General features: G+C 65.6%; 101 protein-coding genes and 5 pseudogenes (2 of these 106 cut by a window edge). 42 read left to right on the top strand and 64 right to left on the bottom strand.

Going from position 1 to position 113,313, the window contains the following annotated elements:
* On the bottom strand, nt 1-736 hold the 5' portion of the coding sequence (locus tag PSC72_RS22915; RefSeq protein ID WP_274323738.1) for an LLM class flavin-dependent oxidoreductase. The gene continues 347 nt to the left of window position 1, outside the view; 736 of the gene's 1,083 nt are visible here — the first part of the coding sequence; it begins with the start codon at nt 734-736; its stop codon lies off the left edge, out of view.
* A gap of 97 nt (nt 737-833) precedes the next feature.
* A complete protein-coding gene (locus PSC72_RS22910; RefSeq protein WP_274323737.1) occupies nt 834-2,315 on the bottom strand; it encodes an alpha-N-arabinofuranosidase in 1,482 nt (493 codons plus the stop codon).
* Between the two features lie 183 nt (nt 2,316-2,498).
* On the opposite strand from PSC72_RS22910, the gene uxaC reads away from it, so the two are divergent.
* A complete protein-coding gene (gene uxaC / locus PSC72_RS22905; RefSeq protein WP_274323736.1) occupies nt 2,499-3,863 on the top strand; it encodes a glucuronate isomerase in 1,365 nt (454 codons plus the stop codon).
* A gap of 87 nt (nt 3,864-3,950) precedes the next feature.
* Complete coding sequence (gene gfo6, locus PSC72_RS22900; protein ID WP_274323735.1) at nt 3,951-5,018, top strand: D-xylose 1-dehydrogenase Gfo6; 1,068 nt, start codon at nt 3,951-3,953, stop codon at nt 5,016-5,018.
* Nucleotides 5,019-5,042: 24 nt separating this feature from the next.
* On the opposite strand, the gene PSC72_RS22895 is transcribed toward gfo6, so the two are convergent.
* Complete coding sequence (locus tag PSC72_RS22895) at nt 5,043-6,029, bottom strand: endo-1,4-beta-xylanase (protein ID WP_274323734.1); 987 nt, start codon at nt 6,027-6,029, stop codon at nt 5,043-5,045.
* A gap of 94 nt (nt 6,030-6,123) precedes the next feature.
* Between PSC72_RS22895 and PSC72_RS22890 the strand changes: the two genes are divergently transcribed.
* The gene (locus PSC72_RS22890; RefSeq protein WP_274323733.1) at nt 6,124-8,595 is read left to right on the top strand and encodes a glycoside hydrolase family 31 protein; all 2,472 of its coding nucleotides are present in this window, start codon (nt 6,124-6,126) and stop codon (nt 8,593-8,595) included.
* Between the two features lie 37 nt (nt 8,596-8,632).
* Here the strand turns inward: PSC72_RS22890 and PSC72_RS22885 are convergent, their stop codons facing one another.
* The gene (locus tag PSC72_RS22885) at nt 8,633-10,771 is read right to left on the bottom strand and encodes a periplasmic substrate-binding domain-containing protein (RefSeq protein ID WP_274323732.1); all 2,139 of its coding nucleotides are present in this window, start codon (nt 10,769-10,771) and stop codon (nt 8,633-8,635) included.
* Between the two features lie 218 nt (nt 10,772-10,989).
* Between PSC72_RS22885 and PSC72_RS22880 the strand changes: the two genes are divergently transcribed.
* Complete coding sequence (locus PSC72_RS22880; protein ID WP_274323731.1) at nt 10,990-13,116, top strand: sugar-binding protein; 2,127 nt, start codon at nt 10,990-10,992, stop codon at nt 13,114-13,116.
* Nucleotides 13,117-13,285: 169 nt separating this feature from the next.
* Nucleotides 13,286-14,035, top strand: a complete 750-nt coding sequence (locus PSC72_RS22875; protein WP_274323730.1) for a ThuA domain-containing protein — start codon at nt 13,286-13,288, stop codon at nt 14,033-14,035.
* Between the two features lie 43 nt (nt 14,036-14,078).
* On the opposite strand, the gene PSC72_RS22870 is transcribed toward PSC72_RS22875, so the two are convergent.
* Nucleotides 14,079-14,321 (bottom strand): hypothetical protein, encoded by a 243-nt coding sequence (locus PSC72_RS22870; protein ID WP_274323729.1) that lies wholly within the window; start codon nt 14,319-14,321, stop codon nt 14,079-14,081.
* Between the two features lie 106 nt (nt 14,322-14,427).
* Here PSC72_RS22870 and PSC72_RS22865 point away from each other — a divergent pair, with 106 nt between their 5' ends.
* Nucleotides 14,428-16,137 (top strand): glycoside hydrolase family 2 protein, encoded by a 1,710-nt coding sequence (locus PSC72_RS22865; RefSeq protein ID WP_274323728.1) that lies wholly within the window; start codon nt 14,428-14,430, stop codon nt 16,135-16,137.
* Nucleotides 16,138-16,771: 634 nt separating this feature from the next.
* Here PSC72_RS22865 and PSC72_RS22860 read toward each other — a convergent pair.
* From PSC72_RS22860 to PSC72_RS22850, 3 genes are all read right to left on the bottom strand, one after another.
* Nucleotides 16,772-17,848, bottom strand: coding sequence for a Gfo/Idh/MocA family protein (locus PSC72_RS22860; RefSeq protein WP_274323727.1), 1,077 nt, complete (start codon nt 17,846-17,848; stop codon nt 16,772-16,774).
* Nucleotides 17,849-17,943: 95 nt separating this feature from the next.
* Nucleotides 17,944-19,098, bottom strand: a complete 1,155-nt coding sequence (locus PSC72_RS22855; RefSeq protein ID WP_274323726.1) for a Gfo/Idh/MocA family protein — start codon at nt 19,096-19,098, stop codon at nt 17,944-17,946.
* 10 nt (nt 19,099-19,108) lie between these two features.
* Complete coding sequence (locus PSC72_RS22850; RefSeq protein ID WP_274323725.1) at nt 19,109-20,074, bottom strand: sugar phosphate isomerase/epimerase family protein; 966 nt, start codon at nt 20,072-20,074, stop codon at nt 19,109-19,111.
* A gap of 158 nt (nt 20,075-20,232) precedes the next feature.
* Between PSC72_RS22850 and PSC72_RS22845 the strand changes: the two genes are divergently transcribed.
* The 4 genes from PSC72_RS22845 (at nt 20,233) to PSC72_RS22830 (ending at nt 24,808) form a co-directional block, all read left to right on the top strand.
* Nucleotides 20,233-21,096: a fumarylacetoacetate hydrolase family protein gene (locus tag PSC72_RS22845; protein WP_274323724.1), complete on the top strand. Its 864-nt coding sequence runs from the start codon at nt 20,233-20,235 to the stop codon at nt 21,094-21,096.
* A 93-nt stretch (nt 21,097-21,189) separates the two neighbouring features.
* Nucleotides 21,190-21,954, top strand: a complete 765-nt coding sequence (locus PSC72_RS22840) for an IclR family transcriptional regulator (RefSeq protein WP_274323723.1) — start codon at nt 21,190-21,192, stop codon at nt 21,952-21,954.
* Nucleotides 21,955-22,522: 568 nt separating this feature from the next.
* Entirely contained in the window at nt 22,523-24,436 is a 1,914-nt protein-coding gene (locus PSC72_RS22835; protein WP_382261877.1) for a DEAD/DEAH box helicase, read from the top strand.
* A gap of 60 nt (nt 24,437-24,496) precedes the next feature.
* The gene (locus PSC72_RS22830) at nt 24,497-24,808 is read left to right on the top strand and encodes a CGCGG family putative rSAM-modified RiPP protein (protein ID WP_274323721.1); all 312 of its coding nucleotides are present in this window, start codon (nt 24,497-24,499) and stop codon (nt 24,806-24,808) included.
* 60 nt (nt 24,809-24,868) lie between these two features.
* On the opposite strand, the gene PSC72_RS22825 is transcribed toward PSC72_RS22830, so the two are convergent.
* Nucleotides 24,869-25,099 carry a hypothetical protein gene (locus PSC72_RS22825; protein ID WP_274323720.1) on the bottom strand — a complete coding sequence of 77 codons (231 nt, stop codon included), beginning with the start codon at nt 25,097-25,099 and terminating at the stop codon, nt 24,869-24,871.
* A gap of 151 nt (nt 25,100-25,250) precedes the next feature.
* On the opposite strand from PSC72_RS22825, the gene PSC72_RS22820 reads away from it, so the two are divergent.
* From PSC72_RS22820 to PSC72_RS22810, 3 genes are all read left to right on the top strand, one after another.
* The gene (locus PSC72_RS22820) at nt 25,251-25,433 is read left to right on the top strand and encodes a hypothetical protein (protein WP_274323719.1); all 183 of its coding nucleotides are present in this window, start codon (nt 25,251-25,253) and stop codon (nt 25,431-25,433) included.
* Between the two features lie 351 nt (nt 25,434-25,784).
* Complete coding sequence (locus PSC72_RS22815) at nt 25,785-26,102, top strand: Asp23/Gls24 family envelope stress response protein (protein WP_274323718.1); 318 nt, start codon at nt 25,785-25,787, stop codon at nt 26,100-26,102.
* 134 nt (nt 26,103-26,236) lie between these two features.
* On the top strand, nt 26,237-26,377 hold the full coding sequence (locus PSC72_RS22810) for a hypothetical protein (RefSeq protein WP_274323717.1): 141 nt from the start codon (nt 26,237-26,239) through the stop codon (nt 26,375-26,377).
* A gap of 19 nt (nt 26,378-26,396) precedes the next feature.
* Here PSC72_RS22810 and PSC72_RS22805 read toward each other — a convergent pair whose 3' ends face one another.
* Nucleotides 26,397-28,148: a MutS-related protein gene (locus PSC72_RS22805; RefSeq protein WP_274323716.1), complete on the bottom strand. Its 1,752-nt coding sequence runs from the start codon at nt 28,146-28,148 to the stop codon at nt 26,397-26,399.
* A gap of 123 nt (nt 28,149-28,271) precedes the next feature.
* Between PSC72_RS22805 and PSC72_RS22800 the strand changes: the two genes are divergently transcribed.
* Nucleotides 28,272-28,949: a hypothetical protein gene (locus PSC72_RS22800; RefSeq protein WP_274323715.1), complete on the top strand. Its 678-nt coding sequence runs from the start codon at nt 28,272-28,274 to the stop codon at nt 28,947-28,949.
* A gap of 64 nt (nt 28,950-29,013) precedes the next feature.
* On the opposite strand, the gene PSC72_RS22795 is transcribed toward PSC72_RS22800, so the two are convergent.
* Both PSC72_RS22795 and PSC72_RS22790 read right to left on the bottom strand, forming a co-directional pair.
* Nucleotides 29,014-29,922 carry a PLP-dependent cysteine synthase family protein gene (locus PSC72_RS22795; protein ID WP_274323714.1) on the bottom strand — a complete coding sequence of 303 codons (909 nt, stop codon included), beginning with the start codon at nt 29,920-29,922 and terminating at the stop codon, nt 29,014-29,016.
* A 219-nt stretch (nt 29,923-30,141) separates the two neighbouring features.
* Nucleotides 30,142-31,119 (bottom strand): hypothetical protein, encoded by a 978-nt coding sequence (locus PSC72_RS22790; protein WP_274323713.1) that lies wholly within the window; start codon nt 31,117-31,119, stop codon nt 30,142-30,144.
* A 135-nt stretch (nt 31,120-31,254) separates the two neighbouring features.
* Between PSC72_RS22790 and PSC72_RS22785 the strand changes: the two genes are divergently transcribed.
* Nucleotides 31,255-31,695 (top strand): DUF488 domain-containing protein, encoded by a 441-nt coding sequence (locus tag PSC72_RS22785; protein WP_274323712.1) that lies wholly within the window; start codon nt 31,255-31,257, stop codon nt 31,693-31,695.
* Between the two features lie 52 nt (nt 31,696-31,747).
* Nucleotides 31,748-32,137 carry a TlpA family protein disulfide reductase gene (locus PSC72_RS22780; RefSeq protein WP_274323711.1) on the top strand — a complete coding sequence of 130 codons (390 nt, stop codon included), beginning with the start codon at nt 31,748-31,750 and terminating at the stop codon, nt 32,135-32,137.
* A 52-nt stretch (nt 32,138-32,189) separates the two neighbouring features.
* Here the strand turns inward: PSC72_RS22780 and PSC72_RS22775 are convergent, their stop codons facing one another.
* The gene (locus PSC72_RS22775; RefSeq protein WP_274323710.1) at nt 32,190-34,349 is read right to left on the bottom strand and encodes a thioredoxin domain-containing protein; all 2,160 of its coding nucleotides are present in this window, start codon (nt 34,347-34,349) and stop codon (nt 32,190-32,192) included.
* A 104-nt stretch (nt 34,350-34,453) separates the two neighbouring features.
* Between PSC72_RS22775 and purD the strand changes: the two genes are divergently transcribed.
* Entirely contained in the window at nt 34,454-35,770 is a 1,317-nt protein-coding gene (gene purD, locus PSC72_RS22770; protein WP_274323709.1) for a phosphoribosylamine--glycine ligase, read from the top strand.
* Nucleotides 35,771-35,773: 3 nt separating this feature from the next.
* Here the strand turns inward: purD and PSC72_RS22765 are convergent, their stop codons facing one another.
* The 4 genes from PSC72_RS22765 to PSC72_RS22750 all read right to left on the bottom strand — a co-directional run bounded on the left by PSC72_RS22765 (nt 35,774) and on the right by PSC72_RS22750 (nt 40,126).
* Complete coding sequence (locus PSC72_RS22765; protein ID WP_274323708.1) at nt 35,774-36,187, bottom strand: VOC family protein; 414 nt, start codon at nt 36,185-36,187, stop codon at nt 35,774-35,776.
* Between the two features lie 96 nt (nt 36,188-36,283).
* The gene (locus PSC72_RS22760) at nt 36,284-36,784 is read right to left on the bottom strand and encodes a halocyanin domain-containing protein (protein ID WP_274323707.1); all 501 of its coding nucleotides are present in this window, start codon (nt 36,782-36,784) and stop codon (nt 36,284-36,286) included.
* A 114-nt stretch (nt 36,785-36,898) separates the two neighbouring features.
* On the bottom strand, nt 36,899-39,505 hold the full coding sequence (locus PSC72_RS22755) for a heavy metal translocating P-type ATPase (protein WP_274323706.1): 2,607 nt from the start codon (nt 39,503-39,505) through the stop codon (nt 36,899-36,901).
* Nucleotides 39,506-39,661: 156 nt separating this feature from the next.
* Nucleotides 39,662-40,126 carry a GNAT family N-acetyltransferase gene (locus PSC72_RS22750; protein ID WP_274323705.1) on the bottom strand — a complete coding sequence of 155 codons (465 nt, stop codon included), beginning with the start codon at nt 40,124-40,126 and terminating at the stop codon, nt 39,662-39,664.
* A 518-nt stretch (nt 40,127-40,644) separates the two neighbouring features.
* Here PSC72_RS22750 and PSC72_RS22745 point away from each other — a divergent pair.
* Nucleotides 40,645-41,814, top strand: coding sequence for a methyltransferase (locus PSC72_RS22745; RefSeq protein ID WP_274323704.1), 1,170 nt, complete (start codon nt 40,645-40,647; stop codon nt 41,812-41,814).
* 24 nt (nt 41,815-41,838) lie between these two features.
* On the opposite strand, the gene PSC72_RS22740 is transcribed toward PSC72_RS22745, so the two are convergent.
* The 3 genes from PSC72_RS22740 to PSC72_RS22730 all read right to left on the bottom strand — a co-directional run bounded on the left by PSC72_RS22740 (nt 41,839) and on the right by PSC72_RS22730 (nt 43,866).
* Nucleotides 41,839-42,432 (bottom strand): winged helix-turn-helix transcriptional regulator, encoded by a 594-nt coding sequence (locus PSC72_RS22740; RefSeq protein WP_274323703.1) that lies wholly within the window; start codon nt 42,430-42,432, stop codon nt 41,839-41,841.
* 86 nt (nt 42,433-42,518) lie between these two features.
* Nucleotides 42,519-43,214: a metal-dependent transcriptional regulator gene (locus PSC72_RS22735; RefSeq protein WP_274323702.1), complete on the bottom strand. Its 696-nt coding sequence runs from the start codon at nt 43,212-43,214 to the stop codon at nt 42,519-42,521.
* A gap of 85 nt (nt 43,215-43,299) precedes the next feature.
* On the bottom strand, nt 43,300-43,866 hold the full coding sequence (locus PSC72_RS22730; protein WP_274323701.1) for a peroxidase-related enzyme: 567 nt from the start codon (nt 43,864-43,866) through the stop codon (nt 43,300-43,302).
* A 140-nt stretch (nt 43,867-44,006) separates the two neighbouring features.
* On the opposite strand from PSC72_RS22730, the gene PSC72_RS22725 reads away from it, so the two are divergent.
* On the top strand, nt 44,007-44,546 hold the full coding sequence (locus tag PSC72_RS22725; protein WP_274323700.1) for a metal-dependent hydrolase: 540 nt from the start codon (nt 44,007-44,009) through the stop codon (nt 44,544-44,546).
* Here PSC72_RS22725 and PSC72_RS22720 read toward each other — a convergent pair.
* Nucleotides 44,543-44,794, bottom strand: a complete 252-nt coding sequence (locus tag PSC72_RS22720) for an MTH865 family protein (protein WP_274323699.1) — start codon at nt 44,792-44,794, stop codon at nt 44,543-44,545. The genes PSC72_RS22725 and PSC72_RS22720 overlap by 4 nt on opposite strands.
* Nucleotides 44,795-44,921: 127 nt before the next feature.
* Here PSC72_RS22720 and PSC72_RS22715 point away from each other — a divergent pair, with 127 nt between their 5' ends.
* Nucleotides 44,922-46,361, top strand: a complete 1,440-nt coding sequence (locus PSC72_RS22715; protein ID WP_274323698.1) for a PQQ-dependent sugar dehydrogenase — start codon at nt 44,922-44,924, stop codon at nt 46,359-46,361.
* 41 nt (nt 46,362-46,402) lie between these two features.
* Here the strand turns inward: PSC72_RS22715 and PSC72_RS22710 are convergent, their stop codons facing one another.
* From PSC72_RS22710 to PSC72_RS22655, 12 genes are all read right to left on the bottom strand, one after another.
* Nucleotides 46,403-46,993: a DJ-1/PfpI family protein gene (locus PSC72_RS22710; RefSeq protein WP_274323697.1), complete on the bottom strand. Its 591-nt coding sequence runs from the start codon at nt 46,991-46,993 to the stop codon at nt 46,403-46,405.
* A gap of 113 nt (nt 46,994-47,106) precedes the next feature.
* On the bottom strand, nt 47,107-47,919 hold the full coding sequence (locus PSC72_RS22705) for an HAD-IIA family hydrolase (RefSeq protein WP_274323696.1): 813 nt from the start codon (nt 47,917-47,919) through the stop codon (nt 47,107-47,109).
* A 95-nt stretch (nt 47,920-48,014) separates the two neighbouring features.
* Nucleotides 48,015-49,487: a hypothetical protein gene (locus tag PSC72_RS22700; RefSeq protein WP_274323695.1), complete on the bottom strand. Its 1,473-nt coding sequence runs from the start codon at nt 49,485-49,487 to the stop codon at nt 48,015-48,017.
* On the bottom strand, nt 49,484-50,269 hold the full coding sequence (locus PSC72_RS22695; RefSeq protein WP_274323694.1) for an ABC transporter ATP-binding protein: 786 nt from the start codon (nt 50,267-50,269) through the stop codon (nt 49,484-49,486). The genes PSC72_RS22700 and PSC72_RS22695 overlap by 4 nt, the downstream gene beginning before the upstream one ends.
* A gap of 186 nt (nt 50,270-50,455) precedes the next feature.
* Nucleotides 50,456-51,379, bottom strand: coding sequence for an NAD-dependent epimerase/dehydratase family protein (locus PSC72_RS22690; RefSeq protein WP_274323693.1), 924 nt, complete (start codon nt 51,377-51,379; stop codon nt 50,456-50,458).
* Between the two features lie 85 nt (nt 51,380-51,464).
* Nucleotides 51,465-53,201 (bottom strand): PH domain-containing protein, encoded by a 1,737-nt coding sequence (locus PSC72_RS22685; protein ID WP_274323692.1) that lies wholly within the window; start codon nt 53,199-53,201, stop codon nt 51,465-51,467.
* Nucleotides 53,198-53,938 carry a PH domain-containing protein gene (locus tag PSC72_RS25485; protein ID WP_328518168.1) on the bottom strand — a complete coding sequence of 247 codons (741 nt, stop codon included), beginning with the start codon at nt 53,936-53,938 and terminating at the stop codon, nt 53,198-53,200. The genes PSC72_RS22685 and PSC72_RS25485 overlap by 4 nt, the downstream gene beginning before the upstream one ends.
* Nucleotides 53,939-53,981: 43 nt before the next feature.
* Nucleotides 53,982-54,956, bottom strand: a complete 975-nt coding sequence (locus PSC72_RS22675) for an aldo/keto reductase (RefSeq protein WP_274323691.1) — start codon at nt 54,954-54,956, stop codon at nt 53,982-53,984.
* Between the two features lie 110 nt (nt 54,957-55,066).
* Entirely contained in the window at nt 55,067-56,191 is a 1,125-nt protein-coding gene (locus PSC72_RS22670; RefSeq protein ID WP_382261827.1) for an ABC transporter permease, read from the bottom strand.
* On the bottom strand, nt 56,181-58,046 hold the full coding sequence (locus tag PSC72_RS22665; RefSeq protein ID WP_274326212.1) for a PrsW family intramembrane metalloprotease: 1,866 nt from the start codon (nt 58,044-58,046) through the stop codon (nt 56,181-56,183). Before PSC72_RS22665 ends, PSC72_RS22670 begins: the two co-directional genes overlap by 11 nt.
* A 125-nt stretch (nt 58,047-58,171) precedes the next feature.
* Nucleotides 58,172-59,071 (bottom strand): ABC transporter ATP-binding protein, encoded by a 900-nt coding sequence (locus PSC72_RS22660; RefSeq protein WP_274323690.1) that lies wholly within the window; start codon nt 59,069-59,071, stop codon nt 58,172-58,174.
* A gap of 326 nt (nt 59,072-59,397) precedes the next feature.
* The gene (locus tag PSC72_RS22655) at nt 59,398-59,820 is read right to left on the bottom strand and encodes a helix-turn-helix domain-containing protein (protein WP_274323689.1); all 423 of its coding nucleotides are present in this window, start codon (nt 59,818-59,820) and stop codon (nt 59,398-59,400) included.
* A gap of 137 nt (nt 59,821-59,957) precedes the next feature.
* Between PSC72_RS22655 and PSC72_RS22650 the strand changes: the two genes are divergently transcribed.
* On the top strand, nt 59,958-60,605 hold the full coding sequence (locus PSC72_RS22650; protein WP_274323688.1) for an aminopeptidase: 648 nt from the start codon (nt 59,958-59,960) through the stop codon (nt 60,603-60,605).
* A 70-nt stretch (nt 60,606-60,675) separates the two neighbouring features.
* Here PSC72_RS22650 and PSC72_RS22645 read toward each other — a convergent pair whose 3' ends face one another.
* From PSC72_RS22645 to PSC72_RS22610, 8 genes and pseudogenes are all read right to left on the bottom strand, one after another.
* Entirely contained in the window at nt 60,676-60,915 is a 240-nt protein-coding gene (locus PSC72_RS22645; RefSeq protein ID WP_274323687.1) for an HVO_2901 family zinc finger protein, read from the bottom strand.
* A 140-nt stretch (nt 60,916-61,055) separates the two neighbouring features.
* Nucleotides 61,056-61,781, bottom strand: coding sequence for a ribosome assembly factor SBDS (locus PSC72_RS22640; RefSeq protein WP_274323686.1), 726 nt, complete (start codon nt 61,779-61,781; stop codon nt 61,056-61,058).
* A gap of 85 nt (nt 61,782-61,866) precedes the next feature.
* Entirely contained in the window at nt 61,867-62,634 is a 768-nt protein-coding gene (psmA, locus tag PSC72_RS22635; RefSeq protein ID WP_274323685.1) for an archaeal proteasome endopeptidase complex subunit alpha, read from the bottom strand.
* Between the two features lie 243 nt (nt 62,635-62,877).
* Nucleotides 62,878-63,222 (bottom strand): annotated as a pseudogene (locus PSC72_RS22630) (Rpp14/Pop5 family protein); the annotation flags it as partial.
* Nucleotides 63,219-63,914: a class I SAM-dependent methyltransferase gene (locus PSC72_RS22625; RefSeq protein WP_274323684.1), complete on the bottom strand. Its 696-nt coding sequence runs from the start codon at nt 63,912-63,914 to the stop codon at nt 63,219-63,221. The pseudogene PSC72_RS22630 and the gene PSC72_RS22625, both read right to left, overlap by 4 nt.
* A gap of 39 nt (nt 63,915-63,953) precedes the next feature.
* On the bottom strand, nt 63,954-64,661 hold the full coding sequence (locus PSC72_RS22620) for an RNase P subunit p30 family protein (protein WP_274323683.1): 708 nt from the start codon (nt 64,659-64,661) through the stop codon (nt 63,954-63,956).
* A gap of 27 nt (nt 64,662-64,688) precedes the next feature.
* Nucleotides 64,689-65,114: an RNA-binding protein gene (locus PSC72_RS22615; RefSeq protein WP_274323682.1), complete on the bottom strand. Its 426-nt coding sequence runs from the start codon at nt 65,112-65,114 to the stop codon at nt 64,689-64,691.
* Between the two features lie 11 nt (nt 65,115-65,125).
* Nucleotides 65,126-65,308: a DUF1918 domain-containing protein gene (locus tag PSC72_RS22610; RefSeq protein WP_274323681.1), complete on the bottom strand. Its 183-nt coding sequence runs from the start codon at nt 65,306-65,308 to the stop codon at nt 65,126-65,128.
* Between the two features lie 326 nt (nt 65,309-65,634).
* Here PSC72_RS22610 and PSC72_RS22605 point away from each other — a divergent pair, with 326 nt between their 5' ends.
* A complete protein-coding gene (locus tag PSC72_RS22605; RefSeq protein WP_274323680.1) occupies nt 65,635-66,198 on the top strand; it encodes an NUDIX hydrolase in 564 nt (187 codons plus the stop codon).
* A 30-nt stretch (nt 66,199-66,228) separates the two neighbouring features.
* On the opposite strand, the gene PSC72_RS22600 is transcribed toward PSC72_RS22605, so the two are convergent.
* The 3 genes from PSC72_RS22600 to pyrB all read right to left on the bottom strand — a co-directional run bounded on the left by PSC72_RS22600 (nt 66,229) and on the right by pyrB (nt 68,745).
* Nucleotides 66,229-67,056 (bottom strand): alpha-amylase family protein, encoded by an 828-nt coding sequence (locus PSC72_RS22600; RefSeq protein ID WP_274323679.1) that lies wholly within the window; start codon nt 67,054-67,056, stop codon nt 66,229-66,231.
* Between the two features lie 316 nt (nt 67,057-67,372).
* Nucleotides 67,373-67,834: an aspartate carbamoyltransferase regulatory subunit gene (gene pyrI, locus PSC72_RS22595; protein WP_274323678.1), complete on the bottom strand. Its 462-nt coding sequence runs from the start codon at nt 67,832-67,834 to the stop codon at nt 67,373-67,375.
* Nucleotides 67,831-68,745, bottom strand: coding sequence for an aspartate carbamoyltransferase (pyrB, locus tag PSC72_RS22590; RefSeq protein WP_274323677.1), 915 nt, complete (start codon nt 68,743-68,745; stop codon nt 67,831-67,833). The genes pyrI and pyrB overlap by 4 nt, the downstream gene beginning before the upstream one ends.
* Before the next feature lie 126 nt (nt 68,746-68,871).
* On the opposite strand from pyrB, the gene PSC72_RS22585 reads away from it, so the two are divergent.
* Both PSC72_RS22585 and PSC72_RS22580 read left to right on the top strand, forming a co-directional pair.
* On the top strand, nt 68,872-69,516 hold the full coding sequence (locus PSC72_RS22585) for a MinD/ParA family ATP-binding protein (RefSeq protein WP_274323676.1): 645 nt from the start codon (nt 68,872-68,874) through the stop codon (nt 69,514-69,516).
* 28 nt (nt 69,517-69,544) lie between these two features.
* Nucleotides 69,545-70,174 (top strand): RAD55 family ATPase, encoded by a 630-nt coding sequence (locus tag PSC72_RS22580; RefSeq protein WP_274323675.1) that lies wholly within the window; start codon nt 69,545-69,547, stop codon nt 70,172-70,174.
* A gap of 226 nt (nt 70,175-70,400) precedes the next feature.
* Here PSC72_RS22580 and PSC72_RS22575 read toward each other — a convergent pair whose 3' ends face one another.
* Nucleotides 70,401-70,919, bottom strand: a complete 519-nt coding sequence (locus PSC72_RS22575; protein WP_274323674.1) for an NUDIX hydrolase — start codon at nt 70,917-70,919, stop codon at nt 70,401-70,403.
* A gap of 125 nt (nt 70,920-71,044) precedes the next feature.
* On the opposite strand from PSC72_RS22575, the gene PSC72_RS22570 reads away from it, so the two are divergent.
* Nucleotides 71,045-71,443, top strand: a complete 399-nt coding sequence (locus tag PSC72_RS22570; protein WP_274323673.1) for a hypothetical protein — start codon at nt 71,045-71,047, stop codon at nt 71,441-71,443.
* Between the two features lie 22 nt (nt 71,444-71,465).
* Here the strand turns inward: PSC72_RS22570 and PSC72_RS22565 are convergent, their stop codons facing one another.
* Nucleotides 71,466-72,452: an FKBP-type peptidyl-prolyl cis-trans isomerase gene (locus tag PSC72_RS22565; protein ID WP_274323672.1), complete on the bottom strand. Its 987-nt coding sequence runs from the start codon at nt 72,450-72,452 to the stop codon at nt 71,466-71,468.
* Between the two features lie 90 nt (nt 72,453-72,542).
* On the opposite strand from PSC72_RS22565, the gene PSC72_RS22560 reads away from it, so the two are divergent.
* A complete protein-coding gene (locus tag PSC72_RS22560) occupies nt 72,543-73,550 on the top strand; it encodes a TIGR03557 family F420-dependent LLM class oxidoreductase (protein ID WP_274323671.1) in 1,008 nt (335 codons plus the stop codon).
* 96 nt (nt 73,551-73,646) lie between these two features.
* Here the strand turns inward: PSC72_RS22560 and PSC72_RS22555 are convergent, their stop codons facing one another.
* The 4 genes from PSC72_RS22555 to PSC72_RS22540 form a co-directional block, all read right to left on the bottom strand.
* Nucleotides 73,647-74,396 carry a hypothetical protein gene (locus PSC72_RS22555; protein ID WP_274323670.1) on the bottom strand — a complete coding sequence of 250 codons (750 nt, stop codon included), beginning with the start codon at nt 74,394-74,396 and terminating at the stop codon, nt 73,647-73,649.
* 67 nt (nt 74,397-74,463) lie between these two features.
* Nucleotides 74,464-75,393 carry an SMP-30/gluconolactonase/LRE family protein gene (locus tag PSC72_RS22550; protein ID WP_274323669.1) on the bottom strand — a complete coding sequence of 310 codons (930 nt, stop codon included), beginning with the start codon at nt 75,391-75,393 and terminating at the stop codon, nt 74,464-74,466.
* A gap of 3 nt (nt 75,394-75,396) precedes the next feature.
* On the bottom strand, nt 75,397-76,362 hold the full coding sequence (locus PSC72_RS22545) for a mannonate dehydratase (RefSeq protein WP_274323668.1): 966 nt from the start codon (nt 76,360-76,362) through the stop codon (nt 75,397-75,399).
* Between the two features lie 73 nt (nt 76,363-76,435).
* Nucleotides 76,436-77,305, bottom strand: a complete 870-nt coding sequence (locus tag PSC72_RS22540) for a spore germination YkwD domain-containing protein (protein ID WP_274323667.1) — start codon at nt 77,303-77,305, stop codon at nt 76,436-76,438.
* Nucleotides 77,306-77,424: 119 nt separating this feature from the next.
* Here PSC72_RS22540 and PSC72_RS22535 point away from each other — a divergent pair, with 119 nt between their 5' ends.
* The 8 genes and pseudogenes from PSC72_RS22535 to PSC72_RS25665 form a co-directional block, all read left to right on the top strand.
* Entirely contained in the window at nt 77,425-78,447 is a 1,023-nt protein-coding gene (locus tag PSC72_RS22535) for a GDSL-type esterase/lipase family protein (RefSeq protein ID WP_274323666.1), read from the top strand.
* A 52-nt stretch (nt 78,448-78,499) separates the two neighbouring features.
* Nucleotides 78,500-79,093, top strand: a complete 594-nt coding sequence (gene cyaB, locus PSC72_RS22530) for a class IV adenylate cyclase (protein WP_274323665.1) — start codon at nt 78,500-78,502, stop codon at nt 79,091-79,093.
* Between the two features lie 60 nt (nt 79,094-79,153).
* Nucleotides 79,154-80,356, top strand: coding sequence for a methionine adenosyltransferase (locus tag PSC72_RS22525; protein WP_274323664.1), 1,203 nt, complete (start codon nt 79,154-79,156; stop codon nt 80,354-80,356).
* Nucleotides 80,357-80,454: 98 nt separating this feature from the next.
* Nucleotides 80,455-81,672 (top strand): tRNA sulfurtransferase, encoded by a 1,218-nt coding sequence (locus tag PSC72_RS22520; protein ID WP_274323663.1) that lies wholly within the window; start codon nt 80,455-80,457, stop codon nt 81,670-81,672.
* 24 nt (nt 81,673-81,696) lie between these two features.
* Entirely contained in the window at nt 81,697-82,323 is a 627-nt protein-coding gene (locus tag PSC72_RS22515; protein WP_274323662.1) for a DUF5804 family protein, read from the top strand.
* An 84-nt stretch (nt 82,324-82,407) separates the two neighbouring features.
* Complete coding sequence (locus PSC72_RS22510) at nt 82,408-83,976, top strand: M61 metallopeptidase family protein (protein WP_274323661.1); 1,569 nt, start codon at nt 82,408-82,410, stop codon at nt 83,974-83,976.
* A gap of 79 nt (nt 83,977-84,055) precedes the next feature.
* A complete protein-coding gene (locus PSC72_RS22505) occupies nt 84,056-84,814 on the top strand; it encodes a DUF2064 domain-containing protein (RefSeq protein ID WP_274323660.1) in 759 nt (252 codons plus the stop codon).
* A 251-nt stretch (nt 84,815-85,065) separates the two neighbouring features.
* A pseudogene (locus PSC72_RS25665) lies at nt 85,066-85,176 on the top strand (NAD(P)-dependent oxidoreductase); the annotation flags it as partial.
* Nucleotides 85,177-85,457: 281 nt separating this feature from the next.
* On the opposite strand, the gene PSC72_RS22500 reads toward PSC72_RS25665, so the two are convergent.
* Nucleotides 85,458-85,895: a hypothetical protein gene (locus PSC72_RS22500; RefSeq protein ID WP_274323659.1), complete on the bottom strand. Its 438-nt coding sequence runs from the start codon at nt 85,893-85,895 to the stop codon at nt 85,458-85,460.
* A gap of 339 nt (nt 85,896-86,234) precedes the next feature.
* Here PSC72_RS22500 and tnpC point away from each other — a divergent pair, with 339 nt between their 5' ends.
* The gene (gene tnpC, locus PSC72_RS22495) at nt 86,235-87,599 is read left to right on the top strand and encodes an IS66 family transposase (protein ID WP_382261839.1); all 1,365 of its coding nucleotides are present in this window, start codon (nt 86,235-86,237) and stop codon (nt 87,597-87,599) included.
* Here the strand turns inward: tnpC and PSC72_RS22490 are convergent.
* Entirely contained in the window at nt 87,558-88,136 is a 579-nt protein-coding gene (locus tag PSC72_RS22490) for a hypothetical protein (RefSeq protein ID WP_274323657.1), read from the bottom strand. The genes tnpC and PSC72_RS22490 overlap by 42 nt on opposite strands.
* A gap of 11 nt (nt 88,137-88,147) precedes the next feature.
* Nucleotides 88,148-90,103, bottom strand: coding sequence for an ORC-CDC6 family AAA ATPase (locus PSC72_RS22485; protein ID WP_274323656.1), 1,956 nt, complete (start codon nt 90,101-90,103; stop codon nt 88,148-88,150).
* A gap of 104 nt (nt 90,104-90,207) precedes the next feature.
* On the opposite strand from PSC72_RS22485, the gene PSC72_RS22480 reads away from it, so the two are divergent.
* A complete protein-coding gene (locus PSC72_RS22480; protein ID WP_274322818.1) occupies nt 90,208-91,092 on the top strand; it encodes an IS1595 family transposase in 885 nt (294 codons plus the stop codon).
* Between the two features lie 28 nt (nt 91,093-91,120).
* Here the strand turns inward: PSC72_RS22480 and PSC72_RS22475 are convergent.
* The 6 genes and pseudogenes from PSC72_RS22475 to PSC72_RS25655 all read right to left on the bottom strand — a co-directional run.
* Nucleotides 91,121-91,549: pseudogene (locus tag PSC72_RS22475) on the bottom strand (helix-turn-helix domain-containing protein); the annotation flags it as partial.
* Between the two features lie 201 nt (nt 91,550-91,750).
* Nucleotides 91,751-92,191 carry a DUF555 domain-containing protein gene (locus PSC72_RS25660; RefSeq protein ID WP_382261826.1) on the bottom strand — a complete coding sequence of 147 codons (441 nt, stop codon included), beginning with the start codon at nt 92,189-92,191 and terminating at the stop codon, nt 91,751-91,753.
* Nucleotides 92,192-92,602: 411 nt separating this feature from the next.
* The gene (locus PSC72_RS22470) at nt 92,603-94,429 is read right to left on the bottom strand and encodes a hypothetical protein (RefSeq protein ID WP_274323654.1); all 1,827 of its coding nucleotides are present in this window, start codon (nt 94,427-94,429) and stop codon (nt 92,603-92,605) included.
* Between the two features lie 483 nt (nt 94,430-94,912).
* Nucleotides 94,913-95,443 (bottom strand): hypothetical protein, encoded by a 531-nt coding sequence (locus tag PSC72_RS22465; RefSeq protein WP_274323653.1) that lies wholly within the window; start codon nt 95,441-95,443, stop codon nt 94,913-94,915.
* Nucleotides 95,444-95,452: 9 nt separating this feature from the next.
* Entirely contained in the window at nt 95,453-96,166 is a 714-nt protein-coding gene (locus tag PSC72_RS22460) for a DUF7437 domain-containing protein (RefSeq protein WP_274323652.1), read from the bottom strand.
* A gap of 50 nt (nt 96,167-96,216) precedes the next feature.
* Nucleotides 96,217-96,910, bottom strand: a pseudogene (locus PSC72_RS25655) (nucleotidyltransferase domain-containing protein).
* Nucleotides 96,911-96,996: 86 nt separating this feature from the next.
* Between PSC72_RS25655 and PSC72_RS22450 the strand changes: the two are divergent.
* The gene (locus PSC72_RS22450) at nt 96,997-97,995 is read left to right on the top strand and encodes a transposase (RefSeq protein WP_274323651.1); all 999 of its coding nucleotides are present in this window, start codon (nt 96,997-96,999) and stop codon (nt 97,993-97,995) included.
* 157 nt (nt 97,996-98,152) lie between these two features.
* Here the strand turns inward: PSC72_RS22450 and PSC72_RS22445 are convergent.
* A pseudogene (locus PSC72_RS22445) lies at nt 98,153-98,516 on the bottom strand (transposase); the annotation flags it as partial.
* A gap of 193 nt (nt 98,517-98,709) precedes the next feature.
* On the opposite strand from PSC72_RS22445, the gene PSC72_RS22440 reads away from it, so the two are divergent.
* The 3 genes from PSC72_RS22440 to PSC72_RS22430 all read left to right on the top strand — a co-directional run bounded on the left by PSC72_RS22440 (nt 98,710) and on the right by PSC72_RS22430 (nt 103,265).
* Complete coding sequence (locus tag PSC72_RS22440) at nt 98,710-100,119, top strand: ATP-binding protein (protein WP_274323650.1); 1,410 nt, start codon at nt 98,710-98,712, stop codon at nt 100,117-100,119.
* Nucleotides 100,120-100,395: 276 nt separating this feature from the next.
* A complete protein-coding gene (locus tag PSC72_RS22435; RefSeq protein ID WP_274323649.1) occupies nt 100,396-102,132 on the top strand; it encodes a hypothetical protein in 1,737 nt (578 codons plus the stop codon).
* 134 nt (nt 102,133-102,266) lie between these two features.
* A complete protein-coding gene (locus PSC72_RS22430) occupies nt 102,267-103,265 on the top strand; it encodes a transposase (RefSeq protein ID WP_274321708.1) in 999 nt (332 codons plus the stop codon).
* A gap of 985 nt (nt 103,266-104,250) precedes the next feature.
* On the opposite strand, the gene PSC72_RS22425 is transcribed toward PSC72_RS22430, so the two are convergent.
* Nucleotides 104,251-107,073 (bottom strand): hypothetical protein, encoded by a 2,823-nt coding sequence (locus PSC72_RS22425; protein WP_274323648.1) that lies wholly within the window; start codon nt 107,071-107,073, stop codon nt 104,251-104,253.
* Between the two features lie 766 nt (nt 107,074-107,839).
* Here PSC72_RS22425 and PSC72_RS22420 point away from each other — a divergent pair.
* Nucleotides 107,840-108,319, top strand: coding sequence for a hypothetical protein (locus PSC72_RS22420; protein ID WP_274323647.1), 480 nt, complete (start codon nt 107,840-107,842; stop codon nt 108,317-108,319).
* A 5-nt stretch (nt 108,320-108,324) separates the two neighbouring features.
* Here PSC72_RS22420 and PSC72_RS22415 read toward each other — a convergent pair whose 3' ends face one another.
* From PSC72_RS22415 to PSC72_RS22405, 3 genes are all read right to left on the bottom strand, one after another.
* Nucleotides 108,325-109,542, bottom strand: coding sequence for a hypothetical protein (locus PSC72_RS22415; RefSeq protein ID WP_274323646.1), 1,218 nt, complete (start codon nt 109,540-109,542; stop codon nt 108,325-108,327).
* A 294-nt stretch (nt 109,543-109,836) separates the two neighbouring features.
* A complete protein-coding gene (locus PSC72_RS22410; protein WP_274323645.1) occupies nt 109,837-110,691 on the bottom strand; it encodes a hypothetical protein in 855 nt (284 codons plus the stop codon).
* A gap of 94 nt (nt 110,692-110,785) precedes the next feature.
* Complete coding sequence (locus tag PSC72_RS22405; protein WP_274323644.1) at nt 110,786-111,925, bottom strand: tyrosine-type recombinase/integrase; 1,140 nt, start codon at nt 111,923-111,925, stop codon at nt 110,786-110,788.
* A gap of 332 nt (nt 111,926-112,257) precedes the next feature.
* Between PSC72_RS22405 and PSC72_RS22400 the strand changes: the two genes are divergently transcribed.
* On the top strand, nt 112,258-113,313 hold the 5' portion of the coding sequence (locus PSC72_RS22400; RefSeq protein ID WP_274323643.1) for a S1C family serine protease. It continues 114 nt past the right edge of the window; only the first 1,056 of its 1,170 coding nucleotides appear in the window; it begins with the start codon at nt 112,258-112,260; its stop codon lies beyond the right edge, outside the window.

Here is a 113,313-nt window from a genome sequence, read left to right as displayed (position 1 = left end):
CGCCGTCCTCCGAGACCGTGGTCGGGATCATCACCGCGCGGTCGATGTCCTCGGGGTCGCGCCCGCGGTCGTCGGCCACGTCGAGGACCCGCTGGAGGTCCTGTTCGTACTGGTCGGGCGCGTGGATCCACGGGAACCAGCCGTCGGCGTGCGCGCCGGTGAACCCGCGCATGCTCGGACCGTACCCGCCGACCCACATCGGCGGCCGGGGATCCTGCACGGGTTTCAGCCCCATGTGCGCCCGGTTCAGCTCGTAGAAATCGCCGTGGAAGTCCACCGGATCGTCGGCGGTCGAGTCCCAGAGTTCGTCGATCACCTCGAACGCCTCGCTGAACCGGCCGAACGGGTCAGACCAGTCGATGTCCTCGATCGGCGTGAAGTTGAACGCCTCGCCGGCGCCGATGCCGAGACCGAACCGGCCGTCGGTCATCCGGTCCAGCGTCGCGCCGACGTGCGCGAGTTCGGTCGGATGCCGGCGCACCGAGTCGGTGACGCCGGGCATCAGCATCGCCTCGTCGGTGTGCTGGGCGATCGCGGCGAGGACGGTGAACGCCTCCCACGGCGGGTCGACCAGGAACTCCTCCGAGCCGGTCGGGTGGAACAGGTGGTCCGGGACGGTGATCACCTCGAAGCCCGCTTCTTCGGCCCTGACGGCGTCCTCGACAGTCCCCTGTACGTCTCCGTACGTCACGACTTGGCAACCGAAACGAAGGTCCTGCGGGTCTCGCTGACTCATACTCCGAGCATCGGCCGATCGGATTAAATAACTGATCCCTCCAGGGCCGTGGCCGGGACCACCGCCATCGCTCGAAAGTCGTGCGCTGTCCGCCCGCTCACGCCGACTCGACCGACAGGCCTGCGACGCTGTTCGGCGGGAGTTCGACGACCGGGGCTCCGTCTTCGATCGACACGTCGAGGTCGGTCGCTTCGAACTCCTCGGCGTTCTCGCGGGTGGAGTAGTCGGCCGGGTCGTGGTCGGCGAACAGGACTTCCCCCGTCGCGTCGCTGACTTCGCGGTCGAGGGCGACTCGGACCGCCCGCTCCTCGTCGAGCGCGCGGTTGCTGAGGGTCACGTACGTGCCGTCGTCGTCGGTGGTAGCCGACGCGCTGACGAGCGGAACCTCCCACAGGTCCGTCTCGACCGCGTCCGTGTCGACAGTGGTGCGGAGCGCTGTCGCGCCCGCATGCGGCCGATACAGGTCGAACAGCCGGTAGGTCGGAGTCGGCCACGCGGCCTCCTCGTCGGTCTGGACGACGCACTGGAGGACGTTGACCGTCTGGGCGATGTTCGCCATCGACACCAGGTCCGCCCGGTGGTTGAAGTCGTCGAGGACGCCTGCCGCTGCGACGGCGTCGCGGACGCTGTTCTCCTGTTCGAGGCCGTTGTCGCTGGTCGCCTCCGGGTGCCACGCGCCCCACTCGTCGACGGCGATGCCCACGTCGTCGGTCGACGCGTAGGTCTCGATGGCCGCGGCCGCGCGGTCGACGTCGCGGCCGACCTTCAGCGACTCGGCCAGGAGCAGGTAGTACTGCTCCTCGTCGAACTCGGTGGCGCTGCCGCAGTCCCGGCCGAAGCGGCCGAAGTAGCGGTGGATCGAGAGGTGGTCCAGCATGTCCGGTTCGGTGAGTTCCGCGAGGAACCGCCGGTTCCAGTCGTCCTCGATGTGACCGCAGGCGATGGTCTCCTCCGCGCCGGCCAGCCGCATGAAGTGGGCGAACCGCCTGAACTCCCGTGCATAGGTCTCCGGGTCGAAGTTGCCGCCGCAGCCCCAGTTCTCGTTGCCGACGCCCCAGTAGGTCACGTCGTGCGGTTCGGAGTGGCCGTTCTCGGCCCGCTCCTGGCCGAGTGCGACGTCCGTGTCGCTGTTGCAGTACTCGACCCAGTTCTGGGCTTCGGCGGGCGTCCCGGAGCCGACGTTGGCGGCCAGCATCGGTTCGGCGTCGACGCGTTCGCAGAGCCGCATGAACTCCTCCGTGCCGAACTCGTTAGACTCGACGTTGGACTTCTCGCGTCCCTGCGCCCAGAAGTGGTTGGGCTGGGGCGAGCGCTCCTCGCGGGGACCGACCCCGTCGCGCCAGTGGTAGTCGTCGGCGAAACAGCCGCCGGGCCACCGGAGCAGTCGGAGGTCGAGGTCGGTGAGCAGTTCGACCGTGTCTGTCCGGAACCCGTCGTCGGTGGGCACCCGGTCGTCCTCGCCGACCCAGATTCCCCCGTAGATACAGCGGCCGAGGTGTTCGGCGAAGTGGCCGTGGACTTCTGGTTCGACGCGACCGATCGTGTCGTGGCGGCTGATGTGAACGGTATCCACTGGCATTGGTGACGTGTGCCCTGCGCCCGGTGGCTACAAAAAAGGCGGACGTTCGAATGCGTTGACTCGTTCCGCTCGGGGGGCACCGTCGTTGATTCGAACACCGCGGACGGTGATGATCGACCGCGACGGCGGAACGCTCGCGATCGGACGCGTACCTTTATCTGTTACTCGGCGGTACGACGCGCCATGAGCTTCCTCGACGAGACGTACCTGCTCGAAACCGAGGCGGCAGAGACGCTCTACGATGACATCGCGGACCGACCGATCCTCGACCCGCACACCCACGCCGACGTCGTCGAGATCGTCGAGAACGACGGCTGGGACGACATCTGGGAAGTCCAGGGCGCGACCGACCACTACGTCTGGTCGATGATGCGAAAGCGCGGCGTCGACGAGGAGCTGATCACCGGCGACGGGAGCAACCGGGAGAAGTGGGACGCCTTCGCCGAGGTCGTCCCCGAGATGGCCGGCAACCCGGTCTACGAGTGGCTCCACCTCGACCTGAAGCGGCGATTCGGCATCGATCAGCCCGTCTCCGCCGAGACAGCCGACGAGATATGGGAGGAGACGAGCGAGCAACTCGCCGGGGACGACATGCGCCCGCAGGAACTCCTGCGAGAGATGAACGTCGAGGTCGTCGGGACGACGGACGACCCGACGGACGACCTCGCGTACCACGAGCGCGCCGAGACGGAGGTCGAGGGCGTCGACGTCCGGCCGACGTGGCGGGGCGACCGCGCCGTCAACGTCCAGAACGCCGACTTCGACGAGTTCGTCGCGGACCTCGACGACGCGACCGACCACGACCCCGAGGACTTCGACGGCTTCCGCGCCGCGCTGGAGGCGACCCACGACCACTTCGCCGAGCGCGGCTGCGTCGCCTGCGACATCGGCATCAGGGAGCCCGTCTCGCGGCCCGTCAGCGACGAGCGCGCCCGGGAGATATTCGAGAAGCGCCGCTCGGGCGAGCAGTTGAGCGAACGGGAGATCGAGGACTTCCAGGCGTACATGCTGGAGTTCGTGACCGAACTGAACGTCGAGAAAGGCTGGGTCACCCAACTCCACATGGGCCCGGTCCGCCACTACCGGCAGGAACTCTACGAGACGATCGGCCCGGCGGCGGGCGGCACGGCGACGACGGGGGACCTGAATCTGACCGAGGGACTGCGCCACCTCGTCAATCGCTTCGACGGCGAGGGCGAGCTGGTCCTCTACGTCGTCGACCCGACGCACTACCCCTCGATCACGACCATCGCGCGGGCGTTCCCGAACGTCAGCGTCGGCCCCGCGTGGTGGTACAACGACAGCCCGTTCGGGATGGACCACCAGCTCGACTACGTCGGTAGCGTCGACCTGCTGGCCAACCACGCCGGCATGGTCAGCGACTCGCGCAAGCTCCTCTCGTTCGGCTCCCGATTCGAGATGTTCCGACGGACGCTCGCGAACGTCGTCGGGACGAAGGTCGAGCGCGGGCAGATGCCCCTCGACGTGGCCGAGGATCTGGTCAACCACGTCGCCTACGAGCGCCCAAAAGAGCTGTACGGGTTCTGAGCGGCCGAGCCGCGACGACCGCGGCGATCCGATCCCCGCGCTTTCGCGACCGTCCCCATTTTTGCTCGTGGCCGAACTTGTCGTCGTATGGACCTGGAAGTACCGACTGCGTTCGACGAGCGGGACTGGGAGCGACCGGTGGACGGCGGGCCCCTGCGATTCGCCGTCGTGGGCCTCGGGTGGTTCGGTCCGGACGTCGCGATCCCGGCCATCGCCGAGTCGGACTACTGCGAGACGACGACCGTCGTCAGCGGCGACCGGGCGAAGGCCGAGCGGGTCGCCGACGAGAAGGACGTCGAGCACGCGCTGACCTACGACGACTTCGCGGACGGCGAGGCCGCCGACGCCTACGACGCCGTCTACGTCGTCACGCCCAACGCGCTCCACCTGCCGCACGTCGAGACCGCGGCCGACCTTGGGAAACACGTCCTCTGCGAGAAACCGCTGGAGGCGACCGCCGACCGCGCGCGGCAGTGCGTAGAGGCCTGCGACGAAGCGGGCGTCGAACTGATGACCGCCTACCGGATGCAGACGACCCGCTCCGTCAGATGGGTCCGCGACACCGTGCAGGACGGTGCCATCGGCGACCCGGTGCAGGTGCGCGGCGCGTTCGGGTACAACCTGATCGCGGCCGGCGAGGACACGGACCAGTGGCGCCTCGACCCCGATCTCGCGGGGGGCGGTCCGCTGATGGACCTCGGGATATACCCGCTCAACACCGCGCGGTTCGTCCTCGATTCTGATCCGGTCGCCGTCCACGCCTCGACCGTGGAGGGGCCGCCCGAGTTCGACGGCCTGGAGAAGTACTGCGCGTTCACGATGGAGTTCCCGGACGGGCCGGTCGCCCAGTGCGACACCGGCTACGAAGTCGCGGGGACCAACTACTTCGAGGTCGGCGGCACGCGCGGTCGGATCCGCGTAGACCGGCCGTTCGACGTCGACGGCGACCGCCGGATCACCGTCGAACAGGAGGGCGAGGAGACGGCGGTCGACGTCGACGAACCGTCGGAGATGGTCGAGGAGTTCGACTACTTCGCGACCGGCGTCCTGACCGACATGGAGATCGGTCCCGACGGCGAACACGGCCACTTCGACGTGCGCACGACCGAGGCAGTCTACGAGTCCGCCGAGACCGGCGAGCGCGTCGACCTGTGAAAAACCGCCGGCAGCGCTCGTCGGTCAGTTCGGCTCGTACGTTTCGAGCGTCTCTTTGATCGCGTGGTAGGCGGGCTTCGGGTCGTTGCCGGCGTCGAACAGCAGCGGGTCGCCGGTCAGCGATTCGAACCAGCTCGAAACCCACGAGTCGGAGTCGCGGACGCCCCAGACGACGAGCGTGTCGACGCCCTCGTCGAGACAGACCTCCGTGATCGCCCGGTAGTACTCGGCCTGCTTCTCCCAGCGGGCGTCCCTGTCGCCGGGGTCGTCTGCGGGCGTGTAGGCCACGTCCATCTCCGTGATCTGCACGTCGAGGTCCAGCTCTCTGAATCGGCGGACGTTCTCGGCGACGGACTCGGGGGCGGGCTTCTCGTGGAGCGCGTGCAGCTGGAGACCGACGCCGTCGATCGGGACGCCGCGGTCGAGCATCCGGGAGACCAGGTCGTATATCGCGTCGGACTTCTCGTTGACGCCGTCGGCGCCGTAGTCGTTGTAGTAGAGGTCCGTCTCGGACGCCACCTCGTCGGCCCACTCGAAGGCCCTGTCGAGGTATCTCTCGCCCATGGCGTCGTACCAGAGGTTGTCACGCATCGTCCCGTCGTCCGCGACGGCCTCGTTCACCACGTCCCAGGCGTCGACTCTGCTCCGGTAGCGGCCGGCCGTCGTGTGGACGTGGTCGCGCAGGAAGTCTTCGAGCTGGCCGTCCGTGTAGTCCCACTCCTGGAACCACTCGGGCGTCTGGTTGTGCCACGCGAGCGTGTGCGCGCGGACTGTCTGGTCGTGCTCCCGGGCGTAGTCGACCACCGCGTCAGCGTCGCGGAAGTCGTAGGTGTGTCGAGCGGGGCGGAGCGGCCCCATCTTCAGCGCGTTCTCGGCGGTGACGTAGTTGAACTCGTTGCGGAGGATCTTCTTGTAGGAGGCGTCGGTCCGGAGCGGTTCGGCCGCGACGGCGGCGCCGATCTCGAAGTCCCGATCCGCGGCTACGTCTCGGAGTCTGGGCTCGTCAGCCATACCGTAACAGGTGAATCCGTCCCGGAAAAAGATATCGGGCAGACCGACGGACGCGACAGGAAACATAAAGACGGACCCGAAAGTGAGTAAATTCATGCACGTCGACACCCTGGGAAGGGAGACGGACGGTCCGCTGTTCGAGGCGGGTGGGAATCGCATCAAACTGCAGGTCCTCGACGAGAACGTCGTTCGCCTGGTGTACACGGCCGGGGAGGCGATCCCGGACGCCGAGAGTCCGATGGTCGTCGAGCAGGAACCGAGCGACGAATGGGACCTGATAGAGCGCGAGAGGGAGTTCGAACTCCGCACCGGCGAACTGCGCGTCGAACTCGACCGCGAGACCGGCGCGATCACCTGGCGCGACGTCGACGGGCGGCGCCTCGTGAGCGAACCCGAGGAGGGCGGCAAGTCCGTCGTCCGCGTGTCGCCCGAGGAACTGACGGTCGGGGACAGCGAGGTGGCGACGCCGCGCGACTCGCTCGACCGCGAGGCGTACTCGACACGGCTGGACCTGGAGTTCGCCGACGACGAGGCCATCCTCGGTCTCGGCCAGCACGACGACGGCGTCGCCAACTACCGCGGCGAGGAGCAGACCCTCTATCAGGGGAACACGAAGGTCGCGATGCCGGCGTTCCTCTCGACGCGCGGCTACGGGATGCTGTGGAACACGGGGTCGACGACGTCCTTCCACGACGACCAGCACGGCTCGTTCGTCTGGACGGAGTGTGACGACGCCCTCGACGTGTTCTTCGTCGCCGGCGAGCCCGACGAGGTGATCGCCGGATTCCGCCAGTTGACCGGCGAATCGACGATGCTCCCGAAGTGGTCCTACGGCTACGTCCAGTCGAAGGAGCGGTACAAGACCGCCGAGGAACTGGTCGAGGTCGTCGACGAGTACCGCGAGCGGGAGATCCCGATCGACTGCATCGTCCAGGACTGGCAGTACTGGCCCGACACCGAGGACCACCACCCGAACTTCGAGGAGTGGGACGGCCCCGAGGGCGACTGGGGCCAGTGGGGCCAGAAGTCGTTCGCCCCCGACCGGTTCCCCGACCCGTCGGCGATGATGGACGACCTCCACGAGCGGAACGTCCGCCTGATGATCTCCATCTGGCCGAACATGCTCGCCGGCGAGAACTACGACGAGATGCGCGCGGCCGGCCACATCCTCGACGACGAGGACGTGCCGGCGCCGGGTAACGAGCAGCGCTACTACGACGCCTTCTCCGAGGAAGCGCGGGACATCTACTGGAACCAGGCGAAGGAGGGCCTGTTCGACCACGGCGTCGACGCGTGGTGGTGCGACTCCACGGAGCCGTACGACCCGACGTGGACGCTCCCCACGTGTCCGGAGCCCCACCGCCTGGTTCAGCACACGACGGACGCGTTCAAGCACGTCCTCGACCCGGGCTACCTCAACACCTACTCGCTGCACCAGGCGAAGGGGATGTACGAGGGCCAGCGCGAGGCGACCGACGACAAGCGCGTCATCAACCTCACTCGCTCGGGCTATCCGGGCCAGCAGCGCTACGGCGCGATCACGTGGTCGGGCGACATCGAGGCGACGTGGGAGCGCTACCGCACGCAGATCACCGACGGCCTGCAGTTCACGGCCGCGGGCAACCCGAAGTGGACGCTCGACATCGGCGCGTTCTTCGCCGGCAACGCCGACTACTCGTGGATCATCGACGGCGACTTCGACGAGGGCAACGAGGACGCCGGCTACCGCGAACTGTACGTCCGCTGGTTCCAGTACGGCGCCTTCCTGCCGCTGTTCCGCTCGCACGGGACCCACACCGCCCGCGAGATGTGGCGCTTCGGCGAGCCCGGCGAGCGAACCTACGACACGCTCGTGAAGTTCGACCGCCTGCGCTACCGCCTGCTGCCGTACATCTACTCGCTGGCCGGCTGGGAGACCCACCGCGACTACACGATGTACCGCCACCTCGCGCTGGAGTTCCCCGACGACGAGACGGCCCACGAGGTGGGCGACCAGTTCATGTTCGGCCCGGCGTTCATGGTCTGTCCGGTCACCGAACCGATGTACTACGGCCCCGACTCCGAACCGCTCGACGAGACGGCCGAGGCGCGCGAGGTGTACCTCCCCGAGGACACCGACTGGTACGACTTCTGGACGGGCGAGCGCTACGAGGGCGGCCAGAGGGTCCTCGCCGACGCGCCCCTGGAGAAGGTCCCGCTGTTCGTGAAGGCCGGGAGCGTCGTGCCGATGGGGCCGGTCGTCCAGCACACCGGCGAGCGCCCGGACGCCGACTGGGAACTGCGCGTCTACCCCGGTCGCGACGGCGAGTTCGACGTCTACGAGGACGCCGGCGACGGCTACGACTACGAGGACGGCGCGTTCGCGTTCACCCCGATCCGCTGGGCCGACGCGGCGAGCGAACTGACGATCGGCGACCGCGACGGGTCGTTCCCGGAACTCGTCGAGGAACGCGGCTTCGAGGTCGTCGCCGTCGGCGAGGGCCGCGGCGTCGGCGTCGAAGCGTCCGAAAGTGACGAGACTGTCTCCTACGACGGGTCGGAGACGACGGTCGACGTCGACCGCTGAGAAGCGGGTCGACGAGAAATTTCGGGTCCGTCCGCCGTCACTCGGGCGGTTCGAATTCGGTGTCGGTACTGGCTTGCGTCAGCCCGGTCATCACCGTCCCGACCGGGATGCTGACGTTGCGGGCGTAGTCGAGCGCCTGCTCGTCCGGACCAGGCCAGTCGAAGTCTCGAACGTTGCCCCACGCCCCCGATATCGACTGCGCGAACACGAAGTCGGGGAGGTAGAAGTTGTAGTACTGCGCGCAGGTGCGGTAGAGCCGGTTGATCTCTTCTTCGGACTTCCCCGGTTTACGGATCCCGTTGACGACCTCAAGCATGTCGACCTCGCGGCCGTTCTTCAGGTCGGGATCGGCACCGGCCTCGTTCGGCGCGTCGATCGAGCCGACCTCCTTCGGGAGTTCGACGGTGATCGGCTTGTTCTGGGTGTCCCGCTCGTCGTCCTCCGTGAGGCGGAAGACGCTGCCGGCGGAGGGGCTGCCGCCGAGCAGCGCCTCGCCCCACCACGCGCCGCGGTCGTTGTACTTGCCGAAGACGGTCGCGGTGTCCGACCAGAAGATGGACGTGTCGAAGTTCAGCCCGCTGCCCTCCGGGTTGAGGTTGTTCGACCACGTCGAGAACCCCTGCGAGGAGAAGTTGACGCCGAAGCCCCACTTCGAGAGGTTCGCCTTGATCGACTGGGCCGCCTGGATGTAGCTCGAATCGTTCGACGGCGCGATGAGGTCGATGCTGGCCGTGTTCCCGTTGGGGTCGACCCACTGCCCGCCCTGTTTCGAGTAGCCGGCGTTCTGCATGTACTGCGTCGCGTTGTCGAGGTTCTGGGCGCGCGAGTAGGTGTGGAGCTTGTTCAGGAAGTCCGAGGAGAAGGTGCTCTCGGACTCGGCGTCCATCAGGAACGTGTCGTAGGAGGTGGTCCGCCCGGTCTGTTTGCCCCAGCCGTTGGCGACGACCGCGTTCCAGTCGACCGCCTCGACGAGCGCGCGGCGGACCCACAGGCGCTGGAGGTGCTGGTTGTGCCAGTTCATCAGCCACTGGGTCCCCAGCGTGGCGTTGAGCCACCGGGTCAGCTCCTGCATGTGGTCGGGGAGCGTCTCGCGGTTGTAGTCCGCCGTCGGCGCGACGATGCCGCTGTTGACGTCGATGTCGCCGTTCGACGCCAGCGTCTGGCGGCGTGAGGACTCGGCCCAGCGGAGTTCGAGGTTCTTGACGTTCGTGTGCCCGGCGTTGGGGTGTTCGTCGTCGAGGCGGAGCGTCATGGACTCCGAGCCGATGTCGTCCACCGACTCGAGGACGTACATGCCCGACCCCCAGCCCTCCTCGCTGATTCGCTGGAGGGAGACGCGGTCGCTCGTCAGGTCGTCGGAGACCGTCGAGACCTGGTCGGAGGAACCGGCGTCCTGGTACCGTTCGAGGTACGGTTTCGTGTAGTCGGTGTGCAGCGGCGGGTTGAACAGGAGTCCCTTGGCCTGGGCTTCGAGAATCGGCTTGGCGACGGGGTTCGGGTCCTGCGCCGGCACTTCGCCCTTGTCGAACCAGCCGTGGCGGGTCCACTGGTCCTCGGCTTCCTCGTTGAACGTCTCCCCCTCTGTGAACTTGTTGCCGTTGAACATCCACGCGACGTGGTTGTGGGTGACCAGCGTCGGCGCGTCGTAGGGGTCGCCGTTCCAGAACGACGCCCGGTCGTCGAGGTGGTGGCGCCAGTCGTAGGGCTCCTCGACCGTCCACTCCTTGATCCACGTCATCAGCTCGACCTCCTCGTGGTCGGGCTTGTGCGGGGTCGGGACGGTCGTCCCGCTGTAGGCGTTCTCCGGCGTGTGGACGTTCGTGAGCCCGTTGAGTTCCGACATCCAGTTGTCGCCGGTGGTGTTGTCCTGCGGGGTCCACGGGTTCCAGTTGAACACGTCCGGCGAGTTGTTGACCGCAACCCGGATCGTGTCGCGGACCGGCTGTCGGTCGGTTCCCGCGCCGGCGTCGGTACCGTCGGTCGACGTTCCGCCGTCTCCATCGGAGCCGGCCGTCTCCGTGGTGGTGGCGTCGCCCGTAGCGTCGCCGTCGGGAGTCGCCGTGTCTCCGCCGCCGCTCGGACACCCCGCGAGTGCGACCGTCCCCATTCCGGCCAGTATCTGGGCGTACTGGCGGCGCGATATCCGCTCTCCACGATCGTTGTCAACGCCTCGCATGGGTTGGACGACTGAGGCGCCGCATTTCAAACTTTCTAAATATTTGTGATATTTCTGCGGTTGGCAGGCGGGCCAGCGGGACGGAGCAGCGGGAGACCTCCGGTCGGGGTGACGGGGCGGGAGCGATCCGGATACATGAATCTGACGGCGTCTGCGCCCGGAAATTGGTCGATGAATAAAAAGGATTAACTGGCATACATCCAGATGTCGGGCCGGACATGCACCGACGAAGGTTCCTGCAGTCGGGCCTCGCCGCGGCGGCGACGGTCGGACTCGCAGGGTGTCCGGGTGGAGAGGGTGAATCGACAACGACCGACGGCGGCGGCAGCGACGCGACCGACGACCCGACGCCGACACACAGTCCGACCGAGTCGCCCGCGGAGGGCACGGACGAGGAGACCGACGCCGAGACGGACTCGGCCTCGGGACGACTCCCGCGGCTCCGGACCGAGGGCAGTTGGATCGTCACGGAGGACGGCGAGCGGTTCACGCCGCGGGGCGCGAACCTCATCGAGCCGCTGTTCGGCGACCAGAACGAGCGAAACCGGGGTGGGACCTACATGGACACGCTCGAACTGGCGACCGACACGGCCGACGCGTGGTACAACAACGTCCTGCGCCTCCCGCTCACGAACTACGCTATCGACGAACTCGGCTACGAGGAGTACGCGACCAGGTACGTCGACCCGACGGTCGAGCACTGTAAGGAGCAGGGTGTCTACTGCATCGTCGACTACCACATCATCCAGAACTGGGACGACGAGTCCGTCCACGCGGACGTCCGGGAGTTCTGGGACTTCTTCGCTCCCCGGTACGCCGACGAGCCTCACGTGCTCTACGAGTTCTGGAACGAGCCGCAGGAACCGGCCGACGACACGCTGGAGAACTGGAACGCGTGGAAGGAGGTCGCCCAGCCGCTGGTCGACCGCATCCGGGATGACGCTCCCGACACGCCGATCATCGTCGGCTCGCCGAACTGGACGTCGCTGACGAAGTACGCGGCCGAGAGCCCCTTCGAGGGCGAGAACCTCATCTACGCCGGGCACATCTACCCCGGCGACGGCAAGAGCGCTCAGGTCTTCGAAGAAGACTACGGCGCGCCCGCCGACGAGGTCCCGGTGATGATCACCGAGTGGGGCTTCGACGCCATCGACGACGTCCAGCCGGGGACGCGCTCGAACTTCGGCGAGCCGTTCAAGCAGTGGCTCGACGGGCGCGAGAACATCGGGTGGACCGCGTGGTGTCTCGACTCACACTGGCACCCGACGATGCTCGACTTCGACCACAACGTGACCGGCGGCGAGCTATACCACGGCCACTTCGTCAAACAGTGGCTGGCCGAGACCCGCGAGGACAACGTCCCCGACGCCATCGCGCGCGACGGCGCCGACTACGAGGGACCGAGCGACACGGAGGCGCCGCCGATCCCCGAGAACCTCGAGCTCACGCCCAACGACGACGGATCCGTGACGCTCGCGTGGGACCAGGTCACCGACGCCGACACGCGGGTCATGCACTACAACGTCTTCGTCAACGACGAACTGCGGCAGCAGATCGACACGATCAGCCTGTTGAACGAGGTCGACGCCGAGAACGCCTTCGCGGCGGAGGACCTGCGATTCGAGACGACGCTCGAAGGGTTCACGCCCGGCGAGACGTACAAGATCCACCTGAGCGCCGTCGACAGCTGCAGCAACGAGTCGATCATCAGCCGGATGAAGACGCACAAGGTCTCCGGCGAGGTGGACGTCGTCGCCGAGATACCCAAGGCCGACTCGCCGCCGACGATCGACGGCGAACTCGACGACTCGTGGTCCGACCAGGAGCGCACCGACTTCCAGCACACCGTCATCGGTGAACTCGACGGCGACGGCGACCTCGGCGGCGGCTGGCGAGCCCGCTGGGACGCCGACGCGCTGTACGTCCACGTCGACGTGGTCGACGACCGGAAGTCGGTCGACTCGGAGGCCAAGTACAACGACGACGCCATCGAGGTGTACGTCGACGGCGACTACTCGAACCTGTCGAGCTACGACGGCTCGAACGACTTCCAGATCGTCTTCCCGCGCGACGCCCCCAGCGTCACGGGGACGCTGCCGAACGATCCGAGCCTGGAGATGGCCTGGAGCGACACCGAAGACGGCTACGCGCTCGAAGCGGCGATCCCGTGGTCGGCGCTCGCCCCCGAGGAGACCATCGAAGCCGGCCACCTCCTCGGCTTCGACGTCCACGTCAACGACGACGACTCGGGCGACGGCCGCGACGCCAAGATGAACTGGTACAACGAGAAGGACGACTCCTGGGACAACCCCTCGGCGTTCGCCGCCGTGGAACTCGCCGGGTAGATCGGGCCCGACCTCCCACGGAACTGTCCCGCCTTCCCGATCTCGTCGTCCGAACGCGTATCGCCTGCCTGCGGAACCCGGTGGGCGACCCGTTCGATCTAGCTGAACGCCCCCGTCTAGTTTTGCCGCTTGCCGAACCCGCAAGTCGGCGGGAGGCGAGGGTGCGAACATGCCCGACACCCGCGTCACGGTCTGGAACGAGTTCGTCCACGAGCAGGAAAACGACACCGTCGCCGAGATCTACCCGGACGGGATCCACGGGGCCATCGCCGACGCGCTCGCCGAGCGCGGCTTCGACACCGAGACGGCGACCCTGCAGGAACCCGAGCACGGGCTCACCGAGGACGTCCTCGACGAGACCGACGTCCTGACGTGGTGGGGCCACGCCGCCCACGACGAGGTCGACGACGCGGTCGTCGAGCGCGTCAAGGAGCACGTCCTCGACGGCATGGGCCTGATCGTCCTCCACTCGGCGCACTTCTCGAAGATCTTCCGCGAGCTGATGGGGACGACGTGCGCGCTCAAGTGGCGCGAGGCAGCCGAGCGCGAGCGCCTGTGGGTCATCGAGCCGAGCCACCCCATCGCCGAGGGCATCGACGACTGCATCGAACTCGACGAGGCGGAGATGTACGGCGAGCGCTTCGACGTCCCCCAGCCCGAGACGCTGGTGTTCAACTCCTGGTTCGAGGGCGGCGAGGTGTTCCGCTCGGGCTGTACCTACCGCCGCGGCGACGGCCGGATCTTCTACTTCCGACCCGGCCACGAGACCTACCCGGTGTACCACGACGAGGAGATCCAGCGTGTCGTCGCCAACGCCGTCGAGTGGGCCGCGCCGAGCGACGAGCGCGCGACCTACAGCCAGGGCAACGCCGAGCCCCGCGAGGACATCGACACCAGCGACGACCGCACCGTCCACTGATCGGACGAGCGACGGGGCCGCGGGACCGTCCCAGACCGACGCGTCAGTTCTCGACCGTCGGCGGCGTCAGGTCCTCTTCCTCGTCTTCCTCCTCTTCGTCGTCCTCCTCGTACTGCGGCGCGATCCGCCACTTGAAGTAGGCCGTCCAGCCGATCGACACGACCCCGAAGAGGGCCACGACGACGGGCGTCAGTTTCGGATTGCCGGGCGTCGAGAGCCAGAGCGCGCTGACCATCACACCGAAGGTGTAGATGAGCACCGCACCGTCCTGCGACGTGAGTTCCATGTCCCCCACTTCGACCGCGGGAGCATAGAACTGGCGCTCGCTGCCGTCGGCGCCGGCGACCGAGGCGTGGTAACGTTTATCTGCCGCCGGCGAGCGGGGCTCACGTATGCACAGGACCTTCGAGACCACGACGGAACGCCGACGACAGACGCTGGACGGACCGTGGGAGTTCGTCACCGACCCCGACGACGAGGGGCGCGAGGCGGGGTATCACGAGGACTTTCCGAGCGAGGCGGCCGACCGGATCGCGGTCCCGAGTTCGTGGGAAGCGCGGACCGAACACGCGGATTACGTCGGGCCGGCGTGGTACCGGCGGACCTTCGGCCTCCGCGACGCGGGGTCGGTCCTCGTCACGTTTCACGGCGTCGCCCGCGAGGCCACCGTCTATCTCGACGGCGAGGAACTGACCAGTCACGTCGGCGGCTACACGCCGTTCACCGGGCTGGCCCGTGACCTCGACGCCGGCGAGCACGAGCTGGTCGTCCGCGCGGACAACACTCACACCGAGACGACGGTCCCGCACGACGACGTCGACTGGTTCCCCCACGGCGGGATCTACCGCGAGGTCGTCGTCGAGGCCGTCCCCGACGTCTTCCTCCGGGACCTCGCGCTGGAGTACGAACTGTCCGGGGACGCGGCGACCGTCGATGCGGAGGTAACTCTCAACAACCTCGGCCCGCGGCCGGCCGAACCCGAACTCGCCGTGTCCGTCGGCGAGGCGACGGTGGCCGAGTCCGTCGGCGTCGACGGGATGGACGCCCAGACGACGACGGTAACGCTCGAAATAGACGACGTAGACCGCTGGACGCTCGACGACCCGACGCTGTACGACGTCGAAGCCGAGCTTCGGGGTGCCCAGAGCGAAGACCGCGAGGGCGAGACGTTCGCGGACGACCTCCGCGACCGCATCGGGTTCCGCGAGGTAGCGGTCGACGGTCGGGACATCCTGCTCAACGGCGAACCCGTCTCTCTCGCGGGCGTCAACCGCCACGAGGACCACCCCGACTGGGGCGCGGCCCAGCCGCTTCGCATCCAGCAGCAGGACCTGGATATCATCCAGCGGGCGGGATGTAACACGATCCGCTGTTCGCACTACCCGAACCACCCCCGTTTTCTGGACCTGTGCGACGAGGAGGGGATCCTCGTCATCGAAGAGATCCCGCTCTGGCAGGTCGACGAGTCAACCGTGACCGGGTGCGAGCAAGTCGGTCAGCAGACGCTCGTCGAGATGGTCGAGCGGGATCGCCACCACCCGTCGATATTCGCCTGGAGTCTCTCGAACGAGTGCGCGAACGAACAGCGGACCGTCGCGGACGCGACGAGCCAGCTCCGCGAGATCGTCGACGGCCTCGACGACTCCCGGCTGGTCACTGTCGCCTCGAACGCCGACTGGGAAGGCGAGACCGACCGCGCGTTCCAGTACTGCGACTTCCTCTGCGTGAACGCCTACTGGGGCTGGTACCGCGACGACGGCGACTGGTCGGAGCACCTCGACCGCATCGAGGATTCGTACGACGAGAAACCGATCGTCGTCTCCGAGTTCGGCGCCGGCGCCGTCCCCGGCGAGCGGACCCACGCCGGCCGGAAGTGGTCCGAGACCTACCAGGCCGAACTCCTCGCCGACTGCGTCGAACTGTTCCGCGAGCGCGACGGCGTCGCCGGGTTCACCGTCTGGCAGTTCTGCGACACGCTCGGGAACCCCGACCACGCGATGACCCGACCGCGCTCGCGGAACAACAAGGGGATCGTCACCGAGTACCGCCGACCGAAAGACGCCTACTGGACGCTCGTCGACCTGCTCGACGGACGACGGTAGGACGGCCCACTCTCCGCCTCGTCCCCAATTTCGAACCCTCCAGTCCCGTCTCTCAGTCCGTCCGCCTTCTCGATCCCGCTCTCGCCGACTTCGTTCCGCACTCCCGTTCGGGTCTCAGTCCGATTGACCGGCCTGCCATCCGGGATCGATCCTTTGTGAGATATAGAGAACAATGATCTGTATATTGTGGGGCTGGGGCGACCATTCTCGTCGGTATTACATCCGTAATCTTGTAATCGAACGAGTTCCACGCACGGCTTTGCGTGTGATTGTCAATCGGAAACGACAACCGAATTCCGAATATTTCCCGATGTCAGACCGGATAGGGCCAAGTGACTGCATCCGACCGCGAGGTCGTAGGCGCGAGTTACCGGGGACGGCAACACCAGATCGGCAGTCGACCGCGAGATCGCCTCTGTTCTCTAATAGTGTGGGCCTAAGATGCTTTAGAAAACAGATAACCGGAATGGAGAACGTCTGTGAGTATGGTAACCAAACGGTTCACCTCCGCGGGACGTGGTAACGGGCTGGTGGAACTGTCGGTCGCGCAGATCGATACTCCGTTCGGCAGACCCGCCTGGTTTTGCGGTCCGTCTGTCGCGGTGATCGTAGCGTCCTAACGGAGGACGATGCGTCAGGACTCGCCGGATTCCGGCGTCAGGTCGCCCGATTCGACCATCGATTCGAGGGGGTTGTCGTCGATCTCCAGGGGGAAGTCGACGCGGCCGCGGCGGCGCGCGGACTCCCAGGCGCCGAATATCAGCTCCGTGCCGACGAGGGCATTCTGGGCACACAGCTCCGAGGCGTCGCCCGTTTCGACGCCCTCGACGACGTCGGCGATCGCACGCCGGATGCAGTCGCCGCCGTGGACTCCCTCGTCGCAGTCGATAGACTCCCAGCCCTCGCCGTCGCGGCGGATCCGGAGGGGTTCCGAGGCGGCGACGCCGCCGGGGCCGACTTCGATGACGCCGTCGCTGCCGACCAGCCTGTTGTGACAGGCGACCGTCTCCGCTCCCACGCCGGTCGTCGCCAGGCCGGTGACGCCGTTCTCGTAGCGCCACTGGACGACGGCGTGGTTCTCGTTGTGGGCGCCGAAGAGGACGTCCTCCTCGCGGTAGTCGACGCTCGCGAGCACCCACTCCGCCTCGGCCTCGTCGTTGTAGAACGAACAGAGGTCGAACGAGTGACTCCCGTAGTCGTAGACGTTGGGCGCGGAGAACTCGACGCGTTCGAGGTCGCCGATCTCGCCGTCGTCGAGCAGTTCCTTCGCCCGGCGGAACGGCTCGCCGAAGCGGCGCTGGTGGTTGAACGTCAGCTGGACGTCGTGACTGTCCGCTTCCTCGGCCATCGCGCGGGCCTCGGCCCAGGTGCGCGACATCGGCTTCTCGCAGTGGACGGCCTCGACGACGCCGCTCCGGATGCACCCGAGCGAGATGTCCGCGTGGAGCGCCGGCGGAACGGTCACGCTGACGACGTCCGGTTCGACCGCGTCGAGCATCGACTCGTAGTCCTCGAAGACGCGGTCGTCGCCGAGGCCGTACTCGTCCGCGAACGCGCGGGCGTTCTCGGGGACGATGTCCGCGACCGCGAGGAGTTCGACGCCGTCGACCGCCTCGTAGGCGTCGGCGTGGCGATACCCCATCGCGTAGCCCTCGCCGCTGGGGTTGTCAGGATCCGGTCCCGCACCGATGACAGCAGCTGTCAGCGTCATAGGCTACCAAATCGCAGGAGCGCGAAAAAGGTGCCGCCGCGAGTGATTCCTGCCGGGTTCGCCCTCGAACTCGGCTCAGCCGGCGGCCGCTCGTCTCAGACTTCGAGCCACTGGCCGGAGGCGTCGGACTCCTCGATTGCGGCGAGCAGTTCCTGGACGCGATAGCCGTCCTCGAAGGACGGGGAGTGCTCCTCGCCGGCGGCCGCGGCCGTGAGGAACTCGTAGTTCTCGTGGACGAACGTGTGCTCCCAGCCGAGGACGTGGCCGACGGGCCACCAGTGCTCCATGTACGGGTCGTCGGCCTCCGTCACGTTGATCGTCTGGAAACCGCGGTCGCCCTCCAGGAGGAGTTCGAGTTCGTTCAGCCGTTCGAGCGAGAACTTCAGGCTGCCCTTCGAGCCGTTGATCTCGACGCTGTGGTCGTTCTTGCAACCGGTGGCGAACCGCGACGCCTCGTAGGTGGCGACGGCGCCGTTCTCGAACTCGACCTGGGCGGTGTAGGCGTCGTCGACGGTCACCTCGCGGGTCTCGGCCGAGTCGCCGCCCTCGCCCGACAGGGAGCCGTCGTCACCGCCGGGAACGGGCCGCTCGTCGACGAAGGTCTGTAGCTGGCCCGACAGGCGGGCGATGTCCCCTGCCCGGTCCCCGACGAGGAAGCGCGTCAGGTCGATGGTGTGAGCGCCCAGATCGCCGAGAGCGCCCGACCCGGCCAGTTCCTTCGAGTTACGCCAGCTCCACGGCGCCTCGGGGTCGACGAGCCAGTCCTGGAGGTACGTCCCGCGGACGTGGTGGATCTCGCCGAGTTCGCCCGCGTCGATCAGGTTCTTGGCGTACTGGATCGCCGGGATGAACCGGTAGTTGAAGGCGATGCCGGCGGTCGCCTCCGAGTCGCGGGCGGCGTCGCGCATCCGCTCGGCGTCTTCGAGGGTGTGCGCGAGCGGTTTCTCGCAGAAGACGTGCGTGTCGGCTTCCAGCGCGGCGATCGACGGGTCGGCGTGGACGTTGTTCGGCCCGAGGTTGTAGAACACGTCGACCTCCTCGACCACGTCTTCCCAGTCGGTCGCGTAGCGCTCGAAGCCGAGTCGGTCCGCCGCCTCGGCGAGGGCTTCCTCGTCGCGCCCGACGATGACTTCCCGTTCGACTTCCGGCGCCTCCGGGAAGAACATCGGCAGACGCGCGAGCGCGTTCGCGTGAGCTTTGCCCATGAAGCGGTACCCGAGCACGCCGACGGAGAGGGGTGTGTCACTCATCTCGGTCACCTCAGGCCCAGTATGCGTCGCCGGGGGTGGTCTCGAAGACGGAGCGCTGGAGCACGTCGATGGCCTTCTTCAGGCCCTCGTTCGGCGACGTGAGCGAGTCCTCGTGTTCGATGGAGAGGGCGCCGTCGTAGTCGATCATCCGGAGCGTCGAGACGACGTCCTTCCAGAACTCCTCGCCGTGGCCGTAGCCGATGGAACGGAACAGCCACGAGCGGTCCGGTTCCTCGGTGTACGGTTCGGTATCGAGGACCCCCTTCACGCGGCTGTTGGCCTCGTAGACCTTCGTGTCCTTGGCGTGGAAGTGGTGGACGGCGTCCTCCTCGCCCAGGAAGCGGATGGCCTCGGTGATGTCGATGCCCTGCCAGAACAGGTGCGAGGGGTCGAAGTTCGCGCCGATGTACTCGTTCGTGCGCTCGCGGAGTTCGAGCATGCCGGTCGGCTCGTAGACCAGCATGTTGGGGTGCATCTCGATGGCGACCTTCACGTCGTGGTCGGCCGCGTGTTCGGCTAGACCGGACCAGTACTCCTCCGCGACCTCCCACTGGTACTGGTGGGCCTCGTGGTGCTCGTTCGGCCACGGGGCCGTGATCCAGTTCGGCGTCTCGTCGTTCGGGCCGCCGGCGGGCAGGCCCGAGAAGCACGTGACGGCGTCGACGCCGAGCTGGTCGGCGAGCGTGATGGCCTCGCGAAGTTCCGTGTCGGCGCGTTCGGCCCGCTCGTCGTCGGGGTGGAGCGGGTTGTTGTGCGTCGCGAGCGCGGACACGTAGAGGTCGTGCTCGTCGAGCAGGTCCTGCAGTTCGGCCTGTGCATCGTCGTCGTCGAGGTACTCCTCGCGGGGGAGGTGGTCGTCGCCGACGAACCCGCCGCACCCGAGTTCGACCGCGTCGACCCCCTGGTCCGAGAGGTACGCGAACGCGTCTTCGAGCGATTCGCCGCCGAGCGCCACGGTCAGCACACCTACGTCCATGTTTGTTCACCTCTCTCGAACGTTCAAAAACTCTTGCGGTGCCGGTACCCCTCGCCGCGGGCCCCGCGAGAGCGGGCGACCGGCCGCTCCGCCCTGGCCGCCGTTGGCGGATCACGCCCGGCACACTTAAATACTGCCTGTCCAATGCAGTACAACACATGAGATACTTCCGAGTGACGCGGGGGAGCGACCAGCGACTGGTCGCGTCCGACGGAGAGACGGCCTACGACCTCACGAGCGCGTCGGGTGGCCCCGCGACAGTAGAGGAGCTACTCGCGAGCGCCGACGAGGCGCGCCAGGGCCTCGACGAGAGCGCCGAGGCGTACCTCGACGACGCCGAGGAGTGCGAGTTCGACGACGACGACGTCGTCCTGCCCGTCGAACCGCCGGAGGTGTGGGCCTCCGGCGTCACCTACCAGATCAGCGAGGAAGCGCGCCAGGAAGAGAGTGACAAGCCTGACGTCTACATCGACGTCTACGAGAGCGAGCGCCCGGAGATATTCTTCAAGGCGACGCCGAGCCGGACGGTCGGCCCCGACGAGGCGGTCGGCATCCGGGCCGACTCCACCTGGGACACGCCCGAACCGGAACTCGGCGTCGTCCTCTTCGACGGCGAGATGGTCGGCTTCACCATCGGGAACGACATGAGCAGCCGCTCCATCGAGGGCGAGAATCCGCTCTATCTCCCCCAGGCCAAGGTCTACGACCGCTGCTGTTCGCTCGGCCCCTGCGTCGTCTCCCTCTCGGAAGTCGACGACCCCCACGACCTGGAGATGACCATGCAGATCCACCGCGACGGCGAGGTCGCCTACGAGGGGACCACCAACACCAGCGAGATGGTCCGCACGTGCGAGGAACTGACCTCCTATCTCACCCGCCACAACGTCGTCCCCCGGCTGACTGTTCTGTTGACCGGAACAGCGCTCGTCCCGGAAGGCGATTTCACTCTCCGCGAAGGCGACGAGATCGAGATCGACATCGAAGGGATCGGTACGCTTACTAACCCGGTTACGACCGTCTGACGTCACGAGGGATTTTCTCGGAGCCGAGTGAATATCTGAACGGCCGTTTGCGATTGCAGAACGATTAAGACAGCGGGGTGTCTCTCGCTCGATATGGCGCAGTCCGCGCGAAACACGGTAAAGTCGGTCGAACGCACATTCCGGATCATCGGCGGTCTCCAGGAGCTCGGCGGCGCGGGAGTGACGGAACTGTCGACGCACCTCGACCTCCCCAAAAGCACCGTCCACAACTACCTGAGCACGCTCGAACAGGAGGCCTACGTCGTCAAGGCCGACGACCAGTACCGCATCGGCCTGCGGTTCCTCGAACACGGCGCGTACGCGCGCAACCAGTCGCAGATCTTCGAGATAGCCCGGCCCGAACTCGACCGCCTCGCGAACGAGACGGGCGAACTCTGCAACCTCCTCGTCGAGGAGCACGGCAAGGGCACCTACCTATATCGAACCCGCGGCGAGAACGCGGTCCGCGTGAAAGAACACGTCGGTAACCGCGTCTGCCTGCACAGCACGGCGCTCGGGAAGGCCATTCTCGCGCACCTCTCCGAGGAACGCGTCGACGAGATCATCGACCGCCACGGCCTGCCGGAAACCACCGATCGGACGGTCACCGACCGCGACGAACTGTTCGAGACGCTTGCGGACATCCGCGAGCGCGGCGTCGCGTTCGACGACGAGGAACGCCTGTCCGGACTGCGGTGCGTCGCCGCACCGGTCCTCAGCAACGACGACCGCGTCCTCGGTGCGATCAGCGTCTCCGGCCCGTCCCACCGCTTCGAGAACGAGCGCTTCCGCGAGGAACTCCCCAAGCGAGTCCTCGAAACCGCGAACGTCCTCGAACTGAACGTCACGTACTCGTAACGCCGGACCCGCGGCGTCGACGTTCCCGCCGCCGATTCGCCCCGAGCCACACACCGACCGGACTGCGCCACCAATCTCGGCCGCCGTTTTTGTTAGCGATCGATCGACCGGAAACCCTGATCCGACCGCATCGGTCTGTACCCATACCTGAACTGGCCCCTCAGAAGATATACTCTAATACCTATGTTTTCACAATAATATAAAAATGATTATGCGATCGGGGTGGATCAAATCCGGATACGTCTCGTTGCGTGAGATCTTCGCCGAGAACGTGATACCGGTCAGAATAACCCCCATAACCAGGATTTATCTTCAGTATCGATAGCGGACGGGTGACGAGACACCAGCGATCGATGCCCGCCGGAACCTCTGGAAAATACCGTCCTAACGGCCAATGACGGCATATAGGGGCCGCTATTCCGATTTCCTGACTGGTGGAATTACGCCACCGTCAGGGACGGTGAGTAGCGGTGCAGGCCATAATGATCGGTTGGAAACTATTATATCTATCTGAAATTACTCCGTCCTCTCGGACGTGGTCCCGGCCGGTTTGGCAGACGAAAGCGCCATGTCGCGGGGCGGCCAACGGGCGGGTGTGACAGACGACCAGGACGACGCGTCGCTCGATCGGTTCCACGAGGCGGTCGAACGGGCGGGTCGGCCAGTCCTGACGACCGACGAGATCGCGCGTCGACTGGACCAATCCCGGGATGAAACCGAACCGTGGCTCGCGGACCTCGAACGGGAGGGCGGGGTCGTGAGTCGGGACGTCTCCCAGGACCCGACGGTGTGGTACCCCGCGGAGTGGACCGAGTACGCCGACCGCGAGCGGTTCGTCGTCTTCCCGAACCGCCGCCAGATCGTCGTCGACAGGCCTGCGCAGTTCACACGGGCGCAGCTCTCGCAGTTCGCCCGCCTGGTCGATACGAACGGCGACCGCGGGTACGTCTACGAGATGGCGGACTCCGATATCTGGCAGGCGCCCTACGACGACGTGGAGGGCCTCCTCGGGACCGTCCGCGACGTGTTGCCCCAGCGCTACCCAGACCTCGAAGAGTGGATCGCCGAACAGTGGAAGCGCGCCCACCAGTTCACGCTCCGGACGCACGAGGACGGGTACACCGTGCTCGAAGCGGCGACGGAGAACCTGATGGGCAACGTCGCCCGGCAGAAACTCGACGACCACCACCTCCGGGCACCCATCTCGGACACCGAGAGCTGGGTCGCCGAGGAGGCCACCGCCGAGGTCAAGCGGATCCTCTACGAGGCCGGCTATCCCGTCCAGGACGAGCGGGACCTCGAATCCGGCGACCCGCTGGAGCTCTCGCTCACGCTGGATCTGCGCGAGTACCAGCACGACTGGGTCCAGCGGTTCATGGAGAGTAAATCGGGCGTGCTCGTCGGCCCGCCGGGCAGCGGCAAGACGGTCGCCGCGATGGGTATCCTGGAGCGCGTCGGCGGCGAGACGTTGATCCTGGTCCCCAGCCGTGAACTCGTCCGTCAGTGGCGCGACGAGATCTTGGCTCACACGACCCTCGACGAGTCCCAGGTCGGGGAGTACCACGGCGGGAAGAAGGACGTTCGACCCGTCACCATCGCGACGTACCAGACCGCCGGGATGGACCGTCACCGACACCTGTTCGACTCCAGGGAGTGGGGACTCATCGTCTACGACGAGGTCCAGCACGTCCCCAGCGACGTCTACCGGCGGAGCGCCAACCTCCAGACCCGCCACCGACTCGGGCTCTCGGCGTCGCCCGTCCGCGAGGACGATCTCCAGGAGGAAATCTTCACGCTCATCGGCCCGCCGATCGGGACCGACTGGGACTCGCTGTTCGACGAGGGGTTCGTCGCCGAACCGCGCGTCGAGATCCGGTACGTGCCGTGGACCGACGAAGAGAGCCGCAACGAGTACGTGGGCAGCGAGGGCCACGAGCGCCGCCAGATCGCCGCCTCGAACCCCGCGAAGATCGACGAGACGCGTCGGATCCTCACCCGGCATCCCGAGCAGAAGGCGCTGGTCTTCGTCGACTACCTCGACCAGGGACGGGACCTCTCGGCCGCTCTCGACGTGCCGTTCATCAGCGGAGACACGCCGCACCACGAGCGCGAGCGGCTGTTCCAGCAGTTCCGCGACGGGTCGCTCCGGACGCTGGTCGTCTCCCGGGTGGGCGACGAGGGGATCGACCTCCCGGACGCCTCGCTCGCCGTCGTCGCCTCCGGACTCGGCGGGTCGCGCCGACAGGGGACCCAGCGCGCGGGGCGGACGATGCGACCCGCCGGCCGCGCGCTGATGTACGTCCTCGCGACCCAGGGCGCCCGCGAGGAGGAGTTCGCCCGGCGGCAGATGCGGTATCTCGCCGGAAAGGGCGTCCAGGTACAGGAACGAACGGTCGAGGAACCGGACGAGGACAGCGAGGACGGCGAGGACGGCGAGGACGACGCGGACGACCGGACGGACGACGACAGTCACGTCGACTAACGGCCCCGGCCGAACGTGTTCGGCGCTGTGGGTATGCGTTCGAGACGCCTATCGAACGGTATGTCCGTCAGCCACGACGATGTCGAGCCCGTGACCGACCACGTCCACGAGAACTCCTGGTCGGCGAACCTGGAGAAACCGCACCACGGCGAGGACCGCGAACTCGTCGTCTCACAGGCGCTCGACGCGGTCGAACACACCGCGCCGGGCAACCACGTCAACCTCGTGACCCACGGCGACCACGGTCACCCGGAGACGTATCTCTACGACGAACTCGCGGAGGCGTTCGGCGACGCCGTCCGGTACGAGTACGTCGAGCAGTGCGGCTGCGGCGGTCACGTCACTCGGCTGCACGTCGAAGAACGAGTCTGAGGCCGGCAGATCCGTCAGGGCCGAAGGGGAGCCACCGGTCGCGGCGGACGAGCCGGGTCGTCAGTCCTCGTCGGCCAGTTCGACCCGTTCCGCACGCCGTTCTTTCACGTCTTCGATGAACGAGTCGACGGTGACGCGCTTCTCGCCGATGGTCGCGCCGACGATAGCGCCGAGCGCGCCGCCGGTACTCGCGGCGTTGCGGCCGACGAGACCGCCGATCCCGGCGCCGACGGCGGCACCGATGGCTGCGTAGCGAGCACGACTCAGGATCCGTTTCAGGCGTTTCTTCATGCCTCGTACTAGGAGTATCTGGCCCATAAGTGTGGCCCTCCCGAAAGTTCCCTGCATGACAGCCCCTCGCATACGTGGAAAAAATTTAATATATTCCCGTGTAGACGTATCGAGTACGTTCCACCACTAACGGTGCGAGCGGTGATCCCGAATGACCGACCTCAACCCGACTCCCATGCTCGCCCGGGCACACGGCCCGTCAGGCGACACCGTCGGGTATGCCGACGCCGCCTGCACGGCGGGGTTCGGCGCGGTGGATCCCAGCGGGAAGGATCTATCGATCGGTCGGTCTGCCGGGGGCAACCGCCTGCTCGAACCGACCGTCGCCGCGTGAACCCGCGCGGGCCGTCCGGGCTCCCAGTCCGGTCGACGGCTGTCGGTTCGAGCCGATCTCGGCTCTTCCTGTGACCCCGACGTCGTGGCCACCGGCCCGTCTCGCGTGACGACAGGTCTCGTCCCACCGATGGATCCGCGCTTCGCCGCGTCCCCATCGGCCCACGCACGCCCGGTCCGCGCTCCCCCGACTCCCGGTCGCTGACGCGGCCTCCGTCGTCGCGTCCGGCTCGGGCGGGGAGCGCGGTCGGCGAACCAGCGCCAGCGGTGCCGGAGAGAGGCATCACTGCGCGCCCCGACGCCCGCACGGCGGTCGCTCAGGCGACGCGCGTTCGACTCGCGCCGGGCGTCTATGGCAGTCCATGCCACAACCGCGGTGGAATCGACGGCGGAAGTCGACCTGTGGGTCCCCCGGGACACCATGGCCGACCTGGAGAGCGGCGTCCGGACGGTCGTCGCCGACGTTGACGGCGTCGAGACGGCCGAAGTCACCGGCGTGACCGACGTGACGCCTCGCGCGACGGACATCCGGGTGACGGCCACCGTCTGGCTCGTCTTCCCCGACCACGCGCCCGACGCCGACGCCGTCCGCGAGACGCTCGAAGACGGCTTCGGCATCATGGAGGCGACCGTCCTCGTCGCCGACGCGGCCGACGCGGACGAGTCGTGAACGGCGCGAACTATCGGCGACGGTTCCCCCAGCGGACCGTCCCGACCCTTTGCTCTCCGCGGTCACAGCGGTGTGACGCCGGCCCCGAGCCGGAGCGGCGGGTTCGATCCCCGCCGGAGAGCCTGGTGAGAGCCATGTTGTGCATCATCGCGCCGGAGTACGAGTCGGCCGACGACGACCACCGGCGATCAACCGACGGCGGTACGGACAGCGAGACAGAGAGCGAAGACGACGCCGCCGACGGCGGCGATCTCACGACGGTCGGGGCGGTCTGATCCGCGCCGCGGCGCCGCCTCAGGCCGTCCAGCGGGCGTCCGAGAGCGTCCGCTGGACGGCCTCCTCGCCGACGGCCTCGGCGAGCGTCTCGAAGCCGGCCCGCTCGCTGCGGTCGCCGGCGTTGGCGACAAGCCGCGAGACGATGAATTCCGGCGTCGACCGGCCCACCGTCTCGAAGCGCGGCTGGTAGTCGACTTCCAGGTCGAGATCCGGGGTCAGCCCCTCCGCGAAGATGCCGTCGACGCGCGCTTCCGGCGGGAGGGGTTCGAGGTCGTCGGCGAGGTGCGTGACGAACACGCCGAGCGCGCCGCGATCGACACTCAGCCGGACGAGGCCGTGGAGCAGATCGGCTGCACTGCCGGGTTCGGTGATGGCCTCGAACTCGTCGACGAGCATCAGCGTCCGGCCCTCGTCGGTCAGCGGCGGCACGACCGACCGGAGCGTCGATTCGAGCACGCCGGCGTTGAAACTCGCGTGGCGCCGGTGGAAGACGACGGCGTCGACGACGCCCACCTCGGCGCTGTCGGCGGGCACCGGCAGGCCCATCTGGGCGAGCAGTTGCACCTGACAGAGCGTTTCGAGGAGGGTGGTCTTCCCACCGGAGTTCGCGCCGGTGAGCACGGCGACGCGGTGGTCGCGCGGCGGCGCGTCGGCGGTGGCGACGTCGAGGTCGTGGTCGCCGATGCCGTAGGTGACGGGCTGGACCGGCACGCCCCCGGCGACCAGCGAGAGGTTGCGCGCGTTCTCGACGGCGACGGTCTCCCGGTCGACGAACTCGGGCCGCTGGAGGTCGTACGCCTCGGCGAAGCGAGCCAGCGAGACGTACAGGGCCACGTCGTCGACCGCGGTCACCGCGGCGTCTATCTCCTCCCTGGCGGTCTCGACTGTCCCTTCGAGTCGGTCGGCGACTTCGACCTCCCGCTCGTCGACGGCCGTCCGCAGATCGCCGGCCAGCGACCGGAGCGTCTCGGCCACGAAGTCGCCGGCGTCGGTCGCCTCGCCGGGCATCGCCTCGCGGACCCGTGTCACGTCCACCTCGGTCTCGCTCGTGACGTGACGGACGAGCGTCTCCCGGAAGTCGTCCGGGCCGCGGGCACCCGACTGCACCTCCTCGGCGACGCGTTCGGGCGTCGCGGCCATGTCCTCGATGTCGGCGAGCGCTCCCCGGAGCGAGTCGAGTCGGTCGTCGGCCCCTTCGCCGATGCTGTCGCCGCCGTTGCGGAGCCCCGCGAGCGCGGCCGCCGCGTCCTCCAGGGTCTCGTCGTCCAGGTCGGCGATCGGTTCGAAGACGCCCGCGGAGACGCCGGCCTCGGAGAGCGCGAGCGCGGTCCGGACGGCGGCGAGTTCGCCGCCGGCGGCGTTCTCCTCGAACGCCTCCTCGACGGCCGTCCGCATCTCGTCGTCGAGCGCCGTCCACGAGTCGCGGGCTTCGAGGATCCGGTCGATGCGCTCGGCCATCTCCTCGCGGGAGCCCAACGGCGTGAGGATGCGGATCCGGCTGGCGGCGTCCTCCGTGAGGGCGTACTCGCCGGCGAGGTCGAGGATCTCCTTGTACACCTCGCGGGTGTCCCGCGTCGCGAGCACGTCCATCGCCTCGCCGCCCTGCGCCCGCCGGAGGATCCGCGTGGCCCGTCCCTGCGAGAGGCCCGCGTCGACCAGCGCCCGGGTGTCCGCCGACTCGATGGCCGCCAGCGCTCGCTCGACGCCCAGCTGTTCGGCGAGCAGGTCCCGGGTCTTCGGCCCGATTCCCCAGTAGTCCTCCAGTCGCATGCCAGTTGCGTGGGCGTGCGCCGGTATAGTCGTTTCTCGTCGCCGCGCCGCCGTCGCTGCCCTCGGCGCCGGTCGACGGTCGCGTGACCGGGATTCTTGTCGACCGGGCGCAAACGAGGTGCCATGGCCGACCAGTCGGACGAACGCGACGGGGAAGACGGCGACGGTCGCGCTGACGACGGCGTCGACAGCGCCGGCACGGGAGACGGCAGTCCCCGCAGCGCCGGCGAGGAGGCAGTCGACCTCTCGGAACTCGACGGCCTGTTCGAGGACGAACAGCCCGAATTTCTCTCGGTGGAGGGCGGCGAGCGGCGGGCGTCCGGGCGCGTCATGGTCGTCGCCGGCCTGGCCGTCGCCGTCCCGCTCGCGCCGCTAAGTCTGTTCCTGGTGAGCACGGTCCGGCCGCTGTCGGTCTGGACCGCGCCGCTCGTGTTCCTGGGTGGCTGGCTCGCGCCCGCCGCCTACCTCGCCCGGGCCCGCGTCCCGGCGGAGGCGTTCGCCCGGAGCCTCTACCTCATCGCCGCGGGGACCGCCCTCATCCCCGTCGGCCTGCGAATCGGCGACCGGGGCGCCGCGAGCGGCGATCTCCAGATCGCGGTGGGGGCCGTGACCGGGGTCGCGCTCGTCGTCGCCGGACTCGCGGCGGCGCTCGGCCGGTATATGCACGGCCAGGCCGACGAGCGTGTCAGCGGCGAACTCCGGGCGTTCGAGGCCGCGCAGGAGAACGGGCGGCGTCCGCGCGGTGAGGGGGCCGACGAGTCCGCGGGCGACGACTCGAACGCGAACGGCGTCGAGGAGTAGCGGGGGGCCGGGCTGTGTCGAGTGCGGGCGACTGGTCGGTGTCGAGAAGTGGCGGTCGACGGCGTCAGTCGAACATGCCGGTCGACATGTACCGTTCGCCGCTGTCCCAGTAGACGGTGACGACGAGGGGGTCCTCGACCGCGTCTTCGACGGCGAGGCGCTCGGCCACGCGCCTGGCGACGAGGTTCGTCCCGCCCGAGGACTGGCCGACGAGGATCCCCTCCTCGCGGGCGAGCCGACGGCACTCCGCTTCGGCGGCGTCGAGTTCGACCGTCTCGACGTCGTCGATCAGCTCGCGGTCGAGGTTGTCGCTGACGAACCCCGGGCCCATCCCCTGGAAGTCGTCGTCGCCGGCCTCGCCCGTGGAGAGGACGGCGTTGCTCGCCGGTTCGACCGCCACGATCTCCACGTCGGGGAACGTCTCCCGGAGCCGACGGCCGATACCGGTGAGCGTCCCGCCGGTGCCGACGCCTGCGACGAACGCGTCGATCTCCCGGTCGCCGATCTCGTCGAGGATCTCCGGGCCCGTCGAGCGATAGTGCGCCTCGGGGTTGGCCGGGTTCTCGAACTGGCGGAGTTGGACGTAGCCGTCCTCGGCCTCCAGTTCGTCGGCGCGGTCTTTGGCGTCGGAGATGTCGCCGTCGACGAGTTCGATGTCGGCGCCGTAGGCGCGCATGATCTGCCGGCGCTCGGGCGACTTCGAGGACGGCATGACGAGCGTCACGTCGTAGCCCTTCGCGGCGCCGACCACGGCGAGTCCGATGCCCGTGTTGCCGCTCGTGGGTTCGATGATGCCGTCGCCCTCGGTGAGCACCCCGTCGCGTTCGGCGGCTTCGACCATCTCCTTCGCCGGGCGGTCCTTGGCCGACCCGCCGGGGTTGTACGATTCCACTTTCGCCGCGATGGTGGCGCCGTCCGGCGCGTCGACCTCCACCAGCGGCGACCCGATCGTATCGAGGATGCTCGCGTACACTACGGCGGGATACGGTGTGTGCCCTTAAATGGGCCGTGGCAGCGGCAGGGAGTGCGGCCGTCAGTGACGAACTATCGCCGAAACGGCAGATCATCCCGTCGAGGGGGCCAATCTAGCCGGGTTTCTATTGCAGGCCGAACGGGGATGTGGGTCCCGAGGTAACGTGTGGGTACACCGTTCGACGGACTTCGTCGGACGGGGTTCACCGCGTACTCCAGATCAACCATGTCCCAGAACAACAACAACCGTCGACAGCAAAGTCAGCACAACCAGCAGCAGGGCCGTTCCCGGGGTGGCCGGCACTCGGCCCACTCCCAGCAGCGCGACCAGCAGGGCCAGTTCACCGGCCACCAGGGCAGCCAGCAGCACCAGCAAGGCGGCCAGCAGCACCAGCAAGGCGGCCAGCAGCACCAGCAAGGCGGCCAGCAGCACCAGCAGGGCGGCCAGCAGCGACGACAGCAGCAGGGCCAGCAGTTCGGCGGACAGCAGAACTATCAGCAGGGCCAGCAGGGCCGCCAGGGCCAGCAACAGCAGGGGTACATCCCGGCCCAGCAGCAGCCGAGCGGTCGGCAGGCCGGCTTCCCCGGCCAGCAGGGCCGCGGCGCCGACCAGGGCGCCCAGGACCAGCGTCACTCCCAGCAGTTCCGACAGGAACACCGGCAGATCGCCCAGCAGCTCCCGCGTGACGAGTCCGGCCAGTTCATGTCGCCCAACCAGCAGGGCGGCCAGCAGCGGGGCGGCCAGCAACAGGGCCAGCAGCGACACCAACAGCAGGGCGGCCAGCACCGTCAGCAGCAACAGGGCGGTCAGCAGCGGGGCGGCCAGCAACAGCAGGGCGGCCAGCACCGTCAGCAGCAACAGGGTCAGCAGGGCGGCCAGCAGTTCGGCGGCCAGCAGGGCCGCTCGATCGGCGGTCAGCACTCGGCCCACTCCCAGCAGCGCGACCAGCACGGCCAGTTCACCGGCCACCAGGGTGGCCAGCAGCACCAGCAGAGTCAGCAGCGACACCAGCAGGGCGGCCAGCAGGGCCAGCAGAGCCAGCAGAACCAGAGCCGCTCGAGCCAGAGCGACCGCGGCGACAACCAGAGTAGCAGCAACCAGAACAGCGGCGGCAACACCCAGGGCCTGACGCAGGAAGCCCGCTCGCGCGGCGGCAAACACTCCGCCCAGGAGCAGGAGCGCGACGAACAGGGCCACTTCACTGGCAAGGACTGATCGCCGCCGACGACGCCCGCCGTCCCGTTGTACCGCCCGTTCGATCCCGTCTGATATCGCGCAGTAGCCGCCCGTAGCGTCGAAACTTTTTCCGCCGTCTCGGCCGGAGACCCGGGTGTGACGGGGACCGTTACGGACACCTACGCGGCCGCGCTCCAGCACGACATCGCCGAGGTGCCCGACGACGCGCGACTGGTCGGCGTCGTCCGGCGACCGACGGGGTGGTTCAGCGCGCTCGTCGACGAGAACGTGCCGGCGCTCGGCCCTCCGGAGTCACTCCTCTCGGAAACCAAAGAGCGCCAGGAGGACCTCCGGATGCAGGGCCTGTGCGACGAGGAAGCCCACAACGCCGCCTGGGGGGAGACCGACTTCGAAGCCCGCTACCGCGAACATCTCGCCAGCGACGAGGCGGCCAGAGACGCGGTCGACGCGCTCGCGAAGCGGGTGGCGGACGGCGAATCAGTGGCGCTCGTCTGCTTCGAGGGCGAGTCGAAACGCTGTCACCGGCGGATCCTCGACGGCGTGATCCGCGAACGGGCCGGAACCGGCGGCGAGTAGCCAGGCTGGCCGGAGCGTTGTCGTTAAGCCACCCCGCCCGGTAGAGGGACGTATGTCACTGGAGACCATGGAGCCGAACCCGGTGTGGACCGAGGAGGCCTACGCCGACACGGTCGACGTGCTCGCGGCGCTCAGAGACGAGGTCACCTACAAGGTCTGGGGCGGCGACTGGTGCATCGACTGCCGATCGCAGCTACCGGACTTCGGCGCGGCGCTCGACGCCGCCGGCGTGCCCGACGACCGGATCGAGGAGTACGCCGTCGAGAAGGAAGACGACGGCAGCAAGACCGGCCCGAAGGTCGAGGAGTACGACGTCGAGTACATCCCGACGGTGGTCGTCGAGCGCGACGGCGAGGAAGTCGCGCGGTTCGTCGAAGAGGAGGCGGTCCCGATCGCCGTCTATCTCGGCCGGGAACTCGAAGCGCTGGCCAACTCGGTCTGACAGCCCTGGCCGCCTCTCGGTCCGATTTCTCCGATCTCTCTTCCCGTCGCGTTCACTCGCCGAACCACTCAAGCGCCTCGGCGACGGAGTGGGTCGGCGGCGAACACGCCCGCGACTGGCAGGCGTAGACCGTCGGGTCCCCGTCTCGCGCCTCGCGGCCGGCCCAGATCGGCGGGGCGTCGTCGAGGTCGAGCGATTCGAGCCACGAGACGAGCGCGTCGTCAGTCGGTGGACGCGGCGCGAGTAGCCTGCGCGGCACGTAGGTCGCCGCGAGCGTCTCGCGCCAGTCGTCGGGGAGCGACTCCGCCGCGAGCGTGAGTTCGTTACTCCCGGAGCGGTAGGTGTCGGCGGCGAGCGCGAGCGACGGGTGCTGGACCGGGTCGGACTCGATGCGGTTGCTGTGGGTCCCGAGCACGCCGGCGGCGACGGACTCGAAGCGGTCGTGATCGACGAAGTGATCGAGCGACAGCAGGAGTTCGGCGGCCACGCCGGCGCTGGAGGGCGTCGACTGGTCGGCGAGTTCCTGCGGTCGCGCCACGAGCGACTCGCCGCTCGCGGGCGTGAAGTACAGCGTCTCCTCCTCGTCGTCCCAGAACTCCTCCTCGATGGTCCGGGCGAGGTCGAGGGCGAACGCGAGGTGGTCGACCTCGCCGGTGGCCTGGTAGGTGTCGAACGCGCCGCGGGCGAGGAAGGCGTAGTCCTCCAGGTAGCCGTCGATCCGCACGTCGCCGTCCTTGAACCGCCGACGGAGCACTCCGCTGTCCTCGTCCCACTGGTGTTCGCGGGCGAAGTCGAGCGCGTCGACCGCAGTGTCGGCCCACGACACCGAATCGACGATGGCCGCCTCGGCGAACGCGGAGACCATGAGGCCGTTCCAGCCGGCGAGGACCTTCTCGTCGCGGGGCGGCCGAGGGCGCTGTTCGCGCGCCTCGAAGACGGCCGATTTCGCTGCGCTCAGCAGTTCCTCGACATCGTCCTGGTCACGTCCGTACTCGTCGGCGAGTTCCTCGACGGGCGTGCGCAGCGTCAGCACGGTCGTCCCCTCGAAGTTACCGCTCGGAGTGACGCCGTACCGGTCGCAGAACAGGTCGGCGGCGAGGTCGACCTCGTCGTCCGCGAGACCGGCGTCAGGGCCGTGTTCGGCGACGGCTTCTTCGACTGCTTCGAGCGTCCAGACGTAGAAGGCGCCCTCCTCGCGTTCGCCGTCTTCGTCTTCACTCTCGGCGTCTAACGTGCTGTAGAACCCGCCGTCGGGGTGCGTGAGTTCGCGCTCGACGAACTCCAACGTCTCACGGGCGGTCTCGCGGTAGCGCTCGCGGCCGGTGAACTGGAAACCGGTCAGGAAGACGCGGGCGAGTTCGGCGTTGTCGTAGAGCATCTTCTCGAAGTGGGGGACGACCCACTCGCGGTCGGTCGTGTAGCGGTGGAAGCCGCCGCCCACGTGGTCGTAGAGGCCGCCGTCGGCCATCGCGTCCAGCGTCTCCTCGACGACCTCGCGGTAGGCGTCGCGACCGCCCTCGCGGTGGGCGCGCATCAGCGCGTGCAGGCGACCGGACTGGGGGAACTTCTGGCCGCGGCCCCAGCCGCCGAATTCGCGGTCGGCCCCGCGGAGGGCTGCGCTGGCCGCGTTTTCGAGCACGCCCTCCTCGGGCGCGTCGCCGGGCCGGTCGGGCGTCTCCTCCAGGTCGCTCTCGATGGCGTCGGTCCACTGACGGGCGCGCTCCTCCATGTCCTCGCGCTCCTCGGTATCGCTCCAGGAGCCGGCGATGTCTTCGAGGAGCTGGCGGAAGCCGGGCGCGTTGCGCTTCGGTTCGGGCGGGAAGTAGGTGCCCACGTAGAACGGGTCGCCGTCGGGAGTGAGCCAGGCGTTGAGCGGCCAGCCGCCGCGGCCGGTCACCTGCTGGCAGATGCTCATGTAGATGCTGTCGACGTCGGGGCGCTCCTCGCGGTCGACCTTGATCGGGACGAAGTGCTCGTTGAGCAGTTCGGCGACGTCCTCGTCCTGGAAGCTCTCCTCTTCCATGACGTGACACCAGTGACAGGCGGCGTAGCCGATGGAGAGGAAGATGGGCTTGTCCTGTTCCTCCGCGGCGTCGAGCGCTCGCTGGTCCCACGGCTGCCAGTTGACGGGATTGTCGGCGTGCTGTCGGAGGTATGGACTCTCCTCATCGTCGAGCCGATTGCGCGCGGTCGGGTCGGCGTCGTCGGTCATGGAAGAGGGTAGGCGGTCCCGACAGTAAACCCCGGCGGAGTGGTGAGCGGCCGGATATCGGTCGAAACGCAGGACTTACGGTGACCGGATGCGGGCCTACGCGTATGACAGAGACAGTCCTGCTGGTCGGCGGGGGCGGCCGCGAGCACGCCGTCGCTCGCGCGCTCGCCGAGTCCGACGCGGACCTGTACGCCTGCGCGGGCAACCGCAATCCCGGCATCGCTCGACTCGCCGAGGGCTTCGAGTCGCTCGACACGACGAACCCGACCGCGGTCACCTCCTACGCCCGCGAGGTCGACGCGACGCTCGCCGTCGTCGGTCCGGAGGCCCCGCTCGCCGCCGGCGTCGCCGACGCGCTCGACGACGCCGACGTCTACGCGTTCGGTCCGCGGGAGGCCGAGGCCCGCATCGAGACGGACAAGGCCTTCCAGCGCCGCTTCATGCGCGAACACGACATCCCGGGCTGTCCGGACTTCGAGACCTTCGAGGACATGGACGCCGCCGCCGAGTTCATCGACGAGTACGACGGCGACCTCGCGGTCAAGCCCGCCGGCCTCACCGGCGGCAAAGGCGTCCGCGTCACGGGCGATCAGATCTCCAAGGAGGAAGCCAAGGAGTACGTCCGCGAGTCCGACTACGAGCGGATCGTCCTCGAAGAGCGCCTCGTCGGCGAGGAGTTCACCGTCCAGGCGCTCGTCGCCAACGGCGAGGTCCGCGTCACGCCGGCCGTCCAGGACCACAAGCGCGCCTACGAGGGCGACGAGGGGCCCAACACCGGTGGGATGGGTAGCTACTCCGATGCGACCCTCGAACTCCCGTTCATGGACGAGGACGACTACATGGACGCCGTCGACGTGCTCGAAGCGACCGTCGACGCGCTGGAGGGGTACAAGGGCGTCCTCTACGGCCAGTTCATGCTCACCGCCGACGGCATCAAGGTCGTCGAGTTCAACGCCCGATTCGGCGACCCCGAAGCGATGAACACGCTGCCCGTCCTCAACACGGACTTCCTCGACGTGCTGACGGCGGCCCGCGACGGCGAGTCGCTGCCGCAGCTCTCCTTCGCGCCGAAGGCTACCGTCTGCAAGTACGCCGTCCCCGACGGCTACCCGACCGACCCCGAGGCCGGCGCGAAGGTGAAAGTCGACGAGGAGAGCGCCGCCGCGGCCGCCGAGGGCTCGGGCGGCGAGGCGCTGCTGTTCTACGCCAGCGTCGACGAGCGCGACGACGGCATCTACACGACCACGTCGCGGTCGTTCGCGGTCGTCGGCGTCGCCGACTCGATCACCGAAGCCGAGGAGATCGCCGAGGACGCGCTCGCCGTCGCCGGCGAGGAGGGACTACGCATCCGCCACGACATCGGCAAGCCCGACCTCGTCCAGCAGCGCATCGACCACGTGGCCGAACTGCGCGGCGAGTAACCCTCACTCGGGCGCGACGACTTCGATCTTGATCGATTCCGGGCCTTCGCAGTAGAGCGCGTAGTATCCGCCGGCGTACGGATGCTGCTCCCCGTAGAGCAGGGACGCGTCGTCGCGTTCCCGGATCCCGGCGGTGATGTCGTCGACCTGCTCGCGCGAGGCGGCGTGGAACGCGAGGTGGTTCAGCCCCGCTTCGCGCCGGTCGAACGGGCGATCTGCAGCCTCGGCCTGCACGAGCACGACGTACGTCGGCCCGTTCTCCCACGACAGTCCGCCCTCCCACTCGTCTTTCCGGTCGTATCCCAGTTCTCCGAGCAGCCAGTCCCAGAAGTCGACGGCCGCGTCGAGGTCCGCGGCGCACAGTTCGACGTGGTGGAGTTGGCCGGCGCACTCCGGGTCGGCGTGGTCGGTTGTCACGTGTCGGGTCTGTAGGGGCGTCGACAAAGAACGCTCGACGATTCGGGCGGACTCGTCCGGAGCGACGAGCGCCGCGAAGAAACCAGTCGGCCTCGCCTATTCGACGACGACGGCGCCTTTCATGCCCATCGTCTTGTGCGGGAGACAGTAGTAGCGATAGGTGCCGCTCTCGCCGAAGTCGTGTTCGAAGGTGAAGCTTTCCTCCGCGGTGGTTTCGCTCTCGAAGTCCCCCTCCTCGTGGACGACGTTGTGGGACTGGCCCTCGCCGGTCCACTCCCAGACGACCGTCGTCCCGGAGTCGATCCGGATGGCCGCCGGTTCGAACGCGAAGTTCCCGCCGTTGCCCTCTGCGCCGACGGCCACCGTGACCTCGTCTTCGCCGGTGTGGTCCGCCAGTTGCCCGTCGAAGTTCGAGGTGTCCGAGAGGTATTCCGAGACCGCACTGGGGACGGTGCCGCCGGCCGTCCCGCCGCCGTCTTCGGTCCCGCCGTCGCCCCCATCGCCGCTCGTATCCGTCGTACATCCCGCGAACAGCCCCGTGGTTACCACCGCTCCGATACCGCCGAGCAGTCGCCGTCGCCGGATGTCTCTCGCCATGTTCCGAGGGTTAGGGGAGCATCGAAAAGAGACTTCCCAAAAACGTGTTCGGCCTGCTGGGGCGGCCGCACCGCGGTTCGGTCGACGGGGTCGCCGCGGTGGGCGACGGCCTCCTCAGCGCAGGAAGCCGAGGAGCCGGTAGTCCTCGTCGGGGGTGTACCGGCGGAAGATCAGGCTGTTGGCGAGGACCGAGACGCTGGAGACGGCCATCGCGACGGCCGCGAGCACCGGCTGGAGCAGGCCCAGCGAGGCGAGCGGGATCATCGCGGTGTTGTAGCCCAGCGCCCAGAAGAGGTTCTGCTTGATCTTCGAGAGCGTCCCCTCCGAGACGCGGATCGCCTTCAGCACGTCCAGCGGGTCGTCGCGCATCAGCGTCACGTCGGAGGCCTCGATGGCCACGTCGGTCCCGCTCCCGATGGCGCAGCCGACGAACGCCGTCGCGAGCGCCGGCGCGTCGTTGACGCCGTCGCCGACCATCATCGCCCGCCGGCCGTCGGACTGGATGTCCTCGACGGCCTCGGCCTTGTCCTCCGGCAGGACGCTCGCCATGACGTTGTCGGGGTCGATCCCGACTTCCTCGGCGACGGCAGTCGCCGTCCGCTCGTTGTCGCCGGTGATCATCCAGACGTCGACGCCGCGCTCGCGGAGCGCGGCGACCGCGTCGCGGGCGCTCGGCTTGACCGTGTCGGCGTCGGCGACCACGCCGAGGAGTCGGTATTCGTCGCGCCCCTCGTCGGCGAGCGCGACGAGCATCGCCGTCTTGCCCTCGCGTTCGAGGCGGTCCATCGCCTCGGCGGCGGGGTCCACGTCGACGCCCTCCTCGCGCAGGAGCTTCCGGTTTCCGACGAGGACGCGCCCGTGGCTCGTCGTCGCCTTCACGCCGTGGCCGGGGACGTTCTCGAAGTCCTCGGGGTTCTCGACGTTGATGCCGCGCTCGCGGGCGCCCTCGACGATGGCCTCGGCCAGCGGGTGCTCGCTGGCCGACTCCGCGCTCGCGGCGACTTCGAGGACGAACTCCTCGGTGGCCTCGGGTTCGGCGAGCGCGCCTCCGTCGGCGGCCACGTCGCCGTCGACACGTCCCCCGTCCGTCGCCGGGAGCGCGACCACGTCGGTCAGTTCCATCTCGCCCTCCGTGAGCGTGCCCGTCTTGTCGAAGACGACGGCGTCGACGTCGCGGACGCGTTCGAGGATGTCGCCGCCCTCGAAGAGGACGCCGTTGCGGGCGCCGATGGCCGTCCCGACCATCGTCGCGGCGGGTGTCGCGAGCCCGAGCGCGCAGGGGCAGGCGATGAGCACCGCGGAGGCGAAGACCACGACCGCGAACTCGAAGACGCCGACGGCCCCGGGACCGCCCGCCGCGAGCCCCCACAGCGGGAGCGACGTGACGAACCCGGAGAGCGCCTCGGGGAACGCGTACCAGAGGCCGCCCCAGAACAGCGCATTCAGGATGACCGCGGGGACGAAGTACGAGGAGATGCGGTCGGCGACGTTCTGGATCTCGGGCTGGCGGCTCTGGGCGTCCTTGACGCGCTGGACGATCTGCTGGATGGCCGTCTCCTCGCCGACCTTCGTCGCTTCGACGACGAGCACGCCGTTCCGGTTGACCGTCGCGCCGATCACCTCGTCGCCCGGTCCCTTCGACACCGGCACCGACTCGCCGGTGACCATCGACTCGTCGACCGCGCTGTCGCCGTCGACGACCTCTGCGTCCGTCGGGATCTTCTCGCCGGGCCGGACCTTCAGGCGGTCGCCGACCTCGACTTCGGAGAGCGGGACTTCTTCTTCAGTCCCGTCGTCGCGGACGACGGTCGCGGTGTCGGCCTCCATCTCCAGTAGCTGCCGGATCGCCTCGGAGGCCTGGCCCTTCGAGCGGGCTTCGAGGTAGTTCCCCAGCGTGATGAAGACGAGGATCAGCGCGGCGGTGTCGAAGTACAGCCCCTCGCCGGGGAACCCGAGCAGTCGCGCCACGGAATAGAGGTACGCGGTGGACGACCCGAGCGCGATCAGCACGTCCATGTTCGCCGTCCCGTTCTTCACGACCGCCTTGTAGGAGTTCTCGTAGAACTCCTTGCCGAGCAGAATCTGCACGGGCGTCGCGAGCGCGAACGCGATCCACCCGAGCGGGATGCCCTCGAAGGTGGTCTCCATCCACGCCGGGGCGAACAGGTGGCCGGCGAGCATCGCCAGGAGCGGGATCGACAGCGCCGCGCCGAACAGCGTCAGGTTCCGCTGGCGACGGATCTCCTCGTTCCGCGCCGCGTCCTGGTGTTCCTGCGCCGACTCGCCTTCGGACTCGTCGACCGCGCGGACGGGAGAGTAGCCGGCGTCCTCGATGGCGGCGTAGATGTCCTCGACAGAGGCCTCGGCGGGGTTGTACGTCACCTTCGCCTCGTCGGTGGCGAAGTTGACGTCGGCGTCGACGACGCCCGGCGTACCCAGGAGCGACTCCTCGTTCGAGGCCGCGCAGTTCGAACAGGTCATGTCGGTGATCGCGACCGTCACCGTCTCGCTCGCGACCTCGTAGCCTGCCTCTTCGATAGCGTCGTAGATCTCGCGCAGCGAGACGGTCTCGGGGTCGTAGGTCACGCTCCCCTCGTCCGTCGCGAAGTTCGCGTCGACCTCCCGGACGCCGTCGAGCGCGCTCACCGACTCCTCGATGGTCTGCGAGCAGTTCGCGCAACTCATCCCGTGGAGCTCCAGTCGTTCCCTGCGCTCGTTCATCTTGGTTCTAGGTAGGGGCTACCCGTTCATGCGGTTTGTCCCTTTCAATCGAAAGTGCACTATGGAGGAATCTTTCCGAACGAAACTGAATCCGGGCGGAGATCGAACGGACTAGCGTGGGAGCGACGACCGTCGGATCGTGAGTCGGCACCGCGGTCAGTCGAGCCGCTGGGCGTAGGTCACCTGTTTCTCGGTGAAGCCGTTGTCCTCGTAGAAGCGGCGAGCGCCGTCGTTGTGCCACTCGCAGGAGACGGTGACGTATTCCGCACCGCGGTCGCTGGCGATCTGTTTCACGGCGTCGAGGGCTTCGCTGCCGTACCCCTGGCCCCTGTGTTCGGGCGCGACGAACAGGTCGACGATGTCGGCGTAGGCGGAGTGAACTCTCGACGGGTGTTCGTCCTCGCGTAGGAGCAGGTAGCCGACTTCTGTTTCCTCGGCGACGAGCAGATACACCGTCGCGTCGTCGCGCTCTAGCTGGCGCTCGAATCCGGATTCGGCGCTTTCGGCCCCGTCGAAGGCGACTTCGTTCAGTTCGTCGTACGATTCCATCGCCGTCGCCAGCGCGTACCAGTACTCGGCGAGCGTCTCGACGTCTTCGCGGGTCGCCTCGACGAGTTCCATACCGGCCGAACAGTTCGGTCACGCTTACGCTTTGTCCCGGTCTGAGACGGCGTAGCAAGCCACGCAGCGCGCCACTCCGCCGGCACAAGCTATTTGCCGGACCCGTCGATACTCCTCGACAGGATGGACAAGGGCCCGAGGTCGGGCCGCGCCCTCCGCGCCGCGTGAGCCGTCGACGGCAGCGACGACTCGTGCGGCCAGGGCGGGTTCGACCGGCTCGCCGACTGTGCGCCGCGCGGACTCGCCGTCCGGGTCGCTGCCGGACGCGTCTCCTTCTCCGCGCGGTCGCGCTTTCGGTACCCGGCGCCGCGCTCTGCGGACAGCCGTGAGTGGGTTTTCGGCAGTCCGGGTCCGCAGGTGCGGCTCTGAGTCGGTCGACGAACGCCAGCCCTGCCGACCATCCGAATGCCACGCCACGCACGCCCACGACCGCACAGTGCCGACAGCCACTCGACCGCGCAGATACCCAGTCCGGCTCCGAAGTCCCGGTTTCCGCCGTCCCGGCCGGGGGTGGAGCGATGACCACCGCGGCCGATCCGCTCGTGCTCGGGTCGCGGACGGACTCCGATCGGGACCGCTTCCGGTTTCACACCGCGGACGGCGTTCCGGACGCCGACGCGTTCTGCCCGGGCGAACTCCTCGCGCTCGAACACCTCTGGGACCGCGACCTCGGCCGCCTTCGAACGATCGACGCCCGGTACGGCGTCGTCGGCGTCGTCCTCACCGAAGTCGCGGCGAGCGTCCAGATCACCGCCTCCAGCGCGCGCTCCGCGGCGCTCTGCGAGCGGAACGTCGCCGCGAACGGTGCCGATGCGACCGTCCGGGTCGCCACCGGACTCGGGTCGGTAGCGGCCACGCCAGCCGACGGAGCGCGGGCAGGCGACCCCCGGTTCGAAGCAGTCGATACCGCTACTTTCGTTCCCAAAGCCTACGACCCGATCGAACTCGGGACGCGCCGCATCCGGACGGCGCTCGACTCGCTCGCGTCCGGCGGCGACCTCTTCGTCGCGGCGAAGGCGGAAACCGGGCTCGCCCGCTACGAGTCCGCGCTCGGCGACGCGGCGGAGGGGGTCTCGGCGGTCGGGACGCGCGACGACTGGACGCTCCTCCGGGCGACGGCCCCGGCACACGTCGAACTCCCGGCCGACCCGCCGTTTCGGCGGATCCACGCCACCGTCGACGGCGTCGACTTGTCGCTCGTGACCGCTCCGGGTCTGTTCTCGCCGACCGAACTCGACGCGGGAACCCGGATCCTGGCGGAGACGGCCCGAATCGAGGACGGCGACGCCGTTCTCGATTGCTGCTGCGGGTACGGCCCGCTGGGCGCGTACGCGGGTTCGGCGGCCGACTGCGAAGTGCACTGCACCGACGACGACGCGCTCGCGGCGGCCTGCGCGCGGCGGACGCTCGACGAGAACGGCGTCGACGGTCGAGTCGTCACGGCCGACTGCACCGCCGGCGTCGCCGGTAGCACGTTCGACACCGTCATCTGCAACCCGCCGACCCACGCCGGCGACGGCGTCCTGGCCGACCTGTTCCGGGGCGTCGCCGACGTGCTCGCGCCGGACGGACGGTTCTGGTTCGTCCACCACCGCGGGCTCTCGCTGGACCGCCACGTCGCTCCGTTCGGATCCGTCGAGACGGTCGCGACCGGGCCGGAACACGTCGTCCGCGTGGCCCAGCACTGAGCTGGCGCGGTCCGACCCCGTCGCTCAGCCGTCCACGCCCTCGCGCAGATCCTCGTACATCTCCACGAACGAGTCCTCGCAGGACGCACAGCAGAAGTGGTACGTCTCGCCGTCGAGTTCCCGTGTCTGTCCCTCGCTCGTGACGGTGTTGCCGCACTCGTCGCAGGTCAGCGCCAGCTCCGCGTCGTCGACGGCGGGGTTCCACGACCGGTCGGCCAGCAGCGACACCTCGTAGTCGCGGACGTCCTCGGCGACGTTCGGGTCGAGGACCGAGAGCACGTCGTCGGTCGGGACGGTCCCGGTGAAGACGACGCGCTCCTCCGCGGTGGTGAAGACGTGTTCGACGGCGTCGGCCTCGGCCAGCGAGTCGGCGACGGCGCTCGCCGCGCGCGGCGCGACGTCCAGCGTCACGAGCGTCTGGGTGCCCCGCCGGAGCTTCGACCGGTCGACGTCGACGGTGAACCCGCGGACGACGCCGAGGTCTTCGAGCCGGTCGACCCGGTCGGCGACCGCGGGCGGCGACAGGTCCACCGCGTCCGCGATGTCGCGCCAGGAGCGACGGGCGTCGTCGAGCAGTAGTCCCAGGATCCGCCGGTCCGTGTCGTCGAGGTCGCGCATACCGAGACCAGGCCGTCCGCCGGCAAACTGGTTTCGCCTCTGATCGCGAACGAGGGGGTGCGGGAAAACGTGCCCGGAAGCCGCAGTCAGACGGCTCCTTCCGCGGGTTCGAGCGAGTCGTCGGCGTGGGTGACGAAGATAGTCCCGGCGACGCCGTCGGGCAGCGAGACGGTCTCGCCCGTCTCGCCGAGGGCCGCGGTGACCATCCCGATGGGCGCGACCTCCTCGACGACGAGCGTCGTCCCGGGCGTGATCCCGGCGTCGTCGAGGTACGCCAGTTCCTCCGGGTCGCGGTCGCTGACTCGCTGGACGACGACGGTGTCGCCCTCGGCGCACTCTTCGAGGGTCGATCCGGGCGACTCGTCTACGGGGTCGAGCGCGTCGGTTGGGATGGGGTCGCCGTGCGGGTCGACCGCGGGGTCGTCGAGCACCTCCGCGACCCGCCGTTCGAACTCCTCGCTGATGTGGTGTTCGAGCCGGTCGGCCTCGTCGTGGACCTCGGCCCAGTCGTAGCCGAGTTCCTCGGTCAGGTACGTCTCCAGCAGTCGGTGGTGTCGGACCACTTCCAGCGCCACGGTCTCGCCCTCGGGCGTCAGTCGGACGCCCTTGTACTTCTCGCGCTCCACGAGCTCGCGGTCGGCCAGCTTCTCCATCATGCTGGTCGCCGTCGGCGGCGTCACGTCCAGCAGCTCCGCGATGTGCGAGGTCGCGACGGGCCCGTCGCTCTCGCGCTGTAGCTCGTAGATCGCCTTCAGGTAATCCTCCATCTTGGCGCTGAGCATTCACCCGGATTAGATTTATCCAACCCTTAAGCGTGTTGCCCGGTGTTCGGGACGGCCAGCCGTCGCCAGGACGATCGATCGAGCGCTACCGACCCAGGTCGTAGAACTCCTCGTTGGGCCGCATGTCGGCGAGGTGGGCCATCCGGTTCGAGAGGTTGAAGAAGGCTGCGACGCTCCCGATGTCCCATATCGCCCGCCGGGAGTAGCCGTGTTCGCGGAGCCGCTCGAAGTCCTCCTCGTCGACCGCGGCCTGGTCCTCGGTGAGTTTCACGGCGAAGTCGAGCATGGCCCGCCTGTCCTCCGAGACGTTCGCGGTCCGGTGGTTGCTCGCCAGTTGCTCGGCGAGGTGGGGGTCGTCGGCGTAGATCCGACAGAGCGCGCCGTGGGCGACGTTGCAGTACAGGCAGTCGTTCGCGCCGCTGACGGCGACGACGACCATCTCGATCTCGGCCCGGTCGAGTTCGGTGTTCTCGACGAGCGCGTCGTAGTACTGGAAGAACGCCCGGAAGTGCGACGGCCGATACGCGTAGGCGAGGAAGACGTTCGGGACGAACCCCGCGTCGTCTTCCTCCGCGGCGATGCGCTCGCGGAGGTCCTCCGGCAGGTCGTCGACGTCCGGTACCGGAAACCGCGTCATCGCTGGTTCGCTCATGCCTGAGAGCGCGGGCGGCACGCCCTTCAGTGCTCGGGCGGTGTCGTCGACGCCGCTCCCGGTTCGGGAGACCGTCGTGGAGACTGCCGGTCCGCGGCCGTGACCCGTAAGTCGCGTGACTCCCTCGGATCCACACGTCGATGCACAGATGGGGACACTTCGGCGCCGCGTTGCTCGTCTACGCACCGGTCGGGGCCACGCTACTGGCGGGCGGGTTCGACGCCGCCGCGCTCGTGGGTGGTCTCGTCGTGGTGTCGCTGTCGACGCTGCCAGACGTGGATCACGGCCTCCCGTTCGTCGAGCACCGCGGCGCCACCCACACGGTCGGATTCGCCCTGCTCGTGGGAGTCGTCGTCGGCGCGGCCGGGGTCGCACTGGGTGCGAGCACCGCCGGTAGCCTCGCTCCGAGCGGCGGCGCCGGGGTCTCGCTCGATACGGTCGGCGGGCTTCCGACGGCGGGCCGCCTGGGCGCGTTCGGGTTTCTGCTGGGCGTCCTCGCCGTCGCGTCGCACTTGCTCGGGGACGTGCTGACGCCGAAAGGAATAACGCCGTTCCGGCCCGTCTCGCGGGCACACTACACGGTGTCTCTCTGTCGTGCGGACAACGTCGCGGCAAACCTCGTCCTGCTGACGGCCGGGGTCGCCGTCACGGTCGCAGTCCTCCTGGCCGCTCGCCTCTAGATGAGGTCCTGGTCGTCGAGCTGGGCCATCACGTCGTCGACGAACGCGTCGACGTTCTCGTAGGGGAAGTTCCCGCTGCCGAGCTTCGTGTTGAGCTCCATCGCCGTCATCGAGAAGTCGCCGGACTCGAACTTCGTGCCCGGACCGTTCGGGAGCGCCGGCACGAGGTCCATCGGACTGGAGATCGGGTAGTCCGCGCCTTCGAACGCTTCGGTGAACTGCTCTCTGAGGTCTTGCCTGTCAACCATACACGAACCATGTCGGCAGTGCAGTAAAAAAGGTTCGAGATTCACATCTATGAACTCGTTGCTCGTTGTCTCCGGGTCCTGTCAGTCGGATCCAAAGCTTCCTGTCCGTGGGAACCGAACTCCGGCTATGACCGAGGACGGACTGCCACGACGCCGCGCGCTCGCTCTCGCGGGACTCGCCGTCGCGACTCCGCTGGCCGGTTGTGGCGGCGGGAGCGACGGCGGGGGACCGGCAGGTGAGACCACCGGTCCGGCAGACGGGGCCGGGGCCCCGATCCCGGTGGACGAAACGGACAGGGGGACGGACGCATCGACCGACGGGACAGCGGAGACGGACGCGACCGGGGAGGGGACCGGGACGGCCGGGTTCGAAGACCTGACCGTCCGCGCAGAGCGGGTCGCGTCGGGGTTCACGTCACCGGTCGCGGTGGAGGTCCCTCAGCCCGACAGGCGATTCGTCGTGGACCAGACCGGACAGGTTCGACTGCACGACGGCGAGGGGCTGCGCGAGGAGCCGTTCCTCGACGTGACCGACCGGATGGTCGACCTCGGCGACGGGTACACGGAGCAGGGGCTCCTCGGGCTCGCCTTCCACCCGTCGTTCGACGAGAACGGGCGGCTGTTCGTCCGCTACAGCGCGCCGCCGCGCGATGACACGCCGGACGACTACTCCCACACGTTCGTCCTCTCGGAGTTCCGCGCCGACCCGGACGGAGCGACGGCGGACCCCGACTCGGAGAGGACCATCCTGGAGATCCCGCAACCCCAGCGCAACCACAACGCCGGGGCGGTGGCGTTCGGCCCGGACGGCTACCTCTACGTCGCGACGGGCGACGGGGGCGCGGCGAACGATCAGGGCAACGGTCACGTCGACGACTGGTACGACGCCGTCGGCGGCGGCAACGGCCAGGACGTGACCGAGAACCTGCTGGGCAGCATGCTGCGGATCGACGTCGACGGCGAGGGCGAGGACCGACCCTACGCTATCCCCGAGGACAACCCGCTGGTCGGCGAGGACGGCCTGGACGAGCAGTACGCCTGGGGCTTCCGGAACCCCTGGCGGTTCTCGTTCGGCCCGGACGGGCGCCTGTTCGTCGCGGACGTCGGGCAGACCCAGTGGGAAGAAGTCAGCGTCGTCGAGCGCGGCGGGAACTACGGCTGGAACGTCAGGGAAGGCGCCCACTGCTTCCAGGCCGAGGACTGCCCCGAGGAGAGTCCGCGCGGGCGCGAACTCCGGAGTCCCGTGATCGAGTACCCCCACGGCGGCGCCGAAGTGAGCGGGATCGCAGTCATCGGCGGCTATCTCTACGACGGCGACGCGATACCGGATCTCCGCGGTCGCTACGTCTTCGCCGACTGGCGGGCGCAGGGCCGCCTGTACGCCGCCCGCGAGGCCGACGAGGGGCTCTGGGAGACGACGACCGTCGCCGTCGACTCCGACGCGCAGTTCGGCCCGAACGTCCTCTCGTTCGGCCGGACGCCCGAGGGAGAGGTGCTCGTCTGCACCACCGCCGAGTCCGGACTCTCCGGCGACAGCGGCGCGGTCTTCCGACTGCGAGGCGCGTAGCGGCGGAAAATGAGGGGTGTAAGGTGACGGCCGGCGGCCCCTCAGTCGGCGCTGACGGGCTGGCCGTGCTGGATCTCCGTCCCGAGCACGTCGAGGAACTCGGCGATCCACTCCGGGTGGTCGGGCCAGGCCTGCGCGGTCACGAGGTTGCCGTCGCGGACGACGCCCTCTGCCCACTCGCCGCCGGCGCCGCGCACGTCGGCTTCGAGGGCCGGGTACGCGGTACAGGTACGACCCCCGACCACGTCGGCGGCGGCGAGGATCTGCATCGCGTGGCAGATGGCCGCCACCGGTTTGTCCTCGGCGAAGAAGTGCTGGACCGTCTCGATCACGGCGTCGTAGTTGCGGACGTACTCCGGCGCGCGACCGCCCGGCAGGACGAGCGCGTCGTAGTCGGCCGGGTCGACCTCCTCCAGCGTCGCCGTCAACTCGAAGTCGTGGCCTCGCTCTTCGACGTACGTCTGGTCGCCGCGGAAGTCGTGGACGGCCGTCTTGACCGTCTCGCCGGCCTCCTTGTCCGGACAGACCGCGTCGACCCGGTGGCCGACCGCCTGGAGCGCCTGGAACGGTACCATGACTTCGAGGTCCTCCCCGAAGTCGCCGGTTATCAGCAGGATTCGCTGTCCACTCATGGTTTCGATGACCCCCGCTGGATCTGCGTACTAGTTAGCTGCGCGACAGTATAAGCGTACCTCGACCTGTCGGGATCGGGAGGGGAGGGGCCGCCAATCGTCAGATGCCAAATTCAGGCGAGCACGGAGGGGAGATCGGCCAGCGAGTCGAGTACGAAGTCGGGGTCGACCTCGCTCTCGGCGGCGTCAGATCGGTCTGAGACGCCCGTGAGGACGAGCGCGGTCGCCATGCCGTTCCGCGCGCCCATCGCGAGGTCGGTGTCCAGCCGGTCGCCGACCACGAGACAGTTCTCGGCGGGGACGCCCAGGCGGTCGAGCGCGTCTGCGGCCGCTTCGGGGGAGGGCTTGCCGAGGACGCGGTCGGGTTCGCGGCCGACCGTCCGGGCGACGGCGCCGGTGATCGCGCCGGACCCGGGCACGAACCCGTCGGCGGTCGGGATGGTGCGGTCCGGGTCGGTCCCGACGAACGTCGTCTCGGCGTCGATGCCGGCAAGGGCCTCGGTCATCGCGGCGTAGTCGAACGTCTCGTCCCAGGAGGTGACGAACACGGCCGCCTCGCGGGGGTCGTCGACCAGGCGCTGACCGGCCTCGCGGAGGTAGTCGGCCAGCGACGCCGAGCCGACCAGATACGTGGGATCGTCGGGGTTGTGGTCCCGCAGGAAGTCCCGCGTGACCGTCGAGGCGGGCAGGATCTCCGACTCCTCGGCCTCGATGCCCATGCCCGCGAGCCTGTCGACGTATTCCGCGGGCGTCTTCGTCGGGTTGTTCGAGCAGAAGCAGACGCGGATCCCGCGCGCTCGGAGTTCGGCGATCGCGTCGGCGGCGCCCGGGAGGACGCCCTCGCCGCGGTACACCGTGCCGTCGAGGTCCACGATCACGCCGCGCACGTCGCAAGCGGCTCGCGTCGATTCGGCGGTGTCCGTCATTCGGTGGATCGGACGCGTCTACGGACCGTCGGGTCAATAGCCCACCGGTGGGCGCGAGGAGCGCGCTGGCGCGACTGCGCCGCGGGAGAGTCGCGTCACCGGAGCTTCCGGTTCCAGCGCGGGCCTGCGCGCCGCGAGAGAGCGACGCCGACGAGGGCGGCGACGAGTGAGACGCCGACCGCGACCGGCGTCGCGGTCGTCGGGGCCTCGCTGTAGACCAGCGCGGCGACGACCAGCGGGATCGAGACGACGGCCAGCGCGGCGCCGAACGCGACGAAAAGCGGCGTGTCGAACAGGAGTTCGTTCGGCGAGAAGCCGGTGACGTAGGCGGTGACGCCGAAGACGTAGACGGCGACGAGCGGGAAGATGACCGCGCCGATGGCCACCTCCGCTGGCGAGAGCCAGACCAGCGAGAGCGCGAGGTAGACGAGCCCCGCGGGCACCGACAGCAGGAGGTACGCGGCGCGCTTGCCGGCGAACACCTCGTCCATCGCGACGGGATAGCGGAGGTACTCGTCGGCGCTGTCGAACTGCGTGACCCTGCTGTAGGTCGTGAAGGCGCCGAGCCCGAGGAAGGTCCCGACGGCGATGCCGTAGGAGGGCGCCAGCGCGGTCGCGTCGGCGACCTGCTGGACGAGCAGGACCGTGACGCCGAACAGCACGCCCATCGAGAACAGCACCTTCCAGACCGAGCCGCTGGAGCGGGCGATCTCCAGCACCGTCCGCGTCGTGATCCCGCGGTCGTCGCGGATCGCCGACCGCAGGCTACTGTACCGGTCCGGCGCGGACCGGGCGGCGCCGTCGTCGGCGGGCCGGAACGCGAGCGGACCGACGACCGCGAGCGCCACGACCGGGCCGAAGCCCGACACCGCAGTTCGGAGCGACGGGTCGAGGTAGAACCCGTATGGCGACAGCGATGCGAGGTCGAGACGACCCGTCACGACGCCGGCGGCCAGCGCGGCGACGAGCGCGAGCACGACCGCCCGACTCCGCGTCCCCACGCCGGAGAGGGTCAGACTCGTCCCGACGCCGAGCGCGAAGGTGCCCGTCGTGGTCAGCCAGAACAGTGCGATGTGCGCCGGGGGCACCCCCGCCGAGAGCGTGACGGCGGCGTACCCCAGCGCGAGCGGCGCGAGGAAGAGCCCGGAGTAGTACAGCAGGTCTTTCACGAGGAAGACGGCCAGTAGACGCCGCCAGCTCACCGGGAGCGTCCGCGCGGAGAAGACCAGCAGCGTCACGTCGCCCAGCACGTCCCGCAGCGCGTCTCGGCCGACGAGGCCGATGGTGCCGACCTGCAGGCCGAAGAAGAAGACCAGCCCGTGGAGGCCGGCCGCGATCGTCTCCATCGGCGTCCCGGTTATCGTCAGCAGCCACACGCCGACGCCGGCGAACGCGGCCACGGCGAAGGGGAACGCGGCGAAGCGGTCGCCGAACAGCTCCGCCTGCAGGCGCCACTCCTCGCGCATCATCCGCGCGAGCAGGCGCGTCGAGAGGCCGCCTCCGCGGTCGCCCGTCCGGCCGCCGGGACGACCCGTGCCGCCCCCGGGATCGCCGGTTTCGCCGCTCATCGGTCCGTGTCGCCGGCCGCTCCGAGCGACCGGTCGCCGCCGTCGGTCACTGCGGTCTCGGCGTCGGCGGATCCGGACTCCTCGACCTCTTGGCGGAAGTAATCGAGGAGCTGCTCGTCGCCGTCGAGGTCGCTCGGGTCGCGCTCGGCCACGAAGGCGCTGTCGCGGATGATCCCGACCGACGTGCACAGCTCCTCGGCAACTTCGAGGAAGTGCGTCGAGAGGAACAGGGTGTTCCCCCGCTCGCAGTACTCGCGCATGTGGTCTTTGACCTCCGCCTGCATGATCGGGTCGAGGTTGACGAGGGGTTCGTCGATGAAGACCAGGTCGGGCTCGTGGATGAACGTCTGGGCGAGCATGACCCGCTGGCGTTCGCCCTCCGAGAGGTCCGTCGAGAGCGTGTCGAGCTTGTGGTCGAACCCGAGGCGGTCGGCCCACTCGGCGATGCGGTCGTCGACGGCGTCGAACCCGCGGACGTCGCCGACGAACTGGAGGTACTCCCGCGGCGTGAGGAAGCTCGGCGGGTCCTCGCGCTCTGGCAGGATGCCGACCGCCTCGCGGACGGCCTGCGGGTCGGCCACCGGATCGTGGCCGAGGACCGAAGCGGTCCCCTCGGTGGGGTCGAGCTGTCCGGTGAGGATTTCGATCGTCGTCGTCTTGCCGGACCCGTTCGGGCCGAGCAGGCCGAACAGCTCGCCCTCGGGGACCGAGAGCGACAGACCGTCCAGCGCCGTCACGTCGCCGTAGCGTTTCGTCAGGTCGTGAGTCTCGATAGCTGCCATGGTGAGTGCCCTGTGCCGCCCGACGCAACCGCGACGGCGGGCGGTCCCTGTGCGTACGGCGCGTACATCTACGCGCCGGCCGTATAGTGCTTCGGGCACTCTGGGGCCGTTGTCACCGGTTTTCGACCCCGGAATCGGATCGTGGCCTCCGCCTCGGTCACGGACTCGGCGTCGGGCCGACGCCGGTCACCGCCAGCCGATCCCCGGCGACGCCGTGTCGTCGGCTTCCCGCCAGGAGTAGGCGGGCTCCCAGCCGAGCCGCGCTTTCGCCTTCGCGTTCGAGAGCGCGGCCTGCTCGCCCTCCAGGTCGCAGCGCTCTGGCAGCTCCCCCGCGACCGACTCGATGATCTCGGCGGTGGGCTGGCCGAGGTAGTTCTCGTCGGCGACGCAGAGGTACGTCTCGTGGCCCTCCTCGTCGGCAGCGAGCGCCGCCTCGACCATTCGGGCCACGTCGCGCACGTCGACGTAGGACCAGAGGTTTCCGCTCAGCGACCCCGATTCCAGGTCGAATCCCTCGCGCTGTGGACGGGCACGATACGCCTCGGGCGCATAGACAGTCGCCGGCCGGATCGTGGTGACCGGCACGTCGTACCGGCGTGCGACCATCCCGGCGACGGCTTCGCCGCAGTACTTGGACGTGCCGTAGGGGTCCTCCGGCCGGCGCTCGTGGTCTTCGTCGACCGGCAGGTAGTCCGGGAGCCAGGGGTCGTCGGCGAACAGCATGCCGTAGGCCGCCTGCGAGGAGGTCCAGACGACGTCGGCGCCGACGCGTCCGGCGGCCACGAGCGCGTTGTAGGCGCTCATCGTGTTGTTCTCGAAGACGCGCGTCCCGGGGTCGTCGAGCGGGCCCGAGATGGCCGCCGCGTGGACGACCGCGTCGGGGTCGGCCTCGTGGATGGTCTCCCAGGCCTCGCCCTGGTCCGTCAGGTCGACAGCGCGGAACTCGGCGTTCGCCCGCTCGCCGTCAGGCCGCTCCAGGTCGACTCCGACGACGTGGACGCCGCTGTCGGCCAGTCGCTCGACGATCCAGGGCCCGACGGACCCCGTCGCGCCGGTCACGACCGCCGTCTCTACGTCGTGGTCGAACTCGTCACCGCCGTCTCGTGCCATACGATAACATGCGTCAGCAACGGCCGAAATCCTTGGGGCGAACGCGTCGGTCGGGTCCCACCCGGCCGCGGAGGGCCGCCGCGGCTCAGTCGCCGAGTTGTCCGCCGGTGGGGCCCGTCGGTCCGCGACTCCGTCCGTTCGACCCCGCGGCCGACCGGCGTCGACGGGCGAGCGCACCGTACAGTTCGTCGGGGACCCGTTCGCGGATCCGCTCGGCGGTCTCGGCGTCGATGTCGACGGCCTCCGCGTCGTCGCCGGTGATGCTCTGGGAGCCCGCGGTGTCGACGGTCACCGTCGCGAGGTCCCGGCGGCGCTGGAAAATCGTCTGCGTCGTGAAGACGGTCTGGACGCGGTGGTAGGGGACGACCTTCTGCTTCCGCACCCAGAACCCGTTGCGCGTGACGACGTGCTCGTCGCCGAGCGCGTAGCCGCGGCTGCGCCACTTGAGGTGGGCCGCGACGGGGATGAGCGGCGTCGCGAGCAGCGGGACGTACCAGAACAACTGGTAGTCGGTGGCGAGCGTCCCGACGTACAGCAGGGCCACGATCACCGCGAGGCCGATGGCGTACCGGAACGCGTAGCGGAGGCGCGCCCGCTTGGGGGGCCGCTCGAAGCCCGACGCGTCGAACGCTTCGAGCGAACGGGCCAGCGTGACGACGCGGTCGCGCTCGGCGACCGGGATCGCCGACTGCGAGCCAGTGGACTCGCCGCCCGTGGGCGTGTACCCCGCGGTCTCGATCGTCAGCGCCGCGTACCCCAGCGCGCGGGCGAGGACGTTCTCCCGGACGGTGATCGTCTGCACCTTCGACAGCGGGATGGTCCCGCGGTAGCGCTGGAGGAGGCCGCGCTCGTAGCGCAGTTCCTCGTCGCCGCGGTCGAGCCTGAACCCGTAGTAGCGGGCGGCGTTGAGCGCGCCGGAGATCAGCGCGAGCGCGACGATGGCGGCCAGCGCCGCGATGGGGCCGAGGATCGCCCCGAGGATGCTCTCGATCCCGAGCCCGAACTCCCAGATCGAGTCCGGTTCGTACGCCGAGACAGCCGACGGCGCGAACACCGACGCGCCGAAGAAGAGGAACGAGGCGATCCGGAGGTCGACGGAGATGAGCGCCAGCACGCCCAGTTCCCGCTGGGTCATCTCGAAGATGGTCTCGAAGCGCTCGTCGACGGCCGCCGCCGTCGCGCCCTCGCTCGCCTTCGCCGCCCGGCTCAGCCGGCTGATCTCTGACTGGAGGCGCTCTGCGTCGTCGTCGCCGACGTACTGGAGCTGGGCTTCGGTCTCGCCGCCGCCGGCGGTTTCGAGGTTCACCTGAGCGATACCGAGGGCCCGCTGGACGACGTTCTGGCTGATGTCGACGTTCTGGATGCGCCGCAGCGGGATCTCGCGTTTGCGCCGCGAGAGCACGCCCGACCGGATGTCGAAGGTGTCGGCGGTGAGTTCGTACTCGAAGCGGCGGTAGCGGGCGACGAAGTAGCCGACGAACGCCCCGATCCCGAGCAAGACGGCGACCGCGGCACCGATCGCCAGCAGGCTTTGGCCCGAACTGAAAAGCGCCGTGACGCCGCCCCCGCCGAAGACGAACAGCGCGACGGCGATGCTGATACCCTGCTGGGCGATCTGGTAAGGGACGGTCAACAGGTGGAGCTTCTGCGGCCCCTCGATCCGCGGCGTAGCCGGCGAGGGACCGGCGCTCTCGGCTTCCTCGGCCGCGGCCTCGCTGACCGTCTCGCGCCCGGTCCCGTCGGCGGGCGGGTCGCCGGTCGGAGGACTGCCGTTCGGCGCGTCGGTCGCGGCGTCGTCGGCCGGACGGTCGTCTTCGCTCATACGGCGTCTTCGTCCTCGGAGGCGATCGCGAGTCGTTCGAGCCTGGACTGCAGGTCCTCGGCGGTGTCGGGCTGCAGACCGGGGATCGTCACGTCCGCACCGCGCGAACCGGCGGTGTAGACCACCAGCGTCGAGAGGCCGAGCACCCGCTCGAAGGCCGAGCGGCGGGTGTCGATGTGCTGGACCCGCACGTAGGGGACGACCGTCTGGACCGTGGTGAAGACGCCGCGGGTCAGGTACAGCGACTCCTCGCGGACGACGTAGCGCCAGGAGCGGTAGAGGAGGATCGACCGAACGATCCCGTAGAGCGTGAAGACGACGAACACCCCGACAGCGACCGCGGCGGCGCTCTCGAGTCGCCCGAGCGGGAGGAACTCGTGAGCGACTGCCCACGTCCCCGCTCCGACGATCAGCGCCATGATTGCGGTGCCGATCAGCGGCCCGACGATCCACTCGTAGCGAACCGTCGGGTCGAGCGTCCGCGGTTCGCCCGGCGTCTCGACGGACTCGACGCCGCCGGCGCGACCGGTGGGTGACTCCGTCGACGACCGAGTCGAATCCGCGTCCGCCGACACCGTCTCGTCGGCCGGTCGGGTGCTTGCTGCGTCCCTCCCGTCTGCCGTCGAATCCGTGGGCCGCGGGTTCGCGGCCTCCGGCTCGGCCGTCTCGGATTCGTCGGCCGTCACGCCGTCTGGCGGCGGATTCGAGCCGTCGCCGTCGTCGCGGGGATCTGTCATTGATTCGTCCGTGGGCCGGCCTCGGTAAAGTCGTACCGACGGCTCACTCGTGGCCGGAGACCCGCACCGGCTCGTACGGTTCTTCGAGGTACTCGGCGTCGGAGTCCGACAGCGAGATGTCCAGCGCCTCGACGGCCTGTTCGAGGTGCTCGACGCTCGTGGTGCCGACGATGGGCGCGTCGACCCACTCCTGGTCGAGCAGCCACGCCAGCCCGATCTGGGCCATCGTGACGCCGTGCTCGTCGGCCAACTCCTCGCACCGCTCGTTGATCTCGCGGCCGCCGCCCTCGAAGTAGGGGTGCTCGCGGGCGTAGTCGTCGGTCTCGCCGCGGGTCGTCGCGTCGTACTCCTCGTGCGGTCGGGTGAGGTACCCGCGGGCCAGCGGCGACCACGGGATGACGCCGACCCCCTCCTGCTGGCAGTAGGGGAGCATCTCTCGCTCCTCCTCGCGGTAGAGCAGGTTGTAGTGGTTCTGCATCGTGGCGAACCGCTCCAGCCCGAGGCGATCGCTCGTCTGCAGGGCGTCGGCGAACTGGTAGGTCCACATCGAGGAGGCGCCGATGTACCGGACCTTCTCGCGGCGGACGGCGTCGTCCAGCGCGCGCAGGGTCTCCTCGATCGGCGTGTCGTCGTCCCAGCGGTGGATCTGGTAGAGGTCGATAGTGTCCATGCCCAGCCGTTCGAGGGAGTTGTCGAGTTCCTGCTCGATGGCCTTCCGCGAGAGCCCGCCGGAGTTGGGGTCCTCGTCGTCCATCTGGAAGAACCCCTTCGTCGCGACGACGCTCTCCTCGCGGTGGCCCTCCAGGGCCTTCCCGAGGACGCGCTCGGACTCGCCCCGGGAGTACATGTTCGCGGTATCGAAGAAGTTGATGCCTAGGTCGCGGGCGCGTTCGACGAGTTCGATGCCCTCCTCCTCGTCGAGAACCCACTCGCGCCAGTCGCTGTCGCCGAAGCTCATACAGCCGAGGCAGATGCGGCTGACCTCGACGCCGGTCGAACCGAGTGTGGTGTACTCCATGGACGAGCGATTGGTGCCAGCGGCGCAAAAAGGTGGGTTTCGCGGTCGCCGTCGCCGATAGCGGGAGGGAGCGGCGTGCGTCTGCGCCGGGGAAGAACCGCCCCGCGCGGTCAGAGCCCTTCGGGGTCGGTCCGCGCCACGAGGCCGCGAGCGAGCGCGAACACGACGACCGCGGCGGCCGCGTAGGCGACGACGTGGACGGTCGTGGCGGTCGTCGGGCTATCCACCGCGAGTTTCGCGACGGTCGTCGCGGGGTGTTCTGGCGCGAACGTGAGCGCGCCGAACCCGAAGATCACGAGGACGGAGTACAGCAGTTGCGCCTGCCGGCGCCTGGCCGTCAGGACGCCCAGCGAGAGTCCGAGGGTCACGACCAGCGTCGTCAGTGCGGTCACGACGACCAGCAACTGCCCGACGTTCGCGACGGCGATGCCGTTGAACCCGAGTAGCCCGATCCACAGGAGCGCCTGCAGCGGCGCGATCAGCGTCATGGCCAGCGCCTTCCCGTCGACGATGTCGACGAGCGAGAGCGGCGCGACGCGGAGGAGTTCGAGCGTGCCGCGTTCGATCTCCTCGGTCAGCGAGTCGACGGCGACGGACCCGCTGATAAAGGGCGGGAGGAACAGGAGCAGCGGCACGAGTACCGTGTAGGTGAACCCGTAGTAGGGGCTCGCGTCGACCTCGTCGGGGACGGGGACCGGCGAGCGATCGAGGTGCTCGGCGCGGACGATCCGCTCGTTCCGCTCGACCCGTTCGAGCAGCGTCCGCACCTGATCGACGATCAGCGTCGTCTCGATGCTCTCCTGGGGCGCGATCACCGTCACGTCGATCCGCTCGCCCGAGTCGCCGGCTATCACGACGGCGTGGACGTTCCCGTCTTGGTAGGCCTCGCGTGCCTCGTCCGCGGAGGGGTAGGTTATCGCGCGGAGGCCGTCCTGGTCGTTCGCGGCCTGGACGAGCGCGTCGTCGTGTTCGCCTGCGACGCCGACGACGACCTCGCCGGCCGAGACCGACCCCGGGCTGTACAGCGAGGTCAACCCGACGACGAGGAACGACGAGAACGCCGCGACGAACAGCTGGATGAGCAGCGCGAGGACGATGGTCTTCTCGCGGCTGAGCGACGAGAGGTCCCGCTTCGCGATGGTGAGTCTCGCGTCCGACAGCAGCGACCGGTCCGTCGAATCCTCCGAGCCAGACGCCGCGGCGGACGGCTCGACGGGCGGCGACTCACCCGACAAGGGCGCTCACCACCGTTAGGTTGTACGCGACGTGGACGCCGACGGCTATCGCCATCGCCGTCACGTACGAGCGGCGATTGCGACGGGCGCCGATGGCGGAGATCGACGCCGTGACGACGTGGAGCGCGAGCGGCGCCAGCAAGAGCGCACCCAGGACGACCGGCAGCGGCAGCCCGGACGAGAGCGCCGCCTGGCTTCCCATCTGGGCCTGCCCGATGGGCAGGCTCTGGAGGTCTGCCAGTCGGACGATGAGCGTGAACTTCTCGGCGACGAAGAAGCCGAGGCCGCTGAACGCGCCGACGACCAGGGCCGTCCGCAGGCCGTCGTCGAACCGCGAGTGCGCGTACCCCGCGTAGACGTGCAAGCTCTTGGCGAGTTCCTCGATCGTGGCGATGCCGACGAACGCGACGACGAGGACCACCTCCATGCTCACCGCCTGGCTGAGCGGGTAGAGGAACGCGACCAGGACCAGTTCGCCGACGAGGACGAACGGCAAGAGCACGGCCGTGACGAGCGCGACGCTCCGGCGGCGCTTGATCGGTCCGGCCAGCGCGTCGAGCACCTTGTACGGGATGGGCCGCTGGGTGAACATGTCCTCCTCGCGGTACAGCCCGGCGCCGAGACCGAAGCAGACGAGCGCGGTCAGCGTCGGCGGCAGCTTCGAGAACGCGAACTGTCCGAGGCCGATGGCCTGTCCCTGGAGGTCCCGGACGACGAGCGTCAGCGGCGAGATGAGCGCGATCGGGGTCACGTCCGTGAAGATCGCCGGGACGAACGCGTAGGACGTCAGCGTCACCGTGATGGTGACCGTCACGAAGGTCAGCTCCTTGAACGACCGGGCGAACATCGCGCCGAGGAACGTCGCGGCGAGGAACAGGAGCGCGAGCGGGACCATCGCCAGCACCGAGACCACGGACCCCTGCAACAGAAGCGTGATCACCGTCGCGACGCTCAGCGCGGCCGCGAAGTACGGCAGGGTCTTCCCGACGATGATGTCGCCGCGGGAGACGGGCGCGACCAGCAGGAGTTCCCCGCGTCGGTTGATCCGCTCGCTGAGGATCGTCGACCCGTAGGCCTGGATGACGAAGTTCAGCGGCAGGACGAACACGAACGCGAGGACGAGCGACCGGAACGGGAACGGCGGCGTGATGTCCGACGGCGCCCCCGAGGAGGACCCGCCGGTCAGGCGCGCGCTGATCGACGACGCGCCGACGTTGGACCCGTCGCTCGGCCGCGTCACGTCGCTGTCGCCGTCACCGCCCGAGGTCCCGCCGCTGGAGCCGTCACCGCCGTCGCCCCCGGACGCGCCAGTGTCGTCGTCCGATCCGGCGTCGGAGCCGCCGTCACCGTCGCCTGCCGATCCGTCTCCGGGACCGCCGTCTCCGCCGTCGCCCTCTCCGCTCTGGATCGTGATCGCCTGTTGGCTCGGCGCGACGACGCGGCTGGCGTCGCGTTCCACGTACGTGAGATTCACCGTCACCGGGAACGCCGCCGACTGGTTGTCCTCCAGGTCCATGATCCCGTCGTTGTACCGCATCGTCGACGACCGCAACTCGTCGACGGCCGCGCGACCCTTCGTCGAGTTCGCGTACTCGCGGACCTGCGGCCCGACGATCCTGATCTCCTGGTACCCCGCCTCGACCGCGGCGGAACTCGGTTCCTGCACGCGGAACGTCGGGTCGAGGTAGACCGGGTCGTAGTAGGGGTCCTCTTCGACCACGCCGACCCGGTAGATCCCCTGGTCGAGCGCGACGCCCTGGCTGACCGCCATCGGTGCCATCGCGCCGAGTCCCAGAACCGCCAGCAGCGCGATGGCGATCGTCCGCCGGTCGACGCCGCCGGCGTTCTTCGTCACTTCCCAGCGGGCGATCCGGGCGACGTTCTCCGCCCGCGTGCGGACCCAGTGGCCGAGTCGCTGAACGACCGAGGAGCGGGGGCCGTCGGCGTCCGACCCGCCGGTCGACGGCGGTCGGCCGCCGTTCACGGCTGCGCTCCGGAGCCGCGTTCGGCCCCGGAGTCCGACTCGGCGACGTTGAGGAACACCTCTTCGAGGCTGGACTCCTCGGTCCGGATGTCGACGACCTCGCCGCCCGCGGCCTGCGCCGCCTCCCGGGTCTCGTCGACGTCGTCCATGCTCTCGACGATACGCCGATGGTGGCCGTTCTCGCGAGCGCTCCCCGGTACCTCGACGGTCGTGTAGACGTGGTACTCAGTCCGGCCGTGTTCGGCCTGGAGTTCGTCCAGGTCGCCCTCGGCGACGATCTTCCCCTCGTTCATGATCGCCACGCGGTCGCAGATGCTCTCGACGTGGTAGAGGTTGTGCGCGCTGAAGACGATGGTCTTGCCCTGCTCGCCGAGTTCGCGCGTGAAGTCGATGATGTAGTTCGTCGTGAGCGGATCGAGGCCGCTCCCCGGTTCGTCGTAGATGAGGACGTCCGGGTCGTTGATGAGCGAGCGAGCGATGGCGACCTTCCGCTTCATTCCCTTGGACATGTCGCCGAGCGGCCGCTCGCGGTGGTCGAGGTCCAGCCGTTCGAGCGTGTCGTGGATCCGCCGGTCGGCGACGCCGTCGGGCACGTCATACAGGTCGGCGAAGAAGTGTAGATACGACAGCGGCGTCATCTCCTCGTAGAGGGGCGACTCCTCGGGGAGGAAGCCGAGGCGCCGGCGCATCTCCGGTTCGCCGGCGTCGAAACCGGCGACGGAGACGTCGCCGTCGGTCGGTTCGACGAGGCCGGCGAGCATCTTCAGCGTCGTCGTCTTGCCGGCCCCGTTCGGACCGATGATGCCGAAGACCTCGCCCTCCTCCACCGTGAACGTGCTGCCCTCCACCGCGACGAACCCTCCGTACTCCTTGCGCAGGTCGCGGGCCGTGATCATTCGGCCGATGCTTGCGGGGCGGGGGTTGTATAGGTTCGTCTCCGGTTATCGCACGTTAGTATCGGGACGAGGCGTTCAGGAGGGTCTCAGTGAACGGACCGCGGTGGCGCGCGCTGTCGCGCGTCTTGTCGCGTGACAGTAGCCGTGCGAGGGATGAGCGAGCGCAGCGAGCGAATCGGCTGGGGAGGTGTGAGGCCGTCTGCGGTGTCGTGCGTGGCGGTGCTGTCCCTGGTGGAATGAAAGGGCGAGGCGCGGTCGCGCCGTCCTCGTGAGCGAGCGGGCCGAGGGCTTTCAACGCCGAGCATCGGCTGCGGTCGAGACGAGACTCACTCCTCGGGTCGCGGCATCGCTTCGAGTTCGCGGATCTCGGCGGTCTTCTCGACGCGCTCGTACTGCCGTCGCCACGCCTCCTCGGGGAACAACCCGTTGCGGTCGAACAGGTCGCGCGCCGCGTCGGTCACGCGGTAGAACTTGTAGGGGTACCCCCGCGTGCGCTCGCCGGCCGGGACCGTCAGCTCCTCGACGACGCCCGCCTCGCGGAGCACCTTCAGGTGGTTCCGGATGGTGTCGGCTTCCAGGCTCGGGTTCATGTAGTCGAGTTCGTCGACGCTGGGCGCGCCCTCCGGGTGGCCGACCACGTCCGCGACGATGTTCGCTCGCGTCGAGTCGGTGACCCGCTGGAGCGCGAGCCAGGCGTCGAACCTGTCGGTCGCCCCTTCCCCGCCGCTCTCGGCCGTCTCGGGTCTCATACGCGTCTGTAGTCGCCCCACCGTCATAAACACTTGGACGCTGAGTGCGAGTGGTTCTCGACTGTTTCCACAACGGTCTCCGGAATGATCCAAGAGCGGTCAGAAGACACATAACGGATCCGGGAGTCGCCGCCGACATGGACGACAGCGACGAGGGGGCGCCGAGCGACGGCGGAGGCGGAGACGGGGGACAGGGGCGCGACGAACAAGCGTATCTAAACGGCGTCGACGGAGAGCAACTCGTCGACGCGAGTCCGGACGCGCTCTCGCTGACGCCAGCCCAGCACGAGCGACTGAAAGACCACCTCCACGGCGACCGGCTCGACGACATCAAGTACAGCGACCGGCGGTACCTCGTCGTCGGCCGCGGCGGGGACGACGGTCCCGGCCGCCGCCGCACACTCGTTCGGGACCTGCTGGACGAGCGGCGCGAGGCGACGGGGTTCATGCTCGAAGACTTCGGGCTCTCTGGCGACGAGATCGACCTCTGGGCGCCCGCGTTCGAGATCCTCTGCGCGCAGGCGACCCACGTCGTCGGGGTCCTCGAAGACTACGACGGCGGCCACGTCTGGGAACTCGGCTACCTCTACCACCAGCAGAGCCGCGTCCGCGATATCCTGTGGCTGCTCAAACGAGTCTACGGGGACGAGGCCACCGAACGCGAACACTACGACAACGGGATGGCCGCTTCCCACCTCGCCGCTCTCGAACGGGCGGCCGGCGAACGCGTCGTGACGTGGGAAGACAGGTCCGGGCTGCGCCGAGCGGTCGAAGCGATCCCCTGACGCCCGGGGTCGACGACTGGAGAGACGCAGAGAGAAAGACGGGACGGCGGTCGCGACGGAGTCGTGCGGCTCAGACGGACTTTTCCAGTCGTACGTTGCTGACCTTGTGGATGTCCTCGCCCATCCCCTCGCCGTCGCAGTCGTCGTTCGGACATCGATAGTGCCAGCCGTCTTCCGTGGCCGTGCGTTCCGCGAAGCGCTCGCCGCACTCGTCGCAGAACAGGTCGCCCTGCGTGCACGTATCCAGGTGGAGTTCCAGTTCGAGTTCAGTACTGAACGTACGTTTGCAGTTCCGGCAAATGTGGGTCATATTCGGAGGTTCGGAATCGCCCCATATATCAACACCGGAACGTTCACGGCTGCGAGTACCGATCCCGGAAAAATACGAATCGCAAGACGGCGGCGGGTAATCACTGACGAACGCCCGACGGCTCGGCGGCCAATCGCACCCTACCGGGTGTCGATGTCGTCTTCCTCTTTGAGGATCCGGGTCTCGGCCTCGCCGCTGGATACCTCGTTGACCAGTTCGTAGAACTCGTTTTGCATCCCGGCGGGGAACTCGACGACGCCGACCCACGACCCGTCGGGCTGCCACTCCTCGCGCTCCAGGTCGCCGAACTCGCGGATCTGTGCCTGGCCGCTGCCGGCGTAGTCGGGCGAGAGCTGCGCGGCGACTTTCACCGTGTCGAAGCGGATGGGGATCACCGGGCGGAGCGCGTCGAGGGCCTCGTCGACCTGCCGCTCGACCGGTTCCATCGGGTCGATCTTGAAGTCGGCCTCTTCGAGCGCGCTCTCGATGCGGTCGGGCGGGTGGGGCGCGTCGTCCATCTGCGGGTTGACCGCGTTACGCGTGATCCGGTTGACCAAGTCCTTGTGCTTGCGCTCCTGCATCTCCTTGCGCTGTTCGGCCGTGATCTGGATCTCCCCGCGTTCGACGACCTCGGGGATGATCTCCAGCGGGTCAGTGGTCCCGAACACCTCTTCGAGCGCGTTCTCGGGCGGGCGGTCGCCCCGGGACGCGTTCTCGAAGACGTCTTCGGCGGCGATCACGTCCTCCAGGTCGCCCTCGAACTCGCCGCGTTTCATCGCGAGCGCGGCGTCGGGGTCGACGAGCACCTCGAACCGTTCCCCGTGAGATTCGAGGCGCGCCGTCACTGCCTCGTCGAGCGATATCATACTCTGAGGTTACACCGGGCGGGTAAAAAGGTGTATGGCGTCGACGGCCGCGGCGTCCCGCGGGCCGCTCCCGGCGACCGGGGGATTACTCCTCGGTCTCTTCGTCGTCTTCGTCGTCCTCGGTCTCGAGCAGGCCGAGCTCGTCGAGGTGGGACTCCTTCTCGGCGTCGCTCATCTCGGTGAACAGCTCGTCGTCGACGCTGATGGTGGCGATGCCGATCCCCTCCGGGGAGAGCTGGCCGTCGTTGACGGACGCCAGGGCTTCGAGCGCGAGGCCGACGCCGCCGTCCAGGTCCATCTCCTCCGTGTAGTTCTCTTCGAGGTACTCGCGGATGTCGCCGCGGTCCGCGCCGACGGCGAGCGCCTTCCACTCGTAGGGCGTGCCCGACGGGTCGGTCTCGTAGAGGCGGGGCTCGCCGTTGGCGATGCCGCCGATGATGAGCGCGACGCCGAACGGGCGTGCGCCGCCGACCTGCGTGTACTGCTGGATGTGGTCGGTGACCGCCTTGGTGAGCGTCTCGACGCCGATGGGCTCGCCGTAGCGCAGCTGGTTGACCTGCGCCTGGCGGCGGGCGAAGTCGATGAGCTGGCGCGCGTCGGCGACGTGGCCGGCGCTCGCGATGCCGATGTGGTCGTCGGCCTTGTGGATCTTCTCGACGCTGGACCGCTCCATCAGCGGCGAGCGGATGCGCTTGTCCACGGCGAGGACGACGCCGTCGCTCGTTCGTACACCGATGCTCGCCGTGCCGCGCTTGACGGCTTCGCGGGCGTACTCGACCTGGTAGAGCCGGCCGTCCGGCGAGAAGATGGTTATCCCGCGGTCGTACGCCTGCTGTTGCGATTGTCCCTGCATATTTATAGTCCGAGTTCGGTCGCCCCGAAGACATCCCGACCGGCCGGCACGCCGACGCCAGTCGCACGGAGGACGCCTCGCCGCTCGGTCCCCTCGGTGACGACGTTTCTCTGGTCAGTTGGTTCCGGTCGGCGTCCTATATACTTTTCTTGTCGTGGTCCCGCGGGTCCCGCAGATGCCGGGCCAACGACGAACTCGACAGGGGGAGATCTCGACTCCGGGTCCCGCTCAGCCGGCGAGTCCGCCGAGGTGGTCCTCGACGCAGGCGCGGACGGTCCCGCTCGTCCCCCGAACGCGGAGGCCGAGGTCGTCGCCGTCGACGTCGGCGATACAGGCCAGCACCGCCCGGCCCCGGCTCACCTCGCCGCGACGGACGCGAACGACCGCGTGGCCGCTGCCGTCGCTGAACTCGAAGCGCAGCACCGACAGGTCCGCTTCCGCGCTCCCGGCGTCGCCGACCAGGTTCTGCGCGGCGAACCACACCTCCCGCTGGAAGGTGCTCCGGCCGAACTCCGCGCCCGGAGGCCCCCGGAGTTCGACCGCGAGGTAGCGCCAGCGCGGCTGCAGGTGTTTCGGCAGGTGCTTCACGGCTCGTCCGCCCCGCTCGACTCGTCGTCTCCGTCGGGCTCGCTCCCTCCGCTGGCGTCCGCCGCGCTATCGGCAGCGCGGGCGCCGGACCGCTCGGCGACGAGCACGCCGACCTGGTCGTGGACCAGCTCGACGGCCGTCAGCGCGTAGCCGGCGTCGGTGAACGCGTCCGCGAGGACGCCCACCGTCGCGGGGTCGTCGACCTCGGGGCTGTAGAACGGTTCCTCGGGGTCGGCCTCCCCGAACAGCATCACGTCACCGAGGACGATCCGGTCCGGTTCGAGATCCGCGATCACGTCGATCGCCTCGCGCTTCTCGGCGTCCGAGAGGTGGTGCATCGCGAAGTTGCTCGTCACCACGTCCACGTCGGCGTCGTCGGGAACGGCCGGCTCACGGAAACGTCCCTCGCCGAACTCGACGGGTTCCAGCCCGCGCTCGGCGGCCTTCTCGCGGGCCTGTTCGAGCATCCCCTCGCTGATGTCCCGGCCGATCACCCGGGCGGCGTCCTCGGCCAGCGGGAGAGCGATGGCGCCGGTTCCGGTCCCCAGGTCGAGGACCGTGTCGTCCGGATCGGGCGCCGCGTGGTCGACGACCAGCGACGCGCAGGCGCGGTACTCCTCGCTCTTCGACTCGTCGTAGTCGCCCGCCTTCTCGTCGAAGCGGGCGGCGTGGTCCTCGAGCGACTGCTTCATGGACCTCGATCCGAACCGCGGGGCAAAGAACGCCCCGCTCTAGCGGTCCGCGTCGTCGACGGTCCCCCGGTAGACGCCGGGCTCCACGAACGCGTCGCTCTGGAGGCGCCGGTTGCGCTCGACGAGTCGTCCCCACTCCGCGAGGCCGGCCTCGACCTGCTCGGCGTCGAACCCGATGACCTCGCCGACGGCCACGAGTTCGCGGGGCGCCCGCAGGTGGAGGTCGCTCCGCGGGTCGGCGCTGACGACGTACGGCGCGTCGCAGGCCTCGACTAACTCGCGGAGCTTCCGGAGCCCCCGGATCGCCCGGACGCGCTGTCCGCCGTCGGCGCGGAGCACCCGTCGGAAGGAGAATTCGAGGCGGACGCCGTTGTCCGCGGCGGCGTTCGCGAGCACGTGATTCACGTCCCCGTCGCCGACCATGGGATGGGCGAGCACGTCGACCGCTGGCTGTTCGACGGCGAAGCGGTTGATCGCCGGCGTCCCGCCGTGGACGGCGACGATGGTCTTCGTCTGGCGGTGGTTGCCGACGAACCCGCTCGCCCGCGAGGGGTCGTCGGCGCGCACCTCGACGCCCTCGACGACGTCGACGCCGTGTTTCTCGGAGAGGCTCTCGGCGTCGAATTCTGCGAGCGCGTCCCCGTGGTTGCGGACGACGATCCCGTCGAACCCGTACTCGGCGGCCGTCTCCGCGTACCGCTCGACGGACGCGTCGCCGTCGGGGTCGGCGTGGACGGCTTCAAACATCGCTCGGAGAACTGTCGGTCACGGCAGTCAGAGCGCCTCGAAGACCTCGCGGGCGTTCTCGACGGCCTTGTGTTTCTTCGCCGGGTACGCCTCGACCTTGGAGCGGAAAGTGATCCCGTCCCCGCGCCGGACCGCGCCGGAGAAGGCCGCCTGCTTGTCCAGCGTCAGGTAGAAGGCGCAGTTGTCGTCCACCCGCTCGTCGAGTTCCTCGACGACGGCGTCGAGGTCGTCGAGTTCGCCCAGGCGGTCGAGGACGTGGCGGATCTCGTCCGCCCGCTCGACGCGCGCCGAGAGGACGACGATGCGGTCGCCGTGGTGACCCTCAGAGACGGCCCGCTCTGTCTCGAAGTCCTCCGGGAGGTACGTCCGCAGCGCGCGCTCGACGCGCTCCTCGTCCTCGGTGGCGTAGCAGAACGCGCGCAGATCGACGTAGTGGAGCGGGACGGACGCCATCGGACCAGTCGCTACTCCTCGGCGGCTTCGAGGTTGTCCTCGGAGATGCCGGCTTCCTGGCCGTCCTCGAAGGAGACCGTGTAGTTCTCGTCGCCGAACATCGTCTCGACGACCTGCGTGATCGTGCCTTCTTCGCCGTCGTACTCGCTGTGCTCGTCGCGGAGGATGACGCGGTCGTCCTCTTCGAATGCCATGGGCGGCGGTACTCGATGCCCGAACAAAAAGGGACTGATCCGTCTTACTCGCCGTCGTTCGCCGCGCGCCCCGCCGTCTCCGGATCGCAGCCGACGACCGGCGGACGACCGACCGTCGACCGACCGCCGATCGGTGCCGCCTCGGACTGTCCACCGACCGTCAACGCCGCAGCGTCAGACGGCCGGCTTGCGTTCGCCGGTCCAGGGGGTGTGAAAGGTCGAAAACTTATGCCGCAGTCCCGCCAACAGGGGGCCATGATCGATCTCACTCGCAGCGCGGCGTCCTCGCACAGACGGACAGCCAGTCGACCGGGTCGAGCGACCAGATGACCGCCGTCGACAACCTCTGGTACCTCGCGAGCGAGGCCCGCCAGGAGGCCGAACAGGTGTACCACCGCCTCGCCGACGAACACGAGGATTACGTCGAGTTCCAGACCACCCGGACGGTCTCGCGCGACCGCTTCCGGACGGTCGCCGAACGGATCGAGGCCCAGGGGCTCCCTTACGGCGCCCACACGCTCGCCTATCGCCCGTCGGGCGAGTTGCTCCTCGTCAAGCAGGAGGCCATCGACACCTGGGTGCTCCCGGGCGGGGAGGTCGAGCCCGACGAGTCCGTCCGCGAGGGCGCACGCCGCGAACTCGGCGAGGAAGCGGGGATCGACGTGACATACGACGGCCTCGGCATCCTCGGTGAGGTGCGGTTCCTGAGCGACGGCCACGAGGCGTGGGGCGTCCTCCCCGTCTTCGAGGGGGAAGCGGACTCGACTGACCTCGAAGTACGTGACCCCGACGACGAGATCACCGAGGCGCGGTGGTTCGAAGAACTACCGGAGAACGCCCGGGACCGGGCCGTCCTGCAAGAGTGGCGCAGCGACCGGTTCGGGGAGTAGTCCGGAGACGGAGGACGGCACCCGGTCCGCTCACTCCGGCCCGAACTGCTCGCCCTCTCGGGCGTCGGCCTGCATCCGGCGGACCGTCGCGCGGGCGTTGCTGGCGTCGTAGCCGAACAGCACCGACTCGGCGTACTCGTCGGCGACCTCCGTCGCGTGGACGAGGTTGTCGATGTCGACGTCGACGGCGTAGAGTTCGACGCTGAACGGCGTCTCCAGCGCGTCGACGAACCCGCGTGCGATGATCTCCAGCCAGTAGGTCGTCGTGTAGGCCATGTCGTAGATGGGGACGACGAACTCGTCGACGTACTCGGCGAGCGCCTCGGGATCGGTGCCCGCGCGGTCGTAGACGTGGCCGGGGTACGGGTCGGGGTAGAGCGTCAGGAGGAGGTCGCCGGGGACGCGCTCGCGGGCCTCGGCGACGAACTCGGTGATGACGTTCGCGCGCCAGGCGCCCCAGTCGTCGAACTCGCTGTCGGCGAAGGCGGCCTCGCAGCGGTCGCAGTGACAGTACTCTTCGCGGGGAAAGCCCACGTCGTCGAGTCGCACGTCCGGGTTCACCTCGGCGGCGTCCTCGATGATCTCCAGCAGGCCCTCCCGGTAGCGCTCGTGCGTGGGGCAGACGTAGGCCCAGTCGAAGTACGGCCGATCACGGGTCGCCGGCTCGCCCTCGTCGCTGACGGGGACGAGGTCGGGGTTGTCGGCGGCCGCCTTGTTGTCGCCGAAACAGGATATCATGTTGACGGCGTTGTCGACCGGCTCGGCCGCGCGGCCGGTCACGTCCTTGACCTCGTAGAACCCGCGGTCGAACTCGGCCCACTCCAGCTCCGGCTCGTTCCGCGTCACGACGCCGTACATACCCGTGCCTACGCGCCCGGCGGTGTAAGTCGTTCGAAAAAGCGGTCGGAAGCCGATACCTCACCCCCTGTCACCGGCGTCGGACCCGGCGACCGACGGGACCCGAGCGGTCGCCGCTGCCGGCGTTACTCGCCGAGAGCCGTCTTGTAGACCACGGCGATTGCGAGCAGGGCGACCAGCAGGAGCACTGATTTCTTGGGCATCGATCGATCGTTCGTGGCAATAGAATAAAGTATTTCTGGTGGGTAGTCGCGGCGACCGGTCTGACCGACGGCTCGCGTTCGAGACGGGGATGGGCACGCAAAAGCGGACACGTTCACGCGACGTCGATCTGCTCGGGGATGCTGTCGCGGACGATGGTGTCGCAGTACGCACAGCGGATGCCGTCGTCGAGCACGTCGAACCGCGACTCGACGGGCTCGTCTTCCGTCGTGATGCAGTGGCGGTTCGGACACGAGAGGACGCCGACGACCTCCGTGGGGCGCTCGACGCGGTGTTTCTCGACGACGTCGAACTCGCGGACGATGTTGATCGTCGCGGCGGGGGCGATGAGCGAGAGCACGTCTACCTCGTCCTGGCTCAGTTCCCGGCCCTCGACCTTGACGATGTCCTTCGAGCCGAGGCGGTCGCTGGGGACGCGCATCCCGACGCTGACGGTCTCGCCGCTGTCGGCGTCGATGCCGAGAATGGCGAGGACGTTCAGCGCCTGTCCCGCCGTGATGTGGTCGACGACGGTGCCGTTGCGGATCTTGGAGACGCGGAGTTCGCGGTCGCTCATCGTTGACCCTCCAGAACGAGGTCCAGCAGTGCCATCCTGACGGGCACGCCGTTGTGGGCCTGCTGGAAGTAGTGGGCGTAGTCGGTGTCGTCGATGTCGTGGGCGATCTCGTCGACGCGCGGGAGCGGGTGCATGACGGTCAGGTCGTCGCGGGCCGCTTCGAGCGTCTCGGCGTCGATCTGGTACTCGCCGGCGACGGCGCGGTACTCGCTCTCGTCGGGGAACCGCTCGGCCTGGATCCGCGTGACGTAGAGCACGTCGAGCTCGGGGAGCACCGGTTCGAGCTCGGTGTGCTCGCGGATCGTCGCGCCCTCCTCGTGCAGGTCGTAGCGGACGCTCCGCGGGAGCTGCAGGCTCTCCGGGCTGATGAAGTGCTGGTCGGCGTCGACGGTCGTCAGCGCGTGCGCCAGCGAGTGGACCGTCCGCCCGTACTTCAGATCGCCCATGATGCCGATGGTGAGGTCGTCGAAGCCGGCCGACTCGCGGATCGTGTACAGATCGAGCAGCGTCTGGGTCGGGTGCTGGCCGGCCCCGTCGCCGGCGTTGATGAGCGGCACGTCGACGAACTCGCTCGCCATCTGGGCCGACCCCTCGCTGGGGTGGCGAAGCACCAGCGCGTCGGCGTAGCCCTCGACCACCCGGACCGTGTCGGCGAGGCTCTCGCCCTTCTTGACGCTGGAAGACTCGACCGTGCCCATGTCCACCACGTCGCCGCCCAGCCGCTTGGCGGCGGCGGTGAAGCTCATCTTCGTCCGCGTGCTCGGCTCGAAGAAGAGCAGCCCGAGCAGGGCGTTCTCGTGGCGGTCGGCGAAGGCCTCCGGGTCCGCGGCCACCTCCGCGGCCCGGTCTAACACCTCCTCGATGTCCGCCCGCGAGAGTTGTTTCGCACTGATAATGTGGTCGTGACGCATCGAATAGAGTCGCGCCCTCGACTGTCTTGAATCTCCCGACACGGGACCGTCCGCGGCCCCTGCGCGACGGACTCGCCTCGGGCGGCCGGCGAAGATTCAAGTGCGAGAACGCGACCACGCCTGCCCATGCTCGCTATCGCCGGTGGCAAGGGAGGCTGTGGGAAGACGACGACCGCGCTCGGCCTCGCGGCCGCGCTCGCTCGCGACGGACGGCGACCGCTCGTCGCCGACGCCGACTGCGACATGCCGAACCTCCACACCATGGCCGAGGTCGCTCGTCACCCTGGGGTCGACGCCGTCGACCGAGGGGACTCCGTCGCCCGCGCGACGCACCGTTCGGACGTCGTCCCCGGCGTCGACGTGCTCCCGGCCGGCAGCGCGTCGGGTCCGATCGGGGAGACGGCACTGCGCCGGCTCACCCGCGCACCCCAGCAGGTGATCCTCGACTGTCCGGCGGGCGCGACCGACGCGACCGCCGCACCGCTGCGCCGCGCCGACGCCGCGCTCGTCGTCTCGACGCCCGACCGCGCGAGCCTGTCCGACGCCGTCAAGACCGCGCGGATGGCGGACGCGCTCGATACCGCCGTCCTCGGCAGCGCGATAACGCGGTCGCCGTCGCAGTCGCCGCTCGCGCCGGACACCGACGCGGCTCGCGCCCTCGAACCGGTCCTCACGACCGTCCCACCGACGGACGGCGCCGTCCTCCGCAGTCGGATCGGACGCACGTCCTACGATCGGCTCGCAACGGCGCTAGCCAGGCGGAATCTTTAATCTGGTGGGTGCAAAAGACCACGCTACGATGGTCAACCGGCTACATACGGGCATCGACGTCCTCGACCGGAAGCTCGGGGGCGGGATCCCGGAGGGAAGCATCGTCGCCCTCAGCGCACAGCCGGCCAGCCAGGCGGAGCTGTTCCTCTACGAACTCACCGCTACCCGCGGCACGCTCTACCTCTCGCTCGACCGCACCGCCCAGTCGGTCACCTCCAGCATCGAGCAGTCGCCGGCGACCACCGGCGACCCGACGGTCCGCCACATCTCCGGCGAGGCCCCGCTCGACAACGCCGGCAAGCTCGTCAGCGCCCTCCCGGAGACCTCCAACCTCATCGTCGACCCGCTCGACGTCCTCGAAGCCCAGGAACCCCCGTCGCGGTTCCGGTCGTTCATGAACGACCTCCAGAACCACATCGTCAACACCGGCAGCCTCGGTATCGTCCACTGCCTCGACGGCCGCTCGGTGCCGCCCCTGCGCGACACGACCGAGCACTTCGCCGACGTCATCTTCCAGCTCGAGACCACCACGACGAACGACGAGGTCGAGAACCGCCTCGCCATCCCCAAGTTCCGTGGCGGCCGCGCCCCCACCGACATCATCAAACTCGACCTCGTCGAACAGGTCTCTATCGACACGAGCCGGGATATTGCCTAGCCATCTTTTTCCCGGCCGGGTTTCCTCGCGCGCCTGCGGCGCGCTGCGGGAACCCGACCGGCAAAAACATGGGTGAAAAAGGCTGAATCCTCGCTTCGCTCGGATTCAGTGAATCGCGCTCGCTCCGCTCGCGCGAATGCCAGTAGTCAGTTCGCACACGGATCGAGCAGACAGTTCGCCACAGCGGACGAAGTAAAATGGCCGAATCAATCACACTGCCAGGGTTTCACCTGCTGTTCTCGCACCGCTCGTACACCGGTTCGAACAGGTCGGGGTTGTACACGTCGTCCGGAAGTCCGTCGAACCACCTCGCGTCGGTTATCTCCTCGCCGTCGAGCCCGAGGTCGTCGCCCAGTTCGGCCGACTCGGCGACTGCTTCGAAGACGACCAGCGTCCAGCCGATCGTCTCCCCCGTCTCCTCGTTCACGAACGAGAACTCGTCCACGCCGCGGGGGGCGATCGGATCGATGTTGACGCCGGTCTCCTCACGGAGTTCCCTGGTGGCGCCCTCGGCGAGCGATTCGTCCGGTTTGAGGGCGCCACCCGGGCAGATCCAGCCGTCCGCCCAGGGCTGTTCGATGAGCAGTACCCGGCCGTCGTCGTCGAACGCGAAGGCCGTGACCACCCAGCCGGCCGTCACCGCCTCGGACTCGGCAGCCTCCGCGAAGTCGTCCGGCGGGAGCGGCGCGCTGCTCTCCGAGACGTAGAGGTCGCCACTCCGCTCGCGCGGGTCCGTCACCTGCATAGGGGAGCGTTGCCGGCGATCCGACAAATACGCTCGCGTTCGGTGACAGGAGGGGCCGCGACGCGGGTAGTTGCCGCGGTCGAGATGCCAACACGCCTAAACGCACCTATCCCGATGGAGGGGGTATGCCCGCGAACCGCTATCAGCCCCTCCTCCAGTTGGTCCACAGCCGGGCCGGCGACGCGTTCCGGGGCGCGATCCGGTACTACGCCGACGACTGGTCTGTCCTCTACCTCCGCGACGACGTCGCGACCGAACGCCTCCGCGACTCGCTGGACACTATCGTCGGCCGGGCCCGGGCGGCCGAATCTATCGTCCCCGACGAGGCGTACGACCGCCTCGGCGAGACCCAGGCGGCCGTCGAGCTCCACGACCGCGCGGTCCTGCTTCACTTCCGCGAAGCGCCGACCGAGGGGATCCTCGTCTCGCTCGACCGCGACGTGGCACAGGCGCTCGGCCAGTTCGTCAACAGCTGTAACGCGGTGCTGGACGAGCGCGGAGGAGCCGACGGCTCGAACGACTGAAAACCGCGGAGAAGGGCGCGACTTACTCCTCGGCGCCTTCGAGTTCTTCGACGATCTCCTCGGCGTCGATGTCCTCGTCTTCGAGGGCTTCCTCGATGTCGCCGCCGCCCATACCGCCCATCATGCCGCCCATGCCGCCCATCATGCCCATGCCGCCGCCGAGCTCTTCCTGGACGATGATGCGGTCGATGTCGAGCAGGTTGGTGAGCTGCTGGGCGATCTGCTGTTTGCCCATCATCCACTGCTGGTTCATCGTCAGCTGAGGCGTCGCCTCGATGTAGAGCGTCTCCTTCTCGACCTCGACGGTCTCGTACTCGGGTTCGCTCTCCTCGTCGTCTTCGTCGTCCTCGTCGGACTCGACGAGCTGCTCTTCCTCGACGGTGTCGGTCTCGAACCAGACCTCGAGATCCATGTCGAGGAAGACGTCGAGCAGCGCGCCGGCGCGCTCCTCGCGGTCGGTGACCTCGTCGAGGACTTCCCACTCGTACTCGATGTCCTCGCCGGCGAGGGGGTGGTTGAAGTCGACGCGGGCGCGGCCGCCGATGATCGTGTTGACGTGGCCGTGCTCGCCGTCGATGTCGACGTGCGCGCCGGGGTAGCGGTCGTCCTCGGGGATGCGGTCGGCGCTGATCGTCCGGACCTGGTCGTCGTCGAACTCGCCGAACGCCTCCTCGGCGGGGACGGTCACGGTGCCCGAGTCGCCGACCTCGCTCCCGATGATGTCCTCTTCGACGGCGCCGAAGACGTGGCCCTCGCCGAGGACGATGGTGCGCGGGGAGAACTCCTGGTCCTCGCCGACGCCCTCTTCCTCCGCGACCTCGGGGTCGGTCGTGTCCACCAGGTCGCCGCCCTCGACGGTGCGCGCGGTGTAATCGAGTTCGATGAAGTCGCCGTTCTGGAGACCGGTCGCTTCCTCGGCCTCGTCGGCGTCGGGCGTCTCGTCGACGTCCGCGGCTGTCTCGTCGGCTGCGTCCTGCTCGGCCTCGTCGGCCTCGGACTCGTTACTCATACAATCAACGACTGGCGTTGCACTCTTAAGAACAACGTTTCGGCCGCGGACGGCCCGAGCGGTTAAGCCGTCGACGGTTCCACCTCCCGTATGGTCGAGTTCGGCTACTTCGCGTCGCTGGAGGAGTTCTCGCCAGCCTCCTGTCTCGAACAGGTCGAGCGCGCCGAGCGCGCGGGCTTCGACAGCGCCTGGGTGAACGACCACTTCCACCCGTGGTTCGACCGGCTCGCCGACGGCTCGCCCGCGAACGGCGGCAACTGCTGGGAGTGGCTGCCCGCCGCGCTCGAACGCACCGACGAGATCCGCGTCGGCACCGGCGTGACCTCCGTGATCAACCGCTACCACCCGGCCAACGTCGCCCACCGCCTCGCGACACTCGCCGAACTCTACCCCGACCGCGTGTTCCTCGGCCTCGGCACCGGCGAAGCGCTCAACGAGAGCCCGCTCGGCTTCGAGTGGCCCGACTACGGCGAGCGCGCCGGGCGCACCGCCGAGGCGATCCGGATCGTCCGCCGGCTGTTCGCCGAGGAGTTCGTCGACCACGACGGCGACTTCTGGACGCTCGACGGCGCGAACCTCTACACCGGCCCCGACGAGGCGCCGCCGATCCACGTCGCGGGCAGCGGCGCGACCGCCGCGCGGATGGCCGGCGACCTCGGCGACGGCTTCGTCACCGTCTACGAGTCGCCGGACTCGGCCGCGAACGAACTGTTCCCGGCCGTCGAGCGCGGCGTCGAGAAGTCCGACCGCAACGGCTCGCTCGCGGACGTGCACAAGACCGTCCACCTGCACGTCTCCTACGCCGACAGCGAGGAGGCGGCGCTTCGCCCCTGTCTCCCCTGGCGGCTGACCCTGCGGCCGGAGGTGTTCGCAGAGGACCTGGCCGATCCGCGGGAACTCCAGGAGCACGGCGAGGACGTGGGCGAGGAGGAACTCCGCGAGGCGTTCGTCGTCACGACCGATCCGCAGGACCTCGTCGACGCGGCCGCCGGCTACGTCGACGCCGGCTTCGACGAGGTGGTCTTCCAGAGTTCGAGCCCGGACCAGGACGCCTTCTGCGACGCGTTCGAGCGCGAAATCGCGCCGTCGTTCGAATGAGTGCGCGTTCAGATATGCGTCTCAGAGCGACCATCGCCCACCGAATCCGGATCCCCTCGGAGATTTCAGCACCTTTCGCGGCCAGTCCCGACAGACTCAGTCTGTCGGCTCGAACCAGTCGACGTCGATGACGTAGTCGCGCCTCTCGCCCGGCGTCGGGTCGTAGTCGACGGTGAATCCGACGCCGTGCCTCCCGGCCGCGGGTTCCGTCCGGTAGACGGCCCGGAAGTCGGTGTCGTATATCTGCGTCGCGGCGGTGCCGTTCTCCAGGGTCACGACCACGTCGCGGACGACGAGCATGTGACCGCCGCTGTACCGTTCGGAGGCCGTGAACCGGCCGAGCGAGCGCGTCCCGTCGCCCGGTGCCAGCGTGACGCTCGGCGCGTCGGCTTCCCAGCAGGACGCGGCGGGCGTCGGAAGCGGCGTCGGCGTCGGGTCGTATCGGTTGTCCATGAGCGGTTCCACGCCGGAACACGACCGGAGGTCGTCGGGGACCTCGGAGAAGTACGCGCTCCCGAACTCGATCGTGACGTTCGCCACGTGGTCGGGTAGCGAGTCGACTCGAACCAGGTACTCGACAGAGACGTTCCCAGCAGCGGTCGGGGTCCCGGATCTGCCGTCACTTGTCGTCGACTCCGCCGGAGTCGATCGATGGGACGTTTCGGACCCGGGGGTGGGCGTCGGCGTATCGACGCCGCTCCCCGCCCCGTCGCCCGTCTCGGCCGTCGGCGTGACCCCGCCCGCTGGCGTCTCCGTCCCACTCGCCGGCGTCGACGGACCCGGTCCCCCGATGCAACCCGCGACGACGAGACAGAGGAGAATCCCGAACAGCGCCTGTCGTGCCATGTAGTGCCGTTGCTCGGACCCCCGATAAGTACCTTCTGTTCAGCGAACAGATGCGGGCGTCGACGGACTACGAGGTGTCGACCGCCGACCGGAACTCGGGGACGCCACCGACGCCCAGATCGACTTCGAAGAGCGCGCCGGCGCCGTCGCCTTCCTCGTCGCGCGTGCCAGCGGGACCCTCACCGGGGCCGAGCGCCGTCGTGACGTACGCCGTCTCGCAATCGGGGCCGCCGAAGGTGACGGCCGACACCTTCTTCGCCGGGAACTCGACTCGCCGTTCCTCCGTCCCGTTGGGCGCGTAGCGGGCGATCCGGCCGCCGTCCCAGAACGCGGACCAGACGTGTCCCTCGGCGTCGACGGTCATCCCGTCGGGGAAGCCCTCGACGTCGCGCGCGTCGACGACCGTCTCGCGGTCGGAGAGGTCGCCCGTCGCCGGGTCGTAGCGGTACCGGTAGATCGCCTCGGCCTCGGTCTCGGTGAAGTACAGGCCCTCGCCGTCGGGCGTGAATCCCATCCCGTTGGGGATCTGCACGTCGGTCTCCAGCGTCGTCAGCGACCCGTCGGTGTCGAGCCGGTAGAGCCGACCGCCCTCGTCCTCGGTCGGCATCGTCCCGCAGTAGACCCGGCCCTCGGGGTCGGCGATGACGTCGTTGAAGCGCGACTCGCGCACCTCGGTGATCTCGTCGACGACCGGATCGCCGAGCCCCGAATCGGGGCTCCACGGGCGGATCGTCCCGCGGTCGCAGAACAGCAGGAGGTCGCCGGACTCCTGGATCGTGTAGCCGCCGACCTTGCCGTCGTAGTCGAGGACGCGCTCGTACTCGCCGACCCCGGACTCTCCCGCGGCGGACCCGCCCTCGTACCGGAACAAGTCGCCCGCTGGGATGTCCAGCCAGTAGAGGGCCTCCTCGTCCGGGTGGTAGATCGGCCCCTCGCCCGTGTGGCAGTGGGTGTCGGCGATTCGTCGGATCTCGTCTTCGCTGTTTTCGTCTGTCATCGTTCAGGTACCTCCCTCGGCTGATTCGAGCAGTCCGCGCATGTATCCGATGGCGAACAGTCGTCCCTTGGTGTGGTAGCCGGGGTTCGAGTTGTCCTCGCCGGCCATCGTCGGGACGTGGTCGGGACGCATCGGCCCGTCGAAGCCGACGTCGACGAACGCGTCCATCGCCGCCTGCATGTCCGTCGGCCCGTCGTCGTGCCAGGTCTCGACGAAGCGGTCGGCGTCGCCCTCGACGTCGCGGAAGTGCGCGAAGTTGATCTTCTCGCCGAAGTGCCGGATCGTCTCGGGCACGTCGACGCCCATCGCGGTGAAGTTGCCCTGGCAGAACGTCACGCCGTTGTACTCGCTGTCGTAGACGTCGAGGATGCGGTCGTAGTTCTCGACGCTGTTGGCGATGCGAGGGATCCCCCGGACGTCGTCGCGCGGCGGGTCGTCCGGGTGTAGCCCGAGTCTGACGCCGGCTTCCTCGGCCACGGGGACGACCTCGGTCAGGAAGTACTCGATGGCCTCCCAGAGCTGGTCGCGGGTCACGTCTTCGGCCGCGGGTTCGGGGCCGCCTCGCATCTTCGCGTCGTCGTAGCCCGTCGTGACGGAGCCGCCGCGTGACTCGACGTGTGCTTCCGTCCGGGCCCACCGGACGCCGGCCATCCAGTCGTAACAGACCACGGGGATCCCCAGGTCGCCGCAGTCACGGAGGAACTGCTTGAACTCGGCGATGTCCTTGTCGCGACCGTCCCGCCCGAGGCGGATGCGATCGGTCAGCGGGACGCTCCCTTCGAGGACGGAGAAGTGCAGGCCGGCGTCTTCGAGCCAGTTTTTCGTCCCCAGCAAGTCGTCGTACGACCACCGGGTCTTGCCGTCACCGACTTCCAGCGGGTGGATGACGGCGTCGGTCACGCCCAACTGCTTCGCGAGTTGCCAGCGTTCGTCCGGCCGGCGAGGGAGCACCAGCGATAACTCGACCATGGTCGACAGTTGCACGCGTCACCGTAATCGTCGTTCCGATCGCGGAAGGTGGCGGCGAAGGAGAGAGCGCCGGTTACTCGTTCGTCTTGCCGGACTCGCAGATGTTTCCGGTCACCCACACCTCGTTGTCCTCGGTGATCTCGATCCCGATCCCGATCCGGTTGATCTCGGGGTAGTCGAGCACGTCGCGGTAGACGTAGTTCGAGGTCCACTTCTCGAAGATGTCGCGGGCGACCGCGGTCTCGTTCTCGTGGTACACCGTCTCGCCGCCGTCCTCGTAGTTCCGCCCGGCGTAGGTCTTGTGCAGCACTTCGAACTGGTAGGCGTCGTTGTTCGGGTGGACGATGTACTGCGCGTCCTGCTTCTTGAACTTACAGCGCTCGGCGAGGTCGAAGGCCTGGTAGCGCTCGCCGGTCGAGAGGTTGTTCGACTCGTGGACCAGTTTGCCCATCTCGGACATGGCCACGCTGTGGTTCGTCGCCATCCGGTCGATCTGGGTCACCAGGCTCCCGTTCGCGTTCGTGAACGGCTGGAGGCCCTTGCGGTCGCGCCAGTCGTTCAGCATCCGGCGGAGTTCGATCTCGATCTTCTCCTCGCTGAACCGCCGGGTCAGCATCGGCGTCCGCGTCGGGACGTCCGTCGGCGTCGGCGCGACGGTCGGCGTCCCCGTCGGCGTCGGGACGGACGTGGGCGTCAGCGTCGGGAACGCCGTCTCGGTGGGGGTCCCGGTACCGGCCGTGCCCGTTCCGGCCGCACCGGTCGTCGGTGCCTGCGTCGGTGTGGCCGCCGATCCGCCCCCGCCGTCGTCCGCTCCGTCGGATCCGCCGTCGTCGGTACCACCTCCGCCGCCACCGCCGCCGAGCAGCATGGCTCCCGCGATGCCCCCGATCAGAACCACGCCGACGGCGACGGCGACGACGACTACGACCTTCCGGTCAACCATGTTGTCTCGGAACCGGACTCGGGACTTAAAACTTGGCAAAACCTCAGATCTCAGCGACAGGTCGAGACCGGAACGGTAAGGTGGCCGATGCGCACACGTCTCGCACGAGCGCCTCCGCCATGCACGACCAGTATCCCGCGGTGACGCTCCACAACGTCGCCGAACTGGCCGGCCCCGAGTGGACCGACGAGGGCACCGAACTCCGCCGGGTCCCCGCCGCGGTCGCCGACGAACTCAACGTCGCGGCGCGCGACCGCGTCCGCCATCCCGCCGGGAGCGAGATCCGGTTCGTCCCCGACCGGGGCGAGACCGTCCGCGTGACCCTCTCCGCGGGCGGCGAGACGGCGGTCCGCGAGTTCTGGGGGTCGTTTCAGGACGCGGACGTTCACGAACTCGGCCCGGACCCGGTGACGCTGGAACTCTCGATGCCGGACGCGTTGGCCGACCTCGACTCGGAGGCCGCCCCCGACGCCGCCGACGGGTTCGACCCGCGCGTGTGCCGCTTGCGATTCGAACCCTGGGCGCCCGTCGCCCTCCACGGCGTTCGCGGCGACTGCCGGCCGCCCGAACCGGGGGCAGTCCCCGCGACCCGCTACCTGGCCTACGGCACCTCGATCACCGAGGGGGCGGCGGCCTCGGCGACCCACCTGACCTACGTCTCGCGCGTGGCGCGCGACCTCGGCCTGGACCCGGTGAACCTCGGGATGTCCGGGTCCGCGTACTGCGAACCCGCCGCCGCCCGCTACATCGCCGCCCGCGACGACTGGGACGTCGCGACGCTCGCGCTCTCGGTCAACATGGCCAACCGCGGGTTCACGGTCGAGCAGTTCCGCGAGCGCGCCGCGGCGCTCCTCTCGACGGTGGCCGAGGCACATCCCGACAGCCCGGTCGCCTGTGTCACGCTCTTTCCGTACCACGCGGACCTGCGGACGGGAGGCGACCGCGAGCGCGCGCGGGCCTACCGCGAGGCACTGGAGAGCGTCGTCGCGGACTGTCCGGCCGAGAACGTCGCGCTCGTAGATGGGAGCGAACTGACGGCCGCGACGGGGCTGTCGACGGACCTCTTGCACCCGGGCGACGCCGGGATGGAAGCCATCGCCGACGGTATCGGCTCCCGACTGCGGTCGCTCCTGACGGACTGACGCCCTCGGCGGGAACGTCGGGCTTTTGCCGCAGACGCGCGTTCGCCCGCCCATGTACGAGGTCGAAGTCAAGGTCCGCGCGGACCACGCCGCCGTCGAGACCGCACTGGACGAGGCGGGCGCGACGCGCGTCGACGCGGTCGTCCAGGAGGACACCTACTACGACGCTCCCCACCGGGACTTCGCCGAGACCGACGAGGCGCTGCGGATCCGGCGCGAGTGGAAGCCCGGGGAAGCCGACGACGGCGACGCCGTCTCCGACGGTCAATCGGGATCGCCGACCGAGACGCGGATCACCTACAAGGGACCCCTCCTGGAGGCCGAGTCGAAGTCCCGGGAGGAACACGAGACCGCCGTCGCGGACGCCGACGCCGCGGTGGGCGTCTTCGACGGCCTCGGGTTCGAGCCGGCGGCCACCGTTCGGAAGGAGCGGGCGCACTACCGCCTGGACGGCTACACGGTGACGCTGGACAGCGTCGACGGCCTCGGCGAGTTCGTCGAGGTCGAGACCGAGACGGACGACGACGGCATCGAAGCGGCGCGCGACGGCGCGCTGGCCGTCCTCGACTCGCTCGGGCTCGACCCCGACGCCCAGATCCGGACCTCGTACCTCGGGCTGTTGCTCGAATCGGATGCACAGCAGTAATCGAAACCGCCGTTCTGGTTTCCGCAAGTTATACGAGTAGGGGTGTCCAACGCCGAGGTAATGACGAACAGGAACGTCAACGTCCAACCGGCGGCGGGACGCGCCGTCGAGGACCAGGAAGTGGAGATCGTCGAGCGGAAGGGGCTGGGGCATCCGGACTCGATCTGCGACGGCATCGCCGAGAGCGTCTCGCAGGCGCTCGCACAGACCTACCTCGACCGGGTGGGAACGGTGCTGCACTACAACACCGACGAGACGCAGCTCGTGGCCGGTGACGCCGCGCCGGCCTACGGCGGCGGCGAGGTGCAGGAACCCATCTACCTGCTCATCGTCGGTCGGGCGACCAAGGAGTACGAGGGGACGAAGATCCCCGCCGAGACCATCGCGCTGGAGGCCGCGCGCGAGTACCTGGAGGAGAACTTCCCGCACCTCGACGTGGGGACGGACGTGGTCGTCGACGTGCGACTCGGCGAGGGGAGCGGCGACCTCCAGACCGTCTTCGGCGAGGAGGGCTCCGTCCCGATGGCCAACGACACGAGCTACGGCGTCGGCCACGCGCCGCTGACGGAGACCGAGCAGATCGTCCTGAACGTCGAGCGCCGGCTCAACGGCGAGTACAGCGACGAGAACCCGGTCGTCGGGCAGGACATCAAGGTCATGGGCAAGCGCGAGGGCGACCAGATCGACGTGACCGTCGCCGCCGCCGCCGTCGACGAGTACGTCGCCAACCTCGACGAGTACCGCGACGCGGTCGCCGACGTCCGCGAGTACGCCGAGGGCGTCGCCCGCGAGTACACCGACCGCGAGGTGACCGTCCACGTCAACACCGCCGACGACTACGACGACGGCGCCATCTACCTCACCACGACCGGCACGTCCGCCGAACAGGGCGACGACGGCTCGGTCGGCCGCGGCAACCGCGCGAACGGGCTCATCACCCCGAACCGGCCGATGAGCATGGAGGCCACGAGCGGCAAGAACCCCGTCAACCACATCGGGAAGATCTACAACCTCCTCTCGACGGAGATCGCCCAGTCCGTCGTCGCCGACGTCGACGGCATCCGCCAGCTCCAGATCCGCCTGCTGAGCCAGATCGGCAGCCCCATCGACGAGCCCCACGTCGCCGACGCGACCGTCGTCACCGAGGACGGCGTCTCGGTGTCGGACATCGAGGACGAGGTCGAGGCCGCCATCGACGCGGAACTCGCCGACGTCACCGACATCACTCGCCGCGTCATCGACGGCGAGCTCTCCACGTTCTGATCAGTCTGCCGCCCGTTCTCTCTCAGTGGCTCGGCTGGACGCAGCGACCGCGTTCGCTGACGAAGCCTGTTTATACGCCCCGTCGGCAACTGGTAGCCATGCAGCCGCCCGGCGCCGACGTCGTCGTGGTCCGCCACGGTGAGATAGGGACCAAGAGCAACCACGTGGGGACGAAGATGGAGCGCCAGCTCCGCGAGAACCTCGCGTCGATGCTGGCCGACCGGGGCGTCGACGGCGAGGTCGAACAGCGCCGCCTGCGCCTGCTCGTCCACACCGACGACCCCGAGGGCGCGACCGCCGCCGCCGCGGACACCTTCGGCGTCGTCTCGGCCAGCCCGGCCAGCCGCGTCGAACCGACTCTCGACGCCATCGCCGAGGGACTGCGCGAGGCCGCTCGCGAGCACTACGACGGCGGGACTTTCGCCGTCTCCGCGCGGCGCGCCGGCGAGGAGTCGGCCCACCCGTTCGCCAGTACGGACATCGAGCGCGAGGGCGGGAGCGCGGTGTGGGAGGCCGCCGAAGCGGCCGGGATCGAACCGGAGGTCGACCTCGACGACCCCGACACGGAGTTCTTCGTCGACTGCCGCGCCGAGGAGGCGTTCCTCTTTCTGGAGAAGCGCTCTGGCCCCGGGGGCCTCCCGCTGGGGACGCAGGACCCGATGATCGCCCTGATGAGCGGCGGCATCGACTCGCCGGTCGCCGCGTGGGAAGTCATGAAACGCGGCGTGCCGGTGATCCCGCTGTACGTCGCGCTCGGCGACTACGGCGGCGTCGACAACCGGGCTCGGGCGGTCTCGACGACGGAGACGCTGGCGGGCTACGCGCCGGACCGCGACGTGCGCCTCCGGATCGCGCCGGGGGGCGACGCGGTCGCGGACATCGCAGACGCCGTCGAAGTCGGGCGGATGCTCGTCCTCCGGCGGTTCATGTTCATGGTCGCGGAGGCCGTCGCCGAGGCGCGCGGCGCCGTCGGCATCGTGACGGGCGAGTCGATCGGCCAGAAGTCCAGCCAGACGAGCGCGAACCTCGCGGTGACGAGCGCGGCCGTCGACCTGCCGGTCCACCGCCCGCTGGTGACCGTCGACAAGACCGACATCACCCACCGGGCCGACGACATCGGCACCTTCCACGAGTCGACGATCCCGGCGGGCTGTGACCGCCTGGCGCCGGAGTACCCCGAGACCCGCGCCCGTCTGGCCGACATCGAGGAGCGGGAGCCAGACGACCTCCGCGAGCGAGCGCGGGCGGTCGCCGCGGCCGTCGAACCGGTCGCCGAGTCCGCGGCGGTCGACCCCGAGGAAGGCGAAACCGCTTAGGGGCGGCCCGTTCACGTACCCTCCATGACGCGGGTGTGTCTGGTCGGCTCCGACGACGTGAACCTGCGCTACGAGTTGCTCTCCCGCGAGACGGCCCGCGACGCGCTGGCGACCTACGACCTGCGCGAACCGTTCGAGAACGCGGTCGGCCTCGAGACCGTCAGCCTCGGCGCCGCGGTCGCGCTCCTCAACGACCTCAACTGGTATCTCGTCCGCTTCGTCGACGAGGCGATGGTCCTCGAACCGAGCGTCAGCGACGAGGAGTGGCTCTCCCGGGACCTCGCGGCCGCCATCCGCGACGACGAGGTCGGCCCCGACGAGGCCGCTCGCTTCCTCAAGATCTACGGTCTCGAACCCGCCGTCGAGCCGGACGAATCCGGCACGGATGAGCGACCGGACAACTCGCCCGCGCCCGACCGACCGGGCGACGCCGCGTCGGGAGACGGAGCGAACGACGACGCCGCCGCGGCGGACTCGGACGCCGATCCGCCGGACGGTCCCGGCCCGCGACGCGGCCGGACGGACGAACCGAAGCGACTCGTCGAACCGATGTTCGTGACGCGGACCGGGGACGACCTGCCCGAGTACGACCTGCGCGACGTCGAGGAGACGGTCGTCGAACGGGTCACCGAGTCCGAGTTCGGCGCCTGAGACGGTCCGGATATCGAAACCGGCGTCCGCGGCCGTCAGGTGCCGCCAGCAGTTTTATGCGACTTTGTGACACACGTCTCTAGCGTGTCATCTCCCCGAACGGTCGCGGGCGCGGCGCTGCTGCTCGTCCTCGCGGGGGCGGCCCCGGGACTGGCGGGTGGCACGTCCGCCAGTCCACGCGTCGGCGGGGACGCCGCGTCCGTCGGGTTCGGAGCGGCGTCGGCGGTGGGTTCCGTCGGCCCGGTAGGCGACGCGAACGGGAGCGCGCCGGCGGTCGTCCAGACCGTCACGTATCACCCGACGCCCGACGAGACGGGGAGGATCAGTGCGACGCATCGCTACCGCGTCAGGGGCAACGTGTCGGCGCTCGTCGTCTACGGCTACGAGAGTTCGAACGTGACCGACGCCGCGGGCTTCGCCCGGCGAGCGAACGGCCGGTGGCTCTGGAACGGGACGACGAGCCGCCCGAACCTGACCGTCAGCGTCAGCGTCAACCGGTCGAGTCGACACTTCAGCGGGTTGCGGTGGGTCGACGCGGGCAACTGGTCGCTCGCCAACCCGCGGACCGAGTTCGCCTACCGCGACCGCAACCGGAGCCGATGGGTCTACTCCTGGGAGGAGACGCCGCTGATCGACCAGCGGGCCCGCGTCGCCCCCGACCACGCCGGGTTCGCGGGGTCGTCCGTCGTCTACCTCGGCCCGTACGAGACCTACAGCGCGAACGCGACGAATCAGACGCTCCGGCTCGTCCGACCGGAGACCGCCGCACTCGCCGACGACCCCGATCGGATTCTCGACGTGCTCGGCGAGGCGTCGCGGCAGCTCCGCGTGGGGGAACGCGACGACGTGGTAAACGCGTTCGCCGGCCCCGCTCCCCTTCGCTACGGGGGGACCACCACGGCCGGGGTGGGCGGTCGACAGGACTTCTGGGCGTCGGCGCGGGCGGACGCGGGAACGCCGCCCAGCATCTGGATCCACGAGTACGTCCACACCCGCCAGTCGTTCGTCCTCGGCTCCGAGATGACGTGGTTCCGCGAGGCGAGCGCGAGTTACTACGCCGCCGTCTGCTCGCTCCGGACGTCCGCCGGTCGGCCGGCGGCGTTCGACCGCTTCGTCGAGCGACTCCGGCGCGACGACGGCGCGAACGCGACGCTGGCCGACCGTTCGTCGTGGTCGTCGACGTACGTGCCCTACGCGAAAGGAGCGCGCGTGCTCGCCGCACTCGATGGCCGGATCCGCAACGCGAGCGACGGATCACGGGCGCTCCAGGACGTCTTCCGCCGGCTCAACCGCCGGGACGGACTGGTGACCTACGACGTGTTCGCGGGCGTCGTCGCCAACGTCAGCGGCGAGTCACAGCGCGCCTGGCTAGACGACCACGTCCGCAACGGTCGGCAGGCGACGCCGCCGGAGTCCCCGTACGTGTACACGGTCCCCGGCGGCGAACACGACGCCGACGACGACGGACTGACCGCCGCGGCCGAACGCGACAACGGGACCCACCCCTTCGCCGCCGACACCGACGGCGACGGCGTCGACGACGGGCCCGAACTACGCATCGGGAGCGACCCGACCGACCCGTACTCGGCGCCTCCCGTCGCGAACGCGACGGCCGGCGAATCAGTGGCTGTTCACGCGTCGGTGGGATCGTAGCGGGGATCGACGGGCCCCGCGCGGACCCTGCGAGGAGCGGAACGGCGCTTTCAAGGCGTCGTCGCTCGGTTGTTCGAGTATGACCACCGTCGCCGTGTTCGTCCGGCCGCCGGAGCCCGGGACCGTTCTGGAAAGCTGCGTCGATACCGGAGCGGTGACCGCCGCCGAGGCGGCAGACCTCTACGCCGCGATGGTCCGCGACGTCTGCGCCGCCGTCGAGGCCAGCGGCGGCGAGCTGCTCGTCAACTACCGACCGGTCAACGCCGACGACCCGACCGGTCCCGTGGAAGACGATGAGTCGCTGGCGGCCGTCCGCGACGTCGTCGACGAGGCGCTCTCTGACCCGGGGAGCGCCCGCTACGAGGTGCAGGTCGGCACCTCGTTCTCCGCTCGCGCCGGCAACACGGTCACGCACCTCCTCGAACGCGAGGAGGTCAAAAGCGCCGCCGTGGTGCGTCCGACGGCCGCGCTGCTCGAACGCCGCCACGTCGACAGCGCGGCGATGAAGCTCCGTCAGTCGGAGGTCGTCCTCGCCCCCGCGACGGACGGCGGCGTCGCCTACGCGGGGTTCACCGACCCCATCGACTTCGAGGACGCGTTCGCCCCGCCGGAGGTCGAAACCGTGACCGACCGGGCCTGCGACGGCGGACTGGACGTGGACTTCATCGAGATGGTCCCCGTCGCCGAGTCGCCCAGCGGGTTCGCAACGCTGCTATCGCACATCCGAGCCCGGCAACGCGCCGGGCTCCGGATCCCGCCCCGCACGAGCGCCGTCCTCGACGACCTCGGGTTGCGCGCGGAAGCGGTGGACGACAGCCTCGCCGTCGGCCGAGACTGAACGATCGACAGGTCTTAGAATGGACGAGCGGAATAGACAGACGCGGTGGGATAGCGAAGTGGCCTAACGCGCCTGCCTTGAGAGCAGGTGTCTTCACGGACTCGATTCCCCGTGTAAATCAGCGATCTTGGACCTTCTACTGCCATCTTGGTTTACCCATAGGGATAAAACAGGCGGTTCGGTAAGACAATACAATCACCAACTCAATTGAAAAAATCTGGGGTTGGTTGCATCGGCTGAGTAAGTTCTATAACGACCACATTTACTACTCGCTGGAGCGCGCCCGCGAGGTCCTGGGCTATGACCCGCAGGACAACTCCACCGATTGGAACGCCGACTATCAGGTCTCTGGAGGGCGCTAAGGCCGTCTAAGGAATTGGGATCTCGGTCGATTTTTGCGTCCCGGATTTGTAGTCATATACGGCATGTCGGTAGGTAGTTGCCATCCTGCGGTTCGCCTGTAGTATGGTGGTAAGGGGTTCTAGTTCTTTCCCCTGCCCAAGTCTCTAATCAGTCCCTGGCGAGCCTCAGCTCAAAATGGGAATTCTTCTATCTGGAATGGATTCCCTTTGAACAGACTGTTGTTAAAAGGCCCGAGCATGGTTTCAGATAAGCTATTCAAGAGCCGGGAAATTAGTTACCTTTAACTACTATTATTCATCTTCTCAATTTTTGCTCGTAACTTAGAGATCTTATCTTGATATTCTTCTTGTTCAGTAGTAATTGTATCATCAATGTGCCCCAGTTCAATCCCCCATGTGGCTTTCCAGCCCTTCGAATAAGTTTCCGAATAATCTCTTGTCACCGGATATATTACTTGTACGTCTTGATGCTGGCGCCTGAATAACAGGCAACTTACGGTTTGTAGTTTACTTCCTGTTGGTGCCAGAACTACCCGATACTTATCACCATATTCATCATGAATATTATTCAATAAGTTCGCCGTCTCTTCATAGTCAAAGGTACTAGTCTCTCGCCAGTCAACACTAATGTGTGATTCTACACCCTCGTTAAGGTCATGAATGCTCTCTCTCCGCCATTCATCCGCATCAAGCCGAGGAATTCCTTCGATTGAAACCATGAGAGTGGGGGATAGCTCACTCGCTTAGGGCCATCAGTTCCTGATGGTTGAATGTCGGAAAAGCTACCACAATCATCGGCTGGTCACCCCCTACCGCTGAAGATAAACCTCTACTAGTTACAATATCGGTACGTGTTTAGCCCCAATGAATTTCGCCACTGTCTCGTAGCAGGCGACCAACCGGGGGTATATGAACCCTCAGCAAGGGCTAATTGAACTTCTCCAGGGATGGTCTCCGCTCGGAGACCATCCCGGTGACCCTGCTGAGGGACCGCTGAGGTGGTCATAGTGGATCGAGATGACCTCAGCAAAGACGAACTTCTCTCGCGGTTTCTCCAGATGGAAGAACGAATCAACGATCTTGAGGAGAAGCTTCAGGAGAAAGACGAACGGATCGAAGAACTCGAAACACGGCTTCGCAAATACGAGAATCCACATACACCACCGAGTAAGCGACGGTCGGGGACTGACGAGTCCCCGACCTCGCAAGATGACGAAGACGACGATGTCAGAACTGACGGCGGCACTCCCGGACGAAAAGACGGTCACGAGCCAGAGTGGCGCTCTACCGCTGATCTGGACGAAGAAGTTGAGGTCACCCGTGACTGCTGTCCAGAGTGTGGCCAACACTTCGACGAGTCGGTGGGCGTCAGCCCCCGACTCGTCGAGAAGATACCAGATCCACAACCACCAGAACTCACGCAGTACAACCGCCACTGCTACCGATGCGACTCCTGTGGAACCGAGACAGTCGCTACACACCCCGACTGCCCCGATGAGGGGCAGTTCGGGGTGAACGTTATCGCCCAATCAGCACTATCGCGGTACGATTACCGCCTTCCCTATCGGAAGATTGCAGACCGTTTCGAGCAGCTACACGGACTGGAGTTGTCAGGTGCGACTGCGTGGCACGCGACCGAGCGCGCTGCGCGCGCCGGTCGCTGTGAATACGAACAGATCCGTCGCCAGATCCAGCAAGCCGACGTTGTCCACATCGATGAAACAGGCATCAAGCGAGATGGTGAGCAAGCATGGATCTGGACGTTCACCACCGAGAACCACACGCTCTACGCGGTTAGAGAGAGTCGTGGAAGCGATGTTCCCGCGGAAGTCCTCGGCGAGGACTTCGCGGGAACGGTCATTTGTGATGGGTGGACAGCCTATCCAGCCTTCAGCGACAATCTCCAGCGGTGTTGGGCTCATATTTTGCGAGAGGCTGAAGATGCCGCTGAGAAGCAACCGGAAGGCGAACCGATCTACGACTCTCTCAAACAGTTGTACGTCGCTCTCCAGACCCGGCTGGAGAGCGACTTGACCATTCGTGAGCGAGCAGAGCTCCAGCGTGTGGCGCGGAGAGAGCTTGAATCACTGATTGAACGGTCAGTTCCCGACGGACCAGTGGCAACACTACTCGGAAAGATCGAAGGTGGCCTCGACCACTGGCTCACCTTCGTCGGTGAGCCAGCGGTCTCTCCGACGAACAATGCCGCCGAAAACGCGCTTCGTGAGCCGGTGGTTCTCCGGAAACTGATCGGAACGCTCCGCAATGACCGCGGGATGTTCGTTCATGAGACGGTGCTGTCCCTGCTGGCGACATGGCGCCAGCAGGGACGCAATCCATACGACGAGCTCAAGCGAGTCTCCCGGAACAACGAGATGATTTCACGAGATCAGGCTGTGCCGGCCGTTGAGTCCTCGGGGTAAACACGTACCAATATCGTAGATCCCATCGGTAAGGAAGGCTGGTGTCCTATCTGAATCTTCTCTTGATTGAAGAGTTGTGGTGTATTCCTCTTTTGTAGGAGTATATTCTTCTGCTTCAGCATAAAATATCGTCACGGAATAGTCCTTATCTGCTAGGACATTCAATGCAATCATAATCAGCAATTTTGACATTCCAGAAATGTCGAGAAGAACGTGGTCCTCAGAGACTGAATCCAAGAAATTCTCAAAGATGGGTTCAAACGAATCTGGGTCATATCGATCGAAAACGAGACTATAGGTTGAATCGTCAGACAGACCGAGCGAGGCCATCCCACTATCCAATGCCTCTACATCGTTCCGATTATTGAAGGGTTGATAACGGATCCCAGCACCGCTGCGAATCAGTTCTTTGTCCCTGCGAGTGGTAAATTCTTCAAATACTGCTCTGGCCCTGTCCTCGAAACCTGCAACAGCAACTATCGATGTCGGGGAATCAATTTCAACATTATCAAACTTAGTTATCTCTGGCAAATCCATATCGAACTCACTTACTCCGAACTCTCGTCTGTATCATTGTAATATTTGGAGAGACTTTCACTTTCCGGTCGTTCGAAGTCTGATTCATTGTAGCCTTCTGGGTTGATCAACATATAAACGAACTCGGCAGGTTCCATTGAGACATTATCTCGCTGGCTTGGGGTGAGATTGAACTTTGGAAGCAATAATCTCCGCAAATATAGCCGAGGAACCGCTCCACCTCGGATACTTTTCCCACGTGTATCAAGTAACAAAATTCCATACTGGAGCAGGTCATCGTAGATCGACTGTGCCTCTTCTGCTATCTCCTCTTTGTCGGGCCGGCGTGAAGTGTCTCTACGTAGAACGGTGAGGACTTCATTAAGATGTTGACCCGATTCAAACGAAAACGAGTCTCGAATCTCAATTCGGAACGCTTGGTGAGGAGGATTACCAGTCTGATTTTTACTGTTTTTCTCCATTAGGAGTTTATTTGAATTCCTACCGAAAACTTCAGCAAACTCCCTCAATCGTTCACCAGTCTCCGGTATAGACTCGATCTTATTTAAGAAGCTTCCCCCATATCGCTTTATAACTTCATTTTGTTTTTCTGGAGGAATTGGCAAGTCGATGGCTCCTTCTTCCCAGTCCTCATACCGGCCAGCTTCTTCAAACATCCCCCTTACAAGTCGAAGCATCTCGGAGATGTCACCCGAGAATAAGTCCCTCAAAGTTTCGAATCCAGCATAGTTAACATCAGAATCACTCCGTATCTTTCGGGCGAGGTCGTTATATGATTCGTAGGGTCTCTCTCCGAGAATATCCGTAATATCAGAATATTTGGAATGAATTCCCTTGGTAGTTTCTAACCGTGTGTTCAGAACCTCCATCAAGAATTTGTTTCGTTTCTCTCTGTCGCTGATGAAGTGATTTGCAAGGTCAACAACCTCAAATTCCCTTGATTCCTCAAGCAGCTTACCAGAACGGTCATAGGGATGGAATGATGCAATACTTTCTGTAGAGATTTTAAAGTAGACCTGTTCCCACCGTTCCATCGTCAAATCATTTAACGTACTCTGCATTCCTTCTGTGATCTTCGGAAGAGAGTAGTCATCTACCAAGAGAAAAACAGGAGTGTTTTCCAACCAATCAATGGAATCTACAAAGTTCCTGCAAGTCTTAGGAAGACTGTCGATTCCCATTAAATTAGCCTGATTGCTGAAACCAGCGTTACCACGCCTTAGAGTGTCATCAACTTTCCTCTTCTCCTTTTCTAGAACAGAGGTAATGTGGTCAAGCATGTCAGTACCAGTAGGAGGACTAGAGTAGGTCTGTAGATTCCTAGATATTTTGTCTTCAAGCAGGTCTACTGCTTCTTCAGAGACATTATTCCCAAATTCATCCCGGAGTAGTTTTATCCGGTTTATAAACTTCTTGAGCAGGGAAAGTGAAAAATAGTGGATTAATAAATCCTGATTGAATGAGTTCGGATTTTTGTCATCCATATAATGGAATGCAAAATATAGATCTCGACAGTGATAGAAAATACCTATATAGTCAATATCACTAGCAGACGTGATCTGCTCAGTCTTCAACTTTGTCTCTATACTCATATTCCTCAAAATAGTCGTCTTCCCACATCCCCTTGGACCAGTCAGGATCGTGTTTGTTCGGCTATGTAATTGGTCATAACCGGGGAAATCTCTGGAGTAGAGCCGCTCTATAAGTTTATATGAATCTCCCATTTGTTCACAGCTCAAATATTCGAATGGACTTTCCAACTCGGCCAGAGGTTCGTCATCCATTCGTTCCTTTGCCCTTGATTTGCAGTCTCTAAGTAGAGACTGTAGTTCTCGTGGGGAACGAACATACTCCCCCTTTGTGGGGTCTTCCTCAACGATATATTTCCTAACGAATTCATCGATGAGATAATCATATCGGTGTTTGTCAAGAGAATCTAATTTCGTTCTATCAATGGCTGATAGCAAATTCAGAATAATATCTCCTACGCTCTTGCGAAGTAGATTGTTGATAGCGAGAGCTGCGGCTGGAAGTCGAAGAGGGCAAGGGCACCGCGCCAGCGGTGCCCGATATGTTCCCAATACGCCGGTTCGTGTCTGAATCGGCTGCCGCGAACCTGCTCCAACAGGTTCGCTGGCGTGATGGCGTCGAGTGCCCCCGCTGCCGTTCTGACCTGACGGTCAGAAACGGCAGCTATCGGGAGTACCAGCGGTATCTGTGTAAGAATTGCGGTCGGACGTTCAACGACAAGACCGGCACGATCTTCGCTCACTCGAAGCTCTCGCTGAAAGAGTGGTACTTCACGATCTACGTCTTCTTACGGTTCAACACGAGCATTCGCCAGATCGAGGCAGAGCTCGATCTTTCGTACAGAACGGTGAGACGGCGCGTCGAGCGCTTCGCCAGATCGCTCGACGCGCCTTCGATGACGCTGTCCGGGCCGGTCGAAATCGACGAAGTGTACGTGTCTGCGGGGCTGAAAGGCCGCGAGCGCGACCAGGAGTCGCGCTCGCGTGGCCTGTCCACGCGTGGGCGAGGCTCGTACGACGGCGACAAACCGCCGGTGTTCACGCTGGTCGATCGCGGCTCGGACGAGCGGTACGTCGTGCCAGCGAAATCCGCCGAAGAATCGACCGTGCGACTCCTGCTCGGCAACCGCACACAGGAGTCGCTGACCGTCTACACCGACGGATTTCGGGCGTACGACCCGCTAGAGGACGATGACGCATTCACCCGCGAATACGTCGTCCACGGCGACGGTGAATACGCTGATGGCGACGTACACGTCAACGGTTGCGAGAGCCACGCGTCGCTGACGCGACGGTGGCTCTCGCCCCACCGAGGCGTCTCGAAAGACAAGCTAACGCCGTATCTCAGAGCATTCCAGCTCCGGTGCGAACTCTACAGAAAACCAGGTGACGAAGCGCTCAAACATGCGCTCGACGCTGCCCTCTGAAAATCAACAACGTGCTTCACAAGAGCGATCGGATTTTCACCCACCCGATTTTGCTGAAGCGGACGTATGCGTATTTGTCGTGGCCCCTCTTTTCATCGAGGTCGAAACCGGACTGGTTGTACGTCACGCTCCGATAGTCGCTGGGTGCTTGCCGCTTGAGACGACCGACGTTGTACCCTTTCTCTTTCTTTTTGCGAAGGTTCGAGAGGTTGCGGTGGAAGCGTGCGACGGTGGCTTGTGCGGCTTTCGAGTGTAGCTCGCTGAATAGCGGCCACTTGCGCTTCCACTCGGGGAGTTTATCGTTCTGGTCGTACTCGGACGGTTTGTCGTCTTCTGGGGCTTGTTCGTAGTCCCATCGGACGTGGTTGTAGAGTTGGCGATGAACGTCAAGATGGTGTTCCAGTTCTTCCGCTACCTCTTCTGTCGGGTAGGCGTGGTAGCGGTGACTGTATTCCATCGCTGTCTCTTGATTAGGAATGTGTTGACTTAATGGTTTGTATCACGAGTTGCCGGCTTCATCCCCGACCACGGTGGGTCGGGGTATTCGCCTCGCAGAAGAGTATAAATGTTCCTCAACACTGCTTGAGTTTTCGGAGACGAGCCCGATATCAACGAAGAGTTCCTGCCGGATCTCGACAGTGAGATGCACTCACCTCGTTCACATCCGATTCGATTCTCGGTGCTGTGTAGATGGCGCACCAAGGTCTGCTCGTCCCGGGGCCTGAGTGTCTCCAGTCTCCAATGGGGCGGCCTCGATTACGGTCAGCGGGATGTCTTTCATCCGCGAGCCCAGCTCCCGCTTTGCTACCGTTCGACTATCCTCGAGTGATCGAGCCGTCACCTCGACAGTGACGTCCAGGACGACCATCCCGTAACCCGTCGTACAGAGTGCGGCTTCCATTTCGTATCCGCATCCCGGACAGGCAAGATCCTGAACTTCGATATCGCACGAGCGGACGTTCGAGGCGGATGCTCGTTTTCCGACCTCGGCGACGCTGATGTTGATCGCGTCCTGAACGCCCGGTGCTCCTGGTACGACCCACGGAACCGTCAGTCGGACCTGATACCAGTCCTTCGAGCTCGCTGCATCAGGGTTCACTTCAGTCTACACCTCCGGCTCGTCGTACCAGTAGCGTCTGTCCACAGTGCCAGATCGTCGTATTGGGGTTCGTTTTCATGTGATTGGAGGGAACGGTGAATCCACAGAGGCTGGAATAGGGTTCTTCGAGCCGCGTTTCGAGGTCCTACCATCCGGGACGGACGAGAGATTGACTCTCCTCTTCAGCCCTGTATCCACTGTACGTCGAAGAGCGATATTGTTGTTCCAGCATTGGAATCCATGCAACTGTTGCAAGTCCAGGGCCACTATACGGAGTGGCGCTTCGCTGGTGGGGTAGAAACGGAAAAATAGGATTCTGAGTTCGCGGTGAACTCGGGGGTTGTTAGGGTTCGATATTGTTCGGGGGTGACAGTACAGGCAGTACCGTCAACGCTGCTGATGCGACCACGGTCACGTGCGAATCATCTCCAAAGGCTCGCTGTCGCGGGCTTGGTTCTGATGGCTCGATTCCGTGGCCTCTCGAATCTCGTTTTGATCGGCGACGTCGGAGAGTTCGGTCGCGATGATCTGCTCCATTTGAGACGGGGCAGGCCAGCGGGTCGAAATTTCTCCTGAGTAATTCGCAGCCGGACTACGTGGAATGGGCGCCCCATCCTTCGCAGTGCTGCTCGACCGTCCAACACGCTGTGGCGTTGCAGGACGGGGATTGGTCTCCGTCGACGATTCAGCAGATTCGAGGATGTGAATCTCGCTCTCCCAGCGTGAGTTCAGCGATGGTCGGTCCTGGAAAGCGGTCTTCCGGAAGTCAGTCAGACGAACCAGATCGCCTTCATTGGGTTCCATGAAGCACTTTCTCGAGACTACGACCTCACCGTCGACGTCGTTTGGATCCGACGTCGAGCGAGTGATTTCTCTCTCGCTGGGGTTCCAGATCGCGACGTACGCCCAGCCGGAATCATCCTCCAGTATGAATCCGAATTTGATCTTCGGATTATCCGGATAATACACGCGTTTCACTCGACCTTGAGTGGTGACGTATCCGTTCGTCGTTTCCGTATTCGTGTACGTGATGTTCCCGATTTTGAGGACGTTCGTCGGGTCGTGTTTCTCCTGGTCAGCTACCGTGAAGAGTGCGCTATCGAGGGACTGTCCGTCGAGCACACACTCGGCGAGCTGCGCAGCGATCGTTACACGACTCTTGTTGATCTCGTGAGCGTGGGGAAACTCGTCTGAGAGGATTCGCCGCGCTAGCTTACAGACGGGATCAACTTTGTCGGGGAACCACTCGTGTAGCGTCCGAAGCGGTTCAGCTCGGTCACGAACTCGCTGCATCGTCTTCTGCTTGGTCTCCTCGAGCTTCGCTTCCCGCCGTTCAGGAAGTGATGTCTCGTGAGCCATGCGGAACACTGCGAGAGAGTCCATGTGCCGATCTATGACTGCTGCTGCGCCAGTGGTGTAGCCGGGGCCGTTGATACTCTCGGAAACCTTCTTGATCTCGGCTTCGAGCGCAAGGCGGTTCTCGATTCCAGGAATCGAAGAGCGAGAGTACGCGCCAGGGTCTGAAACTACGTGACTCAGAGGGACGCTGGTCCCATCGGGAAACGTCACCTCGAGGTCGCGGGTTTCCAGTCCCTCAGCTTCGCACAGAATCTGTTCATCGTCCGGGATGAGCTTCATCTCGCGTAGACGGCGCGTGCGGCTATCCAGTGTCTCGAGTGGCACGAGCGGAGAATAGTGCTGAATACGGGATTCCAGTCGTCCGTCGGAGATGGAATCGTCCGCACTGGAAGCAACGCCGACTAACTGATCGCCAGTCGAGTCGGTGAGCTTCGCTGCACTCTCGATGATGTAGTCGCTCGCAGACTGAACCTGGTCGGGTTCCGAGAGGGAATCCGCCGGCATACCAGTCTGATTCACGCTAACTCTCCGTTCGTCGCTCCGGGACGGTTCCATCGGTTGCCCGTCGAACCACCCGTAGCATTCCTCGGGATTCGTTCCAGTCTCCAGCCTGTCCGCGAACCACTCTGGAGGGGTGTCGTCGTCGACGCTGTCTGGGGAATCGAGACCCAGGTAGCGGCGGACGTAGGGCGATCGTGGGAGATCGTCGTCGCTGACGGTGGAATCGTCGACGGACGGTCCGGCGACGCCACGAATCGTATCGGACACCCAATTGGCCGTGCGGGTGAGACGGGACTGGGTTGCATCGTCGTTGTCGGTACTACTGATCGTGTTGTGGTCGCACTCCGTAGAGCGGCCACTGTCGTCGTCGCTAGGCATTACACAATGGAAGCAAACCGATTGCTTTCCGACGTCTAAGACACGTGTGATCAGTATAACTGTATCGTGCTTAGTACCGTGTAGACACGCGGTTTACCGGAATATACACACATAATCTACCCATTTACAGTTGAGGTGACAGCCACCAAACTTCGCCATGGTGACAAAATCTCAAACTGCCCGTTCACGGCGCGTAGGAGGGAAAGGCGAGGTTTGCCTTTCCATTGTGTAATGCTGGATCGTTCAAGATCCACCTCTGTGTACACCTTTGGCAGAGATAACTGTATCGGAAAAATTTACACAGGAGCGTTTGAGAAAGGCATTTTTGGGAGAGTAGACTTACTGTAAATGAGGATGCGGAGCAGGCCCACTGGGTCGAACCCTCGGGACTGCTTCGGACAGGAACGTGGGGTAGTGGCCTACGTTCTGATAACGTCCGCTTCTACGGCAATAACGCGTTCTGGAGGGTCGGTTTACGAAGATCTAGATTAACGTCATCGAGTCATCAGGGTCGTCACCAATTAGATCACGAACGCCGTATACCGACACTGCATCCGCGTACCCCTGGTTCTCAGCCGCATTCCTAATTCCCTTTCTCGCCGGCCCATCGTCGGTCAAGATCACGATACTCCCAATCGAGCGATCCCGAAGATACTGGATCGCGAGACCCGCGAGAACTGCATCAGCTTTCTCTACTTCGTGTTCTGGACGGTCAGTTTCGTTCGCGATGGTGCGTCGAGCGGTGTCGCTTGCAGCGAGTGCATCGCCATCTTCCACATCGGGTGCGTCAACGATCTCGGCCCATCCTTCGTCAAGGGCTGTTTGGACCGGTTCCGTTTCTGATCCTCCGAGTTCGCCGACGACCCGTCGTGGGAGTTTCAGAACCGTATTTGCCCGTTCGACTTCCTGACGGAATCGGTCGTACTTCTGGTTCGACGGTCGACCGATCGCGAAAAAGACGTTCGCATCTACGATAACTTCGTTCTCACCGACGAGAGGAGACTCATCTACCATCGACGCTACTCACTCGTCTGTCCGTTGCTCTCGTTCGGGCGCACCGTCGAGTGCGGTACTATCAGGAAGTTCCATCTCGTCGCCCACATCCGGGAAGAGGTGTCCGAAGTACGGATCGTGTTCGCGACCCACCACGAGGGCTGGTTCGAGCGAGTTGACGATCATCATCGCCTCGGACTCCCGTACGTCGATGTCGCTAGCGACCATTCGATAGGTAGTCTTCCCGGCAGCGTGGAGCCCAGCGCCTCGAAGTGCAGCGACGAGTTTTCCGACACCGTGACGATCAACGAACACGGCGATGTCCTCATCGACCTCCTGCAGTGCAAGCGCGTGGAGGACTGTCGGCGTGATAACAATCGGGACGTGCTGTTCCACGACGATAACAGGGTCTGCAGTCAACTGTTGTGGTCGCACTGACTCATCCCGATCGACGAGACCGAGATTGACTAATCGGTCGATGTACTCGTACGTCGTCGACCTCGAGAGGTCGAGCCGGTCCATGACCGATGGTGGGCCGACCGGCCCCCAGTAACAGATATAGGTATAGACGCGAGCCAGCGATGGCTGATTGAGGAGTTCGACGACCGTCTCTAATCGTGGGGCGTTTCGCGCGAGTGTTGCTGGGTCGAGCGAACCCTCGTTCAATGCATCGACCGGTGGAGGGTCTACCGCCCCGCTTCCCCCGTCGGTGCGTAGATCGTTCCGGTCCCAAGGCGTGGTCATACCCACTTGTTCGAAGTTCATGAACTTTAGAATTCCGGTGCCCTCTCGAGTCACCCATCGAGATCACCCTGGAAGACCATCTGTTGGACGGTCTCAAATTTCTCCGAGTCGGAGAGGACTATACCGTCGCCCAGAATCTCTCGGAGTTCGTCAACGTGGTTCGGGACGGCTGGCAGCGTCTCGACGTCGATCTCGTACGCATACCGACCAGTGTCGAACTCCCGCTCTTTGAGGTCTTGCCGAATACGGTTCGCAGTTCACTGGTTCGTCATCCGGTCTTCTTCCACGAGTACCCACAGGTCGATGTCACTGCGTCTGTCAGCCTCACCTCGCGCCACGCTCCCGAACAGAACGACGCCGAGGACGCCATCGAGGTCCTCGCAGAGTGCTTCGACAGCAGCTCGGACAGGAGGCTGGAACTCGGCTTGCGGGACTTCGAGAACCGGGTCGTCCGGTCGGGAGAGCCGCCCACTGTTGATACGGACGTTCCGCGTGTTCCCCTCGCGCTTTTCGATTACGAGGTCGTTCGCGACGAGGATGTCGAGGGCTTTCGAAATACTGGGCTGAGAATACTCGACGGCGTCAGTGAGTTCCGTAATCGAGAACTCGTCGGTGTGATACCGACTTAAAAAAATAGAGGAGGTCGTGGACCGCCTGACTCCTGTACAAATCTGCGTCCTTCGCCGGTACGTCGAGTGATATTCGCGGTCCCGACCCCAAGTTGGTATTCGCGCTCCTTTGCATGCATAACTAGAGCCACCCCATTCTACTTAAACTTTATGAGGGTGTCATAGAAAGCCTCACACACGAGGACGCAGGGTGTTGGAACTGTGTCTACGAGCGCCAGCACCCTGCAAGAAGAGGGTTCTATCGACGAGTTCTTCAATGTCGTGGCTACCGAGACGCTCGCGTTGTTCGAGCATCTTGAGTTCGACTTTTTCAGCGAGTTCGACGTGTTCGCCCCCGCTCGCGGGGGGCGAACACGAGACCACCACCCACCAGAACTCTTCCGAGCGTTCCTCCACTGCTACTACAAGGACATCTACGGCATTCGCCCGGTCACACGAGAACTCCAGAACACGGTCGTCTGGCTCAGCTGTGGCTTCGATCGACCGCCCTCAAGAGACGCGGTCGATCGCTTCCTCACCGACCTCGAACACGTCGTCGACGAAGTCTTCGACCACCTCGTCGAGCAGGCCGCCGCCCGCGGCCTGCTCGACATGACCTACCGAATCGATTCGACGGACGTGCGAGCGATGCCATCCGACCCAGATGCGTCGAAGAACTACGACCCAACCGCTGAGGAGTACTATTACGGCTACGGCTGTACGATCGTCTCAACCGGCGCAAAGATCCCGATTGCAGCCGAGTTCACCGAGAGCAAACAAGCCGCAGAAGAGACGGCGATGCGCGTCACCCGTGACGCGCTCGCCGTCGCCCAGCCGATCTGGATGCTCGGTGACAGCGCCTACGACACGCTCGACTGGCACGACCTCCTGCTGACCGCAGGAGTCGTGCCAATCGCCCCGTACAACCCGCGAAACACCGACGATCCGCTCAATATCAAGTACAGAGTCGAAGACCGCATCGAGAAACACAGTGACGAGATTCAGCTCAAACAGTCGATCCTAGACGAGACGTACAACCGCCGGAGTCAGGTCGAGCGAACGAACGATGCGGTCAAGGACTGCGGCCTCGGGACGCTACGCGCCCGAGGCCGCGTCCACGCCCGAGCGCAGGTGTTCCTTGCGCTCTGCGTTCGACTCGTCGTCGCCGTCACCAACTACGAACGAGGTGACAATCCGGGAAGCACCGTCATCACGGTATGAGATGGATTCTATGACACCCTCTTTATACGTATATGCTACCTCGTCTTATATGGCCGAGGAGGTCCGTCCCACCAGGACAGCCATTGTCTGGGTGACATCCTCCGCGCCGTGAACGGCGCGGCTTCCCACGCATGGGGAATACCAGCGAAGTGCCGCTGTTGCTGGCAGAGGGTTCCGACCCGTGGAACGCCGAGAGAGTCATTTGCGAGTGTTTCTCGCTCGTCTCACAGTGGGTTGTGGTGCTGTCACAGCACTCCCATCCCGAGGCGAGTCATTGCTGCCGGTTTCAGCGGCACGCTCTCTCCCCACGGGTCAGCCCGGTGTGCAACGTTGATTGCGCCGTTTATGTCTCCCTGAAACTCCGTGCTGTGGCACTCATCGTTAGTACACCGGAATGTGGCTTGAGCGGCTCTGTTCCCGATGTAGCCGCACTCGTGGCACGTCTGGCTGGTGTACTCCGGTCGGACGTACTCGACCGGGATACCGGCCTCCCGCGCTTTGTTTTCAACGCGGTTCTGTAGTCCATGAACATTAGAGTTTCTGGCCTTCTCGACTCTAACGTACCACCTTTCTCTGTCTCTTTCCCTTCGACCTTTGGCAATGGCGAAATCGTGTGCTCTGGTTTGGGTGCTTTGAGATTGGTTAGCCCCAACTACCTTAGTCTCGACTAAGATAGGCCGAACTACTTTTGAGTGCTCCGATGGTAAGTGAGATATGGCTCGATTCGTCGACAGGGAACGGGAACTCGAACGGTTGCAAGCACTCTACGAGACAGACGACGCAACGCTCGCAGTTGTGTACGGACGTCGACGAATGGGCAAGACCACGCTCGTCCTCGAGTCGATCAAAGGCCGGGAAGACGCAGTGTACTACCAGGCGACCCGAGGGAGTGCCGAACAACAGATCGAGTCATTCGTGAGTGATGCCGCAGCGGTGTACCCAGGCATCACACGGATTCGCGAGGACTGGGAGTCACTCTTCGGGTATCTCGCGGAGGAAGATGCAGTCGTAGTCATTGACGAGTTCCCATACCTCGTCGAACAAACGGACGAACTGCCGTCAATTCTCCAGCGGGTCTGGGATCACACGGCATCGGAGACAGCGACGACCTTCGTCCTTACAGGGTCGGCGATCGGAATGATGTATGAGTACACACTCGACGGCTCGGGCCCGCTCTATGGGCGGGTGGCGAAAGATCCGAACGGACGACTTGATGTGGGACCACTCCCATTCGAGGCGGCTTTGTCATTCTTTCCGGCGTATACCCCCGCCGAGCAGGTGATGACCTATGGGGTCTTCGGTGGGACTCCCGAATATCTTAGAGCGGTTCGCGACGACGAATCTCTCGACGAGAACGTCACTCGGACGTTACTCCGGCGGGACGGGAGTCTCCACGAAGAACCAGAGAATGTGCTCCATCGCGAGGTCGACGAGGTCGACCGTTACTTTGCGGTATTGAAGTCGATGGCCGAGGGGAATCGGACACCCAACGAGATCGCACAAGGGGCAGGTATCACCAGTGGGAGTGTCGGCTACTACCTCAGTCGACTTCGTGACCTCCGGATCATCGAGCAGCACTATCCGGCTACTGTTGACCCGGACCGAAGTCGAAAAGGGCGATACCGGACGAGTGACCCGTTGTTCAGATTCTGGTTCCGGTTCGTGTACGGGCGGACAGCTCGGTACGAAGTGTATGGCAACGATGCGTACGCGGACCTCGTCGAGCCAGAACTTCCTGACTTCGTTAGTGGTACCTTCGAACGATTATGTCAGGAGGCCATTCTGTACGAATACGGTGATCAGTACCGCTTCGTGGAGGAGCCGAGCAACTGGTGGAATGGGAACGGCCAAGAGATCGATATCGTGGCCCCAACAGATGAAGACACACTCGTGGTCGGTGAAGCGAAATTTCGTCAGCAGCCGGTTGGATACGATGTCCTCAACCAACTCGAGAACGAGGCGCCACTCGTAGATTGGGTGCCAGATAGCGGTGGGGAACCAAAGTACCGTTATGCGCTGTTCAGTCGGAGCGGATTCAATCGAAGCCTCAAGGAATCCGCCGAGGAGCGCGATGACATCCGGCTGTTTAGCGTCAACGACGTAGTTCGAGCCCTCTCGGATTGAGCGGTGGCCCTCCGTCGCTTCGAGCTGAGAACGACCTCGACCAGATCTGTCGCGATGCCTGACTATGAGAGATGTTGTAGCGTCGCCGGCAAGTCCGTGTTCACCGAAGAAGCAGAGGTGATGATATTCATATAGGGCCACGCCAGGAGAGCATGACGGAATCCGAAGTCCGTTCGATACCAATCGCTTGTATTTGTCCCCGAAGGGGGTGAGGGAGTTCGGAAGTGGGGAAGCAGGCTGCCCACTCGCCGTAGCTCCCACGTGGAGTTGACACCGATGGCTTCCTACTACCAGAACGGACAGCACCGACTCAAGAATACCGACATCGAACAGGGTCGCCGGTTCGACGAACTCACGCTTCGCGGGCTCTACGAAAGCCCGCACCTCGAGAGCGACTGTCTCGGTACCCGCCTCGACAACGCCGGCGAGCTAATGATTGCTGCGCGTACAGAACCGGAATACGACGAGTTCGGCCTCGAAGTCGAGGGCACCCGCGGGCAGGAGATCGACTCATACTGGGTGAACGCAAGTCTCCGAACCACTCAAGCACGAGATGTCGATCCGATCGACCTGAGTGATGAGGATCTCACTGGACTCCCGCTCGAATCCCAGGAACGGCTCCACGGGCTCCGCAACGAGCGCAAGCGCCAGCGAGAGAAGGCGTTGGCCGCATCTGTCGTCGGCGTTGACCGGGAGTCTCGCACTCGCGAGGACGTCGTTGGCGACCGTCGCGAGCAGCGCCACGAACACGACGACAGATTAGTCGGCCCGCGGGGGATCACCCATCACGATCCGCTTGAGGGTGTCGACGCCGAAACAGCCGAGCGTGTTCGCGATGCAGCCGTCCGTCTCGCCGATCACTTCGTTTCGGGTCCCGGTGTCGAGGTTATCGAGAACGCTATCGGCCGGAAGGTCGCACGCGGTCAGACCGTCCATGCAGCACTCTCGAACGTCCAGGAACAGTTCTACCAGGAAACAGGGGTCATCCAGCGGATCTCGACAGTCCCGGTCATCCCCTCGAAGTACAACGTCGAAGCAGACATCCAGGGAGAGGTGACGAGGCTCTGGTACCCGAAATCCAGCAATCAACAGCAGGTGGGACTCATTACCGACGATACAGGAACGATCAAATTCACCGTCTGGACACGGTCAAATCAGAGCGTCATCCTCCACGAAGGTGATCGCGTTCGTATCGTCGGTGGAAAAGTCGGAAAATACAACGGCCAGGCAACGTTAGCAGCGGATTCGGAAACCCGAATCACGGTCGTCGATCGTGGAGATGGCCCTGCACCGCGTGGAGACATCGCGAGAGTCTTTCAGGAAGAGACGGGCACGTCATCCGCTGCTGAAGACACTGAAGAGCCCAATCAAGTCCACAAACCGTGCGCGATCCCTGCCCCTGGAACACCAGGTGTGGAGAAAGTCTCCCGGCCAGTTCACGCGCCTGTTGATCGTCTTGACGGATCTCAGAGTGAGAATTTCGAAGCGAATCACTGGCTGAAATCCACCGAGATATACGAGGAGGACGGCGCTGTCCCGCTCCCGGAATGGTGGCGAAACCAGGATACCGTTGTCTCGGTCGTCGTCGACAACGAGGCCGATCAGTCGACGATCAACGAAGCAATCGAGGAGACAGTCTCCAACACTTCCCTCGATTCAAGCAACGAGGAGAAGCCGGCGGTCCAAATTCCGATTCCCAATGGAAAACGCCGACTCTGGGCACTCATTCGTGACGAGGACCGCTTCGGAACAGCGCTGGCAGAATCGCCTGCGGAGGAGAGTTGTGTCGATGCAGACGATACACTCATCGGCATCGCTGGATCGAGCTCGATAACCGACCCCAGTGCTACATCCGATTCAGATCTCAGCCTGCCGTCGACGAGTACAATCTGTCCAAGATGTTCTCACCACCGGGCTCACTATCGACTCGTTCAGTTACGCTCCATCGACGAACCTCCGACCAGGTTCTTGTCTTGTACCGAATGCGGAAACCGGTGGCGTGAGGACAGCTGATGCTGTCCGATAGTCGATAACAGATACGAGGGGTGGAATCCATGTATTGGCGTTATCTCACGACTGAGAACAACAAATTGTGTGGGAGGGTGTCATAGAAAGCCTCACACACGAGGACGCAGGGTGTTGGAACTGTGTCTACGAGCGCCAGCACCCTGCAAGAAGAGGGTTCTATCGACGAGTTCTTCAATGTCGTGGCTACCGAGACGCTCGCGTTGTTCGAGCATCTTGAGTTCGACTTTTTCAGCGAGTTCGACGTGTTCGCCCCCGCTCGCCGGGGGCGAACACGAGACCACCACCCACCAGAACTCTTCCGAGCGTTCCTCCACTGCTACTACAAGGACATCTACGGCATTCGCCCGGTCACACGAGAACTCCAGAACACGGTCGTCTGGCTCAGCTGTGGCTTCGATCGACCGCCCTCAAGAGACGCGGTCGATCGCTTCCTCACCGACCTCGAACACGTCGTCGACGAAGTCTTCGACCACCTCGTCGAGCAGGCCGCCGCCCGCGGCCTGCTCGACATGACCTACCGAATCGATTCGACGGACGTGCGAGCGATGCCATCCGACCCAGATGCGTCGAAGAACTACGACCCAACCGCTGAGGAGTACTATTACGGCTACGGCTGTACGATCGTCTCAACCGGCGCAAAGATCCCGATTGCAGCCGAGTTCACCGAGAGCAAACAAGCCGCAGAAGAGACGGCGATGCGCGTCACCCGTGACGCGCTCGCCGTCGCCCAGCCGATCTGGATGCTCGGTGACAGCGCCTACGACACGCTCGACTGGCACGACCTCCTGCTGACCGCAGGAGTCGTGCCAATCGCCCCGTACAACCCGCGAAACACCGACGATCCGCTCAATATCAAGTACAGAGTCGAAGACCGCATCGAGAAACACAGTGACGAGATTCAGCTCAAACAGTCGATCCTAGACGAGACGTACAACCGCCGGAGTCAGGTCGAGCGAACGAACGATGCGGTCAAGGACTGCGGCCTCGGGACGCTACGCGCCCGAGGCCGCGTCCACGCCCGAGCGCAGGTGTTCCTTGCGCTCTGCGTTCGACTCGTCGTCGCCGTCACCAACTACGAACGAGGTGACAATCCGGGAAGCACCGTCATCACGGTATGAGATGGATTCTATGACACCCTCGAGGAAGCTGGTGGTATTGAGGAACTTGAAAAGGCACTCGGGGGTGGCCACGAATGACTGAATACTGGGCTGCGGTTTACGCCCGGGATAAGACATACGGGGGCGCTAATCTACGCTGGCGGATGCGCGACATGGAAGAACATCCATGCGACCCCGGGTGGGAACGCGGAGACTGTTCCGCCTGCCATCAGCCAATCCGAGAACGCGCCGAGGCAGGGGATGTACTGTTCGATATCGTATTCCCCAAGGACGCCAAATCGAACGCTCCGAGAGTAGTACGGTCCATAATGCCAGTTGAGCAGACAAAAGCAGGCGCATTGAAATTCGACTCATACGTCTTTCTTGATGGTGACTGGCGCGACGGTATTGAAGCAGCCGAAGGAGAGACAAAATTCTGGTTGAGTGGCGCTGCACTGTGGCGGGGGAGAGGTGCGCTGACCGAACGGACCGCAGTAGACTGGTTGGAGATGATGTCAGAAACCGAGGCATACACGGTCTACGAAGCCGGACAGCGTCCTCGCTCGGTTCCGGATGAGCACTGGGGAGAAATGATTCAAAGGTGTCCTCTGTCTAATAGTGTGGCGTCAGGGAGTCGTTGCAATCCAGAGTCGCATGGAGGAAGCAGGTCCCAGAGAGAGAAGACTTGTACCACAACGTGTTGATTCACCGGTCGGCCTACATCTCGGCTTAGTTCCCTTCGATGGTTTCACTCTCGGGTTCGGCACCGCATCCTCGCACCTCTATTAGGTGCCACAGTCCCGACTCGTCGTTCCGAACGGCCCTCATACACTGGGCTATAAGCGGAGTAGTGATAGAGTCGCTGGAATATTTCTCCCCGTCGCTACCTGCTATCAGCATCGTCAAACTCGCTGCCGACCTACCGGGCGGTCGTTGCTGATAGCAGGTGGTCAGGTGAAACGGTGGCGTCAATCTCTCCACAACGTCAGCCAAGAGAGTTCCGCTCTTACAGAGATGCTTCCGGTAACTCGAACACTTCGTCGGCCCACTCCAGCCATTGCAATGAGCCGTCTGCCTCATCCATTTTTTCGGTTAATCGACGGACAGCGTCTACTTTTGAAACCCAATTATTAGATAATAGTAATAACGCCTTTTCCAAAGTAGAACCAGTAGCTGTGTAGAGCCGCCCCTCGCGTTGCTTGTACTCGCCCTTCTCAACGAGGCCGTACTCCGCTAACTCGTTCAGCCAATTTCGAATAGTGTCCCCCGTCACGTCGAAGTCACAACGGTCACTTTGTGACAACTCGTGAAACGCGCTGACCGTGCCAATGACCTGTTCCTCGTCGCGCGATTCAAATACCGCATCTGGGTCAAATCCATCGGGGCCGCCCCGGTGAATGACGCCGAGGACGTACCGCATGAAGCGGAGGGCTCTATTCGTTAGGTCGGTTTGTGCGATAGCTGGGTCGCTCAGTTCGGTCAGAGTCGCCAGCGTGTCGATGGGAAGCGGTGTCGGAACGTTCGTTAGCAGGTCGAGATGTTTCGTCTTAGTCGCCGTGACGGGACGCACTCGATGGGCGAGTTGAACGAGTTCCGACTCGCGGGTATCGCGGAAGAGCGTCCCGACCAAGCCGGTGTAGCTTTTCGTCGGGATAGCCCTCCCGACGCCTGTTCCATCGTCGTAGTAGAGTTTTCTGTAGACTGGAGGTAAGCTGACAGGGTTACCATCTTCATCACGGCGCGATGTCTGTTCGACGCCCCCGACTCGCACATCTTCTCGACCGACAGCGAGCAGCCCAGCCGTCCGCTTGAGGTCATCTATGTTGGCATGGGGTGCTCCAAGAACGACCACTGCATCACTCTCCTGGCGGTTGAGCCCTCGACCCGCGTAGAAGTGCATCCACTCGGCGTTTTCTGGAATGTCGAAGTACCCCTCGTTCTTCTTGTGGCCGACCACCAGCACTCGGTCGTGGTAGTCGCAGCGGTATTTGATGATGCGTTGGAACCGGTCGCGTAGTCGCTCACCTGCTTCATCATCACGCACAATCGTACTCCGATGGTACTGACCGTCGGTAACCTGGGTGATATGAGCGTTTAATTTTGCTGGTGTGTCACCAGCCAATTTCACCTCGTCCGGGTCTATCCCGAACAGATACGCGTAGAGCTCTGGCGAGGGGGTTGCGTCTAGAATTAGCGTTTGACTCGGGGTAGGGAGGTCACTCACTCGCGGAATCTCTCTGTACTTGAGAGCTGGGTCGTCATCGCGTTCTGGCGAGGGAACATCAAGCCATGCGGTTGCCCGAGCTATCTCTGATTGAGAACTCGTTAGCGTATCTTCATCTTCGTGCCATCCACACCAGTCACACTGATGTTTACCCTCCTGCTTCCCAAACTGTTCAACCCGATTACAGCTCGGACAGGCGTCTATGCCAGGAGATGTAGCAATCGCACGTCTGGCAGATTCTCCGGTCAGTCCTGCTTCTGCACAGGCCCCAAAGAGTATGTTCATCCCCAGCGGTGTACCGTCCCACTCACCGCGTGAGATGTCGCTGCGAACCTTCTCGTCGTACCCGTGCTGTAGCCATGCTAACGTCTCAGCGAGGGCATCCTGTTCATCATCGATGCGGTCTTGGAGACGATTCGGTACCTCGATATCTGGGGGTTTGAGGTCACTCAGCGAGTCTGGGTCCGGTTCGTAGAGTTGCCCAACAACATCAGCTGCAAAATGGCTTAACGCTTGATACTGCGCTTGCATTGAACTCTCATCAGCGAGGGTGTCGAGCGTCCGAACAATGTACTCCAATTCACGGGCGACCATCTTTTCGTCATCTTCCAGCAGATTCTGGATGTCGTCTACGATGGCAAACCCAGCCGACTGAACAGAGGGGACCGCCAGGTAGTTCTGAACGGTGACGATACGCTCTTCGTCTTCTAAGTCGTCGAATTGTTCCTCCCAGGCGCATCGCTCTCCGTGCCACTCGTGCTCGTGTTCGCTATGCAGGGCAAGCTCTCGATGAGCTTTTCGTGGACCGATTTCAGCCGCAGTCGCCTCATAATGTTGGCGTATGGGGTCATTCTCGTCGCGCTGGAAAGCTGGGCACATTCGGGGCCAGTCCTCGGGGTCGCCGTGAGTGTCACATGGCTCGTCATTCATCTTAGCGTCCATACAACAGTCTTCACGGGGTTGGGAGGGTCCCTTGAGATGGTGGTACCCATCGGGCTTGGCAGAGTCGTTTGTGAACTCATGCGCGTTTTCGTGTGACGGGAGATAGAAGACGTGAGGGTGGTTATGCTCAGACGCGGCCCTTGCAGCGGTCGTCGTTTTTCCTATCCCTGGGTCGTCTACCCACGCTTCTAACCGGTCACCGTTTTGCCACTCGTCGTACCGTTTGTTCTGTATCTCATTTCGTCGTTGCTCTACATCAATCGACTCCGCTTCGCGCTCTGGAGGAACGCACTCCTTAATCGGGAACTCCCCGTCTGCCTGGGAACGAGGGCCGCCAGTCCAGGGGATTTCCTTGGTAGCGAGTCGGTCTACACCCACTTCGAAGAACGTCCCACGGATTCCGGTTCGTAGCGTAGATACGTCTACATCGGATGCAGCTTCGGCGACCCGTTTGGTGATTCGCTCAGGATTGCCCTCCGACCACCAGTTGCCGCTGTACAAAGTGGTCACTTTCGTGGATTCCGTGTATAGCTCCTCGTCGTTACGGAAGATTCGGAGCGTCACTTCGCCGGTATCAGCATCCGGTGTAACAGCGAGCGTTAAATCCGACACTACCGGGTACGTTCGCGTGCGGTCGTTCGATGGTGGTAGGTTCTCGGTCATGTATCCTACAAGGGCGTCTGCGGTGGGCTACCATCGGAGCGAAAGAGCCATGCGAACCCGCGCGCAATGAGTACACGGAAGGCCCGGCCCATCCGACGGCTTCCATCGCCGAGCAGGCCCCTTTTGCTCGGCACTCCTCACCCACCGTTAGTTACTGCACTCCACCTCCTCCATGAGCCATGAAACAGTGGCGTCGTAGTGTTCAAACCCCTGCTCCTCTTTAATTGCGCGGAGGCCATCCCGCGTCGATTTATCTAAGCTAACAGTCGTGATGTCCATCGGTTTTCTGTATTAATTGTCGGGATAGTCCCTTAATACCAGTTTTCACCCCTGGAGGTGGCCACTGATGACCAACCAGCCAGGAAATGTGAGCCCACGGCGGTGTCCCAAATGGTGTGTTTGCCGGATTCACCCGGATATCGACATACCTGAAATTACTTAAATAATCCCACCCGCATCCGGGGACGCTCATCGGTATTTAAAGACCCATGTCAGATATTAGTGTAACTATTTACTTTCTCGACAGCTTCCGTTGTCTGAGTTATGACAGGCTCAGGTGAAAGGCGGTTGTCAGTTGCTCTGCCGGAGTATTACCAACACTTATTCTCGGAAGCCAAGCTGGCGGCGAAACGGAAGGAAAATTGAGAAAAGATAGGCGGACCCTGCTATCAGCGACGAAGTTGGTCTGTAACTATGGCCTTGTAGATAGTCCCCTACAATTGACGTTGACCACTATTTTAACCCTCCATCGAATTTAGACCCACTCATGCAGGGGACATCCACAAACAAGGCAGCACACCAGCCGTTGGTTGAGCGGGAGGCAGAACCCGGTCCACCAGCAACCGAGTACGATTCGAAAATGGTGATGCTTAGGGCCGAACGCGGTGACAACGTACAGATTGTCGATGTGGTGACTCGCCTAACACAGGATGGCGACGTTCCGTCAGAGACCACGGTCATCAAGCGAACAACTCCATATTTTGGGCCCAAACTGGTTCTGGCCGCGGACGATGAAAGCTATCTACTGACTGCGCCGGGACCAGACACCCAGCTTCTACTCTGGGCCGGTCACTATCTGGATGACGGCGAACGATACGGATGGGAGAAACTGGCAGAAGTCACCGCACAGTTCGCTGATGACCAACCACAGTACGACCTCTGTCCGGAATGCGGCCAGCCGATGCAGACGATAGAGCACGAACGCAAAGCGGCTGTTGGACGGTGTCCAGGTCCGGACACCCGGTAGTTATCTCAGAAGTCGCCGACGCCCGATTGGAACCGCTCTTCGTCGAAACTCTCTCGTGTTTGTTCGTACGCCGACTTCGTCTGGTCAGTGACGCCGAGCTTTTCGATGACCTGCGGATAAGCTTGGTCGGATGCCAACGTATCTCTGAGGTCCTTGGCAGCCAAGGCTTTCTGCTCGCCGTTGACCAACTTCTGCAAGCGGTACTTTGCGTTGTTGGGAGAACGGCGAACGCGAGCAGCGATACCTTCCGCGTCGAAGGCAGTTCGTTTGGGGAACGCATCCGGTAGGTCACTTACCGGGATATCGCGGTAGACCCAGTCGGTCTTGTCGAACAGACGGAACTCGGGCTCGCCGTCTTCGCCCTGTTCTGCTTCCATCTCCTCGAAGGCCTCTTCGGGCATCCGGGGCGACACATGGCATCCGCCAATGATGTCGAAGCCGAGTCCAAGGGAGGCGATGTCAGAAGCTGGTCGGGCACCAATTGCCTGCTGTCTCGTTCCGGGCGAGGGGTTAATTGCGTAGAACAGCGTGTGTTCTTCGATGCCTCGGTTGGCTATGCTTTGCATCAGCGGCTCGACCATCGACAACTGCGTGCCGGTGGTCACTTTACAGCGGTCGAAGTCGAAGGCGTAGGTCGTCACGCCGTGAGCCTCATACACCTCCAGCAGGTCGTCGATGAACTCCCACCCCAAGCGTGGAATCAGACCCATGACTGGAGCGTCGGGATGACGTTCTTCGACCTGATTCAGGAACGCCACTACGCTCTTTTTGAACGACCGATAGGAGGGGTCGTTGAGGCCGTCTTCGACGTTTCTCACCAGCTTCGGCATTAGAGGGACGGTGAGTATGTCCGAATAGGCGGCGTGGAGGTCCGCCAGGTACTGAGCGTGGGCTACACCGAGGGTACTCGCTTCGGTGTACTTCGTGAAGGTGATTTTCAGCGAGTCGTCGGGTGCGCTCGAATACTGGCTTTCGAGGTCGTCATTGAGCTGAGCCCCGTCAGGGTCGCGCATCGCTTCGTCGAGGTCGTCTCCCCCCACGGTCCTATACAACTCACTCACGCCACCACTATCGGGATGGAACTCTTCGTGCTCGCGGAGTTTACCCGGAATCGTGGCTGCTGTCGGCGTCTCTATCTTTTTCCCTTCCACGCGGATATTCCGCAGAGGAAAGATACCGTTCTGGTCGAAGTCATTGACGGTGGTGATTTTCAGGTCCGTCACTGTAGTCTAACGCACGCCTTCGTCTGTATTAAATCTAGGAACAGCGTGGTGAAAGTGGAATTATTGAAGTAAAACCACAAGATGGCGTGTGGAACTCAATCCGAAATGATGGGGGGTTTCCGGTGGAAATACACCCTTGACTGCTACCAGCAACGACAGACCCAGCCGCGTCATAACCCTGTACCGACCGCTGAAACAGGCCCGGGTAGTGAGTGAGCCCGAGAGGGGGTGGAGAGGGTGAAACCGGCCTTGGAAGGGCTTAATATCGGGGGTGGGCTGGCTGGTGGCTTTGTCTCACTCTCCTTGGGCGTCGAACTCGTCGAGGTCCGCGTCTTCGTCGAAGCCACACCGCCACGGGTCGTCCTTTGGAGTCGGTTCCACAGCATGGTCTATTTCCTCGTCGGTGAACGCTTGCTCCGGCTCCCGATAAGCGTAGTCGGGGTGGTCGTATTCCAGCACTCGCCGCCACCACTTTTCGCCGTGGTCGGTCTCTGGCTCGGGTCCAATCCTCGCACCGTGGACTCTGAAATGCTCCCACCCGCGATTGTGGTGGCCTGCGCCCGGTCGGGTATGCTTGTCGAGCACCACGTCGTACCGTCCTCCTTTCGATAGGTCGTCTTCGGTGACCGGTGGCTCGTACAGCGGCTCGTGGTCGTCGTCCTGCTTCGCCCGCGCCCTGTCCTCCATCGTGTTCGAGAAGTACCCATTCGCGTGGGTCGTGGCTCGACTCGACCTGGCCCTCGCGGCTACGAGAGTGGCGGCAATCGCACAGAGCCGCCGTTGCCACTCGCTGTCTTCCCATCTGTTCTTGGCGAGGTCTTCATATCGCAGGACGTGTTCTATCGCCTCGTTGCCTGCGACGAGGTCCTCGACGCAAATCAGGGCAAGCCGGTTCCACATTTGAGTCTCATAACCGGGTCCCGAACGCACTAATTCAAAGGCGCAGAACGAAGCTACCTCCTCGTCGGAACGGCGAATTGCAGATTGAAGGGCCGAGACGATAACATCACGTCTGAATCCGCCCGCTGTTTGCCAGTATGGCATCTCCTCGCCGAGGTCGTTGGTCTTGGTCTGTTCCTCCTCTTCGTCGTCCGGTTCTTTAAGTCCGCCGTCGTCGCTGAACCGGAATTGGTTGTGGTCGCCACTCATCAGTCTTCAGGGGCCTGGAAACCCGATTAATAATAGGGTAGAGAGGGTGATAGGGACTTCTGAGGCGGCTGAAACTACTCTTACCGCCTACGGGTCATCCCATCTTGTCGAGAGCGTCTCGTCGGTCGTCGGGCGGTGCTGCGTCGTATTTCATCGTCGTCTCTGGCGTCTTATGCCGCAACTGAGCCTGCGCTGCTGCGAGGTCCTCCTCGCGGGTCATCCAGGTGCCGACAGAGTGTCGTATACTGTACCAACTCATCTTTCGGTTCTCGTGCTCTATTCCTACGCGGTCACAGAGGCGTCGAAGAAGACGACCGAGAGACTGAGACTTGTATCGACCTCCCTTCTGCGTCAGCCACAATGCATCCGTATCGTCGTACATCGGGATGTAAGACCGTTCTTCGAGCCAGTTCTCCAGGGCCTCCGCTGTGTCGTCGCGTAGGCTCACAACCCAATTATCCCGGTTCTTCGACGATTCGTCGGCAGGGATGCGAAGTACCGCGTTCTCGGTGTCCACCCAGTTCGTGGATGCTCGTGTCACCTCAATCGGTCTGAGACCCGTGTCCAGGGAGGTCCAGACCAGAGAGGTGAACTTCCAGCTACTCAACTCGTTCCAGTCGTCCCGCGACAGCGTATCGACTGGCTTGTCCAATCGCTTGGCGATATACGGCTTCATCCGCTCACGCTCCTCCGATGAGTAATTCTGGTAGTACGGCATGTCACGGTACTCAAGAGCCGCCTCTCGAATCAGCCGTCGTTCCTGAATCGAGAGGAAGTCGCGGGGCTGGTTCGAGTTGTTCGTCGAGAACGTGTACTCTGGCTCCCACTCGTCGTGGTCGTATTCGCACTCCCGCCAGCGGAAGTACCGTTTCAACGCCTGCTGGCATTTGGCCTTGTGACCGGCACTGTAGTCGTCGTATGCGAGTTCTTGGAGATAGGACTCCGCGTGGTCCTGCGTCGGGAACGCAACGTACTCGTCTTCTTGCTCCCAGACCCATCGGTGGAAGTATCCAATGCGGTGCATCGTTCGGGATGCTGTGTGTTTGGCGTAGCCCTCGACCTGGTCGGGGTTCTTACCAAAGACCAGCATCCAGCGAGCGAACTCCTCGGCCTTCGTCCGATGGTCGAATAGCTGTTTGTCGTTCAAGCAGTCTTCTGTCTCCGGTGCCACTGCCCGGAAGGGAATCTCGATTTCTCCGGGCTGAGTACTGGTTTTGTGATTGGACCCGTTCATTCGTTCGTTCACCGTAACGGGTCCCAAAATCGCAATACGGCGCGGGTCCGAAACCGGAAACGGAGTGGACGTTTTGCCAGTCTCTTGAGTCCGCCGCCGTTTCCAGGCTTGGCTACCCTCGCACGCACAGGTTCGTTCGGTTGAGGCGTTTGAATAGGCTACGGTCTCGTCGCCGACTCCGCCGCCTACTGCGGTACGCCGGCCTTATCGAATCTCGCCGTCAGGTTACTGCGGGTAGCCACCGCCGAAAAGTTCCGCCACGGACGTTTGACCGCGTAAAACCAACTAAACTGTTGTCGGACTCTTCCGTCCACGGCGGCAACACCGAGGCGATGCAACGGACAACTATAGCGGTAGTACTGACCGCGCTACTCACCGTGACGAGCGTCGGTGGCGCGATGGCGCTCGGCGCGCCCGCCGGCGATATAGCACCGCAGAGCGATCAGCCACAGGCGGCCCAGCAACAGGCCGCCCAGCAACAGAGCTCCTGTGACTACCAGTCGCTGTTCGACCAGTCCATCGGCTCGGTCGTCTCCGTGCAGACGGCCTCTGGCCAGGGGTCGGGCTTCGTCTACCAGGTCGCGAACGCCACCGGCGGGGCGAACGCGACCGACACCGCGAACGCCACGGACGGCGCGAACGCGACCGGTGAGACTTACATCGTGACCAACGCGCACGTCGTCAGCGGCGCGGACACCGTGGAGATCCAGTTCGAAGCCGGCGAGTACCGGACCGGCGAAGTCGTCGGCCGGAGCACCTACGCCGACCTGGCCGTCGTGAGCGTCGACGACGCGCCCGACTACGTGGAGGGGCTCGAAGTCGCCGCCACGGACCCCGACCACGGTGAGAAAGTCGCCGCGCTCGGGAACCCGCTCGGCCTCGAAGAGACCATCACCCACGGCATCGTCAGCGGGGTGAACCGGTCGCTGCCGACCGACCGCGGCTTCTCTATCCCCAACGTCATCCAGACGGACGCACCCATCAGCCCCGGTAACTCCGGCGGCCCGCTGGTGGCCTGTGACGGCACCGTCGTCGGCGTCAACACCGCGGGGATCTCCAGCCAGCGCGCGGAGAACATCGGCTTCGCGGTCTCCGCGTCGGTGATCGAACGCGTCGTCCCCGAGCTCCTCGCCGAAGGCGAGTTCGAGTACCCCTACCTCGGCGTGCAGACGACGCCCGTCACGCCCGCGGTCGCCGAAGCGAACGACATCAACCGATCCGGCGGCATCATGGTCGTCTCCACTGTCGAAGGCGGACCGGCCAGCGGCGTGCTCCAGGGCGCCACCGGCGCCGAGGTGCGAAACGGACAACAGATCCCGATCGGCGGCGACGTGATCCTGTCGGTCAACGGCACGCAGATCGAGACCGGCGAGGACCTGGGTACCTAC

The sequence above is a fragment of the Halosimplex aquaticum genome (assembly GCF_028747785.1).
Classification (GTDB): Archaea; Halobacteriota; Halobacteria; order Halobacteriales; family Haloarculaceae; genus Halosimplex; species Halosimplex aquaticum.
Note: the sequence above shows the minus strand (reverse complement) of the source record. Positions and strands in the feature narration are given on the sequence as shown.

Excerpts from the sequence above, each read along its gene's own strand:
- PSC72_RS22910 (WP_274323737.1), bottom strand. The coding sequence starts at position 2,315 with ATGCCAGTGGATACCGTTCACATCAGCCGCCACGACACGATCGGTCGC.
- uxaC (WP_274323736.1), top strand. The coding sequence starts at position 2,499 with ATGAGCTTCCTCGACGAGACGTACCTGCTCGAAACCGAGGCGGCAGAG.
- gfo6 (WP_274323735.1), top strand. The coding sequence starts at position 3,951 with ATGGACCTGGAAGTACCGACTGCGTTCGACGAGCGGGACTGGGAGCGA.
- PSC72_RS22895 (WP_274323734.1), bottom strand. The coding sequence starts at position 6,029 with ATGGCTGACGAGCCCAGACTCCGAGACGTAGCCGCGGATCGGGACTTC.
- PSC72_RS22890 (WP_274323733.1), top strand. The coding sequence starts at position 6,124 with ATGCACGTCGACACCCTGGGAAGGGAGACGGACGGTCCGCTGTTCGAG.
- PSC72_RS22885 (WP_274323732.1), bottom strand. The coding sequence starts at position 10,771 with ATGCGAGGCGTTGACAACGATCGTGGAGAGCGGATATCGCGCCGCCAG.
- PSC72_RS22880 (WP_274323731.1), top strand. The coding sequence starts at position 10,990 with ATGCACCGACGAAGGTTCCTGCAGTCGGGCCTCGCCGCGGCGGCGACG.
- PSC72_RS22875 (WP_274323730.1), top strand. The coding sequence starts at position 13,286 with ATGCCCGACACCCGCGTCACGGTCTGGAACGAGTTCGTCCACGAGCAG.
- PSC72_RS22870 (WP_274323729.1), bottom strand. The coding sequence starts at position 14,321 with ATGGAACTCACGTCGCAGGACGGTGCGGTGCTCATCTACACCTTCGGT.
- PSC72_RS22865 (WP_274323728.1), top strand. The coding sequence starts at position 14,428 with ATGCACAGGACCTTCGAGACCACGACGGAACGCCGACGACAGACGCTG.
- PSC72_RS22860 (WP_274323727.1), bottom strand. The coding sequence starts at position 17,848 with ATGACGCTGACAGCTGCTGTCATCGGTGCGGGACCGGATCCTGACAAC.
- PSC72_RS22855 (WP_274323726.1), bottom strand. The coding sequence starts at position 19,098 with ATGAGTGACACACCCCTCTCCGTCGGCGTGCTCGGGTACCGCTTCATG.
- PSC72_RS22850 (WP_274323725.1), bottom strand. The coding sequence starts at position 20,074 with ATGGACGTAGGTGTGCTGACCGTGGCGCTCGGCGGCGAATCGCTCGAA.
- PSC72_RS22845 (WP_274323724.1), top strand. The coding sequence starts at position 20,233 with ATGAGATACTTCCGAGTGACGCGGGGGAGCGACCAGCGACTGGTCGCG.
- PSC72_RS22840 (WP_274323723.1), top strand. The coding sequence starts at position 21,190 with ATGGCGCAGTCCGCGCGAAACACGGTAAAGTCGGTCGAACGCACATTC.
- PSC72_RS22835 (WP_382261877.1), top strand. The coding sequence starts at position 22,523 with ATGTCGCGGGGCGGCCAACGGGCGGGTGTGACAGACGACCAGGACGAC.
- PSC72_RS22830 (WP_274323721.1), top strand. The coding sequence starts at position 24,497 with ATGTCCGTCAGCCACGACGATGTCGAGCCCGTGACCGACCACGTCCAC.
- PSC72_RS22825 (WP_274323720.1), bottom strand. The coding sequence starts at position 25,099 with ATGAAGAAACGCCTGAAACGGATCCTGAGTCGTGCTCGCTACGCAGCC.
- PSC72_RS22820 (WP_274323719.1), top strand. The coding sequence starts at position 25,251 with ATGACCGACCTCAACCCGACTCCCATGCTCGCCCGGGCACACGGCCCG.
- PSC72_RS22815 (WP_274323718.1), top strand. The coding sequence starts at position 25,785 with ATGGCAGTCCATGCCACAACCGCGGTGGAATCGACGGCGGAAGTCGAC.
- PSC72_RS22810 (WP_274323717.1), top strand. The coding sequence starts at position 26,237 with ATGTTGTGCATCATCGCGCCGGAGTACGAGTCGGCCGACGACGACCAC.
- PSC72_RS22805 (WP_274323716.1), bottom strand. The coding sequence starts at position 28,148 with ATGCGACTGGAGGACTACTGGGGAATCGGGCCGAAGACCCGGGACCTG.
- PSC72_RS22800 (WP_274323715.1), top strand. The coding sequence starts at position 28,272 with ATGGCCGACCAGTCGGACGAACGCGACGGGGAAGACGGCGACGGTCGC.
- PSC72_RS22780 (WP_274323711.1), top strand. The coding sequence starts at position 31,748 with ATGTCACTGGAGACCATGGAGCCGAACCCGGTGTGGACCGAGGAGGCC.
- PSC72_RS22775 (WP_274323710.1), bottom strand. The coding sequence starts at position 34,349 with ATGACCGACGACGCCGACCCGACCGCGCGCAATCGGCTCGACGATGAG.
- purD (WP_274323709.1), top strand. The coding sequence starts at position 34,454 with ATGACAGAGACAGTCCTGCTGGTCGGCGGGGGCGGCCGCGAGCACGCC.
- PSC72_RS22760 (WP_274323707.1), bottom strand. The coding sequence starts at position 36,784 with ATGGCGAGAGACATCCGGCGACGGCGACTGCTCGGCGGTATCGGAGCG.
- PSC72_RS22755 (WP_274323706.1), bottom strand. The coding sequence starts at position 39,505 with ATGAACGAGCGCAGGGAACGACTGGAGCTCCACGGGATGAGTTGCGCG.
- PSC72_RS22750 (WP_274323705.1), bottom strand. The coding sequence starts at position 40,126 with ATGGAACTCGTCGAGGCGACCCGCGAAGACGTCGAGACGCTCGCCGAG.
- PSC72_RS22745 (WP_274323704.1), top strand. The coding sequence starts at position 40,645 with ATGACCACCGCGGCCGATCCGCTCGTGCTCGGGTCGCGGACGGACTCC.
- PSC72_RS22740 (WP_274323703.1), bottom strand. The coding sequence starts at position 42,432 with ATGCGCGACCTCGACGACACGGACCGGCGGATCCTGGGACTACTGCTC.
- PSC72_RS22735 (WP_274323702.1), bottom strand. The coding sequence starts at position 43,214 with ATGCTCAGCGCCAAGATGGAGGATTACCTGAAGGCGATCTACGAGCTA.
- PSC72_RS22730 (WP_274323701.1), bottom strand. The coding sequence starts at position 43,866 with ATGAGCGAACCAGCGATGACGCGGTTTCCGGTACCGGACGTCGACGAC.
- PSC72_RS22725 (WP_274323700.1), top strand. The coding sequence starts at position 44,007 with ATGCACAGATGGGGACACTTCGGCGCCGCGTTGCTCGTCTACGCACCG.
- PSC72_RS22720 (WP_274323699.1), bottom strand. The coding sequence starts at position 44,794 with ATGGTTGACAGGCAAGACCTCAGAGAGCAGTTCACCGAAGCGTTCGAA.
- PSC72_RS22715 (WP_274323698.1), top strand. The coding sequence starts at position 44,922 with ATGACCGAGGACGGACTGCCACGACGCCGCGCGCTCGCTCTCGCGGGA.
- PSC72_RS22710 (WP_274323697.1), bottom strand. The coding sequence starts at position 46,993 with ATGAGTGGACAGCGAATCCTGCTGATAACCGGCGACTTCGGGGAGGAC.
- PSC72_RS22705 (WP_274323696.1), bottom strand. The coding sequence starts at position 47,919 with ATGACGGACACCGCCGAATCGACGCGAGCCGCTTGCGACGTGCGCGGC.
- PSC72_RS22700 (WP_274323695.1), bottom strand. The coding sequence starts at position 49,487 with ATGAGCGGCGAAACCGGCGATCCCGGGGGCGGCACGGGTCGTCCCGGC.
- PSC72_RS22695 (WP_274323694.1), bottom strand. The coding sequence starts at position 50,269 with ATGGCAGCTATCGAGACTCACGACCTGACGAAACGCTACGGCGACGTG.
- PSC72_RS22690 (WP_274323693.1), bottom strand. The coding sequence starts at position 51,379 with ATGGCACGAGACGGCGGTGACGAGTTCGACCACGACGTAGAGACGGCG.
- PSC72_RS22685 (WP_274323692.1), bottom strand. The coding sequence starts at position 53,201 with ATGAGCGAAGACGACCGTCCGGCCGACGACGCCGCGACCGACGCGCCG.
- PSC72_RS25485 (WP_328518168.1), bottom strand. The coding sequence starts at position 53,938 with ATGACAGATCCCCGCGACGACGGCGACGGCTCGAATCCGCCGCCAGAC.
- PSC72_RS22675 (WP_274323691.1), bottom strand. The coding sequence starts at position 54,956 with ATGGAGTACACCACACTCGGTTCGACCGGCGTCGAGGTCAGCCGCATC.
- PSC72_RS22660 (WP_274323690.1), bottom strand. The coding sequence starts at position 59,071 with ATGATCACGGCCCGCGACCTGCGCAAGGAGTACGGAGGGTTCGTCGCG.
- PSC72_RS22655 (WP_274323689.1), bottom strand. The coding sequence starts at position 59,820 with ATGAGACCCGAGACGGCCGAGAGCGGCGGGGAAGGGGCGACCGACAGG.
- PSC72_RS22650 (WP_274323688.1), top strand. The coding sequence starts at position 59,958 with ATGGACGACAGCGACGAGGGGGCGCCGAGCGACGGCGGAGGCGGAGAC.
- PSC72_RS22645 (WP_274323687.1), bottom strand. The coding sequence starts at position 60,915 with ATGACCCACATTTGCCGGAACTGCAAACGTACGTTCAGTACTGAACTC.
- PSC72_RS22640 (WP_274323686.1), bottom strand. The coding sequence starts at position 61,781 with ATGATATCGCTCGACGAGGCAGTGACGGCGCGCCTCGAATCTCACGGG.
- psmA (WP_274323685.1), bottom strand. The coding sequence starts at position 62,634 with ATGCAGGGACAATCGCAACAGCAGGCGTACGACCGCGGGATAACCATC.
- PSC72_RS22625 (WP_274323684.1), bottom strand. The coding sequence starts at position 63,914 with ATGAAGCAGTCGCTCGAGGACCACGCCGCCCGCTTCGACGAGAAGGCG.
- PSC72_RS22620 (WP_274323683.1), bottom strand. The coding sequence starts at position 64,661 with ATGTTTGAAGCCGTCCACGCCGACCCCGACGGCGACGCGTCCGTCGAG.
- PSC72_RS22615 (WP_274323682.1), bottom strand. The coding sequence starts at position 65,114 with ATGGCGTCCGTCCCGCTCCACTACGTCGATCTGCGCGCGTTCTGCTAC.
- PSC72_RS22610 (WP_274323681.1), bottom strand. The coding sequence starts at position 65,308 with ATGGCATTCGAAGAGGACGACCGCGTCATCCTCCGCGACGAGCACAGC.
- PSC72_RS22605 (WP_274323680.1), top strand. The coding sequence starts at position 65,635 with ATGACCGCCGTCGACAACCTCTGGTACCTCGCGAGCGAGGCCCGCCAG.
- PSC72_RS22600 (WP_274323679.1), bottom strand. The coding sequence starts at position 67,056 with ATGTACGGCGTCGTGACGCGGAACGAGCCGGAGCTGGAGTGGGCCGAG.
- pyrI (WP_274323678.1), bottom strand. The coding sequence starts at position 67,834 with ATGAGCGACCGCGAACTCCGCGTCTCCAAGATCCGCAACGGCACCGTC.
- pyrB (WP_274323677.1), bottom strand. The coding sequence starts at position 68,745 with ATGCGTCACGACCACATTATCAGTGCGAAACAACTCTCGCGGGCGGAC.
- PSC72_RS22585 (WP_274323676.1), top strand. The coding sequence starts at position 68,872 with ATGCTCGCTATCGCCGGTGGCAAGGGAGGCTGTGGGAAGACGACGACC.
- PSC72_RS22580 (WP_274323675.1), top strand. The coding sequence starts at position 69,545 with ATGGTCAACCGGCTACATACGGGCATCGACGTCCTCGACCGGAAGCTC.
- PSC72_RS22575 (WP_274323674.1), bottom strand. The coding sequence starts at position 70,919 with ATGCAGGTGACGGACCCGCGCGAGCGGAGTGGCGACCTCTACGTCTCG.
- PSC72_RS22570 (WP_274323673.1), top strand. The coding sequence starts at position 71,045 with ATGCCCGCGAACCGCTATCAGCCCCTCCTCCAGTTGGTCCACAGCCGG.
- PSC72_RS22565 (WP_274323672.1), bottom strand. The coding sequence starts at position 72,452 with ATGAGTAACGAGTCCGAGGCCGACGAGGCCGAGCAGGACGCAGCCGAC.
- PSC72_RS22560 (WP_274323671.1), top strand. The coding sequence starts at position 72,543 with ATGGTCGAGTTCGGCTACTTCGCGTCGCTGGAGGAGTTCTCGCCAGCC.
- PSC72_RS22555 (WP_274323670.1), bottom strand. The coding sequence starts at position 74,396 with ATGGCACGACAGGCGCTGTTCGGGATTCTCCTCTGTCTCGTCGTCGCG.
- PSC72_RS22550 (WP_274323669.1), bottom strand. The coding sequence starts at position 75,393 with ATGACAGACGAAAACAGCGAAGACGAGATCCGACGAATCGCCGACACC.
- PSC72_RS22545 (WP_274323668.1), bottom strand. The coding sequence starts at position 76,362 with ATGGTCGAGTTATCGCTGGTGCTCCCTCGCCGGCCGGACGAACGCTGG.
- PSC72_RS22540 (WP_274323667.1), bottom strand. The coding sequence starts at position 77,305 with ATGGTTGACCGGAAGGTCGTAGTCGTCGTCGCCGTCGCCGTCGGCGTG.
- PSC72_RS22535 (WP_274323666.1), top strand. The coding sequence starts at position 77,425 with ATGCACGACCAGTATCCCGCGGTGACGCTCCACAACGTCGCCGAACTG.
- cyaB (WP_274323665.1), top strand. The coding sequence starts at position 78,500 with ATGTACGAGGTCGAAGTCAAGGTCCGCGCGGACCACGCCGCCGTCGAG.
- PSC72_RS22525 (WP_274323664.1), top strand. The coding sequence starts at position 79,154 with ATGACGAACAGGAACGTCAACGTCCAACCGGCGGCGGGACGCGCCGTC.
- PSC72_RS22520 (WP_274323663.1), top strand. The coding sequence starts at position 80,455 with ATGCAGCCGCCCGGCGCCGACGTCGTCGTGGTCCGCCACGGTGAGATA.
- PSC72_RS22515 (WP_274323662.1), top strand. The coding sequence starts at position 81,697 with ATGACGCGGGTGTGTCTGGTCGGCTCCGACGACGTGAACCTGCGCTAC.
- PSC72_RS22505 (WP_274323660.1), top strand. The coding sequence starts at position 84,056 with ATGACCACCGTCGCCGTGTTCGTCCGGCCGCCGGAGCCCGGGACCGTT.
- PSC72_RS22500 (WP_274323659.1), bottom strand. The coding sequence starts at position 85,895 with ATGGTTTCAATCGAAGGAATTCCTCGGCTTGATGCGGATGAATGGCGG.
- tnpC (WP_382261839.1), top strand. The coding sequence starts at position 86,235 with ATGGAAGAACGAATCAACGATCTTGAGGAGAAGCTTCAGGAGAAAGAC.
- PSC72_RS22490 (WP_274323657.1), bottom strand. The coding sequence starts at position 88,136 with ATGGATTTGCCAGAGATAACTAAGTTTGATAATGTTGAAATTGATTCC.
- PSC72_RS22480 (WP_274322818.1), top strand. The coding sequence starts at position 90,208 with ATGTTCCCAATACGCCGGTTCGTGTCTGAATCGGCTGCCGCGAACCTG.
- PSC72_RS22470 (WP_274323654.1), bottom strand. The coding sequence starts at position 94,429 with ATGCCTAGCGACGACGACAGTGGCCGCTCTACGGAGTGCGACCACAAC.
- PSC72_RS22465 (WP_274323653.1), bottom strand. The coding sequence starts at position 95,443 with ATGGTAGATGAGTCTCCTCTCGTCGGTGAGAACGAAGTTATCGTAGAT.
- PSC72_RS22460 (WP_274323652.1), bottom strand. The coding sequence starts at position 96,166 with ATGACCACGCCTTGGGACCGGAACGATCTACGCACCGACGGGGGAAGC.
- PSC72_RS22440 (WP_274323650.1), top strand. The coding sequence starts at position 98,710 with ATGGCTCGATTCGTCGACAGGGAACGGGAACTCGAACGGTTGCAAGCA.
- PSC72_RS22435 (WP_274323649.1), top strand. The coding sequence starts at position 100,396 with ATGGCTTCCTACTACCAGAACGGACAGCACCGACTCAAGAATACCGAC.
- PSC72_RS22425 (WP_274323648.1), bottom strand. The coding sequence starts at position 107,073 with ATGACCGAGAACCTACCACCATCGAACGACCGCACGCGAACGTACCCG.
- PSC72_RS22420 (WP_274323647.1), top strand. The coding sequence starts at position 107,840 with ATGCAGGGGACATCCACAAACAAGGCAGCACACCAGCCGTTGGTTGAG.
- PSC72_RS22410 (WP_274323645.1), bottom strand. The coding sequence starts at position 110,691 with ATGAGTGGCGACCACAACCAATTCCGGTTCAGCGACGACGGCGGACTT.
- PSC72_RS22405 (WP_274323644.1), bottom strand. The coding sequence starts at position 111,925 with ATGAACGGGTCCAATCACAAAACCAGTACTCAGCCCGGAGAAATCGAG.